The 114,777-nt window shown below is 65.5% G+C and carries 99 protein-coding genes and 4 tRNA genes (2 of these 103 running past the window's edge); 62 read left to right on the top strand and 41 right to left on the bottom strand.

Annotation, left to right across the window (positions count from 1 at the left end; all coding sequences use genetic code 11):
* Together ppdK and BM175_RS04960 are read left to right on the top strand one after the other, a co-directional pair.
* Positions 1-419, top strand: the end of a protein-coding gene (gene ppdK, locus BM175_RS04965; RefSeq protein WP_090960065.1) for a pyruvate, phosphate dikinase. The gene continues 2,260 nt to the left of window position 1, outside the view; 419 of the gene's 2,679 nt are visible here — the last part of the coding sequence; the start codon falls outside the window, past its left edge; it ends in the stop codon at positions 417-419.
* Between the two features lie 76 nt (positions 420-495).
* Positions 496-1,341, top strand: a complete 846-nt coding sequence (locus BM175_RS04960) for a DUF1499 domain-containing protein (RefSeq protein ID WP_175526760.1) — start codon at positions 496-498, stop codon at positions 1,339-1,341.
* Between the two features lie 9 nt (positions 1,342-1,350).
* Here BM175_RS04960 and BM175_RS04955 read toward each other — a convergent pair whose 3' ends face one another.
* Positions 1,351-2,256, bottom strand: coding sequence for an MBL fold metallo-hydrolase (locus BM175_RS04955; RefSeq protein ID WP_090960060.1), 906 nt, complete (start codon positions 2,254-2,256; stop codon positions 1,351-1,353).
* A gap of 78 nt (positions 2,257-2,334) precedes the next feature.
* Here BM175_RS04955 and trhO point away from each other — a divergent pair, with 78 nt between their 5' ends.
* The gene (gene trhO, locus BM175_RS04950) at positions 2,335-3,231 is read left to right on the top strand and encodes an oxygen-dependent tRNA uridine(34) hydroxylase TrhO (RefSeq protein WP_090960057.1); all 897 of its coding nucleotides are present in this window, start codon (positions 2,335-2,337) and stop codon (positions 3,229-3,231) included.
* A gap of 76 nt (positions 3,232-3,307) precedes the next feature.
* The gene (locus BM175_RS04945; RefSeq protein WP_090960054.1) at positions 3,308-3,706 is read left to right on the top strand and encodes a hypothetical protein; all 399 of its coding nucleotides are present in this window, start codon (positions 3,308-3,310) and stop codon (positions 3,704-3,706) included.
* A 68-nt stretch (positions 3,707-3,774) separates the two neighbouring features.
* Here the strand turns inward: BM175_RS04945 and BM175_RS04940 are convergent, their stop codons facing one another.
* Both BM175_RS04940 and BM175_RS23030 read right to left on the bottom strand, forming a co-directional pair.
* The gene (locus BM175_RS04940) at positions 3,775-5,601 is read right to left on the bottom strand and encodes a DEAD/DEAH box helicase (RefSeq protein WP_090960051.1); all 1,827 of its coding nucleotides are present in this window, start codon (positions 5,599-5,601) and stop codon (positions 3,775-3,777) included.
* Positions 5,602-5,800: 199 nt separating this feature from the next.
* Positions 5,801-5,989 carry a hypothetical protein gene (locus tag BM175_RS23030; protein ID WP_244545863.1) on the bottom strand — a complete coding sequence of 63 codons (189 nt, stop codon included), beginning with the start codon at positions 5,987-5,989 and terminating at the stop codon, positions 5,801-5,803.
* A 279-nt stretch (positions 5,990-6,268) separates the two neighbouring features.
* On the opposite strand from BM175_RS23030, the gene BM175_RS04930 reads away from it, so the two are divergent.
* A tRNA-Asn gene (locus BM175_RS04930) sits at positions 6,269-6,343 on the top strand.
* A gap of 123 nt (positions 6,344-6,466) precedes the next feature.
* On the opposite strand, the gene BM175_RS04925 is transcribed toward BM175_RS04930, so the two are convergent.
* Entirely contained in the window at positions 6,467-6,625 is a 159-nt protein-coding gene (locus BM175_RS04925) for a DUF3563 family protein (RefSeq protein WP_139224565.1), read from the bottom strand.
* Between the two features lie 245 nt (positions 6,626-6,870).
* Here BM175_RS04925 and BM175_RS23205 point away from each other — a divergent pair, with 245 nt between their 5' ends.
* Entirely contained in the window at positions 6,871-6,996 is a 126-nt protein-coding gene (locus BM175_RS23205) for a hypothetical protein (protein WP_280141077.1), read from the top strand.
* Positions 6,997-7,020: 24 nt separating this feature from the next.
* Here the strand turns inward: BM175_RS23205 and BM175_RS04920 are convergent, their stop codons facing one another.
* A complete protein-coding gene (locus BM175_RS04920) occupies positions 7,021-7,395 on the bottom strand; it encodes a response regulator (RefSeq protein ID WP_090960041.1) in 375 nt (124 codons plus the stop codon).
* Between the two features lie 205 nt (positions 7,396-7,600).
* Here BM175_RS04920 and BM175_RS04915 point away from each other — a divergent pair.
* The 7 genes from BM175_RS04915 to BM175_RS04885 all read left to right on the top strand — a co-directional run bounded on the left by BM175_RS04915 (position 7,601) and on the right by BM175_RS04885 (position 16,914).
* Positions 7,601-7,674, top strand: a tRNA-Cys gene (locus BM175_RS04915).
* A gap of 149 nt (positions 7,675-7,823) precedes the next feature.
* Entirely contained in the window at positions 7,824-8,474 is a 651-nt protein-coding gene (locus BM175_RS04910; protein ID WP_090960038.1) for a protein-L-isoaspartate O-methyltransferase family protein, read from the top strand.
* A 267-nt stretch (positions 8,475-8,741) separates the two neighbouring features.
* Positions 8,742-10,112: a TolC family outer membrane protein gene (locus tag BM175_RS04905; RefSeq protein ID WP_090960231.1), complete on the top strand. Its 1,371-nt coding sequence runs from the start codon at positions 8,742-8,744 to the stop codon at positions 10,110-10,112.
* A gap of 194 nt (positions 10,113-10,306) precedes the next feature.
* A complete protein-coding gene (locus BM175_RS23200; RefSeq protein WP_175526759.1) occupies positions 10,307-11,119 on the top strand; it encodes a DUF2497 domain-containing protein in 813 nt (270 codons plus the stop codon).
* A gap of 164 nt (positions 11,120-11,283) precedes the next feature.
* Positions 11,284-14,055, top strand: coding sequence for a valine--tRNA ligase (locus tag BM175_RS04895; RefSeq protein WP_090960033.1), 2,772 nt, complete (start codon positions 11,284-11,286; stop codon positions 14,053-14,055).
* A 327-nt stretch (positions 14,056-14,382) separates the two neighbouring features.
* The gene (locus BM175_RS04890; RefSeq protein ID WP_090960030.1) at positions 14,383-15,735 is read left to right on the top strand and encodes a long-chain fatty acid transporter; all 1,353 of its coding nucleotides are present in this window, start codon (positions 14,383-14,385) and stop codon (positions 15,733-15,735) included.
* Positions 15,736-16,098: 363 nt separating this feature from the next.
* Complete coding sequence (locus BM175_RS04885) at positions 16,099-16,914, top strand: tetratricopeptide repeat protein (protein ID WP_090960229.1); 816 nt, start codon at positions 16,099-16,101, stop codon at positions 16,912-16,914.
* Here BM175_RS04885 and xth read toward each other — a convergent pair.
* Both xth and erpA read right to left on the bottom strand, forming a co-directional pair.
* On the bottom strand, positions 16,911-17,705 hold the full coding sequence (xth, locus tag BM175_RS04880) for an exodeoxyribonuclease III (protein WP_090960028.1): 795 nt from the start codon (positions 17,703-17,705) through the stop codon (positions 16,911-16,913). The two genes, BM175_RS04885 and xth, sit on opposite strands and share 4 nt — an antisense overlap.
* A 59-nt stretch (positions 17,706-17,764) precedes the next feature.
* On the bottom strand, positions 17,765-18,106 hold the full coding sequence (gene erpA, locus BM175_RS04875) for an iron-sulfur cluster insertion protein ErpA (protein ID WP_090960025.1): 342 nt from the start codon (positions 18,104-18,106) through the stop codon (positions 17,765-17,767).
* A gap of 137 nt (positions 18,107-18,243) precedes the next feature.
* Here erpA and BM175_RS04870 point away from each other — a divergent pair, with 137 nt between their 5' ends.
* The 12 genes from BM175_RS04870 (at position 18,244) to BM175_RS04815 (ending at position 31,025) form a co-directional block, all read left to right on the top strand.
* A complete protein-coding gene (locus tag BM175_RS04870; RefSeq protein ID WP_090960022.1) occupies positions 18,244-19,458 on the top strand; it encodes a deoxyguanosinetriphosphate triphosphohydrolase in 1,215 nt (404 codons plus the stop codon).
* Between the two features lie 92 nt (positions 19,459-19,550).
* Positions 19,551-21,302 (top strand): arginine--tRNA ligase, encoded by a 1,752-nt coding sequence (gene argS / locus BM175_RS04865; protein ID WP_090960020.1) that lies wholly within the window; start codon positions 19,551-19,553, stop codon positions 21,300-21,302.
* Positions 21,303-21,399: 97 nt separating this feature from the next.
* Positions 21,400-22,932 carry an SPOR domain-containing protein gene (locus BM175_RS04860; RefSeq protein WP_090960017.1) on the top strand — a complete coding sequence of 511 codons (1,533 nt, stop codon included), beginning with the start codon at positions 21,400-21,402 and terminating at the stop codon, positions 22,930-22,932.
* A 113-nt stretch (positions 22,933-23,045) separates the two neighbouring features.
* Positions 23,046-24,071: a beta-N-acetylhexosaminidase gene (gene nagZ / locus BM175_RS04855; RefSeq protein ID WP_244545861.1), complete on the top strand. Its 1,026-nt coding sequence runs from the start codon at positions 23,046-23,048 to the stop codon at positions 24,069-24,071.
* Between the two features lie 123 nt (positions 24,072-24,194).
* Positions 24,195-25,265: an ABC transporter ATP-binding protein gene (locus tag BM175_RS04850; RefSeq protein ID WP_244545860.1), complete on the top strand. Its 1,071-nt coding sequence runs from the start codon at positions 24,195-24,197 to the stop codon at positions 25,263-25,265.
* Positions 25,266-25,303: 38 nt separating this feature from the next.
* Positions 25,304-25,534, top strand: coding sequence for a twin-arginine translocase TatA/TatE family subunit (locus tag BM175_RS04845; RefSeq protein WP_090960007.1), 231 nt, complete (start codon positions 25,304-25,306; stop codon positions 25,532-25,534).
* A gap of 47 nt (positions 25,535-25,581) precedes the next feature.
* Entirely contained in the window at positions 25,582-26,097 is a 516-nt protein-coding gene (gene tatB / locus BM175_RS04840; RefSeq protein ID WP_090960005.1) for a Sec-independent protein translocase protein TatB, read from the top strand.
* Positions 26,094-26,906 carry a twin-arginine translocase subunit TatC gene (gene tatC, locus BM175_RS04835; RefSeq protein ID WP_055883995.1) on the top strand — a complete coding sequence of 271 codons (813 nt, stop codon included), beginning with the start codon at positions 26,094-26,096 and terminating at the stop codon, positions 26,904-26,906. Before tatB ends, tatC begins: the two co-directional genes overlap by 4 nt.
* A gap of 39 nt (positions 26,907-26,945) precedes the next feature.
* Positions 26,946-28,229: a serine--tRNA ligase gene (serS, locus tag BM175_RS04830; protein WP_090960003.1), complete on the top strand. Its 1,284-nt coding sequence runs from the start codon at positions 26,946-26,948 to the stop codon at positions 28,227-28,229.
* Between the two features lie 2 nt (positions 28,230-28,231).
* Complete coding sequence (gene surE, locus BM175_RS04825) at positions 28,232-28,993, top strand: 5'/3'-nucleotidase SurE (RefSeq protein ID WP_090959999.1); 762 nt, start codon at positions 28,232-28,234, stop codon at positions 28,991-28,993.
* Positions 28,994-29,005: 12 nt separating this feature from the next.
* On the top strand, positions 29,006-29,647 hold the full coding sequence (locus BM175_RS04820; RefSeq protein WP_175526758.1) for a methyltransferase domain-containing protein: 642 nt from the start codon (positions 29,006-29,008) through the stop codon (positions 29,645-29,647).
* 91 nt (positions 29,648-29,738) lie between these two features.
* On the top strand, positions 29,739-31,025 hold the full coding sequence (locus tag BM175_RS04815; protein ID WP_090959992.1) for a M23 family metallopeptidase: 1,287 nt from the start codon (positions 29,739-29,741) through the stop codon (positions 31,023-31,025).
* A 67-nt stretch (positions 31,026-31,092) separates the two neighbouring features.
* Here BM175_RS04815 and BM175_RS04810 read toward each other — a convergent pair whose 3' ends face one another.
* On the bottom strand, positions 31,093-31,965 hold the full coding sequence (locus BM175_RS04810; protein WP_090959989.1) for an ATP-binding protein: 873 nt from the start codon (positions 31,963-31,965) through the stop codon (positions 31,093-31,095).
* A 144-nt stretch (positions 31,966-32,109) separates the two neighbouring features.
* On the opposite strand from BM175_RS04810, the gene yajC reads away from it, so the two are divergent.
* The 5 genes from yajC (at position 32,110) to BM175_RS04785 (ending at position 38,140) form a co-directional block, all read left to right on the top strand.
* A complete protein-coding gene (gene yajC, locus BM175_RS04805; protein WP_090959986.1) occupies positions 32,110-32,451 on the top strand; it encodes a preprotein translocase subunit YajC in 342 nt (113 codons plus the stop codon).
* A gap of 122 nt (positions 32,452-32,573) precedes the next feature.
* On the top strand, positions 32,574-35,162 hold the full coding sequence (gene secD / locus BM175_RS04800; RefSeq protein WP_090959983.1) for a protein translocase subunit SecD: 2,589 nt from the start codon (positions 32,574-32,576) through the stop codon (positions 35,160-35,162).
* A 1-nt stretch (position 35,163) separates the two neighbouring features.
* Positions 35,164-35,547, top strand: coding sequence for an Mth938-like domain-containing protein (locus BM175_RS04795; RefSeq protein WP_090959980.1), 384 nt, complete (start codon positions 35,164-35,166; stop codon positions 35,545-35,547).
* Positions 35,544-36,374 carry a phytoene/squalene synthase family protein gene (locus tag BM175_RS04790; protein ID WP_090959978.1) on the top strand — a complete coding sequence of 277 codons (831 nt, stop codon included), beginning with the start codon at positions 35,544-35,546 and terminating at the stop codon, positions 36,372-36,374. The genes BM175_RS04795 and BM175_RS04790 overlap by 4 nt, the downstream gene beginning before the upstream one ends.
* Positions 36,375-36,403: 29 nt before the next feature.
* The gene (locus tag BM175_RS04785) at positions 36,404-38,140 is read left to right on the top strand and encodes a DUF4153 domain-containing protein (protein ID WP_090959975.1); all 1,737 of its coding nucleotides are present in this window, start codon (positions 36,404-36,406) and stop codon (positions 38,138-38,140) included.
* A gap of 15 nt (positions 38,141-38,155) precedes the next feature.
* Here BM175_RS04785 and trmFO read toward each other — a convergent pair whose 3' ends face one another.
* A complete protein-coding gene (gene trmFO, locus BM175_RS04780; RefSeq protein ID WP_090959972.1) occupies positions 38,156-39,571 on the bottom strand; it encodes a methylenetetrahydrofolate--tRNA-(uracil(54)-C(5))-methyltransferase (FADH(2)-oxidizing) TrmFO in 1,416 nt (471 codons plus the stop codon).
* A gap of 175 nt (positions 39,572-39,746) precedes the next feature.
* A complete protein-coding gene (locus BM175_RS04775; protein WP_090959969.1) occupies positions 39,747-39,890 on the bottom strand; it encodes a DUF1127 domain-containing protein in 144 nt (47 codons plus the stop codon).
* Between the two features lie 317 nt (positions 39,891-40,207).
* On the opposite strand from BM175_RS04775, the gene BM175_RS04770 reads away from it, so the two are divergent.
* The 9 genes from BM175_RS04770 to BM175_RS04730 all read left to right on the top strand — a co-directional run bounded on the left by BM175_RS04770 (position 40,208) and on the right by BM175_RS04730 (position 52,475).
* Positions 40,208-40,291, top strand: a tRNA-Leu gene (locus BM175_RS04770).
* Between the two features lie 133 nt (positions 40,292-40,424).
* Complete coding sequence (locus BM175_RS04765; protein WP_175526757.1) at positions 40,425-41,513, top strand: acyltransferase family protein; 1,089 nt, start codon at positions 40,425-40,427, stop codon at positions 41,511-41,513.
* A gap of 266 nt (positions 41,514-41,779) precedes the next feature.
* Positions 41,780-43,138: a trigger factor gene (gene tig, locus BM175_RS04760; protein WP_090959963.1), complete on the top strand. Its 1,359-nt coding sequence runs from the start codon at positions 41,780-41,782 to the stop codon at positions 43,136-43,138.
* A 185-nt stretch (positions 43,139-43,323) separates the two neighbouring features.
* The gene (locus tag BM175_RS04755; protein WP_175526756.1) at positions 43,324-45,744 is read left to right on the top strand and encodes a mechanosensitive ion channel domain-containing protein; all 2,421 of its coding nucleotides are present in this window, start codon (positions 43,324-43,326) and stop codon (positions 45,742-45,744) included.
* Between the two features lie 139 nt (positions 45,745-45,883).
* Positions 45,884-46,516 (top strand): ATP-dependent Clp protease proteolytic subunit, encoded by a 633-nt coding sequence (locus tag BM175_RS04750; RefSeq protein WP_055884034.1) that lies wholly within the window; start codon positions 45,884-45,886, stop codon positions 46,514-46,516.
* A 242-nt stretch (positions 46,517-46,758) separates the two neighbouring features.
* Positions 46,759-48,027 carry an ATP-dependent Clp protease ATP-binding subunit ClpX gene (clpX, locus tag BM175_RS04745; protein ID WP_055884037.1) on the top strand — a complete coding sequence of 423 codons (1,269 nt, stop codon included), beginning with the start codon at positions 46,759-46,761 and terminating at the stop codon, positions 48,025-48,027.
* Positions 48,028-48,274: 247 nt separating this feature from the next.
* Positions 48,275-50,698: an endopeptidase La gene (lon, locus tag BM175_RS04740; protein ID WP_090959958.1), complete on the top strand. Its 2,424-nt coding sequence runs from the start codon at positions 48,275-48,277 to the stop codon at positions 50,696-50,698.
* Between the two features lie 170 nt (positions 50,699-50,868).
* On the top strand, positions 50,869-51,180 hold the full coding sequence (locus BM175_RS04735; RefSeq protein ID WP_090959956.1) for an HU family DNA-binding protein: 312 nt from the start codon (positions 50,869-50,871) through the stop codon (positions 51,178-51,180).
* Between the two features lie 149 nt (positions 51,181-51,329).
* Entirely contained in the window at positions 51,330-52,475 is a 1,146-nt protein-coding gene (locus BM175_RS04730) for an amidohydrolase (RefSeq protein WP_090959953.1), read from the top strand.
* Between the two features lie 24 nt (positions 52,476-52,499).
* Here the strand turns inward: BM175_RS04730 and BM175_RS04725 are convergent, their stop codons facing one another.
* Positions 52,500-53,540: an HWE histidine kinase domain-containing protein gene (locus BM175_RS04725; protein WP_090959950.1), complete on the bottom strand. Its 1,041-nt coding sequence runs from the start codon at positions 53,538-53,540 to the stop codon at positions 52,500-52,502.
* A gap of 119 nt (positions 53,541-53,659) precedes the next feature.
* Here BM175_RS04725 and BM175_RS04720 point away from each other — a divergent pair, with 119 nt between their 5' ends.
* A complete protein-coding gene (locus tag BM175_RS04720) occupies positions 53,660-53,983 on the top strand; it encodes a BLUF domain-containing protein (protein WP_090959948.1) in 324 nt (107 codons plus the stop codon).
* Between the two features lie 46 nt (positions 53,984-54,029).
* On the opposite strand, the gene BM175_RS04715 is transcribed toward BM175_RS04720, so the two are convergent.
* The 4 genes from BM175_RS04715 to BM175_RS04700 form a co-directional block, all read right to left on the bottom strand.
* Positions 54,030-54,776: a superoxide dismutase gene (locus BM175_RS04715; protein WP_090959945.1), complete on the bottom strand. Its 747-nt coding sequence runs from the start codon at positions 54,774-54,776 to the stop codon at positions 54,030-54,032.
* 94 nt (positions 54,777-54,870) lie between these two features.
* On the bottom strand, positions 54,871-55,374 hold the full coding sequence (locus tag BM175_RS04710; RefSeq protein WP_090960226.1) for a copper chaperone PCu(A)C: 504 nt from the start codon (positions 55,372-55,374) through the stop codon (positions 54,871-54,873).
* 84 nt (positions 55,375-55,458) lie between these two features.
* Positions 55,459-56,823: a PepSY-associated TM helix domain-containing protein gene (locus tag BM175_RS04705; protein WP_090960223.1), complete on the bottom strand. Its 1,365-nt coding sequence runs from the start codon at positions 56,821-56,823 to the stop codon at positions 55,459-55,461.
* Positions 56,824-56,956: 133 nt separating this feature from the next.
* Entirely contained in the window at positions 56,957-57,310 is a 354-nt protein-coding gene (locus BM175_RS04700) for a hypothetical protein (protein WP_175526755.1), read from the bottom strand.
* Between the two features lie 307 nt (positions 57,311-57,617).
* Between BM175_RS04700 and zwf the strand changes: the two genes are divergently transcribed.
* Positions 57,618-59,138 carry a glucose-6-phosphate dehydrogenase gene (zwf, locus tag BM175_RS04695; protein ID WP_090959939.1) on the top strand — a complete coding sequence of 507 codons (1,521 nt, stop codon included), beginning with the start codon at positions 57,618-57,620 and terminating at the stop codon, positions 59,136-59,138.
* The gene (locus BM175_RS04690; protein WP_090959936.1) at positions 59,135-61,816 is read left to right on the top strand and encodes an MGH1-like glycoside hydrolase domain-containing protein; all 2,682 of its coding nucleotides are present in this window, start codon (positions 59,135-59,137) and stop codon (positions 61,814-61,816) included. The genes zwf and BM175_RS04690 overlap by 4 nt, the downstream gene beginning before the upstream one ends.
* Positions 61,817-61,842: 26 nt before the next feature.
* Here BM175_RS04690 and BM175_RS04685 read toward each other — a convergent pair whose 3' ends face one another.
* On the bottom strand, positions 61,843-62,994 hold the full coding sequence (locus BM175_RS04685; protein WP_090959933.1) for a M24 family metallopeptidase: 1,152 nt from the start codon (positions 62,992-62,994) through the stop codon (positions 61,843-61,845).
* A gap of 155 nt (positions 62,995-63,149) precedes the next feature.
* Here BM175_RS04685 and BM175_RS04680 point away from each other — a divergent pair, with 155 nt between their 5' ends.
* Together BM175_RS04680 and BM175_RS04675 are read left to right on the top strand one after the other, a co-directional pair.
* Complete coding sequence (locus tag BM175_RS04680; protein ID WP_244545859.1) at positions 63,150-64,079, top strand: DMT family transporter; 930 nt, start codon at positions 63,150-63,152, stop codon at positions 64,077-64,079.
* A gap of 209 nt (positions 64,080-64,288) precedes the next feature.
* Positions 64,289-66,670, top strand: coding sequence for a bifunctional diguanylate cyclase/phosphodiesterase (locus BM175_RS04675; protein ID WP_175526754.1), 2,382 nt, complete (start codon positions 64,289-64,291; stop codon positions 66,668-66,670).
* A 97-nt stretch (positions 66,671-66,767) separates the two neighbouring features.
* Here the strand turns inward: BM175_RS04675 and iolB are convergent, their stop codons facing one another.
* The 4 genes from iolB to BM175_RS04655 form a co-directional block, all read right to left on the bottom strand.
* The gene (iolB, locus tag BM175_RS04670) at positions 66,768-67,580 is read right to left on the bottom strand and encodes a 5-deoxy-glucuronate isomerase (RefSeq protein WP_090959927.1); all 813 of its coding nucleotides are present in this window, start codon (positions 67,578-67,580) and stop codon (positions 66,768-66,770) included.
* Positions 67,581-67,595: 15 nt separating this feature from the next.
* Positions 67,596-68,480 carry a myo-inosose-2 dehydratase gene (gene iolE / locus BM175_RS04665; protein ID WP_090959924.1) on the bottom strand — a complete coding sequence of 295 codons (885 nt, stop codon included), beginning with the start codon at positions 68,478-68,480 and terminating at the stop codon, positions 67,596-67,598.
* A 34-nt stretch (positions 68,481-68,514) separates the two neighbouring features.
* On the bottom strand, positions 68,515-70,422 hold the full coding sequence (locus BM175_RS04660; RefSeq protein ID WP_090959921.1) for a bifunctional 5-dehydro-2-deoxygluconokinase/5-dehydro-2-deoxyphosphogluconate aldolase: 1,908 nt from the start codon (positions 70,420-70,422) through the stop codon (positions 68,515-68,517).
* 165 nt (positions 70,423-70,587) lie between these two features.
* Positions 70,588-71,439: a MurR/RpiR family transcriptional regulator gene (locus BM175_RS04655; RefSeq protein WP_090959919.1), complete on the bottom strand. Its 852-nt coding sequence runs from the start codon at positions 71,437-71,439 to the stop codon at positions 70,588-70,590.
* Positions 71,440-71,793: 354 nt separating this feature from the next.
* On the opposite strand from BM175_RS04655, the gene iolD reads away from it, so the two are divergent.
* Positions 71,794-73,647 (top strand): 3D-(3,5/4)-trihydroxycyclohexane-1,2-dione acylhydrolase (decyclizing), encoded by a 1,854-nt coding sequence (gene iolD, locus BM175_RS04650; RefSeq protein ID WP_090959916.1) that lies wholly within the window; start codon positions 71,794-71,796, stop codon positions 73,645-73,647.
* 84 nt (positions 73,648-73,731) lie between these two features.
* Here iolD and BM175_RS04645 read toward each other — a convergent pair whose 3' ends face one another.
* Both BM175_RS04645 and BM175_RS04640 read right to left on the bottom strand, forming a co-directional pair.
* A complete protein-coding gene (locus BM175_RS04645) occupies positions 73,732-74,979 on the bottom strand; it encodes an MFS transporter (protein ID WP_090959913.1) in 1,248 nt (415 codons plus the stop codon).
* Positions 74,980-75,116: 137 nt separating this feature from the next.
* A tRNA-Ser gene (locus BM175_RS04640) sits at positions 75,117-75,206 on the bottom strand.
* 198 nt (positions 75,207-75,404) lie between these two features.
* Between BM175_RS04640 and BM175_RS04635 the strand changes: the two genes are divergently transcribed.
* The 5 genes from BM175_RS04635 (at position 75,405) to BM175_RS04615 (ending at position 81,178) form a co-directional block, all read left to right on the top strand.
* Entirely contained in the window at positions 75,405-77,015 is a 1,611-nt protein-coding gene (locus BM175_RS04635; protein WP_183193286.1) for a LysM peptidoglycan-binding domain-containing protein, read from the top strand.
* Positions 77,016-77,192: 177 nt separating this feature from the next.
* The gene (locus BM175_RS04630; protein WP_090959908.1) at positions 77,193-79,043 is read left to right on the top strand and encodes an ABCB family ABC transporter ATP-binding protein/permease; all 1,851 of its coding nucleotides are present in this window, start codon (positions 77,193-77,195) and stop codon (positions 79,041-79,043) included.
* An 87-nt stretch (positions 79,044-79,130) separates the two neighbouring features.
* Entirely contained in the window at positions 79,131-79,829 is a 699-nt protein-coding gene (locus BM175_RS04625) for a phosphatidylserine decarboxylase (RefSeq protein ID WP_090959906.1), read from the top strand.
* A 4-nt stretch (positions 79,830-79,833) separates the two neighbouring features.
* Positions 79,834-80,610, top strand: coding sequence for a CDP-diacylglycerol--serine O-phosphatidyltransferase (pssA, locus tag BM175_RS04620; RefSeq protein ID WP_090959903.1), 777 nt, complete (start codon positions 79,834-79,836; stop codon positions 80,608-80,610).
* A 13-nt stretch (positions 80,611-80,623) separates the two neighbouring features.
* Positions 80,624-81,178, top strand: coding sequence for a pyridoxamine 5'-phosphate oxidase family protein (locus BM175_RS04615; protein WP_090959899.1), 555 nt, complete (start codon positions 80,624-80,626; stop codon positions 81,176-81,178).
* A gap of 6 nt (positions 81,179-81,184) precedes the next feature.
* Here the strand turns inward: BM175_RS04615 and BM175_RS04610 are convergent, their stop codons facing one another.
* The 4 genes from BM175_RS04610 to radA form a co-directional block, all read right to left on the bottom strand.
* Entirely contained in the window at positions 81,185-81,925 is a 741-nt protein-coding gene (locus BM175_RS04610; RefSeq protein ID WP_090959896.1) for an SDR family NAD(P)-dependent oxidoreductase, read from the bottom strand.
* A gap of 42 nt (positions 81,926-81,967) precedes the next feature.
* On the bottom strand, positions 81,968-83,443 hold the full coding sequence (gene purF / locus BM175_RS04605) for an amidophosphoribosyltransferase (protein WP_090959894.1): 1,476 nt from the start codon (positions 83,441-83,443) through the stop codon (positions 81,968-81,970).
* A 156-nt stretch (positions 83,444-83,599) separates the two neighbouring features.
* Positions 83,600-84,235, bottom strand: a complete 636-nt coding sequence (locus BM175_RS04600; RefSeq protein ID WP_090959891.1) for a CvpA family protein — start codon at positions 84,233-84,235, stop codon at positions 83,600-83,602.
* Between the two features lie 80 nt (positions 84,236-84,315).
* On the bottom strand, positions 84,316-85,704 hold the full coding sequence (gene radA / locus BM175_RS04595; protein ID WP_090959889.1) for a DNA repair protein RadA: 1,389 nt from the start codon (positions 85,702-85,704) through the stop codon (positions 84,316-84,318).
* A 198-nt stretch (positions 85,705-85,902) separates the two neighbouring features.
* Between radA and poxB the strand changes: the two genes are divergently transcribed.
* Complete coding sequence (gene poxB, locus BM175_RS04590; protein ID WP_090959886.1) at positions 85,903-87,621, top strand: ubiquinone-dependent pyruvate dehydrogenase; 1,719 nt, start codon at positions 85,903-85,905, stop codon at positions 87,619-87,621.
* A gap of 40 nt (positions 87,622-87,661) precedes the next feature.
* Here poxB and BM175_RS04585 read toward each other — a convergent pair whose 3' ends face one another.
* The 6 genes from BM175_RS04585 to BM175_RS04560 form a co-directional block, all read right to left on the bottom strand.
* Entirely contained in the window at positions 87,662-89,146 is a 1,485-nt protein-coding gene (locus tag BM175_RS04585; RefSeq protein ID WP_090959883.1) for a replicative DNA helicase, read from the bottom strand.
* 251 nt (positions 89,147-89,397) lie between these two features.
* Positions 89,398-89,979 (bottom strand): 50S ribosomal protein L9, encoded by a 582-nt coding sequence (gene rplI, locus BM175_RS04580; protein ID WP_090959880.1) that lies wholly within the window; start codon positions 89,977-89,979, stop codon positions 89,398-89,400.
* 23 nt (positions 89,980-90,002) lie between these two features.
* Positions 90,003-90,926, bottom strand: a complete 924-nt coding sequence (locus BM175_RS04575; RefSeq protein ID WP_090959877.1) for a hypothetical protein — start codon at positions 90,924-90,926, stop codon at positions 90,003-90,005.
* A 174-nt stretch (positions 90,927-91,100) separates the two neighbouring features.
* Positions 91,101-91,349 (bottom strand): 30S ribosomal protein S18, encoded by a 249-nt coding sequence (gene rpsR / locus BM175_RS04570; RefSeq protein WP_055884193.1) that lies wholly within the window; start codon positions 91,347-91,349, stop codon positions 91,101-91,103.
* Positions 91,349-91,786, bottom strand: a complete 438-nt coding sequence (gene rpsF, locus BM175_RS04565; protein ID WP_055884195.1) for a 30S ribosomal protein S6 — start codon at positions 91,784-91,786, stop codon at positions 91,349-91,351. The genes rpsR and rpsF overlap by 1 nt, the downstream gene beginning before the upstream one ends.
* Positions 91,787-92,053: 267 nt before the next feature.
* A complete protein-coding gene (locus BM175_RS04560) occupies positions 92,054-93,748 on the bottom strand; it encodes an EAL domain-containing protein (RefSeq protein WP_175526753.1) in 1,695 nt (564 codons plus the stop codon).
* A 254-nt stretch (positions 93,749-94,002) separates the two neighbouring features.
* Here BM175_RS04560 and fabD point away from each other — a divergent pair, with 254 nt between their 5' ends.
* The 7 genes from fabD to gmk all read left to right on the top strand — a co-directional run bounded on the left by fabD (position 94,003) and on the right by gmk (position 100,345).
* Positions 94,003-94,944, top strand: a complete 942-nt coding sequence (gene fabD, locus BM175_RS04555) for an ACP S-malonyltransferase (protein ID WP_090959872.1) — start codon at positions 94,003-94,005, stop codon at positions 94,942-94,944.
* A 26-nt stretch (positions 94,945-94,970) separates the two neighbouring features.
* On the top strand, positions 94,971-95,708 hold the full coding sequence (gene fabG / locus BM175_RS04550) for a 3-oxoacyl-[acyl-carrier-protein] reductase (RefSeq protein WP_090959869.1): 738 nt from the start codon (positions 94,971-94,973) through the stop codon (positions 95,706-95,708).
* A gap of 174 nt (positions 95,709-95,882) precedes the next feature.
* The gene (locus BM175_RS04545; protein WP_026358398.1) at positions 95,883-96,119 is read left to right on the top strand and encodes an acyl carrier protein; all 237 of its coding nucleotides are present in this window, start codon (positions 95,883-95,885) and stop codon (positions 96,117-96,119) included.
* Between the two features lie 45 nt (positions 96,120-96,164).
* Positions 96,165-97,430, top strand: coding sequence for a beta-ketoacyl-ACP synthase II (gene fabF, locus BM175_RS04540; RefSeq protein ID WP_090959867.1), 1,266 nt, complete (start codon positions 96,165-96,167; stop codon positions 97,428-97,430).
* A gap of 99 nt (positions 97,431-97,529) precedes the next feature.
* Complete coding sequence (gene mltG / locus BM175_RS04535; protein ID WP_090959864.1) at positions 97,530-98,720, top strand: endolytic transglycosylase MltG; 1,191 nt, start codon at positions 97,530-97,532, stop codon at positions 98,718-98,720.
* 48 nt (positions 98,721-98,768) lie between these two features.
* Positions 98,769-99,659 carry a YicC/YloC family endoribonuclease gene (locus BM175_RS04530; RefSeq protein WP_090959861.1) on the top strand — a complete coding sequence of 297 codons (891 nt, stop codon included), beginning with the start codon at positions 98,769-98,771 and terminating at the stop codon, positions 99,657-99,659.
* Complete coding sequence (gene gmk / locus BM175_RS04525; RefSeq protein WP_090959858.1) at positions 99,656-100,345, top strand: guanylate kinase; 690 nt, start codon at positions 99,656-99,658, stop codon at positions 100,343-100,345. The genes BM175_RS04530 and gmk overlap by 4 nt, the downstream gene beginning before the upstream one ends.
* 6 nt (positions 100,346-100,351) lie before the next feature.
* On the opposite strand, the gene rsmA is transcribed toward gmk, so the two are convergent.
* The 6 genes from rsmA to BM175_RS04495 form a co-directional block, all read right to left on the bottom strand.
* On the bottom strand, positions 100,352-101,185 hold the full coding sequence (gene rsmA, locus BM175_RS04520; RefSeq protein WP_090959855.1) for a 16S rRNA (adenine(1518)-N(6)/adenine(1519)-N(6))-dimethyltransferase RsmA: 834 nt from the start codon (positions 101,183-101,185) through the stop codon (positions 100,352-100,354).
* Positions 101,182-102,222, bottom strand: a complete 1,041-nt coding sequence (gene pdxA, locus BM175_RS04515) for a 4-hydroxythreonine-4-phosphate dehydrogenase PdxA (RefSeq protein ID WP_090959853.1) — start codon at positions 102,220-102,222, stop codon at positions 101,182-101,184. Before pdxA ends, rsmA begins: the two co-directional genes overlap by 4 nt.
* A 1-nt stretch (position 102,223) precedes the next feature.
* Positions 102,224-103,165: a SurA N-terminal domain-containing protein gene (locus BM175_RS04510; protein WP_090959850.1), complete on the bottom strand. Its 942-nt coding sequence runs from the start codon at positions 103,163-103,165 to the stop codon at positions 102,224-102,226.
* A 102-nt stretch (positions 103,166-103,267) separates the two neighbouring features.
* Complete coding sequence (locus tag BM175_RS04505) at positions 103,268-105,715, bottom strand: LPS-assembly protein LptD (protein ID WP_090959847.1); 2,448 nt, start codon at positions 105,713-105,715, stop codon at positions 103,268-103,270.
* 1 nt (position 105,716) lies between these two features.
* Positions 105,717-106,796 carry an LPS export ABC transporter permease LptG gene (lptG, locus tag BM175_RS04500; protein WP_090959844.1) on the bottom strand — a complete coding sequence of 360 codons (1,080 nt, stop codon included), beginning with the start codon at positions 106,794-106,796 and terminating at the stop codon, positions 105,717-105,719.
* Positions 106,793-107,983: an LptF/LptG family permease gene (locus tag BM175_RS04495; protein ID WP_090959842.1), complete on the bottom strand. Its 1,191-nt coding sequence runs from the start codon at positions 107,981-107,983 to the stop codon at positions 106,793-106,795. The genes lptG and BM175_RS04495 overlap by 4 nt, the downstream gene beginning before the upstream one ends.
* Positions 107,984-108,230: 247 nt before the next feature.
* Between BM175_RS04495 and BM175_RS04490 the strand changes: the two genes are divergently transcribed.
* Together BM175_RS04490 and BM175_RS04485 are read left to right on the top strand one after the other, a co-directional pair.
* Positions 108,231-109,730: a leucyl aminopeptidase gene (locus BM175_RS04490; RefSeq protein ID WP_090959840.1), complete on the top strand. Its 1,500-nt coding sequence runs from the start codon at positions 108,231-108,233 to the stop codon at positions 109,728-109,730.
* Between the two features lie 5 nt (positions 109,731-109,735).
* A complete protein-coding gene (locus tag BM175_RS04485; RefSeq protein WP_090959837.1) occupies positions 109,736-110,188 on the top strand; it encodes a DNA polymerase III subunit chi in 453 nt (150 codons plus the stop codon).
* A gap of 7 nt (positions 110,189-110,195) precedes the next feature.
* Here the strand turns inward: BM175_RS04485 and BM175_RS04480 are convergent, their stop codons facing one another.
* The 3 genes from BM175_RS04480 to BM175_RS04470 form a co-directional block, all read right to left on the bottom strand.
* A complete protein-coding gene (locus BM175_RS04480) occupies positions 110,196-110,990 on the bottom strand; it encodes an alpha/beta fold hydrolase (RefSeq protein WP_090959835.1) in 795 nt (264 codons plus the stop codon).
* Positions 110,991-111,098: 108 nt separating this feature from the next.
* On the bottom strand, positions 111,099-112,997 hold the full coding sequence (locus BM175_RS04475) for an ABC-F family ATP-binding cassette domain-containing protein (protein WP_090959833.1): 1,899 nt from the start codon (positions 112,995-112,997) through the stop codon (positions 111,099-111,101).
* A gap of 52 nt (positions 112,998-113,049) precedes the next feature.
* The gene (locus BM175_RS04470) at positions 113,050-113,556 is read right to left on the bottom strand and encodes a DinB family protein (protein WP_090959831.1); all 507 of its coding nucleotides are present in this window, start codon (positions 113,554-113,556) and stop codon (positions 113,050-113,052) included.
* A 31-nt stretch (positions 113,557-113,587) separates the two neighbouring features.
* Here BM175_RS04470 and BM175_RS04465 point away from each other — a divergent pair, with 31 nt between their 5' ends.
* The gene (locus BM175_RS04465) at positions 113,588-114,283 is read left to right on the top strand and encodes a glutathione S-transferase family protein (protein WP_090960217.1); all 696 of its coding nucleotides are present in this window, start codon (positions 113,588-113,590) and stop codon (positions 114,281-114,283) included.
* Positions 114,284-114,364: 81 nt separating this feature from the next.
* Positions 114,365-114,777 carry the 5' portion of a nucleoside-diphosphate kinase gene (ndk, locus tag BM175_RS04460; protein ID WP_055884259.1) on the top strand. It continues 10 nt past the right edge of the window, so the window shows 413 of its 423 coding nt (coding positions 1-413); the start codon lies at positions 114,365-114,367; the stop codon falls past the right edge of the window.

The following is a 114,777-nucleotide window of genomic DNA, read 5'->3' as shown; positions in this document are numbered from 1 at the left end:
TGCGGGCCGACACGATCGCCGAGGTCGCCGACTTCTTCTCGTTCGGCACCAACGACCTCACGCAGACGGTCTACGGCATTTCCCGAGACGATGCGGCGAACTTCCTGTCGACCTACGAACGCCAGGGCATCATTGAGCGCGACCCGTTCCAGTCCCTCGACATCGAAGGCGTCGGCGAACTCATCGCGATGGGCGTCGAGAAGGCCCGGCGGACCCGGCCGGATATTTCGCTTGGGGTCTGCGGCGAGCAGGGTGGCGATCCGAATTCCATCGCCTTCTTCGAGCGGACTGGCCTCGACTATGTGTCGTGCTCGCCGTATCGCGTGCCGATCGCGCGTCTGGCTGCCGCGCAGGCGGCGATCCGCTTCGAGCGGGCACTTCGCGCTGCGGCGGCACCCAAGACGCGCGGCCGGCATTGATCTGTTGCCACGCCCCCGTGTCGCCGACCTCGGCGCTGCGCTAGGATCGGCGGCAGCAGGTATCGGAGCGAACGACTTGGCCGGACACTACATCAGGACGCGAGCCCGCACGGCCGGTTGGGCATGGAGCTTCGCCGCCTTCGCGGTCGCGCTTATTCCTGTCGGTATCGTCCTGTTCCGGCTCAACCTGCTCGATCTGCAGAACCTGTCGTGGACGCTTCTCCTGGCCGGTGGCCTCGCCGCATTCGGCCTTCTCCTGGCACTGATGGCGATCGCCAAGGTCTGGCGCCGCGGCGCGGTCGGCGGTGGCCGGGCCGTCTCGGCTCTCGTCGTCGCCAGCATCGCTCTGCTGCCGTTTGCCGGCGCGGCCTTCCTGTACCGTCAGTATCCCGAAGGCTCCAGCGCCGAGACTGCCGGGCTGGTGGATGCGGCGCTTGCGCCGGTCGCTTCGGCGCCAACTTCGCCCGATGCGGTCCTCGCCGGTCGCGATTACCAGGCGACGGCGTCGATGGTCTACGAGGCGGCGCGCACCACGCTGGAGCAGGAGGGCATCGAGATCACCGATGTCGCGAGCAGCCTCACACCGCCGCGGGACAGCGAGGATCTTGGCGTCAGCGGTACCGTACAGGTGCCGGTCCCGACGCTTCGCGGAAGCCTGGCGGCCGAGGCGCCGGATCGCTTCGCCATGAAGGACGCCCGCGAATATACGATCCAGGCCGTCGCCTATGCCCCGATCTTCGCCTTCCCGAGCGACGTCACGATCCGAATCGCGGAGGAGGGGGCGCAAACCTTCATCGACATGCGGTCCGCTTCGAGGGATCTTGACCGCGACCTCGGCCAGAACCGCCGGATCATCGTGTCGTTCCTGAACGGTGTCGACGAGGCGATGCGAGCCGCCGAAGGCATCGTTCCCGAGGAATAGCGCCGCCGTTCAGACCGGTCGAAAGCGACTGGCCAGGCCGAACGGTCCTTCCGCGACGATCAGCCCCCGCTCCATCAGGCTTTCGAGATGAGCCAGGACGGAGAGCGCCGCCGCGCCGTGCAAACGCGGGTCCGTGGTGTGGTAGATCGCCGCCACCATCTCCGGCACTCCGTCGAGGCCGGCGCGCACCTTTTCGAGAACCGCACTTTCACGCATCCGCCTGTGGGCCCGCAATCCCCGCACGAAGGCGGCGGGGTTTTCGACCGGACCGCCGTGACCCGGCAGGTATCGACGGTCCGAACGCGCCAGAAGTCGATCGAGCGACCGCATGTAATCCGCCATCGAGCCGTCCGGCGGTGCGACAATGCTTGTCGCCCAGGCCATGACATGGTCGCCCGAGAACAGGAGGCCGGGCTCCTCCAGCGCGAACGCCATGTGGTTGCCGGTATGCCCGGGCGTATGGAGGCCGCGCAGCCGCGTCTCGCCGAACACGATCTCCGAACCGTCCTCCACGACGATGTCGGGCGCGAAGGCGGTGTCGGAGGCGGCATCGAGCGGATTGATCTCGCCTTCGAGCAGCGGCCGGGAGGTGCGGTGCGGTCCCTGCGCCACGAGCGGCGCTGATGTGGCTCGCGCCAGAGCGGCGGCGAGGCCGGAATGGTCGAGATGCGTGTGGGTGACAAGGATCGCATCCACCGGCCGCCCGTCGATCGCCGCCAGCAAGGCCGCCAGATGGTTTGTATCGTCCGGTCCTGGGTCGACCACGACGAGGCGCTCACGGCCGATCAGATAGCTGTTCGTCCCGTGAAAGGTCATGGGTCCCGAGTTGGGGGCGGTGACCCGCACGATACCGGTCTCGATCGCGACCGGCTTCCCGTGCCGAGGGTCGAAACGCTGGTCCAGATCAAGACTCATTCCATTACCCTTCAGCGATCCCGTCCTCCGCGTCGCGCGGCTTGGCCATCGCTCGGGCTTCGCGATATAGCGGCGGGCATGACCTGGACCATTGCCGCCCTCTACCGTTTCGTGTCCATCCCCGACCCCACCGGTCTGCGCGATGCTCTACACGAGTTCTGTCGCAGCGAGCATATCTGCGGAACGATCCTTGTGGCGTCGGAGGGGATCAACGGCACGATTGCGGGCTCGCGGGCGGGCGTGGAAGCGGTTCTCGACCGGTTGGATCGCGATGTCGCCATCCGACGGGGTGAGGTCAAGTTCTCCTCGGCTGACGAGCAGCCCTTCGCCCGCCTTCGCGTGCGCGTCAGGCCGGAAATCATCACCATGCGCGCGCCGGAGGCGGACCCGACGCGGCAGGTCGGCACATATGTCGAGCCCCAAGACTGGAATGCGTTGATCGCCGATCCCGAAACGTTGGTTCTGGACACTCGCAATCTCTACGAAACGCGAGTCGGCACCTTCGCCAACGCGATCGATCCGGAGATCGACAGCTTTACGGAGTTCAAGGCGTTTGCCGAACGCTCGCTCGACCCGCAACGGCACCGGCGTATCGCGATGTTCTGCACGGGCGGCATCCGCTGCGAGAAGGCGTCGAGCTATCTCCTCGCCCACGGCTTCGAGGACGTCAGGCATCTGAGGGGCGGCATCCTCAAGTATCTCGAAGTGGTGCCGCCGACTGAAAGTCTCTGGCAGGGGGATTGCTACGTCTTCGACAACCGCACGGCCGTCGGCTCCGCGGTTCGGCCGGCGGACTGGCAGTCCTGCTTCGGCTGCGGAAGCCCGTTGTCGCCGGAGGAACGGAACGATGCACGCTTCGAGGAGGGGGTCTCTTGCCCCCATTGCGCGTCCGACCTGTCGGACGAGAAGCGCCGTCGGCTTCGCCAGCGGCATGCGCAGATCACGGGTGTGGATAAGTTTAGACAGGACGATTAGTCGGTCTTCACCGCATTGCAACATATTCCGTATTGAAACGTTTCAATCGCAATTCCTCCCATGCTGGAGAATCGCCGTGCAAGCGTTTCGCAATCGCAAGGTTCATCTGGCTGGGCTTGCAGGCATCAGCCTGACGGCGTCGGCGCTTCTCGTCCGCGAGATCGACGCGAGCGGACTTTATGGCCCGGTCGGTACCGCCGATACCCTGATCGGCGACCTTCGCTCAAGCCTGCCGATACCGCAGGCCGATGGCTCGATCCTGGAGGGCGTCAATTTCGATGGCCACAAGGTGACGCTGGAATTCGTCGCCGACGAGCGGGTCGATCTTCATCTCCTGCGCGACAGCGATCGCGCCGAGCGCTGCGGCCTCTGGCATTCCGCATTCCGCCGCGGCGAGGTCGAGGAGGTCGAGTATCGCTACCGTCAGGGCGGCGCCGCGTCCTCGGCGCATCTGAACTCGGCGATCTGCAGCTGATCGACCGTTATCGCGATCGTCGGGCGGATGATCGCCGCCCGACGTCGTTTTGAATTTCGTCTACTAACTCAGTCCGCCCGGCGCGGCTTGCCGGGCTTTCCCGGACCCTTGCCCGGTCCCTTCGCGCCGTACTTCGGAGGGCCGCGACGCGGCGCATCGCCATCGGCGCGCCGAGAGAATGCCTTCTGCGCGCGTGGCGGGCGCCCGGTCCTCGCGTTGCCGCCGCCGTCACGATCGCGACCGGCCGGCGGAGCGCCGCCGTCCATCCGCGTCACCGTGATGTCGTCGTCGCTGCCCTGCGCTGCGGAGGCGAAACGCTCAGCCGCATCGGCCCGGATCTCGACCTTGGTCTCCTTGTCGAAGATTCGGATCGCACCGATGTCCTCGCGCGTCACCTTACCTCGGCGGCAGAGAAGCGGGAGCAGCCATTTCGGGTCGGCATTGTTGCGCCGGCCGATGTCGAGGTGGAACCAGACGGCGGGTCCGATGGCATGGCGACCGCCGGTTCCCTCTTCGCGCTCGCCGTCGCGGCGGCTGCGCGGCTCGGCATTCGCCTTTCGGCCGGTCTTGTCGTCGCGACCCGGACCCGGATCGTAGATGTCCTCGGGCGCCGGAAGCTTTTGGCGATAGAGACGTGCAAAGGCCGAGGCGATCTCCATCGGGGAGAAGCGCTCGACGAGTACGCCCGCCGTCGCGAGATCGTCGTCCCCTGCCTCGTCGGAGAACAGCGGGTCGGTCAGCAGCCGATCGCGGTCGAGGGCGCGGATTTCGTCGGCCGAAGGGGGAGCGCTCCAGATCGGGCGAATCTTGGCATCCGTCAGGAGCCGATCGGCCTTGCGGCGCTTGGACAAGGGCACGAGGAGGACCGAGACGCCCTTGCGCCCCGCGCGGCCCGTCCGCCCGCTGCGATGCTGCAGCGTCTCGGCGTCGTTCGGCAGTTCCGCGTGGATCACGAGGCCGAGGTTCGGAAGATCGATGCCGCGCGCCGCGACGTCGGTCGCCACGCAGACGCGCGAGCGGCCATCACGAAGGGCCTGAAGCGCCTGGTTCCGTTCCGCCTGTCCGAGTTCGCCCGACAGGGACACCGCACCAAACCCACGGTCCAGCAGGCCGGTATGGAGATGCCGCACCTGCTCCCGCGTATTGCAGAACACGATGGCGGTCGGCGATTCGGCCTGGCGCAGGAGGTTGACCACCGCATGCTCGATCTCGGTTGGTGCGACGCGGATCGCACGATACTCGATATCGGAGTGGCTCGAGCTCTGGTTCGCGACCTCGATGCGCAGCGCGTTCGTCTGGTAGCGCTTGGTGAGCGCGACGATCGGCTTGGGCAAGGTCGCCGAGAAGAGCAGCGTCCGGCGCTCGGCGGGCGTCGCCTCCAGGATGAACTCAAGGTCTTCGCGAAAGCCGAGATTGAGCATCTCGTCGGCTTCGTCGAGCACCGCGACCTGCAGGTCCTGCGTACGCAGGTTGCCGCGCTCCAGATGATCGCGCAGACGTCCCGGAGTTCCAACGACGAGATGCGCGCCGCGGAACAACGCCTTCTGCTCCGTGCGCGCATCCATGCCGCCGACGCAGGTCACGATGCGCGCGCCGGCTTCAGCGAAGAGCCAGCGCAACTCATCGCTGACCTGAAGCGCGAGTTCACGTGTCGGGGCGATGATGAGGCCGAGCGGATTTCCGGCTTCGCCGAGGGTATCCCGGTCCTGCAGGAGCGTCTGGCCCATGGCGAGGCCGTAGGCGACCGTCTTGCCCGAACCGGTCTGCGCTGAGACGAGCAGGTCGCGATCCTCCGCCGCGGCTTCCACGACGCTCTTCTGAACCGGTGTCGGCTCCTGGTAGTTGCGGCTTTCGAGGGCCCGGGCGAGGGCGGGATGGATGGGGGGAAAGGCCAAGCGGATCGTCCTTGGAGTGTTCGGCCCTGACGGGCGCGGCCCTCGCGTCGGGAGCGATGCCGTTGGAAAGGGAAATGCCCATGTGCCGGATGGAACGGCGGCCGACGGGCATGCAACAGAAAGAACGGCGGTCTGCGAAAGCAGGACCACCGTTGTGTTCGAGCGAGCTATAAGCGTTCCGCGCGGGAAATGCGAGGGGTCACATCCCCTCGTTCGCGGTCTTCCTGCGGCGCCGGCGACCCCACTTCACATCCGCCTTCCGTCGCCATCGGCGAACGAAGGCGAGATCGATCGACAGAATCAAGAGACCGAGCGGCAGCATCCAGATGCCGAATACCGGCAGAAAAGCCAGGAAGCCGCAAATGATGAAGCCGATCCCGACCGCCATTCGCGCGACACGGTTCGCGGGAAGCCGAAATTTCCGACCGAGAATGTGAACCGTATGTCCGCGCAGCCGGAAGAACTCGCGTCGCTTCGCTGCCGTCTCTTCCACGCTGTTCATACGCCTTCACCTGATCCGCCGGTCCGGGGGATGTGATGCCGGGAGGGGTGACGGACAACCTCGTTGGAAACGAGGCGTGGAAGATTTTTTTGCAGAAAGCGTTCGGCCCACTTGGCAAATCGCGAACCCCTGGGTATACGCACCCTCGTTCGCAGGGCGAACTTTTCCCCGGTAGCTCAGTGGTAGAGCAATCGACTGTTAATCGATCGGTCGCTGGTTCGAATCCGGCCCGGGGAGCCACAAAGCTTCACAGATTTACGAAATCAGATTGATGCACGATTGCACATCTGCGTTCGCGCGAACGGCGGCAGATCGGCTTTAGCCTGCCGCCCTGTTCGTGTGCTGCGACATGGTGCGCCGAGGTCAGAACGGGTGACGGTTCTGACGGAAGCGGCCGGAATCGATCTCGCGCTCGCGGCGCTCGAGGTCGGCAAGCGACGTCGCATCATTCAGGTAAGCCAACGCGCGTTCGTCGTGGGAAGGGGCGCGGAAGGCGGCTCGAATTCGGCGGGTGATGCTCATGATCCTGTCTCCAAGGTTTGGTTGACAGAATGAAAATGGCGGTTCTGACGTCCTGTTGCAATGCAACATGAAGCAAGGCCGCTATGCGATTCGCGCACATCCCTGCGGTCGGGTCCTTGTGCGCTAACAACTTGCGTCGAATTGTATGCTTCGCTCAATTGCAGGATTGCCAAGGTTCCCGCGATCCATACACTCGGAAGCAACGGACGCTCCGGTAAGAAGAGCGCCAGACGGAGGGGGCGGACATGACGAACCATACGAAAGGGCCACTCAGCGCCGCGCATGGCATGACGCTGGGTTGCCTTCTGTCGAGCGTGATCTGGCTTGCCGGGCTGAACATCGTTCTGCTCGGTGGGCACCTGTCGTTCTGACGCGGCCTTGGTCGGCGGCTCGATCTAGTTCGATGACGCTTTGCCGTCGGTCAACGACTGCAGCGCCTCGAGAACGCGCTCGAACTCGACCGGCTTGGCGAACACCGGTACGTCGCGGAAACGAGCCGCGACCAACGACGGATCGTAGGCGGTCAGGAACACGAACGGCACGTTGCGTCGCGCGAGATCGTAGGCGACTGGGTAGCTCATTTCGCCGGCAAGGTTGACGTCCATCAAGGCCGCATCAATGTCGGGAACCCGCGCGATGAGCGCGATCGACTCTTCGATCGTGGCCGTCGGGCCGATGACGGTCGCGCCCATGTCCTCCAGCCGCTCGGCGAGCGGGCGCGCAATCAGGAAATCGTCTTCGACCAGCAGGATCTGTTTGTTCTGGAGCATGGGTCCGTCGTGGGCTCGATCTTCGTGAGACAGCGGGCGTGCCGAGGCAAACGCATCGGGGCGTCATCGGTTCGACACAGGCGGTGAGCCTGAGTGGACGAAAGTCCGCGCCGAGGGAAGGGACGTCGTTGATCGATCCATCATGCAAATGGTCCGTCCGGGGCTTGCTTAAACCGCCGGGTCCACGTACCTAGCGCGCCGTTGAGGCCTCGTGGCGGAGTGGTGACGCAGAGGACTGCAAATCCTTGCACCCGGGTTCGATTCCCGGCGAGGCCTCCAACGCATGAGCGGCGCAAGACGGCGCCGATCCGGATCCGTCATTTCCCACCCTCTGCTCCATGGCTTCCGCCAACCCGATCGTGCTTCCGCTTGTCAGCCAGCGGGGCGGCGAATATGGGATGGGGCAAGCAATCGAGCCGAGGCCTGACATGGATTTCGCTGCCGCCCGCGTGAAGATGGTGGACAACCAAATTCGCACGACCGACGTGACGTCGCACGAGACGCTGCGTGCGTTCCTGAGCGTTCCGCGTGAGGTCTTCGTGCCCGAGGAACGGAAGGCGCTCGCCTACATCGATTCGGATATTCCGCTCGGGAGCGGTCGCGCCCTGATCTCGCCGTCGCCTCTCGCCAAGCTCATTCAGCTGGCCGAGATCGGGCCGCAGGACGTCGTGCTCGATGTGGGCTGCGGCACCGGCTACTCATCGGCCGTCCTGTCGCATCTCGCAAGCTCGATCGTCGCGCTCGAGGAGGATGCCGGTCTCGCCGCGAAGGCGAGTGCGGCGTTCGATGCCCTTGGCATCGTCAATGTGGCCGTCGTGTCCGGTCCTTTGAAGGACGGCTGGGCCGGTGAGGCACCCTACGACGTCATCGTCTTCGAGGGATCGGTCGAGTCGCTCCCGAAGCCCCACATCGACCAGTTGAAGGATCGCGGCCGGCTCGTGGTCGTCGAGCGCTCCGGAGCTTCGGGCATGGCGAAGCTCTACACGAAGGAGGACGGGATCGTCTCCGACCGCTTCGCCTTCAACTGTCACATTCCAGCGTTGCCGGGCTTTGCCAAGCCGCGCGAGTTCGTGTTCTGACGTTCGCGGAGAGGGCGGCGCGTATTCGTCCCGGCGGCCTATACATTCGCCAAGTGTTTGAGTCGCGCCACACCCTATGGTCAAAACCGCATGTGGCCGTTTTGCAGGCTAGCGTTCGCACGTCGTTCGGTACACTACCTACTCGATAAGGTTCGGGCGAGGTTCGTCTGGGCCTCTCGTGTGCCGTGTGTTTGGCATGCGTCCGATTTCGGAGAATGCATCTTGCGCAAGAAGACGTGGATCCTGGCCTCCCTCTCGGCGCTTCTGATGGCGACGAGCGTCGATTTCGCCAGCGCCGAAACCCTCCGGGAAGCGCTGGCCAAGGCCTATTCGAACAGCCAGAGCCTCAATTCCGCCCGTGCCCAGCTGCGCGCGACCGACGAGAACGTGCCGCAGGCTCGCGCAGGGCTTCGACCGCGCGTCCAGGGTGTCGTGTCGACCCAAGGATCGCGGTCCCGCACCACGTTCGGTGACAATCTGCCCGGCCAGCGGTCACGCACAGGAGCCATCACCTCCGGAATTCAGATCAATCAGACCTTGTTCGATGGCTTTCAAACCCCGAACAATGTGAACGCCGCACAGGCGCAGGTCCGTGCCTCTCAAAAAAACCTCGACAACACGGTGCAGGATACGCTTCTCGACACCGTGACCGTCTTCATGAACGTGCGCCGTGATCGCGAAGTCGCTGCGTTTCGTCGCCAGAGCCTTGCCTTCCTGAACGAGCAGGTCCGCGCGGCGCAGGCGCGTTTCGACGTGGGCGAGGGCACACGCACCGACGTTGCGCAAGCGCAGGCGCAGCAGGCGCTAGCGACCGCTCTGTTGAATACGGCACTCTCGCAGGTCGCCAGCAGCGAGGCGCAGTATCTCGACGTCGTCGGCGATCCCCCGGGCAACCTTGAAGCCGGAACCCCTCCCAATCGTAGTGCAATTCCGTCTTCGGTTGGCGAGGCCGTACGCGTCTCGCAGGAACAGCATCCAGCCATCCAAGCAACGAAGTTCGCTGTCGATGCTGCATCGTTCCAGGTGAAATCAGCCGAGGGCGCCCGCCTTCCGACTTTGGCCGTAACCGGGCAGATCGATAACACCTACGCCCTGTCGGATCAGGATCCTGATCCTGGCAATCTGCCGGGCGTCGTGACGCAGAACGAGGTCTCGGGCACGGTCGGCGCGCAGCTCACCGTTCCGATCTATCAGGGCGGCCTCGTCGCTTCGCGCGTCCGTCAGGCCAAGGAAACGCTCTCGCAGCGTCGGATCGAGGTGGACAATATCCGCGATCAGGTTCGCTCTGCTGTGGCGAGCGCCTGGGCCCAGCGTCAGGCCGCCGAGGCCAACGTGCAGGGCTATCGCGCCCAGGTCGCCGCTGCGCAGTTGGCGCTGAACGGCGTCGTCGAGGAGCGCAACGTCGGTCAGCGTACGACACTCGACGTTCTGAACGCGCAGTCCGACGTGATCACCGCGCAGATCCTTTTGGCCGGCGCGCAGCGCGATACGATCGTCGCGGCCTATACGCTGGCCTCGGCGGTCGGCAGCCTGCTTCCCGACCGCCTCGCCTTGGCGGTCGACCGCTATGAGCCGGAAGAGCATTACCAGGCTGTTCAGGACAAGTGGTACGGCTTGCGTACCCCGGACGGCCGCTGATCACCTGATGGGCTGGCGCTCGCGGGCCCGATCGCATTAAAAATTCGTTTATAAACCGCCCTTCGAACGAACTGGGGATTCCTGCCGGTCGGCAGAGGGCGTACGGTACCGTGAGATTCGTGTCGGGTGGCGGCCGCGAATTCAAATCGGGTACGGGTTTCATGAGCAAGGCGAGTGTCGCGCAGGAGCCGTCGATGGACGAGATCCTGGCATCCATCCGACGGATCATCGAGACAGGCGACGAGAAGTCGGCCAGTGCGAATCGGGAAGCCGCGGTTGGGGCAGCCCGGCAGATCCCGGCATTTCTTGCCGGTGCATCGTTCCAGGAGCCATCGGCCGAGCCGCAGGCTCAGGACGCGTCCCAGCCGCTCCGCTTTCCGTCGCCGCTCGATTCGGTTCATACCGGCCAGCAGGGTTCGCTCGGCGACGACGATCACCTGACCGCCGAACTCGAGAACGAACTGGCGGCGACATGGGAGCGGATCGAGATCGGCCAGGACGTCGGGGCACCGCAGCCGAATGCGGCGCCGTCTCAGACTGACCGTTTTTCGGAGGCAGAAGCTCCCGTCATGAGTCAAGACCAGCATCCCCACTTCGAAACGCCTGCGGCACCGGCCGAACACCCGCAGTTCCAACACGGTGCCGACGCGCCCTCGTCGCAGTCACCGCAGTCTCCCGCCAGCTACGAGGCTCCGATGGAGCGCAGCGCCTTCGAGCCCGCCAACACCGACGCCCGGCGTGCGGATGAGGGGAGTGCGTCTTCCAGTCGTTATGGCGATGTGCCGCCGCCCCTGGTGTCTCCGACCACCGGCCAACTCGTGGGCGCGTCCTTCAACGAGCTGGCCGAGGCCATCCGCCAGGGCGAGCTTCGCTCACTGGAGGCCATGGCGCAGGAGATGCTGCAGCCGATGCTGCGCGATTGGCTGGATGACAACCTCCCGAAGATGGTCGAGCGTCTCATCCGCGAGGAGATCGAGCGGCTAGCGCGAGGCGGCATCAAGCGCTGAGGTAACCATCGCCCGGCATCGGTGATCGAAGGGGCGCGCTTCTCCGGAAGCGCGCCCTTTGTCTCGTGCGCGCTCCACGCTTCGATCCGGGTCGCGTTTCGTTGACATCGCTCGCGTTCTGCTCGAAACCCGGTCGCGATTCTGACCGATCTGGATGCCCGCCCATGGAGAAGACCTACGACGCCGCCGCGATCGAGCCCCGCGTGGCCGATCGCTGGGAGGCTGCCGACGCATTTCGGGCGGGAGCGGGCGCGAAGCCCGGCGCCGACCCGTTCTCCATCGTCATTCCCCCGCCCAACGTCACCGGGTCGCTCCACATCGGCCACGCGCTGAACAATACGCTGCAGGACATCCTCGTCCGCCATCGGCGCATGCTCGGGCAGAACGTCCTGTGGCAACCCGGCCTCGACCATGCCGGTATCGCGACGCAGATGGTGGTGGAGCGGCAGCTTGCCGAACGCAAGGAGCCGGGTCGCCGTGCCATGGGCCGTGAGGCCTTCATCGAGCGCGTCTGGCAATGGAAGGGCGAATCGGGCGGCGCCATCCTCGGTCAGCTTCGGCGCCTCGGTGCCTCCTGCGACTGGTCGCGCGAGCGCTTCACGATGGACGACGGCCTTTCGCGAGCCGTTCGCCGTGTCTTCGTCCAGCTCCATCGCGAGGGCCTGATCTACCGCGACAAGCGGCTCGTCAACTGGGACCCGAAGCTCCTGACCGCGATCTCCGACATCGAGGTCGAGCAGCGAGAAATCCGCGGTCATCTCTGGCATTTCCGCTACCCGGTGGAGGGGCGCAACTACGATCCGTCCAATCCCGCGACCTTCATCACGGTCGCGACGACGCGGCCGGAGACCGTGCTCGGCGATTCCGGCGTCGCGGTGAACGGCTCCGACGAGCGCTACACCGATCTCGTCGGCAAGACCGTCCGGCTTCCGCTGGTCGGTCGCGTCATCCCCGTAGTGGCCGACGACTATGCCGATCCGGAAGCCGGCTCGGGCGCGGTCAAGATCACCCCGGCGCACGACTTCAACGACTTCGAAGTCGGCGAGCGGCACGGTCTGGCGCGAATCTCCGTCCTCGCGTCGGATGCCACGATCTCGATTCGCGACAACGCCGAATTTCTGGAAGGGCTGTTCCCGGCCGACGGCGAACGCGCGGTCGGTATGTTCGAGGGGCTCGACCGGTTCGCTGCCCGCAAGCTCATCGTCGACTGGATGGACGAGGAAGGCTACCTCGCGAAGGTCGAGGATCACGTCCACATGGTGCCGCACGGCGACCGCGGCGGCGTGCCGATCGAGCCGTTCCTCACCGACCAGTGGTATGTCGACACCAAGACGCTGGCGCAGCCTGCGATCGCCAGCGTGCGCGAGGGCCGCACCACGTTCGTGCCGCGCAATTGGGAGAAGACCTACTTCGACTGGATGGAGAACATCCAGCCGTGGTGCATCTCGCGCCAGCTTTGGTGGGGCCATCAGATCCCGGCCTGGTACGGACCGGACGGCGCGGTGTTCGTGGACGAGGACGAGGAAACCGTCGCCGGCGCGGCTCTGGCGCATTACGTCACAAACGGAACGCTGACGGACGCGCAGGCGCGCGAAATGGCGGAGACGGGATCGGTCTTCGACGGCTTCCTGCGCCGCGACGAGGATGTTCTCGATACCTGGTTCTCGTCGGCGCTCTGGCCCTTCTCGACGCTGGGCTGGCCCGACAAGACGCCTGAGCTCGCGACCTACTACCCGACCAACGTCCTCGTCAGCGGTTTCGACATCATCTTCTTCTGGGTCGCCCGGATGATGATGATGGGCCTGCACTTCACCGGCCAGGAGCCTTTCGGCACCGTCTACATGCACGCCCTCGTTCGCGACAAGAACGGGGCGAAGATGTCGAAGTCGAAGGGCAACGTGGTCGATCCGCTCGATCTGATCGACGAGTTCGGTGCGGATGCCCTGCGGTTCACCCTGGCGATCATGGCCGCGCAGGGACGGGACGTGAAGCTCGATCCGCAGCGGATCGGCGGCTACCGGAACTTCGGCACCAAGCTCTGGAACGCGACACGGTTCGCCGAGATGAACGGGGCGGAGCACAACGTCACCGTCGATCCCGACGCGCTGGTTCTGCCGCTGAATCGCTGGTTGATGAGCGAACTGGCGACGGCGATCTCGGAGGTCGACGCAGCGTTGGATTCCTATCGCTTCAACGATGCGGCAGCCGCCATCTACCGCTTCACCTGGAACACGGTCTGCGACTGGTATCTCGAACTCGCCAAGCCGGTGTTCCTTGGCGAGGACGAGTCGGCCAAGGTCGAGACCCGGCGGGTGACCGGCTTCGTTCTCGACCGTGTCTACGCTCTCCTGCATCCGTTCATGCCCTTCCTGACGGAAGAACTGTGGGCGGCGACCGCAGGCGTGCGTCCCCGCGACGGGCTGCTCTGCCACGCGGAGTGGCCGGTTCTCGTCTATAACGACGCCGAGGCGTCGGACGACCTCAACTGGCTCGTCGCTCTCGTCGGCGAAATCCGCTCGATTCGCGCGGAGATGAATGTGCCGCCGGGTGCGGAAGCGCCGCTTGTCGCGGTCGGCGTCGATGCCAAGACGCAGCAACGGCTGGTCCGCCACGATGCGGCCCTGCGGCGCCTCGCGCGTCTGTCGAGCGTCGAGACCGCGGACATCGCTCCGCCGCAGTCCGTGCAATTCGTCCTCGACACCCGCGCCTACGCCTTGCCCTTGGCTGGGACGATCGACGTCGCCTCGGAAATTGCACGTTTGACGAAGGCCGCTGCCAAGGCGCGCACCGAGGTCGACCGGATCGACAAGAAGCTCTCGAACGAGCGCTTCGTCGCGAACGCTCCGGACGACGTGGTGGCGCAGGAGCGCGAGAAGCGGGACGCCTATCAGGCGGAAGCCGAGAAGTTGGACGCCGCCTTGGCGATGCTGCGCTAGCTCTGGTTTCGACCACCGTCGCCGAGCGTGTAGCGTTCCGGCAACGGTGGTCGGATTCTTCCGTTTACGGAAGACAACTGTGGCCGACTGTTCGTGCTCAGTCGAACTGCCGTTCAGGTTCAGCCCGGAGGCGAAACGACAGCATAAGTAATGACTTACCGCAGCGCGCTAGAGTTGTTCATTCATGCCGAGCAACTCCAGCGGTGCGTTTCGCCAACCTGTCGCCGTGCTTTCGCCTGTATTCCCATCTCTCGAGCGTCGTGACACGGTTCGTTCATACGGACGGGCAGGAGGAATGCCCGCAAGCGACGACCGGTGGGGGAAGGCATGAGCGGTTTCAAGACGCGCCTGGCGCAGACGACATTTCTGGTTCTCCTGAGCGCCAGCGGTGCACAGGCCGGCGGCTTCCAGCGCGGCACGGCCGACACTGATGTCCTCTACGAGGCGGCTCCGTTCAGCACGCGCCTCGGCTTCACCTACGTCAACCCGGCTCGCGGTTTCGAGCGCGTCAACGGCGTGTCAGGCGACTTCGGTGACTACACGGGCACCTATCAGATCCCCAGCGCGGCGCTGAAACTTGGCAACGACACCGTGGCCTGCGTCGGCAACTATACCGAGGCTTTCGCGGCGGAAGCGGACTACTCCTCGCTACCAGGCGGTGCGCAGCCGGCCGGCTTCCCCGGCGGGTCGCGGGTGCGTGATCTCGAGTTCGATTCCGACGAGATCAGCGGGACCTGCCGCGTCAGCTACAGTCGCGACGGGATGCGCTTCAGCCTTCTGGGCGGCGTCTTCGGCGAGGACTTCAACTTTAACGGCACGAGCCTTGCAGCGCGCAACCTTGGTCCCACCCTTCCGGGCGCCCTTCAGGGTGCGCTCGCGTCCTTTGGTGGCCAGCTCCTGCTGCCAGTCGCCCTGACGGCCGACACGAGCCAGGGCTTCTCGGCGGGTTACCGCATCGGCGCCGCCTTCGAGATGCCTGAGATCGCGCTTCGCGCACAGGTGCTCTACCGGTCCGAGGTCGAGCATGACGATATCACCGGCACGGGCACGTTGGTCGCATCCAACAACGCGTTCGTGCAGTTGGCCGACGGGCGGCAGCTCTCGATCCCGCAAGCGGCGGCCTTCCTGGCGCAACGCGGCATCAACGTACCGCCTGCGCTGATCTCGGCGCTGCCGACCGGCGGAACGGTGCTCGCCAACAACCTTCCGGCCTCGCTGAACACCGCAACGAGCCCACAGAGCCTCTACATCAACGCTCAGACCGGTATTGCGGAGGGCACGCTCCTGCTCGCTTCGTTCCGCTGGACCGACTGGAGCACGAATCGCGCGGTTGTCACCACGGTCGCCGGCAACTCCACCGTCAGCCCGTACTACTGGGACGACGGCTATACGGCGACCATCGGCATCGGCCGCGCCTTCAACGAGAACGTCTCGGGAAGCATCTCGCTCGGCTACGACAGCGGCGTATCGACCGGTGCGGAAACCACCTACACCGACCTCTACACTCTGTCGGGCGGTCTCGCCCTCAAGAATAACGACTGGGCCGAACTGCGCGTCGGCGGCTTGATCGGATATTGGACCGATGGCGAACAGCGTCGGACGAGCGGAGCCGTCTTCGACGCCGACGTCGGCAACGATTGGGTCTATGCCGCGAACGTCTCGCTGAAGCTCTCGTTCTGAGCCGAAGGGAAATTCTGTGGACGGCGGCATCGGGTGAGCACCGGTGCCGCCATTCGCGTGACCGAGGGTCGTGAAAGTGTTGAGCGCCAGCAACACTATTGCAGGCAAGCATCGCCTATAAGACTTGCCAAGAGAGAATGCCGTGCTGCCGCCATAAAGGCGGACCACCCACGACCTCGAAGCGCGGGGACGGACATTCGCAGGGCATGATGGCGCGAGCTGTTTTTCCGAACCTCGACGCGGAGGAGCGGACTATGAAATCGACAACCGACCGGAAGGGGCCGAATGGCCATCTTGGTCTCATCGGCCGTGGCATCGCGGCCGCGTCGACCTTCGGTTGTGCAAACGGTGCGGTTCGCCTTCATGCGGCACGCTGAGACGCTCCGCCTCGTTGGGCTGGTCGCGCTGCTCGTCGGCACCGTGCCGGCGCTCGCGCTCGATCCGTCTGCCAACCCCGTGCTGGAAGCGCCGAAGTCCAGCCCACGTGACGTCTTCTCGATGGGGTTTGCGGCCTACAAGCGCGGCGAGACGGCTGCGGCGATCGACGCGCTTCAGCATGCCGCCGAGCTCGGCCATCCCGGCGCTCGGTGGAAGCTCGGCCAGATGTATGCCGCCGGTGACGGCGTCGTCGAGGACGACTTCGAAGCGTTCAAGATGTTCGAGCAGATCGTGCGCGATCAGGAGGACGACACCGCGTCCTCGCCCAACGCCCCCTATGTCGTCAGCGCCGTGCTGGCACTGGCCGAATACGTGCGCTCCGGAATCTCGGGAACGCCAGTCAAGCCCGATGCGTCGCAGGCGCGCCAGCTCTACACCCATGCTGCCACCTATTTCGGCGACGCACGTGCCCAGTTCGAACTCGGACGGATGCTGCTGGCGGGCGAGGGCGGCCGGGCAAACCCGCGACAGGCCGCGCGCTGGCTCAAGCTGTCGGCCCATAAGGGCTATGCGAAGGCCGAGGCGCTGCTCGGCTACCTGATTTTCGACGGCGACGCGATCGCGATGCGGGCCGAGCCGGCGCGTGGCCTCGCGATGCTGACGCGGGCCTACAAGCTCGCGGCACCGAAGGATCGCGAGTGGATCCGTCCACTTCAGGAGGAGGCGTTCTCGCTCTCCTCCGAGGACGACCGCAAGACCGCGATCGCCTTTGCCGAAAGCGATCGCGGCCCCGCCAACTAGCGGAGCGCCGCCGGGTCGATCTCCACGACCACCGGCACGTGGTCGGACGGCTTCTCCCAAGCCCGCACATGCTTGTCGATCGCAACCGAACGCAGCGTCGCGGCGGCCTCGGGCGACAGCAACACGTGATCGATGCGGATCCCGTTGTTCTTCTGCCAGGCACCAGCCTGGTAGTCCCAGAACGTGTAGGTCTCCGCCTGATCGCTGGATGCGCGAACGGCGTCGGTCAGGCCGAGATTGAGAAGCCGGCGATAGGCCTCGCGGCTCTCCGGCTGATAGAGCGCGTCCTCGGCCCAGGCGGCCGGGTTCTTCACGTCCTCGGATTGGGGAATGACGTTGTAGTCGCCCGCCAGGAGGAACGGCATCTCCTCGCCGAGGCGACGGCGCGCGTGCGCCTCGAGGCGCTTCATCCAGGCCAGCTTGTAGGTGAACTTCTCGGTGCCGATCGGATTGCCGTTCGGCAGGTAGAGCGAGGCGAAGCGGAGCGTCCTGCCGCCGACCTCCCAGGTGCCCTCGATGAAGCGCGACTGCTCGTCCGTCGCGTCTCCCGGCAAGCCCCGCTCGATCGTGGCAGGAGGCTGGCGCGAGAGCAGGGCGACCCCATTGAAGCCCTTCTGGCCGTGGGTCTCGACGTGCCAACCTCGCGCCTTGAGATCGGCGCGGGGAAAGCTCTCGTCGACGCTCTTGATCTCCTGCAGCCCGACGATGTCGGGCTTGCGCTCGTCCAGCCACGCCAGCAGCGCCTCGGACCGTGCCTTGACGCCGTTGATGTTCCAGGTGGCGAGCAACATGGGCTGGGTTCCGGTCAGGAGAGGATGGGCGAGGCCATGCCCTCCGCCGACCGGGTCTGTCAAATCGCGAAGGACGTGCCGCAGCCGCAGGAGGCCGTGGCGTTCGGATTGCGGATCTGGAAGGACTGCCCCATCAGGTCGTCCACGAAATCCACCACCGAGCCGTCGAGATAGGCGAGCGAGGTCTGATCGACGAGGACGCGCGCCCCGTCCTTTTCGATCACGAGGTCGTCGCTTTCCGTGTCGTGCGTCAGGTCGAACTTGTAGGAGAAGCCCGAGCACCCGCCACCCTCGACCGAGATGCGCAATGCGTTCTCGGTCTCGCTCTTGGCGACGATCGCCTTGATGCGGCGGGCGGCCGCGTCGGACACGGTGATGGAATTGGCGAGCGTCTCGCTCATGGCTGACCCGGCGCCGCGTCGGCGGCAGTCCGGCCTCTTGTTGTTGGGGTCGTGTCGCTAAGGTATGGACGCGCAAGGGGAGGGTCAATCTCGCCTGCCTCGCGTCGCTCCGCCGGCGCCCAACATCGCGGACGGCCATGTCGGACTGGACGACTCATCGCATCGGAACCGGCCATGATGGTCTGGCACCCTTCGCCGTGCACGCGGACGCCTCGCGCGGACGGCTCGTCCCAGAGCCCGAAAGCCGCACGCGCACACCGTTCCAGCGCGACCGCGACCGGATCGTCCACTCCACCGCCTTCCGCCGCCTGAAGCACAAGACGCAGGTCTTCGTGGCCTACGAGGGCGACCATTACCGGACGCGGCTGACCCACACGATCGAGGTCTCCCAGATCGCGCGCGCCTTCGCCCGCGCGCTGCGGCTGGACGAGGATCTGACCGAAGCGATCGCGCTCGTCCACGATTTCGGCCACACGCCGTTCGGCCACGCCGGTGAAAGGGCTCTGGACCGCAAGCTCGCCGACTTCGGCGGTTTCGACCACAACGCGCAGTCACTGCGCATCGTCACCGCGCTGGAGCGCCGCTACGCCGATTTCGACGGCCTGAATCTGACGTTCGAGACGCTCGAGGGCTTGGTGAAGCACAACGGGCCGTTGGTCGGACCGAATGCCGACAGCGGCCATCCCGTGCCGCCGCAGATCATGGCGTTCGATGCCCGATTCCCGCTCGCGCTCGACAGTTTTGCCAGTCTCGAAGCGCAGGCGGCGGCGATCTCGGACGACATCGCCTACAACACCCACGATCTCGACGACGGTTTGCGCGCCGGGCTGATCGCGCTCGACGATCTGGAAGCGCTCGATCTGGCCGGGGATATCCTTCGCGAGGTGCGTGCCCGCCATCCCGATCTCGATCCAGTCCGCACGGGGCACGAGATCATGCGCCGGCACATCACGCGGCTCGTCGAGGACGTGATCGCGACGACACTGGAAAGCCTTGCCACGCATGCTGTCGCCAGCGTCGACGAGGTGCGCTCGGCGGGGCGCACCCTCGTCGACTTCTCGCCGACGATGCGCTCGCAAGTCGCGCAGACGCGGGCCTTCCTATTCCAGCGCGTCTATCGAAACCCGCTCGTCTTCGACACGATGCGGCAGGCCGAGCAGGTGGTGGAAGAGCTGTTCGACCGATTGGTCGAGCGGCCGGACCTTCTGCCAGTCGGGTGGAGCGGGGCTGCCGAGGGGCTGACTCCCGAGCGTCTGGCGCGTCACGTCGGGGACTATCTGTCCGGGATGACCGACAGCTTCGCGCTCGCCGAGCACCGCCGTTTGTTTGACGATACGCCGGATTTGCGTTAGCGCCGCCGCTCGCGGGATCATCCCCGTCATCGTTCCCAGCGCGCGCTGCCTTCGCCTCGGCTGAGCGCGCCCCGCCAAGACCGGATCATCTGATGAACATCTTCGCCGACTTCGAGCAGCGCATCCGGGAACGGGTCGAAGCGGTTCTAAATGCTCGCGGGAACGAGGGTGCCGACTTCTCGCGGATCGGGGTCGAGCCGCCGCGCGACCCGTCGCACGGGGACCTGTCGACGAATGCGGCGATGGTGCTCGCCAAGCCGCTCGACGCAAAGCCGCGCGACCTCGCCGATGCTTTCGCGGACGCCCTGCGGCAGGACGCCGACGTCGAGACCGTCGAGGTCGCCGGTCCCGGCTTCATCAACTTGCGCCTGAAGAGCGCCTACTGGACCCAGCACCTCCACGAGATCCTGGGCCGTGGCCTCGATTATGGGCGCGGTGAGGCGACGGGCCACCGGGTGAACGTCGAATACGTGTCGGCCAACCCGACCGGACCGCTGCATGTCGGCCATTGCCGCGGCGCGGTCGTTGGCGACGCGATCGCTAACGTCATGGCGTTTGCCGGAAACGAGGTCTCGAAGGAATACTACATCAACGACGCCGGTGCGCAGATCGAGGTGCTCGCGCGCTCGACCTTCCTGCGCTACCGCGAGGCGCTGGGCGAGGCGATCGGGGAGATTGCCGCCGGCCTCTACCCCGGCGATTATCTGAAGACCGTCGGCGCCGCGCTCGCGATCCGCTACGGGCGCGAACTTCTCGACCAGGACGAGGCGGAATGGCTTCCGACCGTGAAGTCCTATGCGATCGCGGCGATGATGATGTCGATCCGCGACGACCTGAAGGCGCTCGACATCACGCAGGACGTGTTCTTCTCCGAGAAGACGCTGCACGAGGGCGACCCGAGCCGGATCACCCAGGCCGTCGATGACCTTCGCGAGCGCGGCTTCGTCTACCAGGGCACGCTACCCCCGCCCAAGGGTCAGTTGCCGGAAGACTGGGAAGACCGCGAGCAGACACTCCTGCGCTCGACCGAGGTCGGCGACGACGTCGATCGTCCGCTGGTGAAGTCCGACGGCACCTACACCTATTTTGCGGCCGACGTCGCCTACTTCGCCGACAAGTTCGCGCGCGGCTTTGACGAGATGGTCTACGTGCTTGGCGCGGACCATGGCGGTTACGTCAAGCGGCTGGAAGCAGTCGCGAAGGCTGTGGCCGGCGATAAGGCGCATGTCGACGTGGTCCTATGCCAGCTCGTGAAGCTTTTCCGCAACGGCGAGCCGGTGCGCATGTCCAAGCGCGCGGGCGAGTTCGTGACGCTCGCCGACGTCGTGAATGAGGTGGGGCGCGATCCCGTCCGCTTCATGATGCTCTTCCGCAAGAGCGACGCGCCGCTCGACTTCGACTTCCAGAGGGTGACCGAGCAGTCGAAGGACAACCCGGTCTTCTACGTGCAGTACGCCCATGCCCGCGCCCGCTCGATCATGCGGCAGGCGGACGGCGAGGGGATCGACGTTTCGGCTGTCGCTACCGTCGACGCCGAAACCCTGTCGCTGCTGGCCGACGAAGGCGAACTCGCCCTCATCCGCAAGCTTGCCGAATACCCGCGCCTCGTGCAGGCGGCATCGCTCGCCAAGGAGCCGCATCGGCTCGCGTTCTATCTCTACGACCTCGCCTCGGCATTCCACGGACAGTACAATCGCGGCAAGGATCACCCGGAGTTACGCTTCGTTAAGGCTAACGATGCGACAACAAGCCTAGCGCGTCTCGGGCTCGTGCAGGCCGTCGCCTTCGTGATCGCCTCCGGTCTCAAGTTGATCGGAGTCCACGCGCCCGAAGAGATGCGCTGAACGGACCACGCTTTGAACAAGTTCGCCCCCTAGTGGCAGACCTCGTTCGACGGCACGGTCCAGGCGTACGGATCGTCTTGCGGAGTGGGGTCAGGTCATGAAGGACGCGAAGGATTTCGGCGGTCGCGGTGCGGGCGAGGGTGGCCGGTATTCCGATGCCGCGCGCCACATCGATCCCCCGATGACCAGCCAGCGCGGCGGTTCCTCGGCCTATGGCGGGTTCGAGCCCGTCGAGGTCGAGTCGGCCGAGTGGGAGAACTTCACCTACCAGCCCACCGGTGCAGCGCCTCAGGTCCAGGCCGTTTCGGCAGCGCCGCGCGTGGCCGCGGCGCCCGGCTCCCTGCCGCGCGGCATTCGCGGCAGCGGCGACGCCGATCGCCAGATCGACGAGGCCCTTCTCGGTCTCAGCATGCCGGCTCGCCCGCGCAACACCAATCCGGCGGAAACGCAGTCCTTCGCCCCTGCACGTGACGCCGAGTACGATCTTGAGCCGCGTCAGGCGATCACGCTCGACGACTTCGACGAACTCATCAATAGCGAACTTGCGGCCATGCGCGGCGGCCCCGCCCCGGCGCAGGTGCACTATGACGACGAGGACGTCGTGGGCTACGACGAGGCCGAGCCCGACTACGAGCCCTATGACGACATGCCGGTCCGCAGCCGCTCGCGCATGCGCAGCGTCATGCTGATGGGCGGCGTCGCGGTGGTGGCGATCGTGGCGATCGCGGGCGGCGCGAGCCTGATGGGCACCAGCGGTCCGACGTCCGCCGACGGCTCGATGCTGATCAAGGCGGACGCGGAGCCCTACAAGATCGCGCCGGTCGACCCCGGCGGCAAGACGATCCCGAACCAGAACAAGGCCGTCTACCAGAAGGTGGCCGGGGCGACGTCCGCGACAACGACCCCGAAGCAGAGCTCGCTGGTCACCGCGATGGAAGAGCCAATGGACATCGCCGAGGAGGAGGACGCCCCGGTCGATTCCCTGCCCGGCGTCGAGGTTGGCGACCAGATCCCGCTTCCCGGCGAGGAGCCGGCGAAGGAGGTCGCGGCAGCGAAGGAGCCCGCCGACGGCACGCTTCAGCCCCGCAAGGTGCGCACCCTCTCGGTGCGGCCCGACGGGACCCTGGTTGCCAGCGAGGTTCCGGTCGACGGCACCTCGCTCCTGACGGCGGCCGCATCCATGCAGGCGCATGCCGCGACGCTCGATCCGGTGGCCGGTATCACGCCGCAGATGCCCTTCGGCACCGACGAGGCCTCGCTGACGACCGCCTCGACCACGGCGCCGACGCCGGTGGAGGACGAGGAGCCGGCGGAGGTCGAAGCGGTCGCCGCACCCGCCAAGCCGGAGCCGCAGCGCGTTGCGGCGGTCGAAACGCTAGCCGGCGCGGATGCCTATTACGTCCAGATCGCATCGCAGCCGTCGCAGGCCGCCGCCGAAGAATCGCTCGCCAACCTCGGCAAGCGCTATTCCGGTGCCATCGGCGGCCGCAGCCTCGGCATCAAGGCGGCAGAGATCCCCGGCAAGGGTACCTTCTATCGCGTGCGTGTCGCCGCGGCGTCGAAGAGCGAAGCGAACAGCGTATGCGAAAGCGTGAAGTCGGCCGGCGGCAGCTGCTTCGTGACGCGCTGACGCTGGCCGCTGCGGCGACAATTGGAGGTCTGGCGGGCGATCGCCGGACCGGACCCCCTCGGCGCGACGCAGCCCCCGCGCCCAACGCTTCTATGCCCGGCGAGAATATGGCGATGAACGGATCGAAGGCCTGGATTTCCGGCTGTATCGGCCAGCGTCTCAACGCGGACGAGCGAGCCTTCTTCGCCGACGAGCGCCCGTGGGGCTTCATCCTCTTCGGTCGCAATATTGGCGAGCCGCAGCAAGTCCGCGATCTCGTGGCGGAATTGAAGGACGTGCGCGGCGGCGACGACGTTCCCATCCTGATCGACCAGGAGGGCGGACGTGTCCAGCGTCTCCGGCCGCCCTTCGCCCCGCGCTTCCCGCCCGCCGCCGAGATCGGACGCGTGTTCGCGACCGACGAGGGAGCCGGCCGACGCGCGGCGTGGCTGCAGGGCAGGCTCCTGGCGGACGACCTTCTCAGCGGCTACGGAATCAATGTGAATTGCCTGCCGTGCCTCGATCTCCCGGCGCCGGGCTCGCATTCGGTCATCGGCGATCGTGCCTATGCCGACAGTCCGGACGTCGTCGCCACGCTGGGGCGCGCTGCTGCGTCGGGCCTTGCGGCGGGCGGTGTGCTTCCCGTGATGAAGCATATTCCGGGGCATGGCCGGACCGAGGTCGACAGCCATCTGGAGCTGCCATACGTGCGTGCCAGCCGCGCGGAACTCGAAAGCCACGACTTCCTGCCGTTCGCCGAGCTTGCCGATCTCCCGGCCGGAATGACGGCGCACATCCGCTACGAAACGCTCGATCCGGATCGCCCGGCGACGATTTCGCCCATCGTCATCTCGCAGATCATCCGTGGGGCGCTGCGCTTTGATGGTCTCCTGATGAGCGACGACATGTCGATGAAGGCGTTGCAAGGCGACATGGACATGCTGGCGCGCGCCGCGATCGACGCCGGCTGCGATCTCGCTCTCCACTGCAATGGCGACATGACCGAGATGCGCGCGATCGCATCGGGCGTGCCGGAACTGAAGGGTGAGAGCCTTCGTCGCGCAGAGCGCGCCCATGCGGTGATCCGGGACGGCGCGCGGGAGCCGGCCGGGGAGGGCATGCGCGAGGAGTTCGCATCGCTTCTTGCCCTCACGGCTTGAGCCGCAGGCAACGAGACGTTACGTCCCGCTTCTAGCGAAGGTCGTGCCGACCTTCCGCGCTGACAGGCGAGCGGGATGCGAACGGACACGACGGAGCGACGGGACCCGCGCGATGCCGGGCGAATGAAGACCGGCGTGAGCTTTGCCGCCGATCTCGAGTTCCGCTCCATCGGCTTCCGCGCGGCGGGGCGCACGATCCTCTCGGACATCGACATCCGGATCCACGCCGGTCAGATCCTGTGTCTTCTCGGCCCGTCGGGCTCCGGCAAGACCAGTCTCCTGCGCATCGCATCCGGCATCGAGCGTCAGACCGCCGGCCAGATCTTCATCGGTGGGCAGGAGGTTGCGGGTCCCGATCGTTTCGTGCCGCCCGAGCAGCGTGGCGTGGGGCTGATGTTCCAGGACTTCGCGCTGTTTCCGCACATGACGCTGGTCGACAACGTCCGTTACGGCCTTCGCAGCCTGCCGCGGGAGATGCAGCGCGAGACGGCGACGGCGGCGCTGAGGCGCGTCGGTCTGGAGCATCTGGCCGAGACCTATCCGCACAACTTGTCCGGCGGCGAGCAGCAGCGTGTCGCCATGGCTCGCGCGTTGGTCCCGCGTCCTCAAGTTCTGTTGATGGACGAGCCGTTCTCCGGTCTCGACAGCCGGCTGCGCGACGAGATGCGCTCGGAGACCGTGGCTATCCTGCGCGAGACGCGGGCAACGGCCGTGATCGTCACCCACGATGCCGAGGAGGCCATGCGGCTCGGCGATCGGATTGCTCTCCTTCGCGCAGGCCGGCTCGTCCAGTACGGCACGGGGCGCGAGCTCTACCGGCAGCCGGCAGATCTGTTCGCGGCGTCCTTCTTTTCGGAAATCAACGTCTTACCGGCATCGGTTCAGGGGGGCACGGTTGTGTGTCCGCTCGGTGCCGTCGCAGCTTCGCCACGATCGGATGGCACAGCGATGACCGTCGGACTGCGCCTCGAAGGCGTGCGTGTCTCGCCGGACGAGGGTTCGGTTCAGGCTCGCGTCGTTTCGCGGCAGTTCGTCGGCAGGTCTGACCTCCTGTCGCTCGCCGTCGACGGCTTCGATCGAAGGATCCGGGCGCGGATCAGGCCGGGTGATCTTCCCGATGGTGTGCAAGAGGTCTTCGTATCCGTTGATCCGCAAGAGGCTTTCGTGTTTGAAGGCTCGGGTGGATCGGCTTGAACCGGATCTCGGGCGCGCCGCGCTCATAGGAGACTAGTATGGGTAGCTTCAGCATCTGGCACTGGCTCATCGTTCTCGCGGTGGTGCTGCTCCTCTTCGGCCGTGGCAAGATTCCCGAGCTGATGGGCGACGTTGCCAAGGGCATCAAGAACTTCAAGAAGGGCATGGCGGACGAGGATACCGCGGTCGTTCAGGAGCGTCGGACGCTCGAGAATCGTGACGGCGAGCCGCTTGTCACCGAGACGCCCGTCGAAAAGTCGCGGATCTAAGGCCGCTGGCGGCGTTCCGGCGCCGCCACGCCTGATTCGGTGCCGCCATGCTCGATGTTGGTGGACTTGAACTTCTCGTCATCGCGATCGTGCTGATCGTGGTGGTTGGCCCGAAGGATCTCCCCATGATGCTTCGGACCTTCGGCCGTGTCACATCGCAGATGCGGCGAATGGCGGGCGATTTTCGAAAGCAGTTCGACGAGGCTCTTCAGGAGGCCGAGTTGGATGAACTGCGCAAGACCGCCCAGGACGTCCGCTCGCTCGACCCGCGCGAGAGCATCTCGAAGAACCTCAATCCGATCCGTGCGGTCGGCGATGAGATCCGGTCGTCGCTGCGGGCCGCCACCGCAGCGCCGGTGCCGCGCGTGCCGGAGCCTGGCGAGGCCGCCGTGCCGGCCGAGCCGCCAAGCGTGATGACGCCGATGTCCTCCAACCCGAATGGGGCAGCCGCGCATGTCGACCTCGCGCCCGTATCGGCTGACGGCGAGACGAAGGTCGCAGGCAACGTGCCGCCGACCGTGACGAAGGTCGAAGCGCCCGCGCGCGCCGGAGAGAATACGTGAAGCGTTCGGAAGCCGACATCGAAGCCTCCTCCGCTCCGCTGATCGAACACCTGATCGAACTGCGCCGTCGCCTGATCTGGGCGATCGCCGGCTTCTTCGGCATGTTCCTGATCTGCTTCTTTTTCGCGAAGCAGATCTTCAACATTCTCGTCGTGCCCTACCAGATCGCCAGCTCCTGGGCCGGGCTCGATCCAGCCGCGGTGGAGCTGATCTACACCGCGCCGCAGGAGTATTTCTTCACGCAGGTGAAGGTCGCGGCCTTTGGCGGTTTCTTTCTTGCCTTCCCGGTGATCGCGATCCAGGTCTACAAGTTCGTAGCGCCCGGCCTCTACCGCGACGAACGCGCCGCGTTCATTCCGTTTCTGGTCGCGACGCCGCTCCTGTTCCTGCTCGGCGCCCTTCTGGTCTACTTCTTCTTCACTCCGATGGTGATGTGGTTCTTCCTCTCGATGCAGCAGTCGGGGGACGGAAGCCACGCGGCGATCTCGCTTCTGCCGCGCGTTTCGGAATATCTGTCGCTGATCATGACGCTGATTGTGGCCTTCGGTCTGGTGTTCCAGTTGCCGGTGGTCTGCTCGCTGCTGGTGCGCGCCGGCATGGTGACGGCCGATGGTCTCGCCGACAAGCGCAAGTGGGCGATCGTGCTGGCGTTCATCGTGGCGGCGGTGCTGACGCCGCCCGATCCGCTGTCCCAGATCGGCCTTGCGATCCCGGCGATCATTCTCTACGAGGTCTCGATCATCACGGCACGGTTGATCGAAAAGAAGCGAGCCGAGCGCCTGGCGGAAGCGGAAGCGCAAACGGAGTGATGCTCCGGCTCCGGTCCGTCCCGCGCGGACTGGAGAGACATGCTCGACCTCAAATGGATCCGCGATAACCCGCAAGCTCTCGACGAGGCGTTGGAGCGCCGGGGCGCGGCTGCCGCCTCGCCCGAGGTGCGCCGCCTCGACGAGGCGCGCCGCGAGCATCTGCAGGTGCTCCAGGGCTGGCAGAGCCGCCGCAACGAAGCGTCCAAGGAGATCGGCAAGGCGAAGGCATCGGGCGATGCCGCGCGTGCCGACGCTGTGATGGCCGAGGTCGCCGATCTCAAGGCCAAGATCCAGGAAGGCGAACGGCAGGAGCGGCAGTTCGATGAAGAGCTGAACGGCTTCCTCGCGACGCTCCCGAATGCCCCCCTGGCCGATGTGCCGCGCGGCGCAGACGAGGCCGATAACGTCGAGGTTCGACGCTCCGGGCAGGAGCCTGCCTTCGCCTTCAAGCCGAAGGAACATTTCGAGCTCGGCGAAGCGCTAGGGCAGATGGACTTCGATGCCGCCGCCCGCATGTCCGGGTCGCGCTTCACGGTCCTGCGCGGCAAGCTCGCTCGCCTGGAACGCGCGCTCGGTCAGTTCATGCTCGACATGCACACCGGGGAATTTGGCTACGAGGAAGTCTCGCCGCCGCTCCTCGTGCGTGACGACGCACTCTTCGGTACCGGCCAGCTTCCGAAATTTGCCGAGGACCTGTTCCGGACAACCGACGGTCGTTGGATGATCCCGACCGCCGAGGTGTCGCTGACCAACCTCGTGCGCGAGCAGATCGTCGACGAGGCGAAGCTGCCCATGCGCTTCACCGCGCTGACGCCCTCGTTCCGCTCCGAGGCCGGGTCGGCCGGGCGCGACACGCGCGGCATGCTGCGCCAGCACCAGTTCTACAAGGCCGAGCTCGTGTCGATCACGACGCCGGAAACCTCGCTCGACGAACACGAGCGGATGACGCGGGCGGCCGAGACGGTTCTCGAACGGCTCGGTCTGCACTTCCGGACGGTCGTTCTCTGCACGGGCGACATGGGGTTCTCCTCCCAGAAGACCTACGACATCGAGGTCTGGCTGCCGGGGCAGGACGCCTTCCGCGAAATCTCCAGTTGCTCCGTGTGCGGAGACTTCCAGGCCCGGCGGATGAACGCCCGCTTCCGTCCGGCGGGCGAGAAGGTCGCGCCGCGCTTCGTCCATACGCTGAACGGGTCCGGTACGGCCGTCGGCCGCGCGCTGATCGCGATCATGGAAAACTATCAGACGGAGGCCGGCGAAATCCGCGTGCCGGAGGCGCTGCGGCCCTATATGGGCGGGCTCGAGATCATCGGCCGGGATTGACCATGCGCATTCTTCTGACGAACGACGACGGCATCCACGCGCCGGGCCTGAAGACGCTCGAGGCGATCGCGCGGCAGCTGTCCGACGACGTGTGGACCGTTGCACCGGAAACCGACCAGAGCGGACTGTCGCATTCGTTGACCCTGTCGTCGCCACTGCGGGTGCGCCGCGAGGGCGAGCGCCGTTTCGCGGTGACCGGCACGCCGACCGACTGCGTGATCATGGCCGCAAAGCACCTGATGCCGGAGGAGCCCGATCTCGTGCTCTCCGGGGTCAACGCCGGGCAGAACGTCTGCGACGACGTCAGCTATTCCGGTACCGTAGCGGGAGCGATCGAAGGGATGATGCTGGGTTTCCGCTCGATCGCCCTCAGCCAGACCTTCCGCGCCGACGGAGGGCGTGAGTTGCAGTGGGCGACGGCCGAGCGGCACGGCGCCGAAGTCATTCGCAAGCTGTTGGGTGTGTCGGCGCCCGAGGGAACGTTGTTCAACGTGAACTTTCCTGCCGTCGAGCCCGAGGCCGTACGCGGCACGAAGGTCACGCGGCAAGGCAAGCTCGACTACGCTCTCGGCATCGAAGAGCGTCACGACGGCCGCGGCCTGCCGTACTACTGGCTGAAGTTCGGTCGCCAGTCAGGACCGGAAATGGGAGGCTCCGATCTCGCCGCGTTGCGCGACGGGTTCATCTCGGTCACGCCGCTGCAGCTCGACCTCACGCACCACGCGCTGCGTGAGGAGATGCGTTCCGTCTTCGCCGCCGGCTGACCGGGCATGGACATGTCGGGCGACAGGGAAGGACTCGCGGCGCTCCTCATGCGCGTGCGCTCGGAGGATTTCGTCGCGGGTCGCCTCATGGAGGCGGTCGAGGCGATCCCGCGCCGACTCTTCGTGCCCGACGGCGTCGCCGACCCCTACGGCGAGCACACGTTCCCGCTGCCATGCGGTCAGACAATGCCGAGTGCGCGAACGGCGGTTCGTATCGCCGCGGCCCTCCGGGTGCAGCCCGAGCATCGTGTGCTCGAGATCGGCACCGGCAGCGGATACGTCACGGCGCTGCTTGCCCGTCTCGGCGTGCACGTCGTCACGCTCGAGCGTTACCGCACGCTGTCCTCGGCCGCCAACGAGCGGCTGCGCGCCTGCTCGCTCAGCAACGTGACGTTCCTTCAGGAGGACGGACGGGCGGGCTATGCCGAGGCCGCACCCTATGACCGGATCGTGGTGCATGGCTCGTTCGACGAACTGCCGAAGGCGTTCGTGGAGCAGATGGCGTCGGGTGCGATGCTCGTCGCCGCCATCGGGGCAGGGGACGGCGTCCAGCAGATCGTGCGTCATCATCGGCAAGGGAGCCGCTTCGAGCTGACACCCCTGTTTCCCATCCGGCTTCAGCCGCTGGAGATCGGAAAAGCGTCACTCCTGTAAAGGAATACCTCGCTTTCGCTCCTGCATTTAACCGGCGGGTAACATTAACGCGGTTGAATAGGCCAAGGTTGGTGAAGGCATGGGGATTGAGATGCGCACGCACGTTATGCGGCTTTTTCGGCAGAAGCTGATTCGCTCTGCCGCGCTGGTTTCGGTTGTCTCGATCACGGCAGGCTGCAGCGCCGATGCGACGCGGCTTCAGGACGGCTTCTACACGGGAGCGATCCCCAAGGCGCCGATCCAAAGCACGCAGGTTGCCGCCGCGCCCGTCGCCCCCGCCTATCAGGCACCCCAGCAGACATACGCCGCCGTCGAAACGCCGGCCGTCAGCCGTTCGTCGCTGCCGCCGCCGCCGGCTTCGTCCTACGGCAATGCGCCGACGGCCGCGTCCTCCTACCCCGCGCCGGCGCCCGTCCAGAGCGCCACGGCCGCCCCGATCGGCCAGGCTCAGGTCGCGCAGTCTTCAATGAGCCGGGCCGTGCCCGCTGCGTCTGGCTCGCGCTCTGCCAGCGTGACGGTCGAGTCCGGTGACTCGCTGCTCGGGATCGCCCGTCGCTCGGGCGTCAGCGTTGCTGACCTCCGTGCCGCCAACGGCCTCACCAACGACAACATCCGCATCGGCCAGACGTTGATGCTGCCGGGTGGTGCCTCCGCGCCAGCCGCCGCGAACACGCGTGTCGCCTCGCTTGGCGCGCCTCCGACGACGCTTCAGGCGCAGGCTGCCGCCATTCCGGCACCGCGCGCTGCTCCCGCCAACCGCCCGGTAGCGACCGCGACTCCGGCCGCTCCGGCCGCGGCGGCGCCGGCTCATGCCGCCGCGCAGGCCCCGAAGCCCGCACAGCCGGCCGTGGCCGCTGCGACCGCCGCTCCTGCGGCGCCGGCGGCACATGCCGCGCCGAAGGCGAGCGACACCGCCGTTGCCGCTGCCGCACCGGCCCCCACCACCACGGTCGCGAAGGAAGAGGAGAAGGAAGAGGCGTCGCTCGCGCCTGCCTCGACCGGCATCGACCAGTTCCGCTGGCCGGTTCAGGGTCGCGTGGTCAAGAACTTTGGCGATAAGGTCGGCTCGCGCCGCAACGACGGCCTGAACATCTCGGTGCCGCGCGGCACGCCGATCAAGGCGGCCGAGAACGGCGTCGTGATCTATGCGGGCGAGGGGCTGAAGGAGTTCGGCAAGACCGTGCTGGTGAAGCACGACAACGGCCTCGTGACGGTCTACGGCCACGCCGACGACATCCTCGTTCAGCGCGGCTCGACCGTGAAGCGCGGCCAGGAGATTGCCAAGGCGGGCATGACCGGCGATGCGGATGCCCCGATGGTGCACTTCGAGGTTCGCAAGGATTCTTCGCCGGTGAACCCGATGACCTACCTGCGCTGAGTTCGGCGCTTCTCGTTTCGACGGGACAAGGCCCCGGCGCACCGCGTCGGGGCCTTTTCTTTGGGATTCAGATGTCGAAACGCTTGCCGAGGCGGCCCGCAAGATCTTGCACGAACTGGTAGGCAACGCGGCCCGACCGGTTGCCGCGCGTCGTCGACCATTCCAGCGCCTCGGCTTGCCACTCCTCCGCCTCGACGCCCAGCCCGCCCTCGCGAACGTAGCCCGCGACCATCGCGAGATAGTCGTCCTGCGAACACTTGTGGAAGCCGAGCCAGAGTCCGAACCGGTCGGACAGCGAGACCTTCTCCTCCACGGCTTCGCCGGGATTGATCGCTGTCGACTGCTCGTTCTCCATCATGTTGCGGGGAAGGAGATGGCGCCGGTTCGACGTTGCGTAGAACAGGACGTTGGCCGGGCGTCCCTCCACGCCCCCGTCGAGTGCCGCCTTGAGCGACTTGTAGGACGTGTCGTCGTGATCGAACGACAGGTCGTCACAGAAGAGGAGGATCTGGAACGGCTGCATGCGCAGGGCCTGCATCAGAGCCGGCAGGTGGTCGATGTCCTCACGGTGGATCTCGATCAGCTTCAGGGGCGCGGCGTCCGCTCCTGCCTCGCGGTTGGACCATTCGTGAGCCGCCTTCACAAGGGACGACTTGCCCATCCCCCGAGCGCCCCAAAGCAGCGCGTTGTTGGCGGGAAGCCCGGCGGCAAAGCGTCTCGTGTTCTCCAGTAGGATCTCGCGCGAGCGGTCGATGCCGCGAAGAAGCTCGACGGGGACGCGGTTCACCTTCGGGACCGGCTGGAGCGTCGCAGGCGGCTGGAACACGAAACAGTCCGCCCTCTCGAGGTCGGCGGGAGGCGAGGGCGCAGGTGCGAGCCGCTCCAGCGCGTCCGCGATGCGGCGCAGAAGGATCAGCTGGTCGTTCTCGAGTGCGGTCACGGTCTCGCTATGTCCTTCTGAAGCCGCCGGAACGTGTGTTCACAGTCCGTTAGCCCGTGTTGCAATCGCGCCGACCGTTCGTATATTGCGGCCGACTTGTGAAGGGCGCGATCGCCCGTTTTCGTCCTGTCCTAGGAGTAGTTGATGTTCGTCACGCCGGCTTTCGCCCAGACCGCCGCCGCAGCCGGGGGGCCGGAGAGCATCCTCATCAGCATTCTGCCGTTCATCGCGGTCTTCGCGATCATGTACTTCCTGATCATCCGCCCGCAGCGCGGCGCGGCCAAGAAGCGCGACGAGATGCTGCGCAACATCCGTCGGGGCGACACCGTGGTCACCGGCGGCGGCATCATCGCCAAGGTAACCAAGGTCATGGACAACGGCGAACTCGAGGTTCAGATCTCGGAGCAGACCAAGATCCGCGTTCTTCAGTCGATGGTGGCGGACGTGCGGACCAAGGGCGAGCCGGTCGCCGCCAACACGAAATAACCTCTTTCGAGGTTGCATTCCGAAGGCCGGGGATTCTCGGCCTTCTTCGCGTCGATCCGCCGTTGGGCGGCAACGGGCGAGGGCGCAAGCCACTCGCCCCCTCGCCATGAATCGAGGACGTCATGCTTTACTTCTCCCGCTGGAAAACCGTCCTCATCTGGCTCGCGGTGGTCGCCGGCATCCTGTTCGCGATGCCGAACCTCCTCACGCAGTCCCAGCGGGACTCGCTTCCGGGATTTCTGCCCGATCGGCCGATGACGCTGGGTCTCGACCTGCAGGGCGGCTCCTACGTCCTCCTCGAGGTCGATCGTGCCTCGCTCGTCAATGACCGGCTGCAGAGCCTGCGCGACGACGTGCAGCTGTCGCTGCGCAACGCGAATGTGGGCTTTGCCAATCTCGCCGAGCGCGACGGCGGCGTCGTCTTCACGCTGCGGGACCCAACGCAGGGTGCGGCCGCGCGAACGGCCCTTCAGAACCTGACGTCGCCGGTATCGACGAGCCTTCTCGCGGGCGGGGCGGTCACCGAAACCGAACTGGCCGAGCCGGAGCCTGGCAACTTCCGGCTGACGCTCACCGAAGCCGGCATCAACTACCGCCTCTCGACCGCGGTCGCACAGTCGATCGAGGTGGTGCGGCGCCGCGTCGACGAACTCGGTACGACCGAGCCGGTGATCCAACGCCAGGGCCTCGACCGCATCATGGTGCAGGTGCCAGGCCTTCAGGACCCCGCTCGTCTGAAGGCGCTGCTGAATCAGACGGCTCGCCTGACCTTCCGTCTGGTCGACGTCAACAATTCGCCCGAGGCCGTGAAGGCCGGGCAGCAGCCGGTCCCCGCGGGCTCCGAGCTTCTCGAGACAAACGATACGCCGCCCGTTCCGGTTCTGGTGCAGCGGCAGGTGATGATCTCGGGCGAGAACCTCACCGACGCGCAGGCGGGTTTCGACCAACAGAACAACCAGCCCGTCGTCAACATTCGCTTCGATGCTCGCGGCGCTCAGCGCTTCGGCGAGGTGACTCAGCAGAATGTCGGCCGTCCGTTCGCGATCGTGCTCGACGACAAGGTGCTGTCCGCACCCAACATCCGCGAGCCGATCCTCGGCGGCCAAGCGCAGATATCCGGTAACTTCACCGTCCAGTCGGCCAACGACCTGTCGGTCCTGCTGCGCGCCGGTGCTCTGCCCGCAACGCTCGACATCATCGAAGAGCGTACGGTCGGGCCGGGCCTTGGCGCCGACTCGATCTCGGCCGGTCAGAATGCCGGCATCATCGGCGGCGTCTTTGTCATCGCCTTCATGTTCATCGCCTACGGCTTCCTTGGCATCATCGCCAACATCGCGCTTCTGGTGAACGTCATCATCCTGGTCGCGCTCCTCTCGGTGCTGGGGTCGACGCTGACCCTGCCCGGCATCGCGGGCATCGTGCTCACCATGGGCATGGCGGTGGACTCGAACGTTCTGATCTACGAACGCCTCCTCGAGGAGCGCCGAAACGGGCGGTCGGTCGTCCAGTCGATAGATGCCGGCTTCCATAAGGCGCTCGGGACGATCATGGACGCGAACGTCACGACGCTGATCGCAGCCGTGATCCTGTTCTTCCTTGGCTCCGGCCCGGTTCGCGGCTTTGCCGTGACGCTGGCCCTCGGCATCTTCACGACGATCTTCACGGCTCTGACGCTGACGCGCTGGATGGTGGCCTTCTGGGTGAAGAAGCGTCGCCCGAAGGAGGTGCCGAAGGGTTGGGTGTCCTTTGTGCCCCATGGCACGAACATCCGCTTCATGGCGATCCGCAAATGGGCCTTCGCGATTACGATCGGCCTGTCGATCGCCTCGATCGGCAGCCTCTTTGTCGGCGGCCTCAACTTCGGCATCGACTTCACGGGCGGCACGGTGCTCGAGGTGAAGTCGAAGGCACCGCAGGCGGACGTCGCGAAGATCCGTGAGGATCTATCGCCGATCATCGAAGGCGACGTCCAAGTGCAGGAGTTCGGCTCGACGCAGGACGTGCTGATCCGCTACGCCGTGCAGGAGCAGGACCTCCAAGCGCCGCAGACGAGCGTCAACGCCGTTCGCGCCTCCCTGCAGAATGACTACACATTCGAGCGTGTTGAGGTCGTCGGCCCGACGGTGTCCGGGGAACTCGCCTGGGCTGCGATCTTCGGCGTCGGAGCCTCGCTGCTTGCGATCGCCGCTTACGTCTGGGTCCGCTTCGAGTGGCAGTTCGCGATCGGCGCACTTCTTGCCACAGCGCACGACGTCGCCATGACGATGGGCTTCCTTGTGGTCTCGCAACTCGAGTTCAACCTGACCTCGATCGCCGCGCTGCTGACGATCGTCGGCTACTCGCTGAACGACACGGTCGTGGTGTTCGACCGCATCCGCGAAAACCTGCGCAAGTACAAGAAGATGCCGATCTCGGAGATCATCGATCGCTCGCTGAACGAGACGCTCTCGCGAACGATGCTGACCGCCGTGACACTCGTCCTTGCGCTGGTGGCCCTCTACGGCTTCGGCGGAGACGTGATTCGCGTCTTCGTGGCGCCGATGCTGGCGGGCGTGCTGGTCGGCGTCTACTCGTCGATCTTCATTGCGGCGCCCGTGCTGATCTACTTCAAGCTGCGTCCGGAGACGATCCGCGGCGGCGACCCGAAGGACGCGATGGAGGCCGACAAGAAGGCCCGCATTGGCAACACCCCGCGCGCTGGGCAGGCCTGACGTGAGCGGCGAAATCCGCGACGCGCATTATCCACGTCGCGCCCCGATCGATGCCTATGGCAACGGCGGATTCCGCTTCGCCGACATGTCCCACCGTGGATCGATCCTTTGCCTCCCCTCCGGCATCTACGGCTGGACGGCGACGGAGGAGCAGCCCTTCACCGGCGAGCGTCTGATGAAGGTCCTCGATGAAGCGACCGACATCCGCTTCCTGCTCTTCGGAACCGGCAAGGACATTCGGCGCCCGCCTGCGGCGCTGCTGACCCGCCTGCGGGACCGGGGCATCTCCTGCGACCCGATGTCGACGGGCGCAGCCGTGCGCACCTACAACATCATGTTGCTTGAGGGTCGCCCGGTCGCGGCCGCGCTCGTGGCCGTCGAATGACGCAGGACGGGCCGCGGAGCGCTGCGTATGCCGAGTGCGAGCGGATCGTCCAGGACGGTGATCCCGATCGGGCGGTGTCCGTCGGCTTTGCTGCGGAGGATCGGCGGGACGGACTATGGGCACTCTACGCCTTCGCCCACGAGACCGCCGCCATCCCCAATCACGTCAGCCAGCCGCTGCCGGGTGAAATCCGCTTGCAGTGGTGGCGTGACCGCCTGACGGCGAGCGATGCCGAGCCCGAGGCGGCCGGGCAGGGGTCGCCGGTGGCGACGGCCCTAATAGAGACCGTACGCCGCTACGATCTGCCGGTCGATGCGTTCGAGCGATATCTCGATGCGCGAATCTTCGACCTCTATTCCGACCCGATGGGCGATCGCCGCGAGTTCGAGGCCTATGCCGGAGAGACGCAGTCGGCGATCGTCATGCTTTCCGCGATGATCCTTGATCGGTCCGCGGCTCCCGCAGCCGCCGAGGCAGCGGGCCATGCCGGCGTCGCAGCCGGTGCGGCACTCGTCCTGCGAGATGCGGATCGTCATCGCGCCCGTCATCAGGTCTTCGTTCCCGCCGATATCCTCGGCGCAACGGGGCTCGATGCTTCGGGCTGGTTGAACGGCGGTCCGCCGACCGAGCCCGCACGGCAGGCGATGATCGCATTCGCGCAGGATCATCTGACGAAAGCGGACGCGCAGATCGGTCGGCTCGCAACGTCCGTGCGCCCGGCGCTGCTTCCCGCGCTCTATGCAGCCCATCGCGTCACGCGAAAGACGCCGTCCGCGACGGAACCTCTTCGCCGTCTCTGGTTCTACTGGCGAACGATGCGCCGCTAGGCGCGTCCCGGTCGAAGAAGAGTTCGAATATGCGTTCCAAAGCGTCCCGCCTCATCGGGCTGTTCCGCTCGCTCGTCGTGCGATCCGGTCGAGCTACGTTCCGTTTTCCCGCTGCCGCGCTCGCAATCGTGGCGATCGCTGCCATCGCGAACTGGGCCATCGCGAACGAGGTCGACGCGACGATTCCTCTCGGACGCTGGATTCTCGGCCTTGTCGCGGGCGCCGCGGCCTCCGTGGCCGCCACGCTGTTCGCAGAAAGCCGAGGGTCCAGCCTAGCGGTCGCGCGGCTTGCCGGATGTGCGGGTCTTGCCGCTGTGGGAGTCGCGGTCGGGTTCGCCCATCCCTTCCTGTTGAACGGTCCGGCGTTGACGCTCGCGGTGCTAACGGCCGTTCCGCTCGCGCCGTTTCTGGGCCGCGGTTCGTCACGCAGCTTCTGGGACTTCACGCTCTGGATCGCACTCGGGATCACGCTCGGGTGGTTCTCCGTCGTAGTCTTCCTGCTTGGGTTCACCGCCATCTTCGAGATGGTCCGCACGCTCTTCGGTGTCGGACTCACCGAGCGTGCCTACACCCATCTCTTTACGACCGGCCTGACCCTCGTCGGCCCGCTGTTCGCGCTGGGGAGAGTGCCGCAGCCCGACGCGGTCGCCTTGCAGGACCGGACAGGCGAGCGTCTCGAACGCGCCGTCCGCCCACTGTTCGAGTGGGTGACAGCGCCACTCGTGCTGGTCGCCAGCATGATCATTCATGTCTATGCGGCCAAAATCATCCTCACTGGCGATGTGCCGACGAATGAAATCGGCTGGATCGTCCTTCTCTACTCGGCTTTTGTGCTGTCGCTCCGCCTCGGGCTGGAGCCGTACCTCAATACGCTGGCGGCGCCCGCGCGCCTGTTCGCTCGAGTCTGGGCAGCCGCGGTGGTCGTACCGCTCTTTCTGTTTGCCTACGCGCTCTTTCTCCGTGTGTCGGGCGAGGGCTGGACGATTGAACGCTACTTCTCCGCCGCCTACGGACTCGCGGCCGGTCTTGCCGTCGTCCTGCAAATCGTTCCGCGCACGCGGTCCGACATCCGCACGATGGTCGCCGTTCTGCCCGTTCTCCTGACGCTCGCGACCTTCGGCCCCTGGGGCGTGGTCGCGACGGTCGCAAGGAGTCAGAGCGCGTTGATCGAGCGGGATTTTGGGACGCGTCTGCGCGGTGGTGCCGATGCCATCCAGACCCTCGACGGGCAGGAGCGTGACGTCCTTCTATCGCGGCTCGATGCGCTGGACGACGTGGACGAGGGAAGGCATTTCGCCGAGGCATCGGGCGTGCTCCCGGAGGTCGAACCCGACAAGCGGCTGGCGGAGATTCGCAATCTTCCATCCGTCGCGGCAATCCGCGAGGCCGATGCTTCGAGGTCGATCGATCAGAGCTTCGAAACCGATGACGTCTGGGATGTCGGCGGTTTCGATCGGGTTCTTCCCGTTTCAGCGACCGGCGTGGACGCTAGCGGCGACGGTTCGTCCCTTCGACTTGAAGGGACGCGACTGGTCCTCACCTATCGGGATCAGACGGACCGGTTCGACCTGACGTCTGAACTTCCCGCAAGCAGGGTGCGCAGCGCGGAAGGGCAGCTTCCGGCGCTCGTCGTAGACCTGAGGTCCGCGGAAGGACGCACGATCCGGCTGCGGGTCGTGCATCTAAGATGGAGTCCGCAGGGCGAACTCGTCTGGCTGCAGACGGCTGTGGCCCTGCGACATGGCGAATGGGCAAGCCTTCGCTGAACGCCGGTTGCGGCGCTACTCCGCTGCCACCGGAAGCCTATCCGGCTCGGCGCCGAGCCAGGCGCTGAAGTCCGCGAGCGCCCGCCTTGCCATAGCTCGCTTCTTGGCGATCGTCTTTTCCTTGCCGCGTAAGCGCTTGCCCTCCTCGCGCGGGACTTCGACCGGCGGAAACAGGCCGAAATTGACGTTCATCGGCTGGAACGAGCGCTTGCCGCCTTCCTCGTCGCTCGCGAGGTGGCCCCCGGTGATATGGGCAAGAAGAGCGCCCATCGCGGTCGTCTGCGGCGGCGGAGCGACGACCTGCCCTCGAGCCTCCGCAGCCGCGAAGCGTCCCGCCATGAGACCGACGGATGCCGATTCGACGTAACCCTCGCAGCCGGTGATCTGTCCGGCGAACCGCAGGCTCGGCCGCTGCTTCAGCCGCAAGGTGCCGTCGAGCAACGTCGGCGAGTTGAGGTAGGTGTTGCGATGCAATCCGCCGAGACGGGCGAACTCGGCGTTCTCCAAACCCGGGATCGTTCGGAAGACCCGAACCTGGTCGGCATATTTCAGCTTCGTCTGGAAGCCGACCATGTTGTAGAGCGTGCCGAGTGCATTGTCCTGGCGAAGCTGAACGACCGCATAGGCCTTCACCGTTGGATTATGCGCGTTGGTCAGCCCCATCGGCTTCATCGGGCCGTGGCGAAGCGTCTCCGGCCCGCGCTCGGCCATCACCTCGATTGGAAGGCAACCATCGAAGTAGGGAGTGCCCTCCCACTCGCGGAACTCGGTCTTGTCGCCTGCGACCAGCGCGGCGACGAAGGCCTCGTACTGCTCGCGGTCCATCGGGCAGTTGATGTAGTCCTTGCCCGTTCCGCCCGGCCCGACCTTGTCGTAGCGTGACTGGAACCAGGCCGTGTTCATGTCGATCGTGTCGAAATGGACGATGGGCGCAATCGCATCGAAGAAGGCCAGCGCATCGGCGCCCGTTTCCGCTCGAATGGCTTCGGCAAGACGCTCTGCGGTCAGGGGACCGGTCGCAATGATGGTCGAGCCCCATTCGGCGGGCGGCAGCGTGCCGATTTCCTCGCGGACGACGGTGACGAGGGGATGAGCCGCGAGAGCTGCCGTGACGGCTTGCGCGAACCCCTCACGATCGACCGCGAGCGCGCCACCGGCCGGAACCTGATGTGCGTCCGCGCAGCGCATGATCAACGAACCTGCCAGCCGCATTTCGGCATGGAGCACGCCGACGGCGTTCGTCTCGGCGTCGTCGGAACGGAACGAGTTGGAGCAGACGAGTTCGGCGAGGTCGTCCGTCTTGTGCGCGTCGGTTCCGCGCCTGCCCCGCATCTCGTGCAGAATGACGGGAACGCCGCATTCGGCCAATTGCCAGGCGGCTTCGGAGCCGGCGAGCCCGCCGCCGACGATGTGAATGGGATCGTTTGCCATGGCGCTTGATACCATTCGCGGCGCGTTCACGAAACACCCCCAAACGACGACACCCGCCGGGGGAGGACCGGCGGGTGTCGTGAGTCAGCCTGCGAGTGGGAGGAGGAGATCGCAGGCGCTGATCCGCTCGGGCCCTATGGAAGGAGAATGGGCCGTCGCGAAAGGGGAGGCTGTCTTAGCGGGTCGCCTGACGGGCGAGCGTGCGGATGTCGGAGCGGGCGATGCCGAGGTCGGACAGCTCCCGGCTTGAGAGCCGGTTGAGCTCGGCGCAGGTCTCGCGATAACGGCGCCAGTTGTTGTAGGAGCGGACGATGTTCATGGTTCTGCCGATGGCTGATACGTTGTGACTGGGAAGCTCGGACCCATTCGCCTCGCTTCGATGCAAGGGATATAATCGGTTTAGACCGACCGAGTTAGGCAGTTGATCGCATGGCAGCCTTGCGGATTGTGCAACGCACAATCTGCGAAGGTCGGACGATGGGTAGAAGTTTATTAACTGTTCGGTGCAGCGATGCGGGCGGTGTCGAACGCGGAGTGTTCCGCTGAACATCGGGCGTCGACGTTTTCGCCTTGGCTGTGCCGGACGCTCGATGCTATAGCGGCCCGGCGTGCTTCGCAGGCCGGGCGCGCAGGCGTGCGGGTGTGGCGAAACTGGTAGACGCACTAGATTTAGGTTCTAGCGCCAAAAGCGTGGGGGTTCGAGTCCCTCCACCCGCACCACGTTCATATTCCGATTCAAACGGCCTTCGACCTCGGTCATACACGACCGGGTGGTCTCGTGGCGTTCCGGCCACACCATAGGATTGAAGACGCGATATAGAGGATGTTCCAATTCGCTACGGAACGAGCCCTGATGCCGCAACTGGCCGCGCTGACATCGCTTCGCTTCTTCGCGGCTCTTTCCATTGCGATCTTTCACTTGCAAGGCATCGGGTTCGGCGCTCCGTACGAGCCCCTAGCGCTCGGCGTCAGCTTCTTTTTCGTCCTGTCGGGTTTTGTCCTGACCTATGCCTATGGCGGAAGGGGCGATGTGAAGTTGCGGTCGTTCTTCGTCAACAGGCTTGCTCGCATCTGGCCCGCGCACCTCGTCACCGCGGCGGTCGCCTTGGCCTTCTTTCACTCCGGCATGATTTACAGTGCGGACTGGTATCCGTACGTCCTCACGAATCTCTTCATGCTTCACGCCTGGGTTCCGACCTCGGGCCATGTGTTCTCCCTCAACGCCGTCACTTGGAGCATCTCAGCCGAAATGGCGTTCTATGCGGCCTTCCCACTTGTGCTGATGACGCGAAAGCCGCTGGTGTTATTCGGCGCGGTTCTCGGGGCCACGATCGCAAGCGTGGTGATGCCTGACTACGGACCGGTGCTCGGTCGTACAGACATGTGGGCGCTCTCCCCACAGGTGTTTATTCAGCAGTCGCCGATGGTCCGCTTCGTCGAGTTCGTAGCCGGCGTCATGGTTGGCCGGCTATGGCTTGTGGGCTGGCGAATGCCTTTAGGCGACACGTGGATGACCGTGGTCGAAATCTTGGCACTCGGTGCGGTGTTTGCGTTCGGGGTAACGGCCCTGACGGTCCGAGGGGCGTTGGGCATTCAATTGCGGGAGCTTGGACTTTGGTACAGCCAGTCGGGTGGTTTCGTCTGGTTCTGTCTGCTGGTCTTCGTCTTCGCGCATCAGGATGGCGCAATCTCTCGCGCTCTCGGTCACCCGACCCTAGTACTGCTGGGGAAGGTGAGTTTCTCATTCTACATGGTCCACTTGCTCGTCATGATGTGGGCACAGCGTGAGAACTGGGTTGCACAGTTCGGTTACGGCGGAGCCGGGTTCGCCATCACAGTCTTGAGTGCGGGCGCCGCCTTCGCGTTATGGTACTTCGTTGAAGTGCCTGCACAGCGGCTCCTGACTGCACGCGCGAGGGTGATCCTTGCGAAGCCGGCCTGAATTGCGATTGTCTGAGCGCGCCGCAGCCGTTTGTAGTAGGTCCGTTAGGGGCCTGTTATGCTTCGACCCATTCGCCCATGCCTCTTGATCCCCTAAGGGTGCTCAACTAAAAGGCCGGGATGGCCGGGTGGCGGGTGTTGCGTTCCGACAGCCCGCGGCGTTCAGGTCCGGTTCTTCCGGCCCGCGCCTGCTCGGCAACAACGAGATTCAATCAGGATCGGCGGCGGGTCTCAAGGGCCGCCGGTCGAGACCATGAAGGGTTGACGATGCAGGTTAGGGAAACCAAGGCCGAAGGCCTGAAGCGCGAGATCGAGATCGTCGTGCCGGCGTCCGATCTGGAAGCGCGTCTGCAGACTCGCCTCTACGAGATCAAGGATCAGGTCAAGCTCAAGGGCTTCCGCCCCGGCAAGGTGCCGATGAGCCACATGCGCAAGTCGTATGGCCGCTCGGTCATGGCCGAGATCGTCAACCAGATCATCAACGAGACGCCGCGCTCGGTGATTGCGGAGCGCAACGAGCGCTCGGCGATGCAGCCCGAGATCCAGATGACCGAGGACGAGGGCGAGGCCGAAAAAGTGCTGCGCGGCGAGAGCGACTTCCGCTTCACCGTCGCCTACGAGACCCTCCCGTCCTTCGACCTGAAGGAGACGGACGGCATCAAGATCGAGCGTCCGGTCGTCGAGATCGGCGACGACGAGGTCGAGGACCAGGTCAAGCGCATCGCCGAGAGCGCCCGCACCTACCAGCCGAAGGACGGCGCTGCCGAGAACGGCGACCGCGTCACGATGGATTTCGTCGGCAAGGTCGACGGCGAGGCGTTCCAGGGCGGATCGGCCGAGGACTCCAACCTCGTGCTCGGCTCGGGCCAGTTCATCCCGGGCTTCGAGGATCAGCTGGTCGGCGTGAAGGCCGGCGACGAGAAGACCGTCAACGTCAAGTTCCCCGAGGACTACGGTGCCGCTCATCTCGCCGGCAAGGACGCCGAGTTCGCGGTGACCGTGAAGGCCGTTGCGGCGCCCGACGCGATGGAACTCGACGACGAGCTCGCCAAGAAGCTCGGCCTTGAGTCGATTGCTCGCCTGCGCGAGATCGTTCGCGGCCAGATCGAGAGCCAGTTCGGCCAGGCGACGCGCCAGAAGGTGAAGCGTCAGCTCCTCGACCAGCTCGATGCCGAATACTCGTTCGAGCTGCCGGAGAAGCTCGTCGAAGCCGAGTTCAACAACATCTGGAATCAGGTGTCGCGCGAGCTCGAGCAGAGTGGCAAGAGCTTCGAGGACGAGGACACGACCGAGGAGAAGGCGCGGGCTGAGTACCGCAAGCTCGCCGAGCGTCGCGTTCGTCTCGGTCTCGTCCTCTCGGAGATCGGCGAGAAGGCCGGCGTGACGGTGTCGGATGAGGAACTGCAGCGCGCGGTGATCGACCAGGTCCGTCAGTACCCAGGCCAGGAGCAGCAGGTCTACGACTACTTCCGCAAGACGCCGGAAGCGATCCAGAGCCTGCGCGCCCCGATCTACGAAGAGAAGGTCGTCGATCACCTCCTGTCGACGGTCGCCGTCACCGACAAGACCGTGAGCAAGGACGAACTCATGAAGGACGACGAGGACGAGCTGTCCTCGGCCGCCTGATTTCGAGTAGCGTCGCATTGGAGGCCGCCCATCGGGGCGGCCTTTTTTGTTTGCGCCTGCGAGGAGAATACCACCATCGCCATGGCATGGTCGCATCCGGACTCTAGTTCGGGTGGCGAACCCCCCGGGCGCCCGATTTTGAGCCGCTCCGGCGAAGACCCATGCCCGCCACGGACCGGAGCTCCATGATCCGACACACCGGTGCTCGAGCGCTGCTTCTCGCGCTTTGCTTCTTGCTCGCCTCAATGATCGCGTCGCAGCCGATCATGGCGCAGACATCGACCCTGCTTCCTTCGCTTCCTTCATCATCCTCCGGCTCCCAGAGTGGCGAAGGAACCGTCAGCGCCGACCAGCGGGAGGGGATCGACGACCTTATCCGCATCCTTGAGACGGAGGCGACACGCAACCGGCTGATCGAGACGCTGAAGGCGAGTGCCTATCAGGCGCCGGAGAAGTCGGCCGCTTCCGAGACCCCGGTTCTCTCCGGCGACGGCGATCTCGCCCAGTCCGTGCCGGCTCATCTCGCGTCCTACACCCGATCGGCCGTCGCGGCTCTCCAGGACGGTACGACAGAGATCGCAGGTCTGATCGCTCAGGCGGGCACCTTCCTGTCGGGTGCGCAGGCCATCAACCTGCCTCGGGTCTGGCAGGCGATCCTCCCGGTGTCGACGATCGCGATTGCGACGCTGCTCGCGCTCGCCGTCGTGTCATGGCCGCGACGCCGGCTTGTCGAATGGCTCGGCACAAGGGCGAAGCCCAAGGCGCCCGTGTTGCGATTGTTTCTTGCCGCCGTCGCCATGCTGGCCGACGCGCTCACGGTCATCATCGCCGTCGCGGCCGGCCATGCCACGTCGCTGGTGCTGTCTGGTGGTCCGCCCGACATCAACGAAGCTCTGTTCCTGAACGCATTCGCTCTGACCGAACTCGTCAAGGTTGGTCTCGCGGCCTTCGTCGCGCCTTTCAATCCGCCGCTCCGTCTGACGCCCTTCAGCGATGGTCAGGCGCGATACTGGTATCGGCGATTGGCGCTGGTGATCACGCTTCTCGGCTACATCTTCCTGTTCGTTGCGCCGGTGGTCCAGTCGATCTCCAGCATCGCCGCCGGCAACGCCGTCCGCTTCCTCGTAGTCACGGTCGCGTATCTGTTTACGCTCTGGCTGGTTCTGGCGAACCGGGAGCGGGTGAAGAAGCGGTTGCAGCGCGCCTATCGGGAAGGCGCCCGAAATCCGCAGGCGCGGGTTCATCACCTTCTCGGACAGCTCTGGTGGCTTCTGGCGGCGTGCTTCATCAGCGCGCTCTTTGCCCTTTGGATCAGCAGCCCGCGCAACGGCTTCCAGTTCATGCTCGCGGCTTCGCTGATGTCGATCGCGGCGATGGCGATCGGTGGACTGGTCGTATCCATCCTGACGAAAATCATCGCGCGAGGCATCCGCGTCTCGGCTGGGACAAGCGAGCGCTTTCCGCTTCTGGAACGCCGTATCAACGGCTTCATCCCAAAACTCCTCCTGATTCTCCGGATCATCGTGATCGCGGCGGTGATCGCGGTCATTCTGCATGCCTGGTCGATCATCGATCTGGAAACATTCGCTTCCAGTGACGTTGGTCGTCGGATGATGAGCGCGTTGGTCGGAGCCTTGGTGATCCTGACCGTCGGCTTCGGTATCCACCTCGTCTTTTCATCGTGGGTCGAATACCGCCTCAATCCGAACTTCGGTTCGGTGCCGACGGCGCGGGAGCGCACTCTCCTGTCGCTGTTCCGAAACGCGCTGACGATCGCGCTGGCGTTGATCGTCATGATGCTGGTGCTCTCGCAGATCGGCATCAACATCGCGCCGCTCCTCGCAGGTGCCGGCGTCGTCGGCCTCGCGGTCGGTTTCGGTGCGCAGAAGCTCGTTCAGGACATCATCACCGGCGCTTTCATCCAGATCGAGAATGCACTGAACGAGGGCGATGTCGTCCAACTCGGTTCCGTGTCCGGTGTCGTCGAGAAGCTGACGATCCGCTCGGTCAGCCTCCGATCCCTCGATGGCACCTACCATCTCATTCCCTTCTCGTCGGTCGATCAGGTCGCCAACATGACGAAGGACTTCTCGAACTTCGTCGCCGACGTCTCCGTCGCCTACCGGGAGAAGGTGGACGAGGTGAAGACGGTGATGCTGGACGCCTTCGATCGCGTACGGCAGTCGCCGGAAGGGACCAGCATCATCGCCGACTTCGAGATGCTCGGCGTGGAAACGCTCGGCGACAACGCCGTCGTGGTTCGCGGCCGCGTCAGGACCCTGCCGGGCAAGCAGTGGGGGATCGGTCGGCTTTACCGGGAAGTCATCAAGGAACTGATGGACGAGCGCGGGATCGAGATTCCGTTCCCGCAGACGACCGTCTGGTTCGGTGAGACGAAATCGCACGAGGCGCCGCCCTTGCGCCTCGCGGGGGTGACTGCGGTCGAGCCGGCCGGCGGCGTGCCGCCGATTGACGATCCTGCGGCGGCGTCTGCGACGCCGACCGATCCGTCCAAGCTGAAGACCGTCACGAGAAACTTCGATGGTACCATCATCCCGCCGGACCCGAAGGAAGACCACGACGACGACGGAGATCCGTCCCGCTGAGGGCAGGGCTCGCGCGGGGCTGCCGGGGTTCGGGGCGCCTTCTTGCGCAGGCCGCCCCGCGCGCCCTATCTAGGCAAGCGGAATACCGAGCCTGATTCGACCGACACGGCGTCGGCCAGCCCCTTCACGAGAGACCACCATGAAGCATCCCGTCGAGACCATGATGAACCTTGTTCCGATGGTCGTCGAGCAGACGAACCGGGGCGAGCGGGCCTATGACATCTTTTCCCGTCTCCTTAAGGAGCGCGTGATCTTCATCACGGGCCCGATCGAGGACGGCATGGCGACGCTCGTCTGCGCCCAGTTGCTGTTCCTCGAGGCCGAGAACCCGAAGAAGGAGATCGCTCTCTACATCAACTCGCCGGGCGGCGTGGTGACGTCGGGCATGGCGATCTACGACACCATGCAGTTCATCAAGCCGGCCGTCTCGACGCTCTGCATCGGCCAGGCCGCGTCGATGGGCTCGCTGCTTCTCTGCGCCGGTCACAAGGACATGCGCTTCGCGACGCCGAACGCCCGAATCATGGTCCACCAGCCGTCGGGCGGCTTCTCCGGTCAGGCGTCGGACATCGAGCGTCACGCGCTCGATATCATCAAGCTGAAGCGCCGGCTCAACGAGGTCTACGTCCAGCACACGGGCCAGGATTACGAGACCATTGAACGCACGCTGGACCGTGACCATTTCATGACGGCGGACGAGGCCAAGGATTTCGGTCTGATCGACAAGGTTCACTCGACCCGCGAGGCGGTCGAGGCGGCCATCTCGTCCTGACGTGAGACGCGCAACCGTCCTTGAAGTCGCCACGAGGCGGGCTTAGCCTTTCAGGCTCGCCTCTCTTAAGCGTCGATCAAGGATAGCGTCGCTAGACTGTCACGGATGCGAGAGGGCCCGAGGCCGGAACCGCGTCCGCGGCGGGCGGTTGCTTTGTTCGCGGTGCAGCATAGGATGAGTCACGGGTCACTCGACCTATCTCCGGACCTCCACGTCCGAGGTACGGAACGGAAGGAAGAACGATGAGCAAAGTGAGCGGCGGCGACAGCAAGAACACGCTCTACTGCTCTTTCTGCGGAAAGAGCCAACACGAAGTCCGCAAGCTGATCGCCGGGCCGACGGTCTTCATCTGCGACGAGTGCGTCGAGCTCTGCATGGACATCATCCGGGAGGAGAACAAGTCCTCCATGGTGAAGTCCCGCGAGGGCGTTCCGACTCCGCAGGAGATCATCAAGGTCCTCGACGACTACGTCATTGGCCAGTCCTTCGCCAAGAAGGTTCTGTCGGTCGCGGTCCACAACCACTACAAGCGCCTCGCGCACGCGTCGAAGAACAACGACGTGGAACTGGCGAAGTCCAACATCCTGCTGATCGGCCCCACCGGCTGCGGCAAGACGCTGCTCGCCCAGACGCTCGCCCGCATCCTCGACGTGCCCTTCACCATGTCGGACGCGACGACGCTGACCGAGGCCGGTTACGTCGGCGAGGACGTCGAGAACATTATCCTCAAGCTCCTGCAGTCGGCGGACTACAACGTCGAGCGCGCGCAGCGCGGCATCGTCTACATCGACGAGATCGACAAGATCAGCCGCAAGTCCGACAACCCGTCGATCACGCGTGACGTGTCGGGCGAGGGCGTGCAGCAGGCGCTTCTGAAGATCATGGAAGGGACGGTCGCGTCCGTGCCTCCGCAGGGCGGCCGCAAGCATCCGCAGCAGGAGTTCCTGCAGGTGGATACGGCCAACATCCTGTTCATCTGCGGCGGCGCCTTCGCCGGCCTCGACCGCATCATCTCGGATCGCGGCCGCAAGACCTCGATCGGCTTCGGCGCCAATGTCGAGAGCCCCGAGGATCGCCGCACGGGCGAGCTCTTCCGGAAGGTCGAGCCCGAGGATCTTCTGAAGTTCGGGCTCATCCCCGAGTTCGTCGGCCGTCTGCCGGTTCTGGCGACGCTCGAGGACCTCGACGAGCCGGCGCTCGTGCAGATCCTGGTCGAGCCGAAGAACGCGCTGGTGAAGCAGTACCAGCGCCTGTTCGAGATGGAGAACGTCGAGCTCTCGTTCCACGACGACGCGCTGAAGGCGATCGCTCGCAAGGCGATCGAGCGCAAGACCGGCGCCCGCGGCCTCCGTTCCATCATGGAGTCGATGCTGCTCGACACGATGTTCGATCTGCCGACGCTGGAAGGCGTGCAGGAAGTCGTAATCTCGGAAGAGGTCATCGATGGGAACGCGCGGCCGCTCTACATCTACTCGGACCGCAAGGACGAGAAAGAGACCGCGAGTGCCTGACGCACGTTCCAGCCGGATCATCTGAGCTTATCGAGCCCGCTCCGGAGCGCCGGGGCGGGCTTAACTTTTGTAAGAGGCGGTTCGCCGACCGCACCGTTCACCATCGAAGAGCCTGCGGCCGGGTGCCACGGGTTGAACGGAGCGAGAACGGCGACCACATTGCAGTTGCGAAAAGGCCTTTCGATCCGGCGCCAATTGGGCCGATCCGAAAGGGCCTCCGGCGGCTCATGCCGCAGAAAGGACAAGCATGTCAGACCCGACGTTCAAAGCCGACGCGCCTGCCGAGGCCGGTCAGTACCCGGTCCTGCCGCTCCGCGATATCGTGGTGTTCCCGCATATGATCGTCCCGCTCTTCGTGGGGCGCGAGAAGTCCATCCGGGCTCTCGAAGAGGTCATGGGCGCCGACAAGCAGATTCTCCTGGCGACGCAGAAGAACGCGGGCGACGAGGATCCGGCGCCCGACGCGATCTACGATCTCGGCACGCTCGCCAACGTTCTCCAGCTCCTGAAGCTCCCCGACGGCACTGTGAAGGTGCTGGTCGAGGGCGTCTCTCGCGCGAAGATTTCGGGCTTCACCGACCGCACAGACTGGCACGAGGCGAACGCCACGATCGTCCCGGAGGTCGAGGATGACGCGGTCGAGGTCGAGGCGCTGGCCCGCTCGGTGATCTCGGAGTTCGAGAACTACGTCAAGCTGAACAAGAAGATCTCGCCCGAGGTCGTCGGCGCTGCCGGCCAGATCGACGACTACTCCAAGCTCGCCGACACGGTCGCGTCGCATCTCGCCATCAAGATCCCCGAGAAGCAGGAGATGCTCGGGATCGTCAGCGTTCAGGAGCGCCTTGAGCGCGCCCTCAGCTTCATGGAGTCCGAGATTTCGGTGCTTCAGGTGGAGAAGCGCATCCGCTCGCGCGTCAAGCGCCAGATGGAGAAGACGCAGCGCGAGTACTACCTGAACGAGCAGATGAAGGCGATCCAGAAGGAGCTTGGCGACGGCGAGGAAGGCCGCGACGAGCTCGCCGAGATCGAGGAGCGCATCAAGAAGACGAAGCTCTCCAAGGAAGGCAAGGAAAAGGCCTCGGCTGAGCTGAAGAAGCTGCGGCAGATGAGCCCCATGTCGGCCGAGGCGACCGTGGTGCGCAACTACCTCGACTGGCTGCTCGGCCTGCCGTGGGGCAAGGCGTCGAAGGTTCGCATTGACCTGAAGAAGGCCGAGGAGATCCTCGAGGAGGAGCACTACGGCCTGGACAAGGTCAAGGAGCGGATCGTCGAGTATCTGGCCGTGCAGAGCCGTCAGGCGAAGCTGAAGGGCCCGATCCTGTGCCTCGTCGGCCCTCCGGGCGTCGGCAAGACGTCGCTTGCGAAGTCGATCGCCCGGGCGACCGGCCGCGAGTATGTCCGCATGGCGCTCGGCGGCGTGCGCGACGAGGCCGAGATCCGCGGCCATCGCCGGACCTATATTGGCTCCATGCCCGGCAAGGTCATCCAGTCGCTCAAGAAGGCGAAGCGGAACAACCCGCTCTTCCTGCTCGACGAGATCGACAAGATGGGCCAGGACTTCCGCGGCGATCCGTCGTCGGCGCTGCTCGAGGTGCTCGATCCGGAACAGAACGCGACGTTCATGGATCACTATCTCGAGGTCGAGTACGACCTCTCGTCGACGATGTTCGTGACGACGGCTAATACGCTCAACATCCCAGGTCCGCTGATGGACCGCATGGAGTTGATCCGGATCGCCGGCTACACGGAGGACGAGAAGATCGAGATCGCGAAGCGGCACCTCCTGCCGAAGGCGATCAAGGATCACGCGTTGCAGCCGCACGAGTTCTCGGTCAGCGAGGACGCGCTGCGCGACATCGCCCGTCGCTACACCCGCGAGGCCGGCGTGCGCTCCTATGAGCGCGAGCTGTCCAAGCTGGCGCGAAAGGCGGTGACGAGCATCCTCAAGGGTGAGGTGACCAAGGTCGAGGTGACGGCGGCCAATCTCGCCGACTATCTCGGCGTGCACCGCTATCGATACGGCGAGGCCGAGGCTGAGGATCAGGTCGGCGTGGTGACGGGTCTGGCCTGGACCGAGGTCGGCGGCGAACTGCTGACGATCGAAGGCGTCATGATGCCTGGCAAGGGCAAGATGACGGTGACGGGCAACCTGAAGGACGTGATGAAGGAGTCGATCTCGGCTGCTGCCTCCTATGTCCGCAGCCGCGCCATCGAGTACGGCATCGAGCCGCCGCTCTTCGACAAGCGGGACATCCACGTCCACGTGCCGGAGGGTGCGACGCCGAAGGACGGCCCGTCCGCCGGTATCGCTATGGCCACCGCCATCATCTCGGTGATGACGGGCATCCCGGTTCGGCGCGATATCGCCATGACCGGCGAGGTCACGTTGCGGGGCAGGGTGCTGCCGATCGGCGGCTTGAAGGAGAAGCTGCTTGCGGCTCTTCGCGGCGGAATGACCAAGGTTCTGATCCCGGCCGAAAACGCCAAGGATCTGGCCGACATTCCGGACAACGTGAAGAACAACCTCGAGATCGTTCCGGTCTCCCGGATGGGCGAGGTGCTCCAGCACGCGCTGGTTCGCATTCCGCAGCCGATCGAGTGGACCGAAGAGGATGCCGCGGCTCACCTCGCCAAGCAGAAAGATGATTCGCAGGGCGCCATCGCGCACTGAGGTCTCCGGCACGGTCAAAAACGCTCAGAATGCCGCCCTCCGGGCGGCATTTTTCGTTCGGGGCCCTTGTTTTGGTGGGTTTGGGACCATCTCGACCTTGAAGGCCGACCATCTTTTCCGCAGTGTACCTCACCGAGTCGGTGCGACTAATTCAACGCTGGAGACTGTGTATGAACAAGAACGAACTCGTCGCCGCGGTGGCGGACAAGTCCAAGCTTTCGAAGCAGGATGCCACCACTGCCGTCGATGCCGTCTTCGACGCGCTGCAGGACGCCATGGCCAAGGGCGACGACGTGCGCCTCGTCGGCTTCGGCACGTTCTCCGTTTCCCACCGCGCGGCATCCAAGGGCCGCAACCCGTCGACGGGCGCCGAGGTCGATATTCCGGCCCGCAACGTCGCCAAGTTCACCCCGGGCAAGGGCCTGAAGGACGCTGTGAACGTCGAGGCCGCGCCGAAGGCGAAGGCCGCCAAGGCTAAGTAAGTTTTCGATATCGTTGGGAGCGCCCTGCGGCGCTCCCATTTTTGAGACTGAAAGTCGGCAGCTCACACGACGGCGGCCTGCGCTTCGGTTCGTTTCCCGGTCGCAGCCCATGTGCTGCGGCGGTCCCCTTCGATGCGAGCGAGTTGCCTATGCGGCTGGACGATCCCCACCTGTCGGAGATCGTGGCGCTGCGGCGCACCCTTCATTCGGACCCCGAGGTCTCGAACAACGAAGTTCGTACCGCTCGGGCGCTCGCGGAATACCTCGGTCAGTGTGAGCCGGACGAGCTTCTCACCGGTCTAGGCGGGAATGGCGTTGCCGCGACATTTCGAGGTGGCAGCGAGGGACCGACCGTCCTGCTGCGATCCGAACTCGATGCGCTTCCGATCCAGGAAATTGGAGATCGATCCCACCGGTCTCGGCGCGACGGAGTAGGGCACCTTTGCGGCCATGATGGCCACAGCGCCATCCTTGCCCTCTTCGCCCGACGGCTTGCCGAGCGACGGCCCGAGCGAGGCCGGGTCATACTCCTATTTCAGCCTGCCGAGGAAACGGGTGAGGGCGCTGCGCACGTCATCGAGGATCCCCGCTTTTCCGCCATTCGGCCGGACTTCGCCTTCTCCCTACACAATCTTCCGGGGCTGCCGCTCGGCGAAGTCGCTCTTCGTGACGGGCCGGTCAACTGCGCGTCCCGTGGCCTGCGCATCGTTCTAACGGGGCGCACGGCGCACGCTTCAATGCCATGGGACGGCGTTTCCCCCCGGACGGCACTGACGCATTTGCTGGAAGTGCTGCCGGAACTGAGCCGTGGACGCGAGTTGGATGATGCCTTCAGACTGGTGACGGTCACGCATGCCCGCCTCGGCGAGGCGGCATTCGGCATCGCACCCGGACACGCGGAGATATGGGCGACGTTGCGCACGCTGCGGGACGGTGGGATGTCGGACTTGTGCGGCGACGCCGAGGCGCTGGCAAAGCGGGCGGCCGCCGGGCACGGCCTTTCGATCGATATCAGCTACCACGATGTCTTCCGGCACTGCGAGAACCACCCGGATGCAGTGCGCATCCTGCGCGCGGCATTGGATGCGCAGGGCGTGCCTCACTCGCCGGGGCAGCCGATGTATCCGTCGGAGGATTTCGGCCGGTTCGGCGATCACGCCCGTTCCGCGATGTTTTTCCTTGGGGCGGGGGTCGATCACCCACGCCTGCACAATCCCGACTATGATTTTCCCGACGAACTTATACCGATCGGGACGGACGTGTTCGAGCGGGTCGTGCGGGACCTTCTCGGCTAATGCCGAAAGGGCCGCCCTCTGATGTCAGGGGTAGGTCCAACTCGTCGCTTCGCGCCCCAAGGGTTGTAGGGGTGCACGAAGGCGAAACACGAAGCCGGATGCGTCGAAGTCGATCGTCGCGGTGCCCCCGAATTCCGCCGCAAGAACTCGCTCGACGATCCGGATGCCGTAACCGGTACGGGTCGGGCGCGATACAGGCGGACCGTCATGTTCGTACCAGCCGAAATCGAGTTGCTCGTCCTCGATCGCCCAGCGGATCTCGACCGTGCCGTCCTGATTCGAAAGGCTGCCGTGCTTGATCGCGTTTTCTGCCATTTCGTGGATCGCAAGCGATAGCATGGTCGCGATCCGTGGCTTCAGGCGAACCTCCGGGCCCTCTACGGTGAGGCGACCTCCGACGCTATCGTGAAGCGGCTCGAGGGCGCCCTTCACGACATCGCTGAGCAATGCGCTTGCCCAGGCTTCCGCGGTCAGGACGTCGTGGCTGCGAGCAAGGGCCTGAATGCGTCCGGACACTGCGGACGCGACATTCGCCGGCACCTTGGCGTCGCGTAGAGTCTGCAGGACGACGCTCTGCACGGTCGCGAGCGTGTTCTTCACCCGGTGATCGAGTTCGCGGTTGAGAAGGAAGCGGTGCTCCTCGGCGCGCTTGCGGTCGGTCACATCGAACTGGGACGCAAAGAAGTAGGCCAGTTCGCCGTCTTGGAACACCGGAGAGATGAGAAGCGCGTTCCAGAAGGTGGTGCCGTCCTTGCGATAATTCAGAAGGTCGATCTCGATCGATTGACGCGCCTCGATCGCCTCACGCAGACGGCCGACATCGTCCCGGTTGGTCGCGGGACCCTGCAGGAAGCGACAGTTGCGCCCCAAGATCTCGTCACGGTCGTAGCCCGTGAGGCGGAGAAACGCGTCGTTGCAGAAGACGATCGGGTTGTCTTCCTCGCGCGGGTTGGTGATGATCATCGGCATGCGCGTCACGCGAACCGCGGATGCGAAGGGATCGGCGCTGAGACCGCTGGTGATCTCCAGCTCCCGACCGATGCGCCGGCGTTCCTGCTCTCTCATGTTCGCTTGCGCCCGCTACATCCGTGCCGCGAGCAGGATCTCCTTCGAGCCGCCCGTCTTAGCGATTGCTTGCGTGGTTCGGCGTCGGATGGCAATGGTCCGATGGCTCGGAGGTCCGAATGTTTCTGCGTTTAGTCTACGTATCCAACCTTTCCGACGACGTGTCGCACGAAAGCCTCGACGGCATCGTCGAGCAATCGTCCAAACGAAACGAGCGGAACGGCGTGACCGGCATGCTCGCCTTGGACGGCAGGCGGGTGCTTCAGATCCTGGAAGGGCCTCCAGAAGCGGTTCAATCGCTCTACGAGCGGATCCGAAAAGACACGCGCCACCAGCAGGTTGTCGAGATCGATCGGCGCATGGTGGACGCTCGTCATTTCGGCAGTTGGGGCATGGAGCGACGCAGCATGGTCGACGTCGTGATGCTGGCGATGACGCTCTGAACAAAACGGAGAGCGCCGATCGGCGCTCCCCATCGCTCGGCGCGTCTCAGCCTTCCATCGCCTTGGCGTAGTTCTCGGACACCTTGGTCCAGTTCACGGCATCCCACCACGCCGACAGGTAGTCCGCCCGACGATTGTTGTACGTGAGATAGTAGGCGTGTTCCCACACGTCGTTGCCAAGAACCGGCATGCCGCGCGTCTCCGCGACGTCCATCAGAGGATTGTCCTGGTTCGGTGTCGAAACCACCGCGAGCTTCTTGTCGTCGCCGACGATCAGCCAGGCCCAGCCGGAGCCGAAGCGGCTGGTGCCGGCTGCCTGGAACGCCTTCTTGAACTCGTCCATCGAACCGAAGGACTCGTTGATCGCGCTGGTCAGCTCGGCCGACGGCTCGCCGCGTTGACCCTCCGGTGCCATGATCTGCCAGAAGAACGTGTGGTTCCAATGTCCGCCGGCGTTGTTTCGGATGGCTGCGGGACGTCCGCTGACCGACGCCAGCAACTCCTCGACAGGAACGTTCGCGATCGACGGGTCGGTCTTCGCGGCATTGTTGAGAGCGGTCACAAACGCCTGATGATGCTTGGAGTGGTGCAGCTCCATGGTCTTCGCATCGATGATCGGTGCCAGCGCATCGTAGGAATAGCCGAGTTCGGGAAGTTTGAACGGCTCAGACTGTGCGGCTGTCTCGGCTGTAGCCGGCGCATTCTGCTGCGCGTTGGCGGAATGGATCGGGGCCAGCGCCCCGGCCGTTACGGTGAGGACGGCAAAGGTCGTGCAAAGGGTCAGGCGACGCATGGAAGCGCTCCGTTTGGACGGTAAACCCATTCGCAACGAAGCCTCCCCGCAGATGTTGCAAAAACAAGTCGTGATCGACGGCGCCGGTTCGCGCTTATTGGGCGTGTGCCGTGTGCTCGCTCTTCGCGCCCATGGCGTCGACCTTCAGCTGCACCTCCACCGTCCCCGCTTTCTCGAAGGTCAGATCGAGCGGCACCATCTGCCCCTCCTTGAACGGCTCCTTCACCCCGACCAGCATCAGGTGGAGACCGCCCGGCGCAAGTTTCGCCTCGCTGCCCGGCGTGAGATCGAGCCCGCCTTCGACCTTGCGCATCGTCATCACCCCATCGGTGATAGACATGTCATGCACTTCCACCGAGGTCGCAGCCGGCGAACTGACGGATACCAGTCGGTCCGCGTTCGTGCCGTCATTTTTCAGGACGAGGTAGCCGACACCCGTGCGTGCGCCCGGCGGCATCGCACGGCTCCAGGGATGCCCGATTTCGATCGAGCCGACCTTGTATTCATGAGCCGCTGCGAGGGAGGGCAGGGTGGAAACTGCCCCGAGAGCGGCAGCGGCCGCGACAAGGGACCGAACGGCGGAAGCTTTGTTGGCCATGAGGTGCATCCGGAGAAAAGAGGGTGCGAAACGTGTTGTTCGGGATGAAGGGACAAGGCGTCGAGACCTTGTCCCGTCGAGGACTCATGCGGCGGCAGGGCGCACGAGCTTGCGGATGGCGGTGTCGATGATGAGCATCACAACGAGCGAAGCGCCGACCAGCGGGAAGAGGATGCCGCCGACCGCCAGCAGAGCCAGAAGGCCCCAGAGAGCTCTCGGCTCCTTCGGCATCGGCGGAACGCCCATGGAGCGCGCCGGACGACGCTTCCACCACATGACCCCGGCGGAGACCGCCAGCACGACGTTGCCGATGCAGACCAGCAGGAGGACGATCTGGTTGGCGAGCCCGAACTGTTGTCCAAGATGGACGCTGATGCCCCATTCGAGGGCCTTTCCCAGCGGTCCGTAGTTACCGTATCCCATGTCGAGGAGAGGGACGCCGCTGTACTGGTCGAGATGCACGACGCGCTGACTGGCTGCGTCGTCGGGGTAGACCGAGCCGGTGTAAACACCGGTCTCGCTGGTCGGAATGTTCACGGCGTAGCCGCGATGCAGTCCGAGACGGTCGAAGGTTTCGATCGCCTCGTCGAGGCCGATCGGGGACCGCGCGGAAGGCGCCGAGACAGGAACCTGTGCCTGCTCCATCGACCAGCTGGTCGTGCCTGCGTCGCTGAGCTTGGCCTTCGACATGGGAATGTCGACGCGTATGCCGGACGGATAGCCGAAGTTGGAGCCGTTGGCCCACTGGTTCACCTGCCCGCCCCAGACCTGAGACCAGGGCATGCCCGTCACCGCCAGAAAGACGAGGAATCCTCCTACCGCGATGCCGGTGACGGCGTGGGCGTCGCGCCAGAACACGCGTCGCGACGGCGTTCCGCGCACGGAAACGACGCCGCCCTTCTGTCCCCGCGGCCACCATAGGAACACACCCGTCGCGACGAGCAGGATCGACCAGCCGGCCGCGATCTCGATGACTCCACGCGCGATCGGTCCGAAAAACTTGAGGCTGTGGAACTGACGGATCGTCCACATGACGGTTCCCCGGTCGGGCAGGGCTCCCAGCACATTGCCGCTGAAGGGATCGACGTAGACGGCAAGCCGCTCCCCCGTGTCGGTGCGCACCGTCACTTCGGCGGACGACGTCGGATCCGCGGGGCTCGTGAACTTGACCGCGGTGCCGTGATGGACGGCGAGTGCGGCGTCCACCATCTCCGACGGTCTGACGAGGCTGGCGCCTTCTAGGGCGACCACACGCTTAACGTCGGAATGAATGATCCCGTCGATCTCGTCGCGGAAGAGGTAAAGACCGCCGGTGATCGACAACGTTAGGAGGAACGGCAGGACGAAGAGTCCCGCATAGAAATGCCATCGCCAAACGGCGCGGTAGAGGTCGATCGCATTTGCCGCGCGCGCGGTGCGCCCCGGACGATCGAGGGTGAAGTCCGACATGGAGGGAAATCCGGAAGCGGAGAGACGTTCGCCTTGGCCGATGGGCCAGGCATGAGCCATCCACGCCGTCCTGGCCGGCCCGCAAGGGGCGGCGCGAAGGAAATACGATGATGGCTCAAGGCGGAAAGCGGTCTCAGACGGCTTTCGGTGGTCCACGCGTGTTGCGTGGCGTTTCCGCAATGCCGGGCAGGACATCCGCGTAACTGCGGAACCTCGGGGCCGCGACGATGAGCCCCCACGGGGTGGCCAGCGGCGCTACGACGACCGGATCAATCAGACCCGCGAACATGCCGCAGGCGAGCGTGCAGCATGCCATGACCTGTGCATGGTTTTCGGCCGGGCGATCGTGGCCTGCGTGCCCGATCTCGGCGCTGGCAAGACAGAGCACGTTGCCGAACTGGTCCCGCCGCACGCTGTCGGCGTTGGCGCCCTGGGACAAGGCCAGCAGCGCGCCATGGACGACGAAGAGCAGTGCGACGATGCGCACGACCCAGTCTGCCCAAACCCTGCGCTGCGCCGTCACCGTCCGATCGCTCCCCGAAAATCCTCTCGACCTCGATAGCACGAGCGATCCGCGCGGGATACGTGGACAAACGGTCCGGGTGAGGCTTCTGTCTTTGGCATTTCCCGGAGGCCGTCTGTGGTCGTCCGCGACAGGGTCGACGCGAGAATCTTGCGTGCTTGCGTGTTTACAGCGCGCGCGAGGCTCCCAACTCCCTTCAGCCTGTCGCAACGATGTGCGACCTGTCGTCTCGCAGCAAGCCGTGCATCGTCCGAATCGCTTGGAACCCCCCATGACCGCACCCGCCGTCGCCCCAGCCTGTACGCTCGTCCTGTTCGGCGCCGCCGGAGATCTGGTGAAGAGATTGCTGGTTCCCTCGATCTACGACCTCATGGTTTCCGGCGTTCTCGATCCCGACTTCCGTATCATCGGCATCGACCGTGCCGAACTGACCGATGAGACCTGGCGCCAGAACCTCTATGACGCGTTGCATCAGATGGCGGCGGACCCAGCGGCCGAATTCAACGCGGGCTCCATCCGGGAGGACGTATGGTGCGATCTCTCCGGTCGCCTGAGCTACCAGCACGGCGACGTGACGCAGGACGCGACCTATCAGGCTCTCGCGGCGCGAGTGCACGGAAGCGCGATCTTCTATTGCGCGGTGGCGGGACGGTTCTTCGGTCCCATCGCCGACGGGCTTGGAAAGGCCGATCTCCTGCAGGAGAACGCGGGTGACTTCCGCCGCCTCGTCGTCGAGAAGCCGTTCGGCGATGACCTCGCCTCCGCGCGCGCCCTCGACGCCAAGATTCTCGGCTGGGCGCAGGAGCACCAGATCTATCGGATCGACCATTTCCTCGGGAAGGAAACGGTCCAGGCGATCATGGCCCTACGCTTCGCGAACCGGATCTTCGAGCCGCTGTGGTCGGCCGAACACCTCGACCACGTACAGATTACCGCGGCGGAGGTTCTCGGCGTCGAGGGCCGCGGCAGCTTCTACGAGCGCACCGGTGCGTTGCGAGACATGGTGCCGAACCACCTTTTCCAGGTTCTGGCGATGGTCACGATGGAGCCGCCGAAGGATCTTGGCGAGCGTGCGGTTCGCGATGCCAAGGGAAGGGTTCTCGCCGCGGTCCAGCCGGTGAAGCCACTGGACATGGTGCGCGGCCAGTACGCGGCCGGCACCGTCAACGGCGCACCGCGCGTCAGCTACCGCGAGGAGCCCGGCGTCGATCCGAACAGCCCGATCGAGACCTATGCCGCTCTTCGCCTCGAGATCGCGACACCGCGGTGGCAGGGCGTGCCGTTCTACCTGCGAACGGGCAAGCGCCTCTCCGCGCACCGGACGGAGATCGTGCTCCAGTTCAAGCCGTCCGCGCATTCGATCTTCGGCGGGCAGCCCGAGGCGAACCGGCTGTCGCTTCATATCGATGGCGACAAGGGCCTGCGGACGGACTTCCAGATCAAGGCGCCGGGACCCGGCATGGCGCTGGCCCCGGTTGCCGAGACCTTCATGCACGACGACTTCTTCGAACACGTGCCGAACATCGGCTACGAGTCGCTGCTCTACGCCTGCATGATGGGCGACGCGTCGCTCTTCCAGCGGGCCGACGCCATCGAGGCGCCGTGGGTCTCGGTCGAGCCCGTGCTGGAGGCCTGGAAGACGGGCGAGCCGGAGCTCTATGCTGCCGGTAGCGCTGGACCTGCGTCCGCCGATGCCCTGTTGGCGCGGGACGGCCGCGCCTGGGCCAGTCTTCAGCCGCAGCCCGATGCCAAGGCCGGGCGGCGGATGGCCGACGGGACGAAGGCGGGATGAGCGAGGCGGAGCGTTCGCCGCTCCTCGAAACCGCCGAAGGCCAGCGAATCCATGGTCCCGAACAGGACGCGTGGCTCAGGTGGGGCCCCTATATGGCGGAGCGCCAATGGGGCACGGTCCGCGAGGACTACAGCGCGGACGGCGACGCGTGGTCATATCTTCCACACGATCACGCACGATCGCGCAGCTATCGCTGGGGGGAGGACGGCATCGCCGGGTTCTGCGACGCCGATCAGACCTGGTGCCTGTCGCTCGCCTTGTGGAACGGGGTGGATCCGATCCTGAAGGAGCGCCTCTTCGGGCTGACCAATGCGGAGGGCAATCACGGTGAGGACGTGAAGGAGCTGTGGTGGCATCTCGATGCGGTGCCGAGCCATGCCTGGCAGTCGATGCTCTACCGATATCCGCAAAGGCGGTTCCCTTACGGGGACCTCGTGGCGGAGAACGGACGAAGACGCGGAACCGTGGCACCGGAATACGAACTGTCGGACACCGGTGTCCTGGCCGACGACCGCTTCTTCGATGTTCAGGTCGACTACGCCAAAGCCGCTCCGAACGACATCCTGATGCGCGTGACCGTGGTGAACCGCGGGCCGGAAGGCGCCGTCCTCCACGTTCTCCCGCAACTCGTTGCCCGCAATACGTGGAGCTGGGAACCCGCCGCGCCCAAACCCTTGATCGGGCCGGCGGACGTTGGCTCGGTGATCGCCTCACATCCGCAGTTCGGTCATATGCGGCTTTCGGCGCTTCAGCAGGCGGACTGGCTGTTCTGCGAGAACGAGACCAACATCCGTCGCCTCGACGGGGCGTCAGCCGACGACGCGTTCAAGGACGCGATCAACGACCATATCGTCGGCGGGCGTGTCGTCCCGTTGCCAACCGCTGGCACGAAATGCGCCGCCCTCTCGGTCCATGACATTCCCGCCGGGGGCCACGTCGTTCTGCGGTATCGCTTCGCGCCCGAGGATGCCGAGCGGCTCGACGAGGCTACGATCGAGCGGACGTTCGCTGAGCGCCGGAAGGAATGCGACGCGTTCTTCGCCGTCCTGCAGGCGGCGATCGACGACGCGGACGCGCGGTTGGTTCAGCGACGGGCGCTGGCGGGCCTTCTGTGGTCGAAGCAGGTCTACCGCTACGACGTGAAGCGCTGGCTGGATGGCGACCCGGCCGAGCCGGCACCGCCTGCGACGCGCCTCGACGGACGCAACGCCGATTGGACGCATCTCGATGCGGCTGACCTGATCCTGATGCCGGACACGTGGGAGTATCCATGGTTCGCGTCCTGGGATCTTGCCTTTCATGCCATGGCGGCGGCCATCGTCGACCCCGCGCTCGCCAAGCGGCAGCTGCTGCTGCTTGCACGTGACCGGTACATGCATCCGAACGGCCAGCTTCCGGCCTACGAATGGAACTTCGGCGACGCCAATCCACCCATCCAGGCCTTTGCCGCCCTGCGCGTGTACCGCATGGATGCCGCGCTCACCGGTACGCCCGATCGAGACTTCCTCGAACGGCTGTTCCACAAGCTGATGATCAATTTCACCTATTGGGTGAACCAGAAGGATTCACAGGGGCGCAACCTCTTTCAGGGCGGCTTCCTCGGGCTCGACAATATCGGCGTCTTCGATCGTTCGCAGCCGATCCCGGGCGGCGGCATGCTCGAACAGGCGGACGCGACGGCCTGGATGGCCATGTACGCGCTGAACCTCATGCGCATGGCGCTGGAACTGGCCGAGGCGGACAAGGTCTACGAGGACATCGCCTCGAAGTTCTTCGAGCATTTCCTCGTCATCGCTTCGGCCATGACCCATGTCGGCGCCTCCGAGGCGGACAAGGACAGCGGCGAGGGACGGGGCCTGTGGGACGACGAGGATGGCTTTTTCTACGACGCCCTGATCCTGCCGGATGGCTCCGAGGCGACGCTGCGGGTGCGCTCGCTCGTCGGACTGATACCGCTCTGCGCGGTCGAGGTGCTCGATGCCGGACTGGCGGAGCGATACCCCGATTTCGCCCGCCGGCTCGACTGGATGCTGCGTCATCGCCCGGATCTCACCATGCAGGTTTCGCGGTTCGCCGAACCCGGAAAGGACGCGCGCTTCCTCCTGTCGCTTCTGCGCAGACAGCGCATGTCGAGGCTGCTCGCCCGCATGCTGGACCAGAACGAGTTCTTGTCCCCCTTCGGCGTTCGCTCTCTGTCGAAGGCCCATAGGGACGCTCCGTTCGCCATGGAACGCGACGGGACGCGTTTCGAGGTGCGCTACGAGCCCGGCGTCTCGACCTCCGGCATGTTCGGCGGCAATTCCAACTGGCGCGGGCCGGTCTGGATGCCGCTCAACCTCATGCTCGTCGAGTCCATCCGCGAGTTCGCCCGCTTCTATGGCGACGAGTTCGGCCAGGAGTGCCCGACGGGCTCCGGCCGCATGGCGACGCTGACGCAGATTGCCGACGAGCTTTCGACGCGTGTCTGCGCTCTGTTCGCCCGACATGAGGATGGGACGCGCCCGGCGCTCGGCGGTCCGGCCACTCGCGGAGGGGCGGACGATGTCGAACTGATCCAGTTCAACGAGTTCTTCCACGGCGACACGGGACTGGGGCTCGGCGCGAGTCACCAGACCGGCTGGACGGCGCTCGTCGCGCTTCTGCTCCAGAAGACCGCTGCGCACGCGGAAAGAACGTAGAGCCGGAGCGTTTCTCGGTCCGGCGTTCAACGACGTGCCGTCGGACTGTCGTCCGGCTTCGTGAACCACCGGGGACCCGTTTCGGTCATGTACACATGATCCTCGAGGCGAATGCCGAAACGGTCCGGGATCACGATCATCGGTTCGACCGAGAAGCACATGCCGGGCTCGAGAACTGTGTCGTTGCCGCGAACGATGTAGGGCGCCTCGTGGATCTCGAGGCCCAGTCCATGGCCGGCGCGATGGGGTAGTCCGGGAAGTCGATAGTCCGGCCCGAGCCCGTGCCGTCCGAGAACCTTCCGCGCCGCGTCGTCGAGCGATGCGCAGGAAGCCCCGACCTGGGCGGCCTCAAACACGGCGTCCTGCGCCTCGCGCTCGATCCGCCAGGTGCGCGCGACGTCGGCTTCCGGTTCGCCCATCACGTAAGTGCGCGTCAGGTCGGAATGATAGCCGTCCAGACGGCAACCGGTGTCGACAAGGATCACATCGCCATCCCGCAACGTCTGTTCTTCATCCGCGCCGTGGGGCAAGGCGGTGGCGGCACCGAACGAGACGATCGCAAAGGTGGAGCCGTTGTCGGCTCCAAGCCGACGATGCTCGGCATCGATGAAGGCGACGACCTCGGATGCCGCGATGCCGGGCTGCATATCCGCCCGGACACGCTCGTGAACACCGAGCGTCAGGTTCATCGCATGCTGGATCAGCGCGATCTCCGTGGGGGACTTGCGCATGCGCAGGCGGGAGACGATCGGCCCGCCGTCACGAAGCCGCTCCGCACCGAAAGCCCGGGCCAGACGGTGATACTGGAACAGGGGCAACTGCTCGTCCAGTGCCAACGTCGCGCCTGACGACAGCATGGCGGAGATGAGCTCTGCGGATTCCTCTTCCTCCTGCCAGGCGACGATGTCGCCCTCCAGCCGCGGCAACGTTTCCACGCGCGAACACTCGAAGCCCGGCACGACGTATCGCAGGGTGTCGCGGGTCACCAGCGCGCCGCAGAACCGTTCGCTGCCATGCCAGACGAGGCCAGTGAAATAGCGAAGGCTTTCGGTGGAGCCGAGGAGAAGAGCTTCGATGCCGGCTTTGTCCAGTTCTGCCCGCAGACGATCCAGCCGCCGCCGGCGCTCCGACGCTTCGATGCGTGGAACAGGATGATTCCAGGCGGCTTGGGTGGCCATGCGGGTTCCGTTGGGTCGGTGGTTCCTAGTCGTCGACATGCCGCGACGCACTCGCACGTGCAAGCGCGGACTGCGCCGATGCGGCGTGCCCGCTTGCCCTAGATCGCGTCATCCGTCAGGAGAGAGGGGATGGAGCTCGGGATGGAAGCCTCCTGATGCCCCAGGAGACGGCCTTCATGGCGGACCCGCAACCTCACCTTGCCGTCAGCCTCGGCCTCCTTCTGGTGTTGGCGACGCTTTGGGGTGCCTCCTACACGTTCATCAAGATCGCGGTTGAGACCATACCCCCGATCACACTGATCGCGACGCGCACGCTCATCGCAGGCTCCCTGATTCTCGTGGTTCTGCACCTGCGCGGCCTGCGTCTTCCGCTGGATCGCCGCAACCTCGGCCGCTTCTTCGTCCAGGCCTGCCTGAATTCGGTGGTTCCTTTCGTGCTGGTGGCGTGGGGGACGCAGTTCGTCGATGCGGGGCTCGCGACGATCCTGAACTCCCTGACCCCGGTCTTCGCCTTTCTGATCAACTGGGGGATCACGCGGCACGAGGTTGTCAGCACCCGCAAGGCCCTTGGGGTCGCGGCAGGCCTCGTCGGCATCTGCCTCGTCGTTGGCCCGTCCGCGCTTCAGGGCGCTAGCCAGCAGTTGACCGCGCAGCTCGCGATCATCATCGCCGCGATGGCCTATGGTGCTGCGGTGACGTTCGGACGGACGTTCCGAGACCTCGACCCGATGATGCCGGCGGCAGGCTCGCTCCTCATGGGATCGGTGATTCTGATGCCCGTCAGCTTGATCGGCGATCGCCCTTGGACACTCGCTCCGACGGCGGCGTCGTTGAGCGCGCTTATTGCGCTTTCCGTCTTCTCGACGGCACTCGCCTTCACGCTCTACTTCTATCTTCTGAAGCGTATCGGCACGGTCGGTGTGACGGCGCAAGCCTATCTCCGGGTTCCGATCGGCGTCGGCATCGGGATGGTTTTCCTTGGGGAACTGCCGCAGCCGACGGCCTGGATGGGCATGGCGCTCGTGGTGGTCAGCGTCATCGCCATGACGCTGCCAAGCCGGAAATCGCGGACGGCGACTGTCTGAGAGCGAGTTCCCATGGACCTGCGCTGTTCCGACGCTCCGCCTTTCCGTGGATATCCGCGCGGAAAGCCGCGTTCGACGGCACGCTGATCAAAAACCCGGCACCGGCGTCAGAATGCATCAACACTCGCAAGCTAGCCTGAAAGAACGAGACCCGAATTACACGCTGTAGTTATTGGGTACTATTCAATGCTATTATGACGAGCCAGGCCATGATGACGGTTTTGAATTGTATCGTGGTGGAGCACAATCTCTGGCTCGTGCTCATGGCCGCTGTCATCTGCGCGGCCGGTTCCTGGGCGATGGTCCGTCTGTTCCTCCGAGCAGCTGCATCGAGGTCCACGGAGCGGTGCGCCTGGCTCGTCCTTACCGCCTTCATCACCGGGGCTTCGATCTGGTGCACACACTTCGTCGCCATGCTCGGCTATGAGCCAGGGCTGCCCGTCGGCTTCGATCCTGTGCTCACGATCATTTCCATGCTGGCCGCGATGGTGGGGTCCGGGGTGGGCTTCCTGATCGCGACAGCCCGCGGGCGTGCAGCACCAGCGTTGGGCGGGGCGATGGTCGGCCTGTCGATTGTCGTCATGCACTATGTCGGCATGCTCGCCTATCGCGTGCAGGGCATCGTCGAATGGAAGCTTGATTTCCTGTTCGCATCCATCGCGATCTCCTGCGTTCTCGCTGGCGCTTCGCTGCATGTGGCGATGCGTGGCAAGGGGGAGGCGACGCGACTTTACGGCAGTGCGGGCCTGTTCTTCCTGTCGATCATCGGTCTTCATTTCACCGGCATGACCGCCTTCCAGGTCACGCCGATGGCGATCGAGGGGTCCTTCTCCAATCCGGAAGCTCTCAATGCACTGGCGTTTGCCGTGACCTGCGTCGGCTTGGCCATCGTTTCGGCCGGTTTTGCGAGCGGCTTTATCGACAACAGCGCCCGCGCGACGGCTGCGGACGCGCTGGCCAACATGTCGAACGGCCTGACGATGATATCCCCGTCGGGACATGTCACGCTCGTCAACGAACGAGTGCGCTCGCTCTTTCGTCTCGAAACGAACGACCTTCGGCTTGGCATGACGCTTCAGGCCTATGTCGGCGTGATCGGGGCCAAGGCCGGGTGGGGATCCGACCGGGTTGCGCGGGTGATCGAGAACCATCAGGCCTGGATGCGCGAAGGGCGCGTGAAGCGCCTCGAACATCATTTCGATGACGGCCTCATCCTTCATGTCTGCTGCCAGCCAGTCGGACGAGGCGGTGCGATCCTCACCTACGAGGACGTGACGGAAGCTCGGAACGGCCAGAAGACGATCGCTCACATGGCCTTTCACGACGCGCTCACCGGCTTGAAGAACCGCCGCATGTTTGCGCAGTCCATCGAGGAACTGATGGGGTCTGGCTCGCTCACCATGCTGATGATCGACCTCGATCGCTTCAAGGACGTCAACGACCGCCTGGGCCACGCGACCGGCGACGTGGTGCTGCGAGAGGTCTCGTCGCGTATCGAGAGCCTCTTGGTGCCTGGTGAGCAGGCGTTCCGGCTCGGCGGCGACGAACTCGCGGTGCTCAGTGCCTCCGGCGAGACGCGCGCCGAGGGGCTTGCGGCCGAACTCGTGGCCTCGCTGTCGCGTCCGATCGAAACCGGGTCGGACGTCGTGATCATCGGTGCGAGCGTCGGCATCGCGACCAGCCGCCCGGACGACGACCCGTCGACCGTGCAACGGAAGGCCGACCTCGCCCTCTACTCCGCCAAGAAAGCGGGCAGGGGCCGCTTCGACATCTATCGTGACGGCATGCTGGAGGAGGAGGCGAGGCGCCGCGACTTTGAGCGCGATCTCTCCGAAGCGATCGCGTCGAACCAGCTGGAACTCTGGTATCAGCCGCTTTTCAGCCTGCCGGACCGACGGCTCAAGGGTTTCGAGGCGCTGGTACGCTGGCGCCACCCCGAGCGTGGCCTCGTCAGTCCGGCCGAGTTCATCCCGGTCGCCGAGGAATGCGGGCTCATCTCGGCGATCGGCGCCTGGGTGATCGATCAGGCTTGCCATCAGGCCTCGCAGTGGCCGGACGAGCTCTACATGTCGATCAACGTGTCGGCGGTGCAGCTTCGCTCGGCCCTCCTGGCAACGCAGATCGATCAGGCGCTTCGACGTTATGCCCTTCCGGCCTCACGCATCGAGCTGGAAATCACCGAGACTGCCATCGTCGAGAACAGCGAGCATCTGGCCGTCGTTCTCGCGGGCCTGCGCGCCATCGGCGTTCGGATCGCGATGGACGACTTCGGTACCGGCTACTCGTCTCTCGCCCATTTGCGCGAATTCAAGGTGGACCGAATCAAGATCGATCGCAGTTTCATCGCGGCGTCCCAAAGTGATGCGGGTTCAGCTGCCATCGTTCGCGCTGTCGTGTCGATGGCCCGTGAACTCAGCATCGACACGACGGCGGAGGGAATCGAGAAGGAGGATCAGCTGACAAGCCTGCAGGCTCTCGGCTGCGGGACAGCGCAGGGCTTCCTGCTCGGGCGTCCCCTGATGATCGGCGCTGCCGACGAACTGGCGTGGTCGCTTCGCAGCGGGCGTATCCCATCGATCGCCGTGGCCTGACCCCTTCGAGCCCTTCGCTCGAAGAGGGAGATCACATACGAAAGGGGCGCCGCGATAGCGCCCCTCGCAAAATCGATGCCGAAGATATCGGACGGTGTCAGACCTTCAGCAGCCACTCGTGTTCGGATGCGTTGTGGAAGCGCCATTGCCGGCGTGGACCGGCCATCACGTTGAGGTAGTAGAGATCGTAGCCATGGATTGTCGCGCAGGGATGATAGCCTTTGGGGACCAGCGTCATGTCGCCGTCCTCCACCGCCATCGCCTCGTCCAGTTCCCGGCGGCCTGACGCGTCGGCGTCGGTATAGACGCGCTGGAAGGCGAAGCCCTGCGGCGGGTTGAGCCGATGGTAGTAGGTTTCCTCCAGCGAAGACTGACGCGGTAGATCGTCCTCGTCATGGCGATGCGGCGGATAGCTCGACGTGTTGCCGGCGGGGGTCACGACCTCGACCACCAGCAGCCCGTCGGCGTCGGCGGTCTCCGGCAGAATGTTGGTGACGTGCCGGACGTTCGACCCCTTGCCGCGCACTTCCTGCCCGTTGTCGTCTTCCGCGATCAGGCGCGGCGGACGGGCCCCTGCGGTGCCCGGCGCGGTGCAGACGGCCAGTTCGACATCGGTTTCCGCCGTTGCCGACCAGTCCATCCCGGCCGGAACGTAGACCGAGGACGGCTTGCCGTCGAACGGCGACATGCGTCGTCCGACCGAGCCGAAGTTGCTCTCGCCGGCGGTGATCGATGCTTTGCCCGAAACCAATACGAGACAGGCTTCGCGATCCGCGTCTCCGCCGGCGAGGCGCTCACCGGGCTTCAGCTTGTGGAGGGCAAATCCGACATAGGTCCAGCCGGCGCTCTCAGGCGTCACGTCGATGACGCAGCCCGTCTCGCCGCTCGGCTTCACGAGGAGTTTCGACATCGCTCTCGCCTTCCTTCAGCGCTTCGATCCGGCTTCCGCCAGGAAGCGTTCGAGGTTGTCGCGACCCATCTTCACGTAGGTGGCGGGATGGGCTTTCTCAGGGTCCTGCTCGGCCTCGATCACGACCCATCCGTCGTAGTCGGGGAGCTGCCGGAGAACCGAAACGTAGTCGACCGAGCCATCGCCCGGAACCGTGTAGACGCCCGCCAGAACGGAGGTGAGGAAGCTCCAGTCCTCGGCATTGGACTGGCGCGCGACGCCGGGGCGAACATCCTTGGCATGGAAATGGACGATCCGGTCGCGGTAGCGCTCGGCCAGATCGGCGGGATCGGCGCCGGCCCAGGTGGCATGGCCGGTGTCGAGGAGCAGCGTGAAGGCGTCGCCCGTCCCGCCCATCAAGCGGTCGATCTCCTCTCCGGTCTGGATCACGGTGCCCATATGGTGGTGGTAGGCGATTTTCAGCCCTTCGCCTTTCAGAAGCTCGGCAAACCGCGTCATCCGCGGCAGGAGCGTCTCCCACTGCTTGTCCGAGAGGACCGGCCGCTGGCTGAGAGGCGCTGCCTCGTTCCCATGAACGGTTCCGGTGCACTCGCAGACGATGAAGATGTCGGTTCCCGCGCCCTTGATCAGAGCGAGGTGATCCTTGGCTGCGGCGAACTCGGCGTCCGCATCGCGCTCGAGAAGGAAGGTCGAATACCATCCGCCCACGAACACCATGCCGTGCTCGGCGAGCTTCACCTTCAGTGCCTCGGCATTCTTGGGGAACTTGTGCCCGAGTTCCATTCCCTCGATGCCGATGGCGCTCGCCTCGGACAGGCATTGCTCGAGGCTGATGTGGCCTCCGATGTCCTGCCGATCGTCGTTGCTCCAGCAGATCGGGTTGGCGCCGATACGGATCATCTTCAGTGTCTCCCGATGTGTCGAATCGTCCGGCTCAAGCGGCGGTGGCCGGCCGGGCCGCATTCCAAGACGAGACCAGCGCCGCGAAGCGCCGGGCCATGTCCGCGATCGCTGTCTCGTCGTCGATCTCGCCCCTCAGCCAGCGCCGGGCGGCGTCTGCGAAGATCGTGCGGCCGACCGCAAAGCCCTTCACGAGGCGCGCTTCGGATACCGCCCGGAAGGCCTCGAAGAGTTCCGCTTCCGGCGCGTCGAGCCCGAGAAGCACGATCCCGCGGCAATAGGGGTCGTTCTCGCTGATCGCCGTCTCGATCCGCTGCCACGCAGCCGCGTTGCGCTGGGGCTCAAGCTTCCACCAGTCGGGCTTGATGCCGAGATCATAGAGACGCCGGATGACGGAGGCGACCGTGTCCTCTTCGAGGGGGCCGTGTTTTCCGGCAATGATCTCGACCAGGAACTCGCGGCCGACGGTGCGTGCGGCGTCCGCCAGTCGCAGGAGTTCGCGCTCCTGTCGCTGCTTTAGTTCGGCCTGGTCGTCCGGGTGGTAGAAGCAGAGGCACTTCACCACCTGGTTGACCGGCCACTCCTGAAGGTGACTCCCAAGGTCGGGCATGTGATCGAAGTCGAGCGGCCGCGATCCGGGCTCCTCTACCGGGCGTCCGATCCAGAACCCTTTGGCATTCGCCTTGTAGAGGGCCTTCTGGCCGTAGGTCCCGTCCAGCAACATGCCGAAGCCGGGCCGGTTGCCCGCGACGCGCGACGCGGCCTCGACGGTCAGGACCTTGAAGTCTTCGATGCGCTCGCGCGGAGCGCCGGCGGCATCGGCCATTTCTTCCAGCTGCATGCGATGGTCGCAGGCGAGCGCCACAAGCTGCTCCGGCGCTGCGCGACGGGTCGTCGCCCAATGGATGTGGTTGAGATCCTCGTCCTTGCGCAGGCGACGCTTGATCTTGTCTTTGGCGAGAAACGCATCGAGCTCGGCAATGGTCGGGTATTCCGGCGAGCAGAGGAGGCGCGAGACGGCGAAGGCCCCGCAGGCATTGGCCATCGTGGCACACTCGGCGTGGCTCTTGCCCCGCAACCAACCAGCCAGAAGACCGGACATGAAGGCGTCGCCCGCACCCAGGACGTTGAAGACTTCGATCGGAAATCCGCGCCCGGCGATACCGTCGTCGAGACTGTCGATGGGGCCGTCGAAGATGATGCATCCCATCGCGCCGCGCTTCAGGACCAGCGTGGCCAAGGAAACGGCGCGGATGGCCTTCAGGGCGCCCAAGGGATCGCCGACGCCGCCGGCAATCATCATCTCTTCCTCGGTGCCGACCACAAGATCGCAGTCCGGCAGGATCGTCTGCAGCTTCTTGGACACCGCATCCGAGGCGACATAACGCTCGAACCCTGCGGCGTGTCCGCCGAGGCCCCAGAGGTTGGGCCGATAGTCGACATCGAAGACGACCTTCGCGCCGTGAGCCTTGGCAAGACGGATTGCCTTGCGCTGCGCGGCCTCCGTGTTCGGCTTCGAGAAATGCGTGCCGGTCACGACGATGGAAGCGGTCGAGGCGATCAGGTCCTCGCTGACGTCGGCCTCGTCGAGCGCCATGTCGGCGCAGTCCGAGCGATAGAAGATCATCGGCGAGACGCCTTCGTCTTCGACCGCGAGTAGCACGAGCGCGGTCAACCGCTCCGGATCGATCGCGACGCCGCTCGTCTCCACGCCCTCGCGCGCCAACTGCTCGCGAACGAAGCCACCCATCTGCTCCGCCCCGACCCGCGTCAGAAGCGCGGACTTCAGACCAAGCCGCGCCGTGCCGATGGCGATGTTGGCGGGGCAGCCGCCGACCGACTTGGCGAAGGTGGCAATGTCTTCCAGCCGCGATCCGATCTGCTGGCCGTAGAGATCAACCGAGCAGCGGCCGATGGTGACGACATCGAGCGATGTGGACATGGGCCCTCCTGGCCGCGGCGCGGCATTTGCGGCAAGCGAGCCGCGGCACGGGCCGCGCTTCACGATCCGCCGTCTTGAAGCACGAAATCCATTTCTTGTCTATTTGGAATTATCATTCCGTATTGTTCGGCTCTTCTCGAACAGCAGGGCTAACAGGCGAACGTCTCAACCCTGGCGTCGGTCAGCGACCCCAAGGGCCAGGGTCATCGCAAGGGCCATGCTGGCGGACAGGGAGCGGAAGCCCTGGAAGTCCGTCTCCACCACTTCGAACCAGATCCGAGAGTCCGATGCGAGGGGGCTGAAGGGGCTGTCGGTGATGACGACCAGCGGGACGCCTGCATCCCCCAGTTCTCGCGTGTGAGCGATCGTGGCAGGCGCATAGGGGGTGAAGGAGATCGCGAGCGCGGCATCCCGCGGGGTCGCGAAGGAGATCGTTTCCGGGTCGGTGCCGACGGCGGAGCCGATCAGGATGTTGCGGATGCCGAGCTTGCCCAGCGCATAGCTGAGATAGGATGTGATCGGAAAGGACCGACGTTGCGCCACGAGATAGATCGTTTCCGCTTCGGCCAGGATCCTTGTAGCCCGCTCAACGCTGTCGATGTCGATACGTGCATGCAACTGCCCGATCGATTGGGTTGCACTCTTGCAGAGGCCGTCCAACAGCATGCCTGCCTTGGACGTCTCGCCTCCGGTCGCGCGAAGCGACATCAGGCGCTCGTCGTAGTTCGTCACCTGGCTGAGCAGGCGCTCGCGAAAGACCGCCTGCAGATCCGTAAACCCGGAAAAGCCGAGCGTCTGGGCGAACCGGATGAGCGCCGAAGGCTGGACGCCGGCATCCTCCGCGATCTTAGCGACTGTTCCGAGCGCCACGTCGTCGGGATGGGCGAGCGCGTAGGCCGCAACCTGCTGCAGGCGCCGGGGCAGTTTGATCGAGCCGCCTGCCAGGCGGTCCCGGAGTTCAGCATACGTCCCCGGCGACGTGGCGCCGACAGGTCTGGCGTCGACGGAAGACGGCATCAGGACGACCTTTCACGATCCTGACGGTCCATGACCAGCAGGGCATCGGATGACACTAGGCCACCGTTCGCGCGTTGACACAACCCGTCCACGCGAAATAGAAGTTCTAGGCCCCGATGTTTCGGCGTAGAAGTTCTATTTTGACATCGGCTGGTCTAATTGGAAGAAGGATGGCTTCGATCGCGACTCATCCGGACGATCGGTCTCCTTCCTCTATGCTGGCGGGACCATACGGCGGGCGCAAGGGCTGACCTTGGGTTTGGCGCCCGACCGGCCTTTCGAGAAGCGACGAAATTAGATTCTGTCCCGACCGGTTGGAGAGACGATCCGGACAGCAGGCGGAGGACGAGCGAGATGACGGCGAACACGGTTCGACTGACGACTTCCCAAGCCCTCGTGCGCTTCATGATGGCGCAGAAGACGGTCATCGACGGGGAGACGCTTCCGATCTTTGCGGGCTGCTGGGCGATCTTCGGCCACGGCAACGTTGCGGGGATGGGTGAAGCCTTGCAGGCGGTGAGGGACGACTTTCCGACCTATCGCGCCCACAACGAGCAAGGCATGGCCCATGCCGCGATCGCCTTCGCCAAGGCCAGCTTCCGCCGTCGCTTCATGGCCTGCACGACCTCCATCGGGCCGGGTGCACTCAATCTCGTCACGGCCGCTGGTGTCGCCCACGTCAACAGGCTGCCGGTCCTGTTCCTTCCCGGCGACGTCTTCGCCAGCCGACTGCCGGACCCGGTCCTCCAGCAGATCGAGGATTTCGGAGACGGCAGCGTTTCGGCATCCGACTGCTTCCGCCCGGTATCGCGCTACTTCGATCGCATCCAGCGTCCCGAGCAGTTGATCCCGGCACTTCAGCGGACGATGCAGGTCCTGACCGATCCGGTGGATTGCGGGCCCGTGACCCTCTCTCTCTGCCAGGACGTTCAGGCCGAGGCGTTCGACTTCCCGGAGGCTCTTTTCGCCGAGAAAGTATGGGCCTTCCGTCGCCCGCGTCCCGACCAGGACGAACTCGCCAGCGCCGTCGCGCTGCTTCGGGCTGCAAAGAAACCTATGATCATCGCCGGCGGCGGCGTTCTCTATTCAGAAGCCACGGCCGAACTCGCCGCCTTTGCCGAGCGCCATCGCGTGCCCGTTGCGGTCACGCAGGCCGGCAAATCCGCGATCGACGAGCGGAGCGAGTTGTCGCTCGGTTCGGTGGGCGTGACCGGCACGAGCGCGGCCAATGCGCTGGCCGCCGATGCCGACGTGGTGCTCGCGGTGGGCACGCGACTGCAGGATTTCACGACCGGATCCTGGGCTCTCTTCCGGTCCGAAGAGCTGAAGATCATCGGTCTCAACGTCGCGCCCTATGACGCAGTCAAGCACGGCGGCGTCCCGCTCGTCGCAGATTCCCGGGTGGGACTTGCGGATCTCTCTCGGGAACTTGGCGGCTGGCGGGCGACGGGGCAGGACGATCGCGCCAAGGCCGAGCGGTCCAACTGGTTCGACGCGGCCAACAAGGCGCTGGCTTCCAGCAACGCCGAACTGCCGTCCGATGCCCAGGTCATCGGGGCTGTCGCCCGCGCTCGCGGGACGGAGGACACGATCGTCCTGTGCGCCGCGGGTGGTCTTCCCGGCGAACTCCACAAGCTCTGGGCGCCAACCCAGCCCGGCGGTTATCACATGGAGTACGGCTTCTCCTGCATGGGCTACGAGATCGCCGGTGGTCTCGGCGCCAAGATGGCGCGGCCGAAGAAGGACGTCATCGTCATGGTCGGCGATGGCTCCTACATGATGATGAACTCGGAGCTCGCGACCTCGGTCATGCTGGGCCAGAAGCTGACCATCGTACTGCTCGACAACCGGGGCTACGGTTGCATCAATCGCCTGCAGATGGCCTGCGGCGGCGCCAACTTCAACAATCTGCTGCAGGACTGCCGCCAGGAGGTCACGCCCGACATCGACTTCGTGGCGCACGCTCGGGCCATGGGAGCGGAAGCCGAGAAGGTGGCCTCGATCACCGACCTCGAAGCCGCGCTCGAACGCACGAAGTCCAACACTCGCACGACCCTGATCCTCGTGGACACCCACCCGCTGATCGTGACGGAGGCGGGCGGCCACTGGTGGGACGTCGCCGTGCCGGAGGTGTCCGATCGCTCCGAGGTCGGCGATGCACGCACCCGGTACGAAGAGAAGCGAGCCCTCCAGCGGGCGATCAACTGAGGATCGTCGAAGGATCGGGCGTCGTTCCTCCTCCGATCTGCCTAGCGCATTGCGGGTCGGCGTTCTCCCGGGAAGCGGCGCTCGCTAGCGCTCCAGGGCCGCGTCCGCCCGTGGGTCCAGCGTGACTGAGGCGGGCGTCTGAACACGCGCCAGAGGCACGGATTGGAATTCCGGCCTCCGGTTCGCGGGCGATGGGGACCGGAGCGAAATACGGGCGAGCGTGTAAACGAGAAGCGCCAGATGCGCGCCGCCGGTCGCGATGAAGATACCGTCCGGTCCGTAGGTCTGCATCAGCCAGGCGGCCAGCATCGGGCCGCCCATCGTGCCGAACCCGTAGAGCACCAGAAGCCCGCCCGAGATCTTCACGAAATCGCTGGGATCGGCGATGTCGTTGGCGTGCGCGACGGCGAGCGAGTAGGTGGGATAGATCACCCCGCCGATCACGGCGGCTATCGCGAACAATGTGAGCGAACCGCCCGACCAGAGCGTCAGGGCGCACAACGCAGCGCCGAGGCCGATGGTGCCCGACAGCGCGAGGACATAGCGACGGTCCACCCGGTCGGACAGCCGTCCGAGCGGTACCTGCAGGATGGCACCGCCCGCCATGGTCGCGACCAGCAGCGTCGAGATTTCCGTCGTCGACAGACCGATGTCCTGTCCCAGCACTGGGGCCATATTGATCCAAGCGCCCGACAGGATGCCGGACAGGAAGACGCCCGCGACCGCGGCCGGCGAGTTGCGATAGAGGCTGCGGACGTCCAAGCGCACCTGAGTCAGAGGCTTCGGGCTCGGAGCACGCGACAGGGCGTTCGGTATCACCGCCATCGCGAAGAAGATCGCGCAGATCATGAAGACGGTCGGGAGCGCCGGATCGGCCAGCGGCATGGCGAACTGGCCTGCGATCATCGCGACCATGGAGACCACCATGTAGATCGAGAAGACGCGCCCGCGCGTCTCGTTGGTCACGCGCTCGTTCAACCAGCTCTCGATGACCATGTAGGCGCCCGCGAGCGCAAATCCCGAGAAGCCGCGCGCGATGACCCAGGGTGCGGTTTCGACCGCGATGCCGTGGACGAGGATCGCGATCGCGAGCAGGGCTGCCAGCGCCGAGAAGCTTCGCACATGCCCGGCCGATCGGACCACCGTTGGCATGGTCACGCAGCCCAGCGTGAAGCCGATCGCGTAGCTCGTACCCATCAGGCCGATTTCATAGGGGCTCCAGCCCTCCAACGATGCGCGGACCGGCAAGAGGATACCCTGCAGACCCGCGCCCGCCATGAGGAAGAAGGTGGACAGCAGAAGCGAGACGATCGGCAGGAGATTTTTGCGCATCGAACATTCCGCATCGGCCAGCACGAGGACCGGCTAATCGAGACGCTTCTATAGGGTGGTTTTGAAGGTTTTGTGCCCGCTTCTTCAATCAGGAGAACGATATAAGGGAACTTGGGAGCATCGATATCTGGTCGATGTGGCGGAGAAGATGGGATTCGAACCCACGATACCGTTCCCGGTATACTCCCTTAGCAGGGGAGCGCCTTCGACCACTCGGCCACCTCTCCGACGCGGTTGGAAGTATCGGAAGCCTCGACAATGTTCAAGGGCAAACTCGGCCGAAGCGGATGCCGCGCGATACGACCGCCGTGCTGGTTACCATACGGCAACGGACTGCCCATCCCGTTCGAATTGCACGACTAATCGCATTGTGGCGGGACAGTGCGCGCGATAGGTTCGCCTGTATCGAACCTTGTACTGGAAGGATGTGCGACGCGATGATCAGACGGAAGGGGCCGATTCTGGCGGTCGCGGTGATCGCTGCATTTGCCTTGGGCTGGTATCGCGGCCTCTTCGGGGTCGATACCGGCACGTCGGTGACCGCGCCCCATCCGGCCATTCCGACCGGAACGACATCGAGCTCGCCGGCACCCTCGCAAATCGCGGCGGACGACGCGCCTGTACCTTCGACCGGTCAGACGAGCCAGCGCAATGCGTCCGAGAGTGGCGAGCAGACCGCATCGCAGACGCCCGCTGCCGGTTCCGAACCACCGGGCACAACCGCAAGCTCGCAGTCGCCTGAAACCGCATCCGCTTCCAGCCCGGCACCGGGTTTCGACGTGGTTCGCGTCGAGCCCGATGGTTCGACGGTGGTCGCCGGCAAGGGAGCTGCCAATGAGCTCATCACGCTAACCGACGGCACGCGCACGTTCGGGCAAGCCAACACGGACGCCAACGGCGACTTCGTGATGACGCTGTCCCTGCCGGAGGGAAGCCACCGCCTTCAGCTAGCCCAGCGCGACGATAACGTCTCGAACGACGCGGCGGTGATCAACGTACCCCCCTCCGGCAAGTCGGAAGAACTGCTGGTCATGATGCAGCGTCCCGGCGAAGCGAGCGAGATCATTCAGCGTCCCGCGGAAGCCGGCCTTGCTGCTGCCTTGCCGAGCGGACCGAACTCGGCGGCCGAAGAATCGAGAGACGATCCGGAGCCGCCGCGCGCGGTCGCAGCGGTCGCGCCCCAACCGGCCACGCCGAACGTGCCGACACCCTCCGAGGCGACTGGGACGCTGCTCGGCGTCGACGCCGTCGAGATCGAAGGGGATCGGTTGTTCGTCGCCGGCTCGGTCAAGGAGCGGTCGACCGTTCGCGTGTATCTCGACGATCAGCCAGTCGCGGAAGCCAGAAGTGGCGTCGGCGAACGATATGTCGCGAGCGCCCGCACCAATGTCGCCGTTGGCCAGCACACCATTCGCGTCGATGCGCTCGACGAGGCTGGACGCGTCGTCAGCCGGGTCGAGGTTCCGTTCCAACGCCCCGATGGAAATTCGATGGCTGCGATCGCCGCGGCACCAAAGCCTAGGCGGGAACAGGAAAACACGACGGGCACAGCCAGCAAGGCTGATGCCGCCGACGGACCGCGCTCTGCCGGAACGGCGGCGTCGGTCGGCGCGCCCGGCGATGCCGCTTCAGCCGACGCCGCTTCCGCGTCTTCTGCGCCGGACGCCGCGGAGATCGAACCCGCGGCTGGATCATCCACCACGGCGGCTGGGACGGCGGCGGGCTCGATGGCGTCCGCCGAGCAGAGGCCAGATGGGGCTGCAGGTTCGGATGGAATGTCCGCCAGCGGAAGCGCGCCGGCGACGGAACCCCCGACGGTTCGTCAGGCGCCGCTGGAGGCGTCGGCATCCCGTGTGATCATCCGCCGCGGCGATACGCTGTGGCGGATCTCCCGCGAGACCTACGGTCGTGGCAACCGATACACCGTGATCTACCTCGCCAACGGCGACCAGATTCGCGACCCCAACCGCATCTATCCGGGACAGGTGTTCCGGGTCCCCGATGACGCAATTGTCGGAGAGCCTCCTCGCGGTTGACGCGCTGTTCGCGAAGCGGCGGGTCTCGCATCACGCGGGATGGGCTGGTCCTGCGCGGGGTGGAGGGATAGAAGCGTTCCAAAACGGCGGCTGCCTCCAGCCGGTCGCCCGTCGCGATGGAACGCCACTATCTTGTCCCAGACATCCAAGCCCGCCGCTGCCGGCGAAGGTCGCGTCATGTGGCGCACGCTGAAGAGCCTCTGGCCCTACATGTGGCCGGAAGGACGGCCCGACCTGCGAGCCCGCGTCGTCTGGGCGAGCTTCTACCTCGTGCTCGCCAAGCTTTTGACGGTCGGTATTCCATACTTCTTCAAGTGGGCGACCGATGCCCTCGACGGCAGTCATACGGCGCAGGAGTGGCTACCGCTCGTGCTCACCGGGGCGGTGACGCTCGTCGTCGCCTACAACGTCGCTCGCGTCGTGTCCGTCGCGCTCAACCAGTTGCGCGACTCGCTGTTTGCCAGCGTCGGACAGCACGCGGTCCGCGTTCTCGCCTTCAAGACCTTCGTGCATATGCACCAGCTGTCGCTGCGCTTCCATCTGGAGCGGCGGACGGGCGGACTCAGCCGCATCATCGAGCGTGGCACCAAGGGCATCGAGACGATCGTGCGCTTCACGATCCTCAACACGGTGCCGACGATCCTCGAATTCGCGCTGACGGCCGCGATCTTCGGTTTCGCCTACGGCTGGCGGTATCTCGTGGTCGTCGCGGTGACGGTGTTCGCCTACGGCTGGTTCACGATCAAAGCGAGCGACTGGCGCATCGCGATCCGCCGCGAGATGAACGACTCCGATACCGAGGCGAACACCAAGGCGATCGACTCGCTTCTGAACTTCGAGACGGTGAAGTACTTCGGCAACGAGACGATGGAGGCCGAGCGTTTCGATCGCTCGATGGCGCGCTACGAGAAGGCGGCGACGCAGACCTGGACCTCGCTCGGCTGGCTCAACTTCGGCCAGGGCGTCATCTTCTCCGCCGGCATGGGCGTCGCGATGGTCATGTCGGCGCTTGAGGTGCGGGCGGGCACGCAGACGCTCGGCGACTTCGTCTTCATCAATGCGATGCTCATGCAGCTGTCGGTGCCGCTCAACTTCATCGGCTTCGTCTACCGCGAAATCCGGCAGGGGCTGACCGACATGGAGGAGATGTTCCGCCTCCTGCGTATCCGCGAGGAGGTGCGTGACCGCGAGGGGGCACAGGACCTCGTGGTCGGCGAGGGAGCCATCCGCTTCGAGGACGTGCATTTCAGCTACGATCCCGAGCGCCCGATCCTGAAGGGCGTGAGCTTCGAGGTGCCGGCCGGCAAATCGGTGGCAATCGTCGGCCCCTCGGGCGCCGGCAAGTCGACGATCTCGCGGCTTCTCTTTCGCTTCTACGACGTCCAGTCCGGTCGCATCACCATCGACGGGCAAGACATCGCTTCTGTGCGGCAGGCCAGCGTGCGCGCGGCCATCGGCATCGTCCCGCAGGACACGGTCCTCTTCAACGACACGATCGCCTACAACATCCGCTATGGCCGCACGGAGGCGGCCGAGGATGAGGTGAAGCAGGCCGCGGCGCTGGCGCAGGTCGCCCACTTCATCGAGGCGCTGCCGGACGGTTACGGCACGATGGTCGGCGAGCGCGGTCTCAAGCTGTCGGGCGGCGAGAAGCAGCGCGTCGCGATCGCGCGTACGATCCTGAAGAGCCCGCCGATCCTCGTCCTCGACGAGGCGACCTCTGCGCTCGACACCCATACCGAGCAGGAGATCCAGAGCGCGCTCCAGCTCGTCTCGCGCCAGCGCACGACGCTGACGATCGCCCACCGCCTATCGACGATCATCGACGCCGATGAAATCATCGTGTTGCGCTCAGGCGTCATCGTCGAGCGCGGATCGCACCGCGCGCTGCTGGCGGCGGGTGGCCTCTACGCCGAGATGTGGACCATGCAGCGCGAGGCGAGCGAGGCCGAGGAAGCACTGCGTCGCGCGCGCGAGGCGGATGCGCTCGGCGTCATCGAGCGTCGCCGTCCGGCAAGCGTCGAGTAGGTCGCGCTCGGCGGCGTTGAGACCCAAGCGGTTTACCCCTATGTGTCGGGGCCAGCCGCTTCGGCCTTGATAAGGATTCCCGCCTCGATGGACATGATCGCCTCGATCCGAAACGTCTTCGTTCCGATCCATCGGGCCGGCTATCCGTTCATCGCCGGGTTCTTCGTCGCCTCCGTGCTGCTCGGTCTCCTCTGGGAGCCGTTGCTCTGGATCGGCTTCATCCTCACCGTCTGGTGCACCTACTTCTTCCGCGATCCCGCACGGACGACGCCGGTCGGCGAAGACCTCGTGGTCAGCCCAGCGGACGGCAAGGTCTCGCTGGTCGGGCTTGTGCGTCCGCCGGCCGATCTCGGCCTCGGCGACGAGCCGCTGCTGCGGATCTCGATCTTCATGAACGTCTTCGATTGCCACGTGAACCGGGCTCCGGTCCGCGGTCGCATCGATCGGATCATCTACAAGGAAGGCCTCTTCAAGAACGCCGAGCTCGACAAGGCGAGCGAGGTCAATGAGCGTTCCGGCATGGTCATCGCCAACGCGCATGGCGAAGTGGGTGTTGTGCAGATCGCGGGCGCCGTTGCGCGCCGCATCGTCGTGTTCTCCCGCGCCGGAGAGCATCTGGAGACGGGCGAGCGTTTCGGCCTCATCCGCTTCGGCTCCCGCCTCGACGTCTATCTGCCGGACGGCGCCGTACCGCGTGTCGCCGAGGGGCAGAAGGCCGTCGCAGGCGAGACCGTGATCGCCGAGTATGGCGCCGGCCACCCGGCCTGGACCTTCCGGCGGGACTGAGGCGATGGTTGAGCCGATCGAACCGCCGCCCGCCGCATCCTCGCGCATCCCCATCCGTCAGATTCTGCCGAACCTCGTCACGATCCTATCGATCTGTGCGGGCGTCACAGGCATCCGATTCGCCTTCGAGGGCCGCTTCGAACTGGCCGTCGGGCTGGTGCTGGGGGCGGCGTTCCTCGACGGTATCGATGGGCGCATCGCACGTCTCGTGAACGGACAAAGTCGGTTCGGCGCCGAGATGGATTCGCTTGCCGACATCGTGAATTTCGGGGTGGCGCCCGCGCTTCTTCTCTATGCCTACACGCTGCACGACGTCGGATCGTTCGGCTGGATCTGCGCGCTCCTCTACATCTCGGGCTGCGCGCTTCGCCTCGCGCGCTTCAACACGATGCTGGACGAACCGAACAAGCCGGCGTGGAAGAGCGCCTATTTCACCGGCATCCCGTCGCCGGCCGGGGCCGGCCTCGCGCTGTTTCCCGTCTATCTAGGGTTCACGTCCAACGTCGCCCTGCCGGACATCACGCCGGCTGCCGCGGCGATCTACCTCGTCATCGTCGGCGTGCTGATGGCGAGCCATATCCCGACCTATTCCGGCAAGACGATCAGCATTCCGCTGCGCCGCGAGTATGTGGCGCCCGCCGTCCTGGTCGTGGTGCTCTACATCGGCCTGCTTCTCAGCTTTTTCTGGGAAACACTGACCTTCTCGGCGATCGCCTACTACGCTACGATTCCGTTCTCCATCCGCTCTTACCGCGCGCAAAAGCAGCGGACGAGCGTCTAGGACGCCCTTCGATATGGCCAAGCAGTTCGAACGGATCGAGCCCGCGCATCGCGAGATGATGGGCCGCCAGGCGATTTTCTTCGTCGGATCGTCGGCAGGCGACAGTCGCGTCAACATTTCGCCTCGCTCGACAACCCACTTCCATGTGCTGGGTGATCTGTCGGTCGCCTATCTCGACCTCACCGGCAGTGGCAGCGAGACAGCGGCGCATGCGAAAGCCGGCGGCCGGGCGACGGTGATGTTCTGCACCTTCGACAGCGCGCCGCAGATCCTGCGTCTGTACGGGCGCCCCCGGATCGACTTCCGTGGCTCCGAGGCGTATGCGGCCTTTCTAGCCGAACACTATCCGAACGGGGAGCCGGTCGGAGCCCGGCAGGTCGTGACGATCGATCTCGATCTCGTCCAGACGTCATGCGGCTTTGCCGTTCCGCTGTTCGAGCATGTCGGCGAGCGCCCCGTCCTCGACCGATGGGCCGAGGCTAAAGGCGAAGAGGGGCTCGTCGCCTATCGCCGGGAGAAGAACACGGTCAGCATCGACGGCCTGCCGACGGGTCTCGACGAGGCCTGAACCCGGTCAGTCCGGCATGTGATAGGTCATGAACCGGTTCTGCCTGACGTCGAAGAGACGGCCCGTCTCCGTGCAGGACGGATAGGCGAGGGGCAGGATCCGCGAGGCGACGTCGGAAGGCGTCGGCAGCGTGTTCGGGTCCTCGCCTGGCATGGCCAGCGCCCGCATCGCCGTCCGCGTTCCGCCCGGATTGACCGAGTTCACCCGCAGCGGAAGGTTCTGCGTCTCGGCAGCCCATGAACGGCCCAAGGCCTCAAGGGCAGCCTTGGTGGCGGCGTAGAGCCCCCAATAGGCCTTACAGGAATGTGCCGCCCCTGATGACAAAAGGATGGCCCGCCCAGCGTCCGAGGCTCGTAGCAACGGGTCGACAGCGCGGATCAGGCGCCAGGCCGACGTGACATTGATCGCCATCGTGCGCTCGAACGTCTTTGCCTCGATGTGTCCTATGGGGCTCAGCGTTCCCAGCGCACCGGCATTGACGACCAGGACGTCGAGCTTGCCCCAGCGCTCATGCAGCGCGGCGCCCAGACGGTCGACGCCAGGCCCATCGGTCAGGTCGAGTGGCACCAGCGTCGCGGAGCTTCCGGCCTTCTGAATTTCATCATCGAGTTCTTCTAGGCCACCTACGGTCCGAGCGACGGCGACGACATGCGCGCCCTGTGCCGCGAGCTGCTTGGCCAGATGGTAGCCGATACCACGCGAGGCACCGGAGACGAGCGCGACGCGCCCTTCGAGCTGGCCGGACATGCTGGGAACTCCTGACGCTGAAATGGGGGGACGGCAGGCGGCTCAGCCGCTCGCCATCACCGCCAGACGGTGGACGTTGCTGGCCGCTTCCTTGTCTTGAAGGCGGGTCGGGTAGTCGCCCGTGAAGTAGTGGTCGGTGAACTGCGGACGGGCTTCGTCCCGGGCCGTGCCGCCGACAGCACGGTAGAGACCGTCGAGCGACAGGAAGGCGAGCGAGTCGGCGCCGATGAAGCGGCACATCGCGTCGAGCGAATCGTGCTGGTTCGCCAACAGCTTCTCCGCGTCGGGCGTGTCGATGCCGTAGAAGTCGGGGAAGTAGATCATCGGGCTCGCGACCCGAATATGGACCTCGCGCGCGCCGGCATCGCGGATCATCTGGACGATCTTTACCGACGTCGTTCCGCGCACGATCGAATCGTCGACCAGCACGACGCGCTTGCCCTCGATCATCGCGCGGTTGGCGGAGTGCTTTAGCTTCACCCCGAAGGCGCGGATCTGCTGGGTCGGCTCGATGAAGGTGCGACCCACGTAGTGGTTGCGGATGATGCCGTACTCGAACGGGATGCCGCTCGCCTGCGCGAACCCGAGGGCCGCGGGTGTGCCGCCGTCCGGCACCGGCACGATGACGTCGGCCTCGACCGGCGCCTCGGCCGCGAGATTCACGCCCATGTTCTTGCGCGCGACATAGACGCTGCGTCCACCGACGACCGAGTCCGGTCGGGCGAAATAGACGTATTCGAAGAGGCAGAGCCGCTCGGCCGGCGGGGAGGGCGCCTTGCGCGCGTCGATCGTGATCGAGCCGTCCGGCTGGATCTCACAGATCACGACCTCGCCGTTCTCGACGTCGCGCACGTATTTTGCGCCGATGATGTCGAGCGCGCAGGTCTCCGAGCAGAAGATCGGCTTGCCGTCGAGTTCGCCCATCACGAGTGGGCGGATGCCGATGGGGTCGCGCGCGGCGATCAGCTTCGTGCGCGTCAGCGCCAGCATCGAGTAGCCGCCCTCGACCTTGCGGATCGCGTCGATGAACCGATCGGAGGAGGACGAGTGCTTCGACCGGGCGATGAGGTGGAGGACCACTTCGGTATCGGACGTGGACTGGCAGATTGCGCCATCGGCGATGAGCTGGCGGCGAAGGGTCAGGCCGTTCGTGAAGTTGCCGTTGTGGGCGACCGCGATGCCGCCGACCTCAAGTTCGGCGAAGAGCGGCTGGACGTTGCGCAGCGCGACCTCGCCGGTGGTGGAGTAGCGCGTGTGGCCGATGGCGACGAAGCCCGGCAACTTCGCCAGCGTCGCGGGATCGGTGTAGTGGTCGCCGACCAGACCCATGCGCTTTTCGGTGTGGAACTGCTGGCCGTCGAAGGTGACGATGCCGGCCGCTTCCTGCCCGCGATGCTGCAACGCATGGAGGCCGAGCGCCGTCAGCGTCGCCGCGTCCGAGTGTCCGAGAATGCCGAACACGCCGCACTCTTCGTGCAACGTGTCGCCGTCGAGTTCGTCGAAGGAGAGCTTGGTCATCTCACACCCGTTCTGGCCCATCGCGGCCCGCTGCCCGGTTCCGCCCGGCATATGGGAACGGCGACCGGATTTCGCGAACAAAAATGCGATCGGCGCGATCGCATCGCGCCGACCATGCTTCCCCCCTTCGGCCGGCAGGGGCAACCCCGCCGGTGATCAGTTCGCCGGTGCCTCCGCCGGCTGCTCTTCGCTGTCACGGATCGCGTCCTCGATCGAACCGGGCTGCTCGGCCGCCGGACTCTCGCCCGCCGGCGCGCCGTCGGCTGCGGGAGCTGGAGTGCCGAAGCGGTCGCGGATCGTCTCCTGCGGGTCGTCCGGGAGCGCGCTGACGAGGCGGTTTCCGAGCTCGTCAAGGAAGGGCTTGGAGCGGGCCTGCGCGACCCAGGAGGGCTGATTGCCCGACTGCGGCGGCGTCAGCCAGTTGAAGAACACCATGGCGACCACGACGAGCAGTAGTCCGCGGGCCGCGCCGAACAGGAAGCCGAGCGTGCGATCGATCGCACCGATGCGCGAGTCGATGATGAAGTCCGCGATCTTTAGGGTGATGAACGACACGACGATGAGGGTGCCGAAGAAGATGGCGGCGGCCGAGGCCACCAGCGCGATCTTCTCGTTGTGGATGTAGTTCGACATGAACGGTGTCAGCCGCTCGTAGAAGGCGTAGGCGGCCGCGGCGGCAGCGACCCAGCTCAGCACCGACAGGATCTCGCGGGAGAACCCGCGAACCATCGCCAGAAGCCCGGATACGAGCATGATGGCGATCAGGATCGCATCCAGCAGGGTGACGGTCATTCGTTTTCCGGTCTGGCTTTCATCGGGCGGCACGGCCGACGCCCGTTACCCGTGTCTTACACTGCGAAGACAGTGGAAAATCAAGTCTCCGATTGAAGCTGTCGCCCCGCCACCCGCGCGACGAGGTGCGGCAGGCTCTCGATTTCATGCGCCGCGACCTCCCGGTTCCTGGGGAGATCGGCGCTCGCCGAGGGAAGGACCGATTGGCGAAACCCAAGCTTTTCGGCCTCCTTCAACCGCTGGCCCGCATGGGCGACGGGCCGCACGGAACCGGACAGACTGATCTCGCCGAAATAGACGCAGTCCGTCGGAAGCGGTTGACCCGACAGCGACGAGACCAGCGCCGCTGCGACCGCGAGATCGGCCGCCGGCTCCTGGATGCGATACCCGCCGGCGACGTTGAGGTAGACGTCATGCTGCCCGAGCCGCACGCCGCAATGCGCCTCCAGAACCGCCAGCACCATCGCAAGCCGGGGTTGGTCCCATCCGAGGACCGAGCGGCGCGGCGTGCCGAGCGTCGAAGGCGCGACGAGTGCTTGGATCTCGACCAGCACCGGCCGCGTGCCTTCCATACCGGCGAAGACGGCGGCGCCTGGCGCCTGCTCGTTGCGTTCGCCAAGAAAGAGTTCGGACGGGTTCTGGACCTCGCGCAGGCCGATGTCGCTCATCTCGAAGACGCCGATCTCGTCGGTCGGCCCGAAGCGGTTCTTCACCGTGCGCAGGATGCGGTAGTGGTGTCCACCTTCGCCCTCGAAGTAGAGGACGGCATCCACCATGTGCTCGACGACGCGAGGCCCCGCGATCTGGCCCTCCTTCGTCACGTGGCCGACGAGGATCACCGCCGCGCCGCTCGACTTCGCATAGCGGATCAGCGCCTGGCTGCCGGCTCGCACCTGGGTCACCGTACCTGGCGCCGACTCGGCCATGTCGGTCCAGACCGTCTGGATCGAGTCGATGATGACGAGATCGGGTCGCTTGTCCTGCCCGAGCGTCGCGAGAATGTCCTCGATGTTGGTCTCAGCCATCAGCTGGACGCTGGTATCGGCTGCCTTCAGGCGTTGGGCGCGCAGGCGCACCTGCGCCACCGCCTCCTCACCCGAAACGTAGATCACCTTATGCCCGCCGCGCGCGAGCGCCGCGGCCGCCTGCATCAAGAGCGTCGACTTGCCGATGCCAGGATCGCCGCCGACGAGAAGCGCCGACCCGCGCACGAAGCCGCCGCCGGTTACCCGGTCGAGCTCCGCGATGCCCGAGACGATGCGCGGTGCCTCCTCGGTCTCGCCCGACAGCGGCATGAGAGCCGCGGGACGCCCCTTGCGCTTGGAGCGCAACGGCCCGCCGCCGATCCCGTTGGTGTCGCTCTCCTCGACGATCGTGTTCCACTCGCCGCAGGCTTCGCACTTGCCTTGCCAGCGGGTGAACACCGAACCGCAGTTCTGGCAAATGAAGGTGGTCTTGGTCTTGGCCATGGGTACCGCGATGTGATCGACACCCTGTAGATGGCATGAGAACAAACAGGAAACAAGGATTCCGACGTCACTGTGCGTGCAAGGGGCCGCGTCGTTCGAGGTGCATGGCTGCATCGCTTGCCGCGCAAGGAACGGTCTCGGAAGGGGGCCGTTCTGACACGGTCCACGGAAGAGCCGCAGCCGGCGCCGGAGTATGCGATGACCACGATCTCCCAACTGATGATTCAGACCCTCGCCGAGGCCGGCGTCAAACGGATATGGGGGGTCACCGGTGACAGCCTGAACGCATTGACCGCCGCACAGGCGAAGGACGGCCGCATCGACTTCCTCCACGTGCGCCACGAGGAGGCCGCCGCCTTCGCTGCGGGTGCGGAGGCGGCCGCGACGGGCAGCCTTGCGGTCTGCGCTGGCAGCTGCGGACCCGGCAATCTCCACCTCATCAACGGCCTCTACGACTGCCAGCGCAATCACGTACCGGTGCTTGCCATCGCCGCACAGATTCCGTCGAGCGAGATCGGCCTCGGCTACTTTCAGGAGACCCATCCCACCGAACTCTTTCGTGAGTGCAGCCATTTCTGCGAACTGGTCAGCAACCCTCGCCAGATGCCGGAAGTGCTGCACCGCGCGATGCGCACGGCGATCGCCCGCAAGGGCGTGGCGGTGATCGTGCTGCCCGGAGACGTATCGATGCTGGACATCGAAGGCGACGTGCCCGCGTTCGCCGCACCGATCCCCGCGCGCCGCCTGCCGGACGATGCGGCGGTGGCGCAGGCCGCCGGCATCATCAACCTGTCGGAGCGGGTGACGATTCTCGCAGGCGCCGGTACGGCCGGGGCGCATGATGCGGTCGTCGCTCTCGCCGACCGGCTGGCCGCGCCGATCGTCCACGCCTATCGCGGCAAGGAGCACATGGAATGGAACAACCCGTTCGACGTCGGCATGACCGGCCTCATCGGGTTCTCGTCGGGCTACCATGCGCTGATGGAGTGCGACGTGCTCCTGATGCTCGGCACCGACTTTCCCTATCGCAACTTCTACCCGAAGGGCGCCAAGGTCATTCAGGTCGATACGGACCCGTCGGCGCTAGGCCGACGCGTTCCCCTCGATCTGGCGGTCGAGGCCGATGCTGGGGAATTTGCTTCCGCGCTGGCCGGCAGGATCGCCGCCGGCCGCGACCGAACGTTCCTCGAGGCCGCGCTCGCCCACTATCGAAAGGCGCGCGAGGGACTGGACGACCTCGCCACGCCGCGCGGGGCGGGCAAGCCGCTGCATCCACAATATGTCGCTCGGCTCGTCAGCGAGCTCGCCAGCGATGATGCCATCGTGACAGCCGATGTGGGAACGCCGTCGGTCTGGGCCGCGCGCTATCTAAAGATGAACGGCCGCCGCCGCCTGATCGGCTCTTTCAATCATGGTTCGATGGCCAACGCTCTGCCACAGGCGCTCGGCGCGCAGGCGGCCTTCCCAGATCGGCAGGTCGTATCCCTGTCGGGCGATGGCGGGCTGGCGATGCTCATGGGCGAACTGCTGACGGCGGTCCAGATGAAGCTGCCGGTGAAGATCGTCGCCTTCAACAACGGCTCCCTCGGTTTCGTCGAGATGGAGCAGAAAGCGGCGGGCTACCTGCCGACCTATGTCGATCTGCAGAACCCGGATTTTGCGGCCATGGCGCAGACGATCGGCCTGCGCAGCATCCGCGTGTCGGACTCGGAGGCGTTGGAGCCGGCGCTGCGCGAAGCCTTCGCGCACGACGGACCCGCCCTCGTTGACGTCGTGACGGCACCGCAGGAACTCTCGCTGCCGCCAAAGATACAGGCGGAGCAGGCGAAAGGGTTCAGCCTCTACATGCTCCGCGCGATCATGTCCGGGCGAGGCGACGAGGTCGTCGAACTCGCCACGACGAACCTTCTTCGCTGACCGAACACATCGCCTGCGACAAGCGTCGCGGGCGGCCAGCCTACTCGTAGCGCTCGGGCAGGTGGCTTTCCTCGGCGAGATCGGTGAAGCGCGTGAACTCGGCCTGGAAGGCCAGCTGCGCCGCACCCGTCGGTCCGTGGCGCTGCTTGGCGATGATCACCTCGGCCTTGCCGCGCGCCTCGTTCATTTCCTGCTGCCACTTCATGTGCTCGTCGGTGCCGAGCTTCGGCTCCTTGGCCTGCAGGTAGTATTCCTCGCGATAGACGAACATCACCACGTCGGCGTCCTGCTCGATCGAGCCGGACTCGCGAAGGTCGGACAGCTGGGGGCGCTTGTCGTCGCGGTTTTCGACCTGACGCGACAGCTGCGACAGGGCGATGATCGGGACGTGGAGTTCCTTCGCCAGAGCCTTCAGGCCGGTCGTGATCTCGGTGATCTCCTGCACGCGGTTGCCGGCGGTCTTGGCCGAGCCCTGCATCAGCTGCACGTAGTCGATCACCATCACGTCGAGCCCGCGCTGACGCTTGAGCCGCCGGGCGCGCGCGGCGAGCTGGGCGATCGAGATACCACCCGTCTGGTCGATATAAAGCGGCGCCTTCTGCATCATTTCGGTGCAGGCGACGAGCTTGGAATATTCGGCGTCGGTGATCGAGCCGCGCCGGATCTTCGACGACGAGACCTCCGACTGCTCGGAGATGATACGCGTCGCCAGCTGTTCGGCCGACATTTCCAGCGAGAAGAACCCGACGACGCCGCCGTTCGCCGCCTTGAACGAGCCGTCGGCCTGTTCGGCTGGCTCGTAGGCCGCCGCGATGTTGAAGGCGATGTTGGTCACGAGCGACGTCTTGCCCATCGCGGGACGGCCCGCGAGGATGATGAGGTCCGAGTGCTGCAGGCCGCCGAGACGGCGGTCGAGCTCTCGGATGCCGGTCGAGATGCCCGACAGGCCGCCGTCACGATCCTTGGCGGCGCCTGCCATCTCGATGGCCAGCGCCATCGCGTCCTCAAACGACTGGAAGCCGCCGTCGTAGCGACCGGTTTCCGCCAGCGAGAAGAGGGCCTTCTCGGCGTCCTCGATCTGTTCCTTCGGCTCGGCGTCCACCGGCGCGTCGAAGGCGGCGTTGACCATGTCCTCGCCGATGCGGATCAGCGATCGGCGAAGCGCCATGTCGTAGACTGCGCGGCCGTAGTCGTTGGTGTTGATGATCGTCGTCGCCTCGGCGGCGAGCCGCGCGAGGTACTGGGCGACCGTCATGTCGCCGATGCGGTCGTTCGCCGGAAGGAACGTCTTCAGCGTCACGGGCGTCGCGATCTTGCCCATGCGGATCATCGCCGAGCCCTTGGAGAAGATCTCCCGGTGGATCGGCTCGTAGAAATGCTCGGGCTTCAGGTAGTCGTGGACGATGTAATAGGCGTCGTTGTTGACCAGGATGGCGCCGAGAAGCGCCTGTTCGGCTTCGATGTTGGCCGGCGCCTCACGATAGAGCGGGGCCTCCTCCTCGAATTTGCGTGCGGCTTCCGCCATCGCTCGACCTCGTCGGATTGGGTAAACATTCCTCTTAACCGAGTTGGGTCTTCCGGGCCAACAGTTCGAGAGCGGGGATCAGAAAAACACCACAGGCGGTGGACGGCCTAGGGAAAGGCGGTGGACAAGCTGTGGACGAACCCATGGGCCGAACCCAGCCTATGAACGAAAAAGGGGCTTCCGGTCGAAGCCGGAAACCCCTTCCTGTGCACAGAGCTGCGGCGGGCAGTTCGCCCGCCGCCTCAGGCTTGTCAGCCGCGGTCGTCCTCGTCCTCGGCGCCTTCCTCGAAGAACTCGCCACCGCCGGGGACCACAGCATCCTCGTTCTCGCCGTAGATCGCGTCGGCCGAGTTGAGCTTCTCGCCCTTGGCCTGACGCTCAGCCTCTTCCTGCGAGCGGGCGACGTTCACCTCGATCGTGACCTGCACCTCGGCGTGGAGGTTGAGCTTTACGGTGTGGAGGCCGATCGCCTTGATCGGAACGTTCAGCTCCACCGAGTTGCGGTTCACGTTGTAGCCCTGCTCCTTCAGGATGTCGGCGATGTCGCGCGCCGAGACCGAACCGTAGAGCTGACCGGTCTCGCCAGCCGAGCGCACGATCACGAGGCGCAGGCCCTCGAGCTGGTCCGCCACGCCCTGGGCTTCCGAACGACGCTCGTCGTTGCGGGCGATGAGCGAGGCCTTCTGCGACTCGAACTTGGCGCGGTTCGCCTCGTTGGCGCGGAGCGCGCGGCCGGTCGGGAGGAGGTAGTTGCGGGCGAAGCCGTCGCGCACGCGGACGGTGTCGCCGAGACCGCCGAGGCGGGCGATGCGCTCGAGAAGAATGACTTCCATGGTTTTGTTCCTTTGCTTGAAGGTCAGGTGTTGGATGCGTCCGCCATCCGGTTTCGGGCCGTGTCGAAGACCCCAAGAACCAGGAAGGCGAAAAGCGGGATGAAGAGGAGGATGATCGCACCGTAGGCGGAGAAGAGAACCAGTCCACGGGCAGGACGGCCGCGCGTGCGACGGTGCATCGCAGCGAGACCGACAAGGGTGAAGCCCATGCCGAACGCGCCGGTCAGCACGGCGCCGAGCATACCGACGATGCCCGGTGCAAAGGACGCAGCGAGACCCAGAGCGAAGATCGGGAGCGCGACACGCGGCAGCGTCGTCGCCACGGGGAGATCGTCCTTCGGGCGGGGAAGGCGGCCGCTGATGCGCGTGATCGCGGCCGCGACGTAGAGGCAGCCGATCCAGGTGAGGACCGAGATGATCGGCTGCACGAAGGGGATCGCTGACACCACGAGCTGGACGAAGCTGCGGATCTCCTGCTCGCCCGCGATCGTACCGTCCGGCTGCGCGAGGAGAGCCTGTGTGACAGCGGCCTCGAGACCGGCAGCATCATAACTCATCAGGAGACCGAGCACGACGCAGGTCGCTGCGGCGATGCAAAGGATCGCGAAGAGAAGGCGGGAGACCGGATACCAGTCGAGGCCCGCGCCGTCGTCGCGAGGGCGCGCAAGTCCGGCCATGTGCCCCACGGCCGCCGCGGGAAGCGCCGATCCGAGCAGCATCGTCACGCCCGACAGAACGGCGCCCGTGAACGCCGCGATCGCGATGGCGGCGGTCGCAGCCGCGATGAAGCCGGCCCGGCTGCCCCAACCGAGGCTTGCGATGAAGATGGGAACGGGAGCCGCGAGAGCCAGCACCACGGCGCCGGGCGACTGGGTCACCACGCCGGCGAACAGAAGAGCCGCTGCGACGCCGGCGACCAGTCCGATAGGGAGGGCTGAGAACTGCATGGGCTCGTTTCGCTGTCCTGCCTGCGGCAGTTAGGGGACCGATCGCCCCAACTCGGCTCTTCTCGAAACCTTCGTGATCCACCGGTGCCGAACGCGGTGGAAAAGGGAAGGCGACGGGCCGTGGCCCGCCGCCGATCTTTCAGGAGAGCGCCCCAAGGAGGCCCCTCGCCGTCCTTACTTCAGGACGTAGGGCAGGAGGCCCAGGAAGCGGGCGCGCTTGATCGCCTGGGCGAGGGCGCGCTGGTTCTTCTGCGACACCGCCGTGATGCGCGACGGAACGATCTTGCCGCGCTCGGAGATGTAGCGCTGCAGGAGACGGACGTCCTTGTAGTCGATCTTCGGCGAGTCACCCGACGCGAACGGGTCGGACTTGCGGCGACGATGGAACGGACGACGCGTGGGGAGCTGGGCGATGTCGACCATTACGCGGCCTCCTCGTTGCGCGGACGGCGCGGACGGTCATCGTCCTCGCGACGCGGGCGGTCCTCGCGGCGCGGGCGGTCGCCACCGTCACGGTCGCCACGGCGCGGACGGTCGTCGCGCTTCTGCATCATCGCGGACTGACCCTCGTCGTGCTCTTCGACGCGGATCGTCATATAACGCAGGATGTCCTCGTTGAAGCGCATCTGGCGCTCCATCTCGTCGACGGCCGCGGACGGCGCATCGATGTTCATCAGCGTGTAGTACGCCTTCCGGTTCTTCTTGATCCGGTAGGTGAGGGTCTTGAGACCCCAATTCTCGACCTTGCCGACCTTGCCGCCATTGGCCTCGATCACGCCGCGGTACTGATCCACGAGCGCCTCGACCTGCTGGCCGCTGATGTCCTGTCGGGCAAGGAAAACGTGCTCGTAAAGAGCCATGGCGTTTGCCTTTCCATCGGTTGCGCATTTGCCCGGCGACAGCGGCTAAGCCTCTGCGACTCTCCTGTTGGCCAAGATGGCCGGGGGCGGAAAGGCGCGTCGATAGAGACGGTCGAGAGCGGGAACACGGGAAGTCGGACAGGGGCGCACCCCAATCCGGCGGCGTCGAAACGAACCGCCTTCCGTTCAGCCCCCGGCTGACGCACGGGCAATGACGGTGCACGCCATAGACGAGGACGGCCCGGATGGCAAGCCAGAACCCGTGGATCAGCCGAAGCCTGCGTCGCTGCCGCGGCTCACCGTCGCGATGGTCGGCTCCGCCTTGCCGGCGAAATATGGCCCCTGCGCTCGCATCCGACCGAAGCGCTGAAGGGCGCGCCACTGCCGGTCGGTCGCGATGCCGTCGGCCGACATCTCGATCCCCAGGCGCTGACAGAGGGTCCAGACCGCTCCCATCATCGCCTCGGCATCGGCGTCCCCGAGAATGCGTGCCGCGAGATTTCGGTCGAGCTTCAAACGTGCGACGCCCAGCGAGCGGAGATAGCCGAGGTCCGGGCGACCGGCACCGAAACCGATGATGACGAGCCGCACGCCGGTTTGCGTCAGGCGCCGGATGGCAGGCGTCAGTTCGTCGCAGGACGCCAGGACGGCGCTTTCCACGATCTGCAGTTCAAGCCGATCAGGCGACAGCTCGCAGTCCGCCAGGACGCGAAGCGTCGCGTCGACGAGATCGGGGTTCAGCAAGGTCGTGGCATCGACCGTTACAGCCACATTGCGACAGGTGCCTTCGGTCGGGTGGCGCTCGACGAAGCTCGAGACCGCACGTCGAATTGACCAGAGATCCAGGAGATACGAAAGGCCGGCGTCCGCGGCCAACGCTCTCAGGTCGTCGGCAGCGAGCGTCTGGCCCGTCCGGGTATTCGTCCAGGTCAGGTCGGTTTCGACGCTCTCGATTTCACCCGATACGCTGTCATGCTGCGCCTCGAACGCAAGGTCGATGGCGTCGTTTGCCATCGCCACGATCAGATCCGCCTGCAGCAACCGCTGATCGAGCATCGACTGCTCGCGGAGGGGGTCGAAGCAGGCGACATCGCCGCGTCCCTGATGCTTGACGTCGTAGAGGGCGATGTCGGACGCGCGGTGCAGAGCGTCCCGCCGTGTGCCGTCGAGCGGTGCCGAGGCGATGCCGACCGAGCAACCGATCGTGATCCGGTGACCGAGGACGGACATCGGCTCGCCGACGGCCTCGACGATCTGGCGCCCCACCTCGACAGCCGTCTCGCGGGAAAGACCGTCCAGCATCACGAAGAATTCGTCGCCGCCGAAGCGGAAGACCTGACCGGCATCACCGACCGCCGTGCGGATGCGTTCGGCGGCCTGCCGGAGCACGAGATCGCCCATCGCGTGGCCGTGCTGGTCGTTGACCTCCTTGAAGCGGTCGAGATCCAGCGCAAGCGCATGGATATGGCCTTCGCCGGCGGTGAGACGCTCCTCGACCGCGTCCCATACGGACAGCAGGAGGGTGCGGTTGCCGAGGCGCGTCAGCGGGTCGTGGTGCGCCAGAAACTCGGCGTGCTCGGTCGCCCGTTTCAGTTCGGTGACGTCGGTGAGGCTGACGACGAAGTCGGATTCGTCGGCTCTCATCAGCTCCGCCACGCTCACCATCACCTGTCGATGACTGTCCGACCCGGCGACGATGGCTTCGAAGCGATGCCCGTGGCGCAGGTTGTCCTCGAGTTCCGTGCCGTCCGTCGGGCAGAACGTCTCGGCAAGGCAGGATAGTGCCGCGGTTCCGCCGAACAGGTTGGCTGCGGCCTCGTTCGCGAAGAGGAAGGACGCGTCGCGGCGCAGGACGAGCACGCCGACCGGGACGGTGGACAGGATTTCGAAATCGCGGTGGGTGGTCGGGGCCGATACAAGACCGCGACCATCCCGCCCGGTGTGATCCGTGCGTTCCGTCACTCGATTCGCTCCCTGCTTCATGTCTGTCGTGCCGAGGGGCTGCACCCTCGATCCGGTCTCTAAAAGTCTCGGCGACCGGTTTTGTGCCAACGACTGCCGCAGCGTAAGGGTGTCGGAGTTTCCGAGGTCTTAACGACACTCCGACCGTTTCATGGACGACCAAGCGTGAATGCGCCGGAGGACGGGTCGCGTCGCCTTGACAGGCCGCGCCCGGCTCCGCACTACGCGACCTTTGAACGATATGGGAGAAGGCGATGACGCTCGCGGTTGTTTTTCCAGGACAGGGAAGCCAGGCCGTCGGAATGGGCCGTGAACTCGCGGACGCCTTTCCCGAAAGCCGTCGAGTCTTCGAGGAGGTCGACGAGGCCCTTGGCGAGAAGCTGAGCGACGTGATCTGGAACGGTCCGGAAGACCAGTTGACCCTCACCGCCAACGCCCAGCCGGCGCTGATGGCCGTATCGCTTGCCGCGATGCGGGCGCTGGAGGCTCGCGGGTTCGATCTTGGCGCATCCGCCGACTTTGTCGCCGGCCACTCGCTCGGCGAATATTCCGCGCTCGCCGCAGCCGGTTCGCTGTCGGTCGCCGATGCCGCACGGCTTCTGCGGATCCGCGGTGACGCGATGCAGGCGGCCGTGGCACCCGGCGAAGGCGCGATGGCCGCCATTCTGGGGCTCGATCACGAGACGCTTCAGTCCGTCTGCGCCGAGGCCGGCCAAGGCGGCGTCTGCCAGATCGCCAACGACAACGGCGGCGGGCAGATCGTGATCTCCGGCACGAAGGCTTCTGTCGAACGCGCGATGGAGGCTGCGCAGGCCGCCGGTGCCAAGCGCGCGATCGCCCTATCGGTATCGGCGCCGTTCCATTCCATGCTCATGCAGCCAGCCGCGGAAAAGATGCGGGAGGCCCTCAGCACGGCCACGCTCGTCTCGCCGCGGGTGCCGCTGGTCGCCAACGTTCTTGCCTCCGCGATCTCGGACCCGGAGGAGATCCGGGCGCATCTCGTCGAGCAGGTGACGGGCCAGGTGCGGTGGCGCGAAAGCATGACCTATCTCGCCGACGGCGGCGTCGATCTCCTGCTCGAGGTCGGCAGCGGCAAGGTCCTGTCGGGTCTCGCCAAGCGCATCGATTCGCGTCTGTCGGCCGTCAGCGTCGGCAAGCCGGCGGATATCGAGCCGGCGATCGCGCGCCTCGCCTGACACTCTCCAACGTAAGGAAGCGGCACATGTTCGATCTTTCCGGCCGCAAGGCCCTCGTGACGGGCGCCAGCGGCGGCATCGGCGAATCCATCGCGCGCACGCTGCATCAGGCGGGCGCGACGGTCGGTCTGCACGGCACACGTCGCGAGAAGCTGGACGAACTCGCGAGCTCCCTCGGCGAGCGCGTCCACGTCTTCCCGGCCGATCTCGGCAGCCGCGAGGGGCAGAGCGGCCTTGCAGAGGCTGCGGACAAGGAACTCGGCGGCGTCGACATCCTCGTCAACAATGCCGGCATCACCAAGGACGGGCTGTTCGTCCGCATGTCGGACGACGACTGGGATCGCGTTCTCGAGGTCGACCTCACGGCCGTCTTCCGCCTGACGCGGGCTCTGACCCACCAAATGATGCGCCGCCGCTACGGTCGCATCGTCAACATCACCTCGATCGTCGGCGTCACCGGCAATCCGGGTCAGACCAACTACTGCGCGGCGAAGGCCGGCATGATCGGCTTTTCGAAGTCGCTCGCCCAGGAAATCGCCTCGCGCAACGTAACGGTGAACTGCATCGCGCCGGGCTTCATCGAAAGCGCGATGACGGGCAAGCTCAACGAGAAGCAGACGGAAGCCATCATGGGCGCGATCCCCATGCGCCGCATGGGCCAGCCCGCCGAGATCGCCGCCGCCGCCCTCTATCTCGCGTCGGAGCAGGCGGCCTATGTCACGGGCCAGACGCTGCACGTCAACGGCGGCATGGCGATGATCTGAACCCGGCTTGGCCAGCGCGCTTTCGCCATGCTAAGCCGCAGGTCTCGCCGAGCTACCGAATCCGCCCACATCTTCGCAGATGGGGCTTGGACCAGCACCGACGGGGTAACGCTTGATTAACGGGACCCCGGCGTCTAACGAAACGGCGAAAGCCATCTCAACAGAGGAATGACCATGAGCGATACCGCTGAACGGGTGAAGAAGATCGTCGTCGAGCACCTGGGCGTCGAGCAGGAGAAGGTCACCGAGAACGCTTCGTTCATCGACGACCTCGGCGCCGACAGCCTCGACACGGTCGAGCTCGTCATGGCGTTCGAAGAAGAGTTCGGCGTCGAGATCCCGGACGATGCGGCCGAGACGATCCTCACGGTCGGCGACGCCGTGAAGTTCATCGAGAAGAACCAGGCCTGAGACCGGCGGGCGGGCTTGGCCCGCCCTTCATTTTAAGAGTTCGGAATGAGACGAGTCGTCATCACCGGCGTCGGAATGGTCAGCCCCCTGGGGGCGGGCGTCGATGTGACATGGAAGCGTCTGTTGGAGGGCCGCAGCGCGGCTCGCCGGGTCGAGAGTTTCGACGTCTCGGACCTGCCCTGCCAGATCGCATGTCAGATCCCGCGCGGTGACGGCTCCGACGGCACGTTCAATGCCGATCTCTGGATGGAGCCGAAGGAGCAGCGGAAGGTCGACGATTTCATCGTCTACGCCGTAGCCGCTGCCGCCGAAGCGCTCGACGATGCCGACTGGCATCCCGAGAGCTATGACGATCAGTGCGCCACCGGCGTTCTGATCGGTTCGGGCATCGGCGGCCTCGAAGGCATCGAGCGCCATTCGTTGATCCTGGCGGAGAAGGGTCCTCGACGGATCAGCCCGTTCTTCATTCCGGGTAGCCTCATCAATCTCGCATCCGGCCATGTCTCGATCCGCAACGGATTGAAAGGGCCCAATCATTCCGTCGTGACCGCCTGTTCGACCGGCGCCCATGCGATCGGCGATGCTGCGCGCCTCGTCATGCTGGGCGATGCGGACGTCATGGTGGCGGGTGGTGCGGAATCGCCGGTCGGACGGTTGTCCCTGGCGGGCTTTGCTGCCTGCCGCGCCCTCTCGACCAGCTATAACGACGATCCGACGGCGGCCTCCCGACCCTACGACAAGGGGCGCGACGGCTTCGTCATGGGCGAGGGCGCCGGCATCGTCGTCCTCGAAGAACTCGAGCATGCCCAGGCTCGCGGCGCGCGGATCTATGCCGAGGTCATCGGCTACGGTCTGTCCGGCGACGCGCACCACATCACGGCTCCGGCCGAAGACGGCGACGGCGCCTATCGCTGCATGAAGGCGGCGCTGAAGCGCGCCGGCATCACTGCCGACCAGATCGACTACATCAATGCCCACGGCACCTCGACGCCGCTCGGCGACGAGATCGAGCTGCGCGCCATCGAGCGGCTCGTCGGCGATGCGGCGTCGAAGATTTCGATGTCCTCGACGAAGTCGGCCATCGGCCACCTTCTCGGTGCTGCCGGCGCAGTCGAGGCGATCTTCGCCACCCTCGCGATCCGCGACAATGTCGCGCCGCCGACGCTCAATCTGGTCGATCCGTCCGTGGAGACCAAGATCGATCTCGTTCCGCTGAAGAAGCGCGAGAAGCAGATCGATATCGCCTTGTCGAACTCGTTCGGCTTTGGCGGCACCAACGCATCGGTCGTTCTGCGCCGCTTCGAAGGCTGAGCCCTTCCGGCTTTCGCCACATTCGAATGCTGCTACCTGCGTGAGGACGCCGGCAGCTCACGCAGTCATGACTGCGGACAGGCCGGCCAAGCGGGCGCGATGGACGGGCGCTCACCTGCAACTGGTACAGGGAGGTCCGCCGTGACCCATGGTTCCGACGAACAGCTCCAGCCCAGCGGCGAGGCACCGAGCCGTCGCAACAAGCCGAAACGACGCTCCCGGCATGCGCGAAACGGCTTCGTGATCCTGATGAACTTCGGCTTCAGCCTGGCGCTTCTCGCGGCCGTGGCGGGGGGGCTCGTCTTCTACTGGGGCAAGCAAACCTTCGACAGCGCCGGTCCGCTGCAGACGGAAGCGACCTATCTCGTCAGCCGCGGCGCCGGACTGGAGAGCGTCGCAGCCGGGCTCGAGCGAGCGGGTATCGTCAGCGATGCGCAGGTCTTCGAATACGGAGTGCGCGTCGCCTCCTTGGAGGGTTTGAGCGGTCGCGGCGACACCGGCATCCGTGCCGGCGAGTACGCCTTCGCGCCCGGTGCCAGCATGCGCGACGTCATGGAGACGCTTCGCAGCGGCAATTCGATCCAGCATGCCGTCACGATCCCGGAAGGCTGGACCGTCCACCAGATCTACGCGCGCCTCGCGGCCGATCCGGTTCTCGTCGGCGATTTGCCGCCCATGGTGGCCGAGGGAACCCTGCTTCCTGAAACCTACACGTTCACGCGCGGCATGACGCGATCGGCGATGGTCGATCGGATGAAGGAAGCCCAGTCGGAACTCGTCGAACAGATCTGGGCCGGGCGCCAAGACGACCTGCCGGTGAAGGATATCGGCGAGTTCGTGACGCTGGCATCGATCGTGGAGAAGGAGACCGGAATCGCGGCGGAGCGTCCGCACGTGGCGTCCGTCTTCGTCAACCGTCTGCGCGAGGGGATGCGGCTCCAGTCCGATCCGACGATCATCTACGGCGTCTGGGGTGGCGCCGGGAAGCCGTCGGACGAACCGATCCGCCAATCGCACATCGCTGGGGCGACGCCCTACAACACTTATGTGATCCGCGGCCTTCCGCCCGGCCCGATCGCCAATCCGGGCCGGGCGTCGCTCGAGGCCGTCGCTCATCCGCTCGACACCCGCGACCTCTATTTCGTCGCCGACGGAACGGGCGGCCATGCCTTCGCCCGCACGCTCAACGAGCACAATGCCAATGTCCGTCGCTATCGTGACATCGAGCGGGCAGCCGCCGCCGCGCGCGCCGAGGCCGACTCGCCGGAAAATCCTGCTGTTGCGCAGTAGGCCTGCGGCAGGCCGCCAACGGCGTGCGCGCACAACAGCGGAGACCAGATGCCGTTGAACAGCATGACGGGCTTTGCCCGTGTCGAGGGAGCGACGCGCGACGCTGATTTTGTCTGGGAACTGCGATCGGTCAACGGTAAGGCGCTGGAGGTCCGGCTTCGCCTCCCGCAAGGGATGGAAAACATCGAGGCGGACGTCCGCCGCATCGTCGCGAGCCGCTTGAGCCGAGGAAATTTGCAGGTCTCGCTCAACCTGCGGCGCGTCGTCGACGAGGCGCTGCCCTTCGTCATTCATCGCGAGATGCTGGATGCCGTTTTACGGCTTTCAGGCGAACTCGTGCGCGACGGCCACGCGACCCTGCCGTCTGCAGACGGACTGTTGGCGCTCCGTGGCGTCATCGACGTCGCGGAGCGGGTCGCCAACCCGGAGGACGATGCCGCGCGTCAACGCGATGTTCTGGCCGGGCTGGTCGAGGCGGTCGAGCGTCTCGTCGCATCGAGAGCGGACGAGGGCCGGCAACTTGCTTCCGTCCTGAACGGCCGGCTGGACGAGATCGAACGTCTGGTCGACCTCGCCGAACGGGACCCCAGCCGCGACGTCGAGACCATTCGCGCCCGGTTGGCGCGGCAGGTCGCCGAGCTGACCGGCGCGGCCGGAGGACTTGATCCAATTCGTCTTCATGCGGAAGCCGCCCTGATCGCGACGCGCGCCGATATACGCGAAGAGCTGGATCGGCTTACCGCTCACATTCATGCAGCCCGCGACCTTCTGGCCCAAGAGGGTCCTGTCGGTCGTCGCCTCGATTTCCTGGCGCAGGAATTTAACCGCGAATCGAATACGGTGTGCTCCAAATCCAATGCGGCTTCGTTGACCGCCATCGGCCTCCAGCTGAAGGTCGTCGTCGACCAGCTGCGCGAACAGGTTCAGAACATCGAATGAAACTGCAGGCCGATATCGAGTCCCCCGTCCGGATCGCACGGCGCGGCCTCATGCTCGTCATCTCGTCACCCTCGGGTGCAGGGAAGTCGACGATCGCGCGAAGCCTCCTGGAGCAGGATACGCGGTTCTCGCTGTCGGTCAGCGTGACGACCCGCACCCGCCGACCCAGCGAGATCGACGGCGTTCATTACCACTTCATCACGCGGGACGAGTTCTTCCGTCTGCGTGATGGCGACGCGCTGCTGGAATGGGCCGAGGTCCACGGAAACCTCTACGGCACCCCGCGCGAAGCGGCCGAGAAGGCCATGCGCGACGGCCGAGATATGCTGTTCGACATCGACTGGCAGGGCGCTCTCCAGCTGCAGGAGAAGGCGAAGGCCGACATCGTGTCGATCTTCATCCTTCCCCCGTCGATGGAGGAGTTGAAGTCGCGTCTCCTGCGCCGTGCGGAGGATTCCAGCGAGACGATCGCCATGCGCCTGCGCAATGCGAAGGTCGAGATCGAGCGTTGGCGGGACTACGAGTATGTCGTGATCAACGACGATCTCGATCGAGCCTTCTCGGCGGTTCTCTCGATCGTGAATGCCGAACGGCTGCGACGGGACCGGCGCCCCGGCCTCTTCGACTTCACGTCGGTTCTCCTCGAACAGGCGTCCGCCGATATCGGAAAGCTCGACAGCCGCTGAGCGCGGTCAAGCCGCCAGCGCGTTGGCGAGGCGGACGAACTCCGCCACCGAGAGGGTCTCGGCACGCCGTGTCGGGTCGATCCCGGCGCGTTCGAGAAGCGCTTCGCCCCCCACAGACTTGACGCTCTGCCGCAGCATCTTGCGGCGCTGCCCGAATGCGGCGGCGGTCACGCGCTCGATGTCGGCGAGGCGGGCGGGGAGCGGCGCGGTCTTCGGCACGATCCTGACGATCGCGGAGGTGACCTTGGGGGGAGGCGTGAACGCCTCGCGGGATACGTCGAACAGGATTTCGGCGTCCGTACGCCATCCGCAGAGCACGCCCAAACGGCCGTAATGGTCGTCATCGGGGCCCGCAACGATCCGTTCGGCGACCTCCTTCTGGAACATCAGCGTCAGATCGGTCCAGCGCGGCGGCCAGTTCGGACCGGTGATCCAGTTCAGAAGAAGCTGCGTGCCGACGTTGTAGGGCAGGTTGGCGACGATCTTGAACGGACCGTCGCAGAGCGATGCCGGATCGATCGCCAGCGCGTCGCCCTCGATGACTTCGAGCCGTCCGGGATAGTGATCAGCGATCTGCGCCAGTGCGGGCGTGCAGCGCGGATCCTTCTCGATCGCGATCACCTTGCCCGCCCCGTGAGCCAGCAGGGCACGGGTCAGCCCGCCAGGGCCTGGGCCGACTTCGACCACGGTCGCGCCTTCGAGCGGCGCCGCCTGTCGTGCGATGCGTCCGGTAAGATTGAGGTCGAGAAGGAAGTTCTGGCCGAGCGCCTTGCGCGGATCGAGGCCATGCGCTTCCAGCACCTGCCGGAGCGGCGGCAGGCCATCGAAGGCCGTCGTCAAGCTGCGGCGTCCTGCTCGGCTTCCGTCGCGCCAGCCATCCGGCCCGCGAGGCGCAGAGCCGCGATGAAACTGTTCGGCCGTGCGGTCCCGGTGCCGGCGAGATCCGCCGCGGTTCCGTGATCGGGCGAGGTGCGGATGATCGGCAGACCGAGCGTCACATTGACCGTCTCGTCGAAAGCGAGCGTCTTTGCGGGGATCAGGGCCTGGTCGTGATACATGCACAGCGCGACGTCGTACCGCGCACGGGCTTCGGGATGGAACATCGTATCGCCGGGCAGAGGACCGACCACATCGAACCCCTCGGTGCGCAGGATCTCGACCGCTGGGCGGATGATGTTTTCATCCTCATGGCCGATCGCCCCGCGCTCGCCGGCATGCGGGTTGAGGCCGGAAACTGCAAGCCGCGGACGCTCCAGCCCGAAGCGGGCGCGAAGATCGCGCGCGACGATGCGTGCCGTCGAGAGGATGAGTTCGGACGTCAAAGCCGCCGGGACGTCCGCCAGCGGAATGTGGATCGTGACGGGCACGCAGGATAGGTCCGGTCCGGTCAGCAGCATGACCGGCTGGCAGGCCTGCCCTGTCAGGTTCGTGCAGAGATCGGCCAGATACTCGGTATGTCCGGGATGGCGAAAGCCCGCGTCGTAAAGGGCCTTCTTGTCGATCGGATTGGTGACGATCGCTCCCGCCGATCCTTCGAGGACGAGACGCGTCGCCCGGTCGATGGCCTCGATCGTTCCAGCCGCGTTGGCCGGGTCGGGGCGCCCGGGCGCTTCGGAATGGTGGTTCACCAGCGGCAGGACGTCGAAAAACCGTGCATCCGCGCCGCACTCGGACGGGCGACCGATGGTGCGCACCTGCACGTCGAGCCCGAGCCTTTCGGCGCGGCTCGCGACCATTTCCGGATCGGCGATCAGGAAGAAGGTCGGAAGATCCAGAACCTGGCGACGCTCAAACGCCGCCAGCGTGACGTCGACGCCGACGCCTGAAGGCTCGCCGACCGAGACGGCGAGAGGAAGGGGACTTGCGCGGCGGGACACGTCAGCGACGAACGATCGTCGCCTTCTCCTTCAACTTGGCAAGATAGTCCTTATCGGGCTCCTTCTTGCCCATCGCCGCGAGATCCTTCTCCTGGAACACCATGGCGGCGACCTGGTCGTCGGAGACGGTGCGGGTGTCGCAGACGCCGATCAGCTCGACGCCGCGTTCCGTCGCCTGCGGCTTGGTCGCCCGGCCACGGCTCGTGTTCATGATGTCATCCTTCCACCGCGGCGGAAGTTCCGGCTCTGCGACGCGTCCCAGGTCGCGCACCGTGACGTCGCGCAGGCCACGGGCGGTCTCGAAGGTCGACTGGCAGTTCGTGAAGCGCTGGCGCAGGCTGTTGGCCTCCGACATGCGACGATCCAGCTGGGAGCTGCGCTTGTCGTTGGGAACGACGAAAATCACCTGCTGGAGGGAATACTCCGTGACCTTCGGCTTGGAGCCGCCCTCCTTCAGCATACGGGCGACGACATCCTGCTCGGACAGGCGCTCGGTCTGTCGCACGTTGGCGATCACGGCCTGACCCCAGCCCATCTGGACGCGGATGTAGTCTTTGAAACCCTTGGCCGAAAAGCCGGCTTGCGACAGGACCTGCGTCAGCTGCGCCTCGGTCAGCTTATTGTCCTTCGCAAAGCGACCGAACGCTTCGTCGATGGCCGCATCGGGGATGTTGATGCGTCGGCGCGCGATTTCCTGCCGCTTGATTGCTTCGTCGATCAACTCGTTGGTAGCCGCTTCCTCCCCGCCAGGCGCGCGGCGCAGCTTGAGGAACGCAGCGCGCTGCTGGATCTGGTAGGTGGTGATCGGCTGCTTGTTGACCACGACCTTGATTTCGGACGCGGCAAAGCTCGCGGAAGACAGGGACGCAGTCGCGGCCAGCGCGAGCGGCGAGGCCAGCAGCGAACAGACCGCAAGTCGGACGGCAAGGTTACGTGCGATCATGGCCTCTCGTGTCTCCCGGTTCCAGCGCATCGCCCACAAGCAATCGCGCTCGACGCATGGCTAGCGTCGAGCTTTGGCGAAACGATGGTCTTCTAGCCGCAATCAGCCGCCGCTTCCAACCCCGAAACCGAAATCGGCATCCACGAGCGTGCGCAGCGCAAGCTTGAACATGACCTTCGACTCCGACGACTGCAGGTTATAGCGGTCGTTGGTGTTCTGGTACTCGGCGATGAGGCTGAAGCACTCGTCGGCGTAGCCGACGCCGAAGGAGCGGTTGATCACGGCTTCGTTCTCGATATCGTAGGAGATCGAGCCGAACGTGCGGATTTCGTCCGTTACCTTCAGCGACGCGGACGTCGTGACCTGGTGGCGATCGTCCGGGAAGCTATAGATCGGCTGCGCGCCGATTAGGGAGTAGGTGACGGCCGTGTCCAGACGGCCGATCGTGACACCGGCCATGACGTCGGCGCGGTTCACGTCCAGCGTCTCCTCGTCAAAGCGACCCTGAGCTCCGAGGTTCACGCCGTAGGGGGTGGAGAGCGAAACCGCCGACACGTAGTCCGACCGGTCGGTCTCCAGCCCGGAATCGAAACCGACAAGCGCGTAGTCGAGCTGCGAGTACGGGTTTTCGCCCGCGAGATGGAAAGATTGCCCGATCAGAGCGTCGAGCGAATAGCCGGCGCCGAAGACGCCGCTGTACTGCACGCCGACATTGGCACGCGTGCCCCCCTCGATCCGGTCGTACCCGGAGAACTTGTCCTCATCGAACAGGTTGGCGGCGTTGAAGACGAGGCTCTGCGCGTCCTCGTTGGGCAGGCGACCTGCATCCATTTCGTTCGGGCGCAGCAGAAGCTGCGCGATCGGTGTGATGACGTGCTGCGTGTTCGCCGTTTCGATGAGATAGGGGTAACGCGCCTCCAGCCCGGCCGTCGCCATCGCGCGGCCGCCGGCTTCGTCCACCTCGACACCGCCGAGACCGAGCGGGGTTCCGTTGGCATAGCCGATCTGGCTCATGTCGGCCCGGTAGAGATCGCCGCGACCGGAGAGCGAGGGCGTGATCTGCAGTCCGGCATCGGTCGTGTAGGTTCGGCGCCAGCGCGCATCGAAGGACGCGCGCGAGTAGTCGCCCTCGAGCGCATTGCGACGGAAATAGTCCGTCCTGAACGGGAAGCCGTTGCCTTGCTCGCAGACGCCCGAAACCGTGAACTCGCTCTGGCAAATCAGCAGGAAGCCAGGGCTCGACGCGTTGCGCGACAGGTTGGTCACGTTCACGTTGTATTCGAGCTGTCCGCCGAGGACCGGGTTCTCCTCGATGCGCTGGTAGTCCAGCGTCGGCCAGATGTAGGGCTGAACGCGGTCGGTGAGGGTGTTCTCGGTCTGAACGTCGAACTTCTGCCCGCGCAGATCGAAGAAGGTCTGGTCGCCAAGGCCGGTGAGGTAGACCTCGGACGTTCGGTAGATTTCCGAAAAGTTCTCGATCTCGTAGACGTTCGAGAAGTTCGAGTCGCTCTGCGCCAGGATATCCCAGCCGAACGTCCAGCGATCGTTCAGCGCGAAGCGACCCGTGGTGCCGACCATGCCGCGCGTCTCGTCCACCGGATCGGCGAAGCCGAGAACGTTGTCGGACCGGAAGTCGTTGAAACGATCAGGGTTCGCTTGGCTGATGCCGGCGGTCTGAAGGGTGATGTAGCCGTTCTCGAACGCCCTGCGGTATTCCGCCTCGGCGAGGAAACCCTGCTTCGTGAAGTAGGTACCGGCGATCGTCGCGTCGGACGACTCGTCGATCGCGAAATAGTAGGGGATGCGGACACCGAAGCCGGTCTTGTCCGACGACTTGAACGAGGGCGCCAGAAGCCCGCTCTGCCGCTTCACGGTGGGATCGGGCGAGGCAAAGTAGGGGAGATAGGCGAGCGGCTTGCCGAACAGCTCGAAACGGGCGCCGTAGTAGCGAATGACCTTGGCGTTCTGATCCCAGACGATACGCCGTGCCTTGACCTGCCAGAGCGGCGGGCGGTCCGGGTTCTTCTCGCAGGCTTCGCAGGCCGTGTAGATGCCGCGCTCGAAGGTGGTCACCGCGCCGTCGCGGCGGACGGCCTGTCCAGCGGCGAAGCGCGTGTTGTCCGGCGTCTCGATGCGGAGCGCCTGGACGAAGCCGTTGGCGAAGTCGTCCGTGACGTCGATCGAGTCGGCATAGATGCGATTGCCCGTCGGCTCGACGAGCTCGACGTCACCCGACGCGACAAGCCTCCGGCTAGCCTGATCGTAGACGATGTCCTGCGCCACGAGCTTGTAGGGCCCGTAGTCGATCTGCACGCCGCCCGCCGCGCGAACGACCTGACGGTCGCTGTCGTAGGTGACGGTATCGGCTTCCAGGAACAGCTGGGTTCCCTCGGGGACCGAAACGGTGCCACCGAGTTCGCCGAGCGAAGCCTGCGCCAAGGCAGGCGAGGCCGAGGCGAGGGCAGCCACGGCCACACCCGCCAACAGAGCGCCCTTTGCCTTCGACCAACCCCCGGTCTCGGCGCGGCGCGGGTTTCCCCTCGCTGTCATTCTAGCCATCCTCCTGATGGAGCAGGATCGTCGTCCCGAACAATCCTGCCGCCACGACCGGGAACCACGCCGCGATGACGGGCGGAACCACGGAATTGCTCCCCAGCGCCTGCGCGAGGAAAGTAACGACGTAAAGCACGAAGCCGGCTGCGATGCCACTGACGATCATGCGTCCAGACTGGCCGATGCGCGTGTAGCGCACAGCTACGGTCGCCGCGACGAGCACCATCGCCACGAAGAGCGCGGGCCGCGCGATCAAGGCGTTGAGCCGCATCGCGAAAGCATCGGCGTTGTAGCCAAGGCTTCGCGCGACCTCGATCTTCGGTGCAAGCTCCCAGATCGAAATCGTCTCGGGATCGGCCAGCCGTTGTTCGATGTATTCGGGCAGGAGCGTGGTGGGAATGACACGCTCGCCCTCGTTCACCGGCGGTGATCCGATTCGGGTCACGCTGGCGTTCTCGATGTGCCAGGCACCGTCGCGAAGGTGGGCGACCGGCGCGTCGATCCGCTCCCGCACGACGCCCTCGCCGTCGAGCAGGAACGCCGTCACGCTGCCGAGCGTCGCCCCTCGATCGGCGACGATCTTGGCGCCGATGATGGACTCGATCCCATTGCCGTTCTGCCGCAGCCATGGTGCGCGATCGGTCGTGGTCTGCATCGAGCCGGCGTTCTCGGTTTGCAACTGCGCCGCCTTGCTCTGCGCGAAGGAGGCCAGCGGGTTGTAGACCGCGACCGAGACGACGCCGATCAGGAAGGCACCCGCGGCGAACGGCGCCAGCATCTGCCAGACCGATACGCCTGCAGCACGCGCGACCACGAGTTCCATCTTCCGGTTCAGCGACACCAGCGTGAAGATCGCCGAGAAGAGAACGATGAAGGGGAAGGCCTGCTCGATGAACGCGGGGACGCGCAGCGCAGAAATGGTCGCGATCGTGTCGAAGCCGACGTCGCCAGGCAGACCGCGCCGGCTGACCTCGATCATGTCGACGAGATATACGAGCGCGAAGACCGCGACGAAGGTCGACAGGAAGCTGACGAGGAAGCGACGGAGGAAGTAGAGGTTGAGCGTCCACCGCTTCATGCGCCGGCCGCCTTTCCGGACCGGGCGCCCGGCAGAAGGCGCTGCAACTGGCTTCCCAGCCACAACGTGCCGTCGCTCACAGCCCGCACGGCGCGCGTCTCGCTCACATTCACGTTGCGCCACAGCAGCCAGAGGTCGAGCGCGATCGCGCCGAGCGGCAGGCCGTAGGCGAGGGCCGTGTAGCGTGCGTCGTCGCTCACCAGCGACAGCGAGACGAAGCCGCCCGCCTTGAGAAGCAGCGAGCCGCCGAGACCGAGCGCCATCGCAGGCCCCGGGCCCTGCCGGTTGGTGCGCGGATGGCCGGCCACGATCAGGGCCCAGAGCGCGAAGGCGATCGGATAGAGCCAGTCGGTCCGGCGCTGGGCCAGCTCTTCGGTGAAGCGGTTGGGATGAAGCTGGTAGACCCGGTCGTTCGGATCTGGGTTCAGAAGCTCGCGCGTCGAGCGCTCCGACATGCGCACCCAGTCCCGCGTCTCGACGGGCCGCAGATTGGCGAGGTCGAAGGCGTAGGTCTGGAACTCGATGATGGAAACGGAACCGTCGTTGTTGCGCTTGCGGTGAAGCTGGCCGTCGTCGAGCACGAGATAGGATTGTCCCTCGCGCTCCACGATGGATGCCTCGCGGGCGAAGTAGGTCAGGTCGAGGGTCGGATCACGGGTGTCGGCGAGAAAGAGCCCCCGCACGTTCGGCCCGCGCGCCTCGTCGATGCTCATGATGAGGCCGTCCTGCACCTGCTCGAAGCGTCCGGGCTGCAGAAAAAGGCTGATCGCGTCGGCGTTGATGGAACGGATCCCGTTCTGAAAGGCGCTGGAGGCGGCGGGGCCGACGACGTGCGAATTGAAGAGGATCAGGCCCGATGCGACTGCCGCCAGGATCATGATCGGCTTGGTGATCACGCTGCGCGAGCCGCCGGACGCCGCGATGACGGCGCGTTCGGAATCGGCATTCAATGAGTTCAGCGTCTGCACGGCGCCGATCAGGAGCGCGAAGGGAAGGACCCCTGCGGCGAGATCCGGCATCAGCATCAGCGCGATCCAGAAGATGTCGCCGGCAGCGGTCGCCGATGTGCGCACAATGTCGAGCCGCTGGAGGACCTGCACGATCCAGACGATGAGAACGAGCGCCGTGAGCGAGCCGACCGTGTAGGTCAGGGCTCTGCGGAAAATGTAGCGTTCGATCAGCTTCATGCCGTGGTCGTCTCGACAGTCCCGTTCAAACCGCCGTCCTCCGGCGCGGTACCGAACCGCGCGGTTCGACATACTAGGCCGCCGTAGACTGAGCCAGCTTGGCTAAAGAAGGGCGAACAAACGTGGTTAACGCTTTGTTCGCCCGTGCACGACCCTTGCAATGCAACACTCCGTCACCAGAATGACGACCGAATCCCTTTGTGTCGGGGCACAGGTCCCGGCGCGTCGATAGCGCATCGGAGACCGCATGTCCGTCCAGCCTACCATCGCCTTCGCGCCGCTGCAGATGCCCGGGACGGGCACGCTCGTCATTCTCGCGGGGACGGAGGGAACTCTGCCGTCCGACGTCTCGCCGGATGTGGCGGACGCCGTGCAGAAGGCGATCGGCGTCGCGAAGTTCAAGGGCAAGGAGCTTTCAACCGTCGAAGCCATCGCGCCGGCCGGATCATCTCTGGAGCGCATCGTCGTCGTCGGCACCGCGGGCGACAAGCCGTTCGGCGAGGAGGAATGGCTGCGGCTCGGCGGCACGATCGCCGGCGGGACGAAGGGCGAGGGGCCGGTGACGGTGTGGGGCGACGGCGGTGCGACAACCGCGACGCCGCGCGACCTTGCGACCATCGGTCTCGGCATTCTGCTGCGCGCCTACAAGTTCGACCGCTACAAGTCCAAGAAGTCGACGCCGGGCGAGGAGGCGGAGGCCGAGACCTCGCGCACCTACACCATCGCCTCGGCGACGCCGGACGAGGCACGCGAAGCCTTCGTCGCCGCACAGGCGCTCGCGGACGGCGTGATCCTCGCGCGCGACCTCGTCAACGAGCCCGCCAATGTCCTGACCACGACCGAATATGCCTCCCGCGTCGAGGCGCTCGCCTCAGACGGGCTCGAGATCGAAGTGCTGGACGAGGCGCGAATGGCGGAATTGAAGATGCGCGCGCTGCTTGGCGTCGCGCAGGGCTCGCCGATGCCGCCGCGCCTCTGCATCATGCGCTGGAACGGCGGCGCGGACGGCGAGGCGCCGGTCGCCTTCGTCGGCAAGGGCGTGATCTTCGACACGGGCGGCGTCTCGATCAAGCCGGCCGCCGGCATGGACGAGATGAAGGGCGACATGGGCGGCTCGGCGGCCGTGGTCGGCCTGATGCGCGCACTCGCGGGCCGCAAGGCAAAGGTCAACGCCATCGGCATTGTCGGCCTCGTCGAGAACGCCGTTGACGGAAACGCACAGCGCCCGGGCGATATCGTGACGGCCATGTCGGGCACGACCATCGAGGTGCTGAACACGGACGCCGAGGGACGCCTCGTGCTGGCGGATGCGCTCTGGTACACGCAGGAGCGCTTCAAGCCGAAGTTCATGGTCAACCTCGCGACCCTGACCGGCGCCATCATCGTCGCGCTCGGCAACCACCATGCCGGTCTGTTCTCCAACAACGACGAGCTCGCCGAACGACTTCTGGCCGCGGGGCTGGAGACCGGCGAGAAGGTCTGGCGCATGCCGCTCGGCAAGGAGTACGACAAGATGATCGAGGGCAAGTTCGCCGACATCAAGAATGTCGGCAACGGTCGCGCGGCCGGCGCCACCACCGCCGCCCAGTTCCTCCAGCGCTTCGTCAACGACGTGCCTTGGGCGCATCTCGATGTGGCCGGAACCGCGATGGGTTCGCCCGCGAACGAGTACAACCAGTCCTGGGCCTCCGGTTTTGGGGTCCGGCTCCTCAACAAGCTCGTGGAAGATCACTACGAGGCGCGCTGAGCCGCATGGCCGAGGTGCTGTTCTATCACCTGACCGAAAGCCGGATGGAGGACGCGCTGCCCGACCTCCTCGAGAAGTCGGTCGCGCGCGGTTGGCGCGTCGTGGTTCAGGCGGTGACGCCCGAGCGACGCGATGCCCTCGATCAGCACCTCTGGACCTATAAGGACGACAGCTTCCTTCCCCACGGCTCAGATGCCGATGGGGGAGGCGCCCTCCAGCCAATCCTGCTGACGATCGAGCCCGAGCAGCGCGCCAACGATCCGCACGTGCGTTTCATGGTGGAGGGGGCCGTACCGGTCGACCTGACGCCGTACCAGCGCGGCGTCTACCTGTTCGATGGAGACGACCCCGATCAGCTCTCGACCGCTCGCGAGCGCTGGAAGGCGGAGAAGTCGGCTGGTCATGCCGTGACATACTGGCAGCAGACCGAGGGCGGGCGCTGGGCGAAAAAGGCCTGAATGATGCTCAGGTCGTCGTTCCGTCGACGAAGTCGAGGACGGCAGAGGCGTAGCCGTCCGGGTCTTCCAGCGGGGCGGAATGGCCGACGGCCGGCAGAATGAGAAGCTTGGCGCCCGGAATGGTCGCAGCAAGATACTCGGTGTGCTCCCGGCTGATCGCTTCGTCATGCTCGCCGATCGCGATCTCGGTCGGCACCGGAATCGTCTCGAGTTCGGCCTGCGAGAAGTTCGGCTCGTTGGCCCAGAGCGCTTCGATCTCGTCCTTGATGTTGTCGTAGTGCTTGAGCTCCGGGCGGTTCGGGTCGTCCGGCTTGAAGCCGAGGAAACCGTCCGGCGTCGCGTTCGCCGCCTGTACGAACAGACGCGACAGGCGCTCCGGGTGGCGGATCGCGATGTCGAGCCCAATGATGCCGCCATCGCTCCAGCCGACCAGCGCCACCTGCGAGATGTGCAACTGGTCGAGAAGCGCGAGGTAGTCGTCCGCCATCAGGTCGTAGGTGATGACGTCCTCGGTGCTGGTGGAGCGTCCCTGTCCGCGGCTGTCCGCGACGATGACGCTGTGGTGCTCCGAAAGTGTCGCGAGTTGTGCTCGCCAGACGCGGCTGTCGGACAGGCCCCCATGAATCATCAGGATCGGCGGCCCTCCTCCGTAGACACGGAAGAAGAGGTTGATGCCGTTCACCTCGGCAAAGCCTGTTTGCAGAGGAATGGGTTCGTCGAAACCGCGGCTGCGCGGTTCGTCCGCCGGAAAGGCGGTGAGCGTGAGGACGGCGAGAACTGCCGAAAGGATGGGACGCCGCATGACGAACCGCTCCGTGGGCCGCCCTGGTGACGTTACCGGCCGCCTTTAAGACAAGCTAGCGCTGTCACGTTGACGTCTCAAGGATTCATGAAGGTTTTTCGACAGCCCTCAGTCCGCCATGGCGGAGTCGTGCTCCTCGGTGAATTCGAGCCATTCCGCCTCGCACCGTTCGAGCGTCTTTTCGGCTGACGACTTCTGGCGGCCGAGATCGGCAGCCTTCGCGGGATCGCGGGTGTAGAGCGCGGGATCGGCCAGCTTCTCGTCGAGGTCCTTGATCGTCGCCTGGAGCCGCGACATCTGGACTTCGAGATTGGTGATCTTCTTCTTCAACGGCTTCAGCGCCTCGCGCTTCTCGGCCGCGAGCCGGCGCTGGTCCACCTTCGAGACGACGGGAACCGTTGCTTCCTCGATCGCCTCGCCCTGATTGCCGCCGCCCGAGCGCGCGCCGGACAGAATGAGCTTCTTGTAGTCGTCGAGATCGCCGTCGTAGCGCTTGACGGTGCCGTCGCCGACGATCCACAGCCGGTCCATCGTCGCTTCGACCATGTGGCGGTCGTGGCTGATGAGGATGACGGCGCCGGGGAAGTCGTTCAAGGCGTGGACGAGGCTCTCGCGTGCCTCGATATCGAGATGGTTCGTCGGTTCGTCGAGGATCAGGAGGTTCGGCGCGTCGATCGTGGCAAGGCCCATTAGGAGGCGCGCCTTTTCACCGCCGGACAGGCTGTCGGCAACCGTGTCCATCTTCTGGGTTGGCAGGCCCATTTGGGCGACCCGCCCGCGCACCTTGGCTTCCGGCGCATCCGGCATGAAGCGCCGCACGTGCTGTACGGCGGTCTCGTTCGGGCGCAGGTCGTCGATCTGGTGCTGCGCGAACATCGCGATCTTGAGGCCCGGCGCGCGCGTGACCGAGCCACGCTGTGCGGTAAGCCTCTCGGCGATGAGTTTGGCGAAGGTCGATTTGCCGTTGCCGTTGGCGCCGAGCAGCGCGATGCGGTCGTCCGCGTCGATACGGATGTCGAGGCCGCGCAGGATCGAGCGCTCCGCGCTGTAGCCGACCGAAACGCCTTCCATGCGGATGATCGGGGACGCCAGGATCTTTTCCGGCTTCGGGAAGACGAACGGCGTCACATGCTCCTCGACAATGGCCTGCAGCGGCTTCATCCGCTCCAGCGCCTTTAGTCGGGACTGCGCCTGCCGGGCCTTCGACGCCTTGGCGCGGAAGCGCTCGACGAAGGCCTCCATGTGCTTGCGGGCGGCGTCCTGCTTGGCGATCGCCTTGCCGAGAAGCTCCAGCTTTTCGGTGCGCTGCCGCTCGAAGCTGTCGTAGTCGCCGCGATAGAAGACGAGCTTCTTCTGGTCGAGATGGATGATCGCGTTCACCGCGTTGTTCAGGACATCGCGATCGTGGCTGATGATGAGGACGGTGTAGGGGTAGCGCGAGACGAAGTTCTCGAGCCAGAGCGTGCCTTCGAGGTCGAGATAGTTCGTCGGCTCGTCCAGAAGCAGAAGATCGGGCCGGGAGAACAGGACGGCTGCCAGCGCCACGCGCATCCGCCAGCCGCCGGAGAATGACGAGACGGGACGCGCCTGCGCGACCGCATCGAAGCCGAGACCGTCGAGGATCGCGGCCGCCCGTGCTTCGGCCGAATGGCTTTCGATGTCGGCGAGGCGCAGGTGCACTTCCGAGATCCGCTGCGGATCGGTGGCGGTTTCCGCTTCCTCGAGCAGCGCGACGCGCTCGAGGTCTGCCGCGAGAACCACCTCCAGAAGCGACTGCTCCGTGCCCGGCGCCTCCTGAGCGACCTGACCGATGCGGGTGTTGCGCGGGATTGAGACGCCGCCGCTTTCGGACGCGAGATCGCCTGTGATGACGCGGAAGAGCGTAGACTTGCCGGCCCCGTTGCGACCGACGAGACCCGCCTTCGTTCCGGCTGGGATCGAAAGGCTCGCGTGATCGATCAGGAGGCGCCCCGCGACGCGGGCGGACAGGTCGGTGATCTGAAGCATGGCCGGCTTTTGCCATGTTTGCCCCAGGGGCGAAAGTCCGACGATTAGGCTCTCAGCCGCGACCCGTGTCCCGGAGGAACGCGACCAGATCCATCGAGGGTCCGGGGAGGCCGAGCCCCGTGATGACGGCACTCGCCTGGCCCCTATGGTGGGTCTGGTGGTTGAAGACATGCAGGAGCGTTGGCCCGAGACGGGCTTCGATGACGCCCGGTTGCGTCAGGGGCGAGTAGTGGATGGTCATGGCGAGATCGCTTTCGGACAGCGAACCGACATAGGAGGCCAGACGCGCGTCTTCAGCCTCGCGTGCGGCGCGCAGCGCGTCGACCTCCGTGTAAAGGATCGCGTCAAGCCGGTCCGGCGCCGATCCGTCTCCGGTGAAACGTCTTAGCCAGATCCGATCGGCACACAGGATGTGGTTGAGCGTGCCGAGAAGGGAGCGGAAGAAGACGCCGCGATCCTCGGCGAATTGTGCGGGCGTCAGGCTGCTCGCGCTCTCGAAAAGTCGTCGATTGGCCCATTCGTTATAAGCCGCAAAGGTGACGAACTGTTCCTGATACAAGGCAATGCCTCAGCTTTCGGGAGAATCGATCGTGACCATACTGCTCTACGACCTCGTCGGCAGCGACCCCTCGCGCCCGTTCTCGCCGCACTGCTGGAAGGCGCGTATGGCGCTCGCGCACAAGGGCTTGGAGTTCGACGCCCTGCCGACGCGCTTCACAGAAGTCGCCGAGGTCGAGGGTGGCGGCGGACGGACAGTGCCCGTGATCCGTGACGGCGACGCGGTGGTGCAGGACAGTTTCGCGATCGCCGAATATCTCGACGACACCTATCCCGACCGGCCGCCGCTCTTCGAGCGCCAGAGCGGACGAGCGCTCGCTCGATTCGTCGAAAGCTGGAGCCAGCGCACCCTGCACCCTGCCATCGTGCGCGCCACGATTCTCGATATCCACGCCGCGCAGGACGACGAGAACAAGGCCTTCTTCCGTACCAAGCGCGAGAAGGCCTTCGGCAAGCCGCTGGAGCAGGTGCAGGACGGGCGGACCGAAGAGAAGCGGCTTGCGGCGTCGAAGTCCCTGGAGCCGCTGCGTGCCACCCTTCGCAACCAGCCGTTCCTGGCGGGCGAGCGTCCGATGTTCGCGGATTACATCGTGTTCGGCGGGTTCCAATGGCTGCGGGTGCTCTCCACGTTCCAACTGCTCGATGACGGGGACCCGATCGCGGATTGGTTCGAGCGTTGTCTCGACCTGCATGGCGCGCTCGGCCGTCAGGTTCCGGCCGCCGCCTGAGCGCTCCCCGCCTTGCCGCGGGGCGGGGGCACGGCTATAGAGCGCGCCATCTTCAGCCCTTTGACTTTGGGATAACGGCCAATGGCGATCGAACGCACCTTCTCCATGATCAAGCCCGATGCGACGCGTCGCAACCTCACCGGCGCGATCACCAAGATGCTGGAAGAGGGTGGCCTGCGCGTCGTCGCCTCCAAGCGCGTCTGGATGAGCCGCCGCGAGGCCGAGGGCTTCTACGCCGTCCACAAGGAGCGCCCGTTCTTCGGCGAGCTCGTCGAGTCGATGTCGGCCGGCCCGACGATCGTGCAGGTGCTCGAGGGCGAGAACGCCATCTCGCGCAACCGCGAGCTGATGGGCGCGACCAACCCGGCGCAGGCCGCCGAGGGCACGATCCGCAAGGCGCACGCCCTCTCGATCGGCGAGAACTCGGTGCACGGCTCGGACGCTCCCGAGACCGCCAAGGAAGAGATCGCCTACTGGTTCTCCGAGACCGAAAT

Source organism: Aureimonas phyllosphaerae (assembly GCF_900113065.1).
Classification (GTDB): domain Bacteria; phylum Pseudomonadota; class Alphaproteobacteria; order Rhizobiales; family Rhizobiaceae; genus Aureimonas; species Aureimonas phyllosphaerae.
Note: the sequence above shows the minus strand (reverse complement) of the source record. Positions and strands in the feature narration are given on the sequence as shown.

Bases quoted from the DNA above. Each gene is read 5' to 3' on its own strand.
- BM175_RS04955 (WP_090960060.1), bottom strand. From the start codon at position 2,256: ATGAGTCTTGATCTGGACCAGCGTTTCGACCCTCGGCACGGGAAGCCG.
- trhO (WP_090960057.1), top strand. From the start codon at position 2,335: ATGACCTGGACCATTGCCGCCCTCTACCGTTTCGTGTCCATCCCCGAC.
- BM175_RS23030 (WP_244545863.1), bottom strand. From the start codon at position 5,989: ATGGCGGTCGGGATCGGCTTCATCATTTGCGGCTTCCTGGCTTTTCTG.
- BM175_RS04925 (WP_139224565.1), bottom strand. From the start codon at position 6,625: ATGAGCATCACCCGCCGAATTCGAGCCGCCTTCCGCGCCCCTTCCCAC.
- BM175_RS23205 (WP_280141077.1), top strand. From the start codon at position 6,871: ATGACGAACCATACGAAAGGGCCACTCAGCGCCGCGCATGGCATGACG.
- BM175_RS04920 (WP_090960041.1), bottom strand. From the start codon at position 7,395: ATGCTCCAGAACAAACAGATCCTGCTGGTCGAAGACGATTTCCTGATT.
- BM175_RS04910 (WP_090960038.1), top strand. From the start codon at position 7,824: ATGGATTTCGCTGCCGCCCGCGTGAAGATGGTGGACAACCAAATTCGC.
- BM175_RS04905 (WP_090960231.1), top strand. From the start codon at position 8,742: ATGGCGACGAGCGTCGATTTCGCCAGCGCCGAAACCCTCCGGGAAGCG.
- BM175_RS23200 (WP_175526759.1), top strand. From the start codon at position 10,307: ATGGACGAGATCCTGGCATCCATCCGACGGATCATCGAGACAGGCGAC.
- BM175_RS04895 (WP_090960033.1), top strand. From the start codon at position 11,284: ATGGAGAAGACCTACGACGCCGCCGCGATCGAGCCCCGCGTGGCCGAT.
- BM175_RS04890 (WP_090960030.1), top strand. From the start codon at position 14,383: ATGAGCGGTTTCAAGACGCGCCTGGCGCAGACGACATTTCTGGTTCTC.
- BM175_RS04885 (WP_090960229.1), top strand. From the start codon at position 16,099: ATGCGGCACGCTGAGACGCTCCGCCTCGTTGGGCTGGTCGCGCTGCTC.
- xth (WP_090960028.1), bottom strand. From the start codon at position 17,705: ATGTTGCTCGCCACCTGGAACATCAACGGCGTCAAGGCACGGTCCGAG.
- erpA (WP_090960025.1), bottom strand. From the start codon at position 18,106: ATGAGCGAGACGCTCGCCAATTCCATCACCGTGTCCGACGCGGCCGCC.
- BM175_RS04870 (WP_090960022.1), top strand. From the start codon at position 18,244: ATGTCGGACTGGACGACTCATCGCATCGGAACCGGCCATGATGGTCTG.
- argS (WP_090960020.1), top strand. From the start codon at position 19,551: ATGAACATCTTCGCCGACTTCGAGCAGCGCATCCGGGAACGGGTCGAA.
- BM175_RS04860 (WP_090960017.1), top strand. From the start codon at position 21,400: ATGAAGGACGCGAAGGATTTCGGCGGTCGCGGTGCGGGCGAGGGTGGC.
- nagZ (WP_244545861.1), top strand. From the start codon at position 23,046: ATGAACGGATCGAAGGCCTGGATTTCCGGCTGTATCGGCCAGCGTCTC.
- BM175_RS04850 (WP_244545860.1), top strand. From the start codon at position 24,195: ATGAAGACCGGCGTGAGCTTTGCCGCCGATCTCGAGTTCCGCTCCATC.
- BM175_RS04845 (WP_090960007.1), top strand. From the start codon at position 25,304: ATGGGTAGCTTCAGCATCTGGCACTGGCTCATCGTTCTCGCGGTGGTG.
- tatB (WP_090960005.1), top strand. From the start codon at position 25,582: ATGCTCGATGTTGGTGGACTTGAACTTCTCGTCATCGCGATCGTGCTG.
- serS (WP_090960003.1), top strand. From the start codon at position 26,946: ATGCTCGACCTCAAATGGATCCGCGATAACCCGCAAGCTCTCGACGAG.
- surE (WP_090959999.1), top strand. From the start codon at position 28,232: ATGCGCATTCTTCTGACGAACGACGACGGCATCCACGCGCCGGGCCTG.
- BM175_RS04820 (WP_175526758.1), top strand. From the start codon at position 29,006: ATGTCGGGCGACAGGGAAGGACTCGCGGCGCTCCTCATGCGCGTGCGC.
- BM175_RS04815 (WP_090959992.1), top strand. From the start codon at position 29,739: ATGCGCACGCACGTTATGCGGCTTTTTCGGCAGAAGCTGATTCGCTCT.
- yajC (WP_090959986.1), top strand. From the start codon at position 32,110: ATGTTCGTCACGCCGGCTTTCGCCCAGACCGCCGCCGCAGCCGGGGGG.
- secD (WP_090959983.1), top strand. From the start codon at position 32,574: ATGCTTTACTTCTCCCGCTGGAAAACCGTCCTCATCTGGCTCGCGGTG.
- BM175_RS04790 (WP_090959978.1), top strand. From the start codon at position 35,544: ATGACGCAGGACGGGCCGCGGAGCGCTGCGTATGCCGAGTGCGAGCGG.
- BM175_RS04785 (WP_090959975.1), top strand. From the start codon at position 36,404: ATGCGTTCCAAAGCGTCCCGCCTCATCGGGCTGTTCCGCTCGCTCGTC.
- trmFO (WP_090959972.1), bottom strand. From the start codon at position 39,571: ATGGCAAACGATCCCATTCACATCGTCGGCGGCGGGCTCGCCGGCTCC.
- BM175_RS04775 (WP_090959969.1), bottom strand. From the start codon at position 39,890: ATGAACATCGTCCGCTCCTACAACAACTGGCGCCGTTATCGCGAGACC.
- BM175_RS04765 (WP_175526757.1), top strand. From the start codon at position 40,425: ATGCCGCAACTGGCCGCGCTGACATCGCTTCGCTTCTTCGCGGCTCTT.
- tig (WP_090959963.1), top strand. From the start codon at position 41,780: ATGCAGGTTAGGGAAACCAAGGCCGAAGGCCTGAAGCGCGAGATCGAG.
- BM175_RS04755 (WP_175526756.1), top strand. From the start codon at position 43,324: ATGATCCGACACACCGGTGCTCGAGCGCTGCTTCTCGCGCTTTGCTTC.
- BM175_RS04750 (WP_055884034.1), top strand. From the start codon at position 45,884: ATGAAGCATCCCGTCGAGACCATGATGAACCTTGTTCCGATGGTCGTC.
- clpX (WP_055884037.1), top strand. From the start codon at position 46,759: ATGAGCAAAGTGAGCGGCGGCGACAGCAAGAACACGCTCTACTGCTCT.
- lon (WP_090959958.1), top strand. From the start codon at position 48,275: ATGTCAGACCCGACGTTCAAAGCCGACGCGCCTGCCGAGGCCGGTCAG.
- BM175_RS04735 (WP_090959956.1), top strand. From the start codon at position 50,869: ATGAACAAGAACGAACTCGTCGCCGCGGTGGCGGACAAGTCCAAGCTT.
- BM175_RS04730 (WP_090959953.1), top strand. From the start codon at position 51,330: ATGCGGCTGGACGATCCCCACCTGTCGGAGATCGTGGCGCTGCGGCGC.
- BM175_RS04725 (WP_090959950.1), bottom strand. From the start codon at position 53,540: ATGAGAGAGCAGGAACGCCGGCGCATCGGTCGGGAGCTGGAGATCACC.
- BM175_RS04720 (WP_090959948.1), top strand. From the start codon at position 53,660: ATGTTTCTGCGTTTAGTCTACGTATCCAACCTTTCCGACGACGTGTCG.
- BM175_RS04715 (WP_090959945.1), bottom strand. From the start codon at position 54,776: ATGCGTCGCCTGACCCTTTGCACGACCTTTGCCGTCCTCACCGTAACG.
- BM175_RS04710 (WP_090960226.1), bottom strand. From the start codon at position 55,374: ATGGCCAACAAAGCTTCCGCCGTTCGGTCCCTTGTCGCGGCCGCTGCC.
- BM175_RS04705 (WP_090960223.1), bottom strand. From the start codon at position 56,823: ATGTCGGACTTCACCCTCGATCGTCCGGGGCGCACCGCGCGCGCGGCA.
- zwf (WP_090959939.1), top strand. From the start codon at position 57,618: ATGACCGCACCCGCCGTCGCCCCAGCCTGTACGCTCGTCCTGTTCGGC.
- BM175_RS04690 (WP_090959936.1), top strand. From the start codon at position 59,135: ATGAGCGAGGCGGAGCGTTCGCCGCTCCTCGAAACCGCCGAAGGCCAG.
- BM175_RS04685 (WP_090959933.1), bottom strand. From the start codon at position 62,994: ATGGCCACCCAAGCCGCCTGGAATCATCCTGTTCCACGCATCGAAGCG.
- BM175_RS04680 (WP_244545859.1), top strand. From the start codon at position 63,150: ATGCCCCAGGAGACGGCCTTCATGGCGGACCCGCAACCTCACCTTGCC.
- BM175_RS04675 (WP_175526754.1), top strand. From the start codon at position 64,289: ATGATGACGGTTTTGAATTGTATCGTGGTGGAGCACAATCTCTGGCTC.
- iolB (WP_090959927.1), bottom strand. From the start codon at position 67,580: ATGTCGAAACTCCTCGTGAAGCCGAGCGGCGAGACGGGCTGCGTCATC.
- iolE (WP_090959924.1), bottom strand. From the start codon at position 68,480: ATGATCCGTATCGGCGCCAACCCGATCTGCTGGAGCAACGACGATCGG.
- BM175_RS04660 (WP_090959921.1), bottom strand. From the start codon at position 70,422: ATGTCCACATCGCTCGATGTCGTCACCATCGGCCGCTGCTCGGTTGAT.
- BM175_RS04655 (WP_090959919.1), bottom strand. From the start codon at position 71,439: ATGCCGTCTTCCGTCGACGCCAGACCTGTCGGCGCCACGTCGCCGGGG.
- iolD (WP_090959916.1), top strand. From the start codon at position 71,794: ATGACGGCGAACACGGTTCGACTGACGACTTCCCAAGCCCTCGTGCGC.
- BM175_RS04645 (WP_090959913.1), bottom strand. From the start codon at position 74,979: ATGCGCAAAAATCTCCTGCCGATCGTCTCGCTTCTGCTGTCCACCTTC.
- BM175_RS04635 (WP_183193286.1), top strand. From the start codon at position 75,405: ATGTGCGACGCGATGATCAGACGGAAGGGGCCGATTCTGGCGGTCGCG.
- BM175_RS04630 (WP_090959908.1), top strand. From the start codon at position 77,193: ATGTGGCGCACGCTGAAGAGCCTCTGGCCCTACATGTGGCCGGAAGGA.
- BM175_RS04625 (WP_090959906.1), top strand. From the start codon at position 79,131: ATGGACATGATCGCCTCGATCCGAAACGTCTTCGTTCCGATCCATCGG.
- pssA (WP_090959903.1), top strand. From the start codon at position 79,834: ATGGTTGAGCCGATCGAACCGCCGCCCGCCGCATCCTCGCGCATCCCC.
- BM175_RS04615 (WP_090959899.1), top strand. From the start codon at position 80,624: ATGGCCAAGCAGTTCGAACGGATCGAGCCCGCGCATCGCGAGATGATG.
- BM175_RS04610 (WP_090959896.1), bottom strand. From the start codon at position 81,925: ATGTCCGGCCAGCTCGAAGGGCGCGTCGCGCTCGTCTCCGGTGCCTCG.
- purF (WP_090959894.1), bottom strand. From the start codon at position 83,443: ATGACCAAGCTCTCCTTCGACGAACTCGACGGCGACACGTTGCACGAA.
- BM175_RS04600 (WP_090959891.1), bottom strand. From the start codon at position 84,235: ATGACCGTCACCCTGCTGGATGCGATCCTGATCGCCATCATGCTCGTA.
- radA (WP_090959889.1), bottom strand. From the start codon at position 85,704: ATGGCCAAGACCAAGACCACCTTCATTTGCCAGAACTGCGGTTCGGTG.
- poxB (WP_090959886.1), top strand. From the start codon at position 85,903: ATGACCACGATCTCCCAACTGATGATTCAGACCCTCGCCGAGGCCGGC.
- BM175_RS04585 (WP_090959883.1), bottom strand. From the start codon at position 89,146: ATGGCGGAAGCCGCACGCAAATTCGAGGAGGAGGCCCCGCTCTATCGT.
- rplI (WP_090959880.1), bottom strand. From the start codon at position 89,979: ATGGAAGTCATTCTTCTCGAGCGCATCGCCCGCCTCGGCGGTCTCGGC.
- BM175_RS04575 (WP_090959877.1), bottom strand. From the start codon at position 90,926: ATGCAGTTCTCAGCCCTCCCTATCGGACTGGTCGCCGGCGTCGCAGCG.
- rpsR (WP_055884193.1), bottom strand. From the start codon at position 91,349: ATGGTCGACATCGCCCAGCTCCCCACGCGTCGTCCGTTCCATCGTCGC.
- rpsF (WP_055884195.1), bottom strand. From the start codon at position 91,786: ATGGCTCTTTACGAGCACGTTTTCCTTGCCCGACAGGACATCAGCGGC.
- fabD (WP_090959872.1), top strand. From the start codon at position 94,003: ATGACGCTCGCGGTTGTTTTTCCAGGACAGGGAAGCCAGGCCGTCGGA.
- fabG (WP_090959869.1), top strand. From the start codon at position 94,971: ATGTTCGATCTTTCCGGCCGCAAGGCCCTCGTGACGGGCGCCAGCGGC.
- BM175_RS04545 (WP_026358398.1), top strand. From the start codon at position 95,883: ATGAGCGATACCGCTGAACGGGTGAAGAAGATCGTCGTCGAGCACCTG.
- fabF (WP_090959867.1), top strand. From the start codon at position 96,165: ATGAGACGAGTCGTCATCACCGGCGTCGGAATGGTCAGCCCCCTGGGG.
- mltG (WP_090959864.1), top strand. From the start codon at position 97,530: ATGGACGGGCGCTCACCTGCAACTGGTACAGGGAGGTCCGCCGTGACC.
- BM175_RS04530 (WP_090959861.1), top strand. From the start codon at position 98,769: ATGCCGTTGAACAGCATGACGGGCTTTGCCCGTGTCGAGGGAGCGACG.
- gmk (WP_090959858.1), top strand. From the start codon at position 99,656: ATGAAACTGCAGGCCGATATCGAGTCCCCCGTCCGGATCGCACGGCGC.
- BM175_RS04510 (WP_090959850.1), bottom strand. From the start codon at position 103,165: ATGATCGCACGTAACCTTGCCGTCCGACTTGCGGTCTGTTCGCTGCTG.
- BM175_RS04505 (WP_090959847.1), bottom strand. From the start codon at position 105,715: ATGACAGCGAGGGGAAACCCGCGCCGCGCCGAGACCGGGGGTTGGTCG.
- lptG (WP_090959844.1), bottom strand. From the start codon at position 106,796: ATGAAGCGGTGGACGCTCAACCTCTACTTCCTCCGTCGCTTCCTCGTC.
- BM175_RS04495 (WP_090959842.1), bottom strand. From the start codon at position 107,983: ATGAAGCTGATCGAACGCTACATTTTCCGCAGAGCCCTGACCTACACG.
- BM175_RS04490 (WP_090959840.1), top strand. From the start codon at position 108,231: ATGTCCGTCCAGCCTACCATCGCCTTCGCGCCGCTGCAGATGCCCGGG.
- BM175_RS04485 (WP_090959837.1), top strand. From the start codon at position 109,736: ATGGCCGAGGTGCTGTTCTATCACCTGACCGAAAGCCGGATGGAGGAC.
- BM175_RS04480 (WP_090959835.1), bottom strand. From the start codon at position 110,990: ATGCGGCGTCCCATCCTTTCGGCAGTTCTCGCCGTCCTCACGCTCACC.
- BM175_RS04475 (WP_090959833.1), bottom strand. From the start codon at position 112,997: ATGCTTCAGATCACCGACCTGTCCGCCCGCGTCGCGGGGCGCCTCCTG.